This window comes from Kitasatospora sp. MAA19 (genome assembly GCF_029894125.1).
Taxonomy (GTDB): Bacteria; Actinomycetota; Actinomycetes; order Streptomycetales; family Streptomycetaceae; genus Kitasatospora.
The window spans coordinates 56,179-171,521 of the sequence record NZ_JARXYZ010000010.1; the positions used below are offsets into that span (position 1 = coordinate 56,179).

The 115,343-nt window shown below is 74.1% G+C and carries 91 protein-coding genes and 1 riboswitch; of the genes, 50 read left to right on the forward strand and 41 right to left on the reverse strand.

The window, feature by feature from the left end:
• Positions 1-67: 67 nt before the first annotated feature.
• From P3T27_RS17520 to P3T27_RS17570, 11 genes are all read left to right on the forward strand, one after another.
• Positions 68-955, forward strand: a complete 888-nt coding sequence (locus P3T27_RS17520; protein WP_280679420.1) for a 2-hydroxy-3-oxopropionate reductase — start codon at positions 68-70, stop codon at positions 953-955.
• Positions 956-1,441: 486 nt separating this feature from the next.
• Positions 1,442-2,584: a glycerate kinase gene (locus tag P3T27_RS17525; protein WP_280679422.1), complete on the forward strand. Its 1,143-nt coding sequence runs from the start codon at positions 1,442-1,444 to the stop codon at positions 2,582-2,584.
• 214 nt (positions 2,585-2,798) lie between these two features.
• The gene (gene allB / locus P3T27_RS17530) at positions 2,799-4,202 is read left to right on the forward strand and encodes an allantoinase AllB (protein ID WP_280679424.1); all 1,404 of its coding nucleotides are present in this window, start codon (positions 2,799-2,801) and stop codon (positions 4,200-4,202) included.
• A 9-nt stretch (positions 4,203-4,211) separates the two neighbouring features.
• On the forward strand, positions 4,212-5,471 hold the full coding sequence (alc, locus tag P3T27_RS17535) for an allantoicase (protein ID WP_348534109.1): 1,260 nt from the start codon (positions 4,212-4,214) through the stop codon (positions 5,469-5,471).
• 56 nt (positions 5,472-5,527) lie between these two features.
• Positions 5,528-6,988: a catalase gene (locus P3T27_RS17540; protein ID WP_280679426.1), complete on the forward strand. Its 1,461-nt coding sequence runs from the start codon at positions 5,528-5,530 to the stop codon at positions 6,986-6,988.
• A 291-nt stretch (positions 6,989-7,279) separates the two neighbouring features.
• On the forward strand, positions 7,280-8,059 hold the full coding sequence (locus P3T27_RS17545) for an IclR family transcriptional regulator C-terminal domain-containing protein (RefSeq protein ID WP_280679428.1): 780 nt from the start codon (positions 7,280-7,282) through the stop codon (positions 8,057-8,059).
• A 237-nt stretch (positions 8,060-8,296) separates the two neighbouring features.
• A complete protein-coding gene (locus P3T27_RS17550; RefSeq protein WP_280679430.1) occupies positions 8,297-9,211 on the forward strand; it encodes a metal-dependent hydrolase in 915 nt (304 codons plus the stop codon).
• A 194-nt stretch (positions 9,212-9,405) separates the two neighbouring features.
• Complete coding sequence (locus P3T27_RS17555; protein ID WP_280679432.1) at positions 9,406-10,491, forward strand: PDR/VanB family oxidoreductase; 1,086 nt, start codon at positions 9,406-9,408, stop codon at positions 10,489-10,491.
• Positions 10,492-10,518: 27 nt separating this feature from the next.
• A complete protein-coding gene (locus P3T27_RS17560; RefSeq protein WP_280679434.1) occupies positions 10,519-11,463 on the forward strand; it encodes a M24 family metallopeptidase in 945 nt (314 codons plus the stop codon).
• Positions 11,460-13,217, forward strand: a complete 1,758-nt coding sequence (locus P3T27_RS17565) for an SDR family oxidoreductase (RefSeq protein WP_280679436.1) — start codon at positions 11,460-11,462, stop codon at positions 13,215-13,217. Before P3T27_RS17560 ends, P3T27_RS17565 begins: the two co-directional genes overlap by 4 nt.
• 209 nt (positions 13,218-13,426) lie before the next feature.
• Positions 13,427-14,047, forward strand: coding sequence for a LysE family translocator (locus P3T27_RS17570; protein ID WP_280679438.1), 621 nt, complete (start codon positions 13,427-13,429; stop codon positions 14,045-14,047).
• A 113-nt stretch (positions 14,048-14,160) separates the two neighbouring features.
• On the opposite strand, the gene P3T27_RS17575 is transcribed toward P3T27_RS17570, so the two are convergent.
• The 5 genes from P3T27_RS17575 to P3T27_RS17595 all read right to left on the reverse strand — a co-directional run bounded on the left by P3T27_RS17575 (position 14,161) and on the right by P3T27_RS17595 (position 21,212).
• On the reverse strand, positions 14,161-15,360 hold the full coding sequence (locus P3T27_RS17575; protein ID WP_280679440.1) for an XdhC family protein: 1,200 nt from the start codon (positions 15,358-15,360) through the stop codon (positions 14,161-14,163).
• A gap of 183 nt (positions 15,361-15,543) precedes the next feature.
• The gene (locus P3T27_RS17580) at positions 15,544-17,067 is read right to left on the reverse strand and encodes an NCS2 family permease (protein ID WP_280679745.1); all 1,524 of its coding nucleotides are present in this window, start codon (positions 17,065-17,067) and stop codon (positions 15,544-15,546) included.
• A 332-nt stretch (positions 17,068-17,399) separates the two neighbouring features.
• Positions 17,400-19,766: a xanthine dehydrogenase subunit D gene (gene pucD / locus P3T27_RS17585; protein WP_280679442.1), complete on the reverse strand. Its 2,367-nt coding sequence runs from the start codon at positions 19,764-19,766 to the stop codon at positions 17,400-17,402.
• A gap of 73 nt (positions 19,767-19,839) precedes the next feature.
• Positions 19,840-20,328 carry a 2Fe-2S iron-sulfur cluster-binding protein gene (locus P3T27_RS17590; RefSeq protein WP_280679444.1) on the reverse strand — a complete coding sequence of 163 codons (489 nt, stop codon included), beginning with the start codon at positions 20,326-20,328 and terminating at the stop codon, positions 19,840-19,842.
• Positions 20,325-21,212, reverse strand: coding sequence for an FAD binding domain-containing protein (locus P3T27_RS17595; protein ID WP_280679446.1), 888 nt, complete (start codon positions 21,210-21,212; stop codon positions 20,325-20,327). The genes P3T27_RS17590 and P3T27_RS17595 overlap by 4 nt, the downstream gene beginning before the upstream one ends.
• A gap of 438 nt (positions 21,213-21,650) precedes the next feature.
• Between P3T27_RS17595 and P3T27_RS17600 the strand changes: the two genes are divergently transcribed.
• Complete coding sequence (locus tag P3T27_RS17600; protein ID WP_280679448.1) at positions 21,651-23,243, forward strand: PucR family transcriptional regulator; 1,593 nt, start codon at positions 21,651-21,653, stop codon at positions 23,241-23,243.
• A gap of 98 nt (positions 23,244-23,341) precedes the next feature.
• On the opposite strand, the gene P3T27_RS17605 is transcribed toward P3T27_RS17600, so the two are convergent.
• Positions 23,342-24,475 carry an alpha/beta hydrolase-fold protein gene (locus P3T27_RS17605; RefSeq protein WP_280679450.1) on the reverse strand — a complete coding sequence of 378 codons (1,134 nt, stop codon included), beginning with the start codon at positions 24,473-24,475 and terminating at the stop codon, positions 23,342-23,344.
• 311 nt (positions 24,476-24,786) lie between these two features.
• On the opposite strand from P3T27_RS17605, the gene P3T27_RS17610 reads away from it, so the two are divergent.
• The 7 genes from P3T27_RS17610 (at position 24,787) to P3T27_RS17640 (ending at position 32,344) form a co-directional block, all read left to right on the forward strand.
• Positions 24,787-25,806, forward strand: coding sequence for a sugar ABC transporter substrate-binding protein (locus P3T27_RS17610; RefSeq protein WP_280679451.1), 1,020 nt, complete (start codon positions 24,787-24,789; stop codon positions 25,804-25,806).
• The gene (locus P3T27_RS17615; protein WP_280679453.1) at positions 25,803-26,834 is read left to right on the forward strand and encodes an ABC transporter permease; all 1,032 of its coding nucleotides are present in this window, start codon (positions 25,803-25,805) and stop codon (positions 26,832-26,834) included. The genes P3T27_RS17610 and P3T27_RS17615 overlap by 4 nt, the downstream gene beginning before the upstream one ends.
• On the forward strand, positions 26,831-27,643 hold the full coding sequence (locus tag P3T27_RS17620; protein WP_280679455.1) for an ATP-binding cassette domain-containing protein: 813 nt from the start codon (positions 26,831-26,833) through the stop codon (positions 27,641-27,643). Before P3T27_RS17615 ends, P3T27_RS17620 begins: the two co-directional genes overlap by 4 nt.
• Positions 27,640-28,746: an ROK family glucokinase gene (locus P3T27_RS17625; protein ID WP_280679457.1), complete on the forward strand. Its 1,107-nt coding sequence runs from the start codon at positions 27,640-27,642 to the stop codon at positions 28,744-28,746. Before P3T27_RS17620 ends, P3T27_RS17625 begins: the two co-directional genes overlap by 4 nt.
• Positions 28,747-28,851: 105 nt before the next feature.
• On the forward strand, positions 28,852-30,645 hold the full coding sequence (gene ggt / locus P3T27_RS17630; protein WP_280679459.1) for a gamma-glutamyltransferase: 1,794 nt from the start codon (positions 28,852-28,854) through the stop codon (positions 30,643-30,645).
• Between the two features lie 151 nt (positions 30,646-30,796).
• Complete coding sequence (locus tag P3T27_RS17635) at positions 30,797-31,600, forward strand: exodeoxyribonuclease III (RefSeq protein WP_280679461.1); 804 nt, start codon at positions 30,797-30,799, stop codon at positions 31,598-31,600.
• Positions 31,601-31,762: 162 nt separating this feature from the next.
• Positions 31,763-32,344 (forward strand): hypothetical protein, encoded by a 582-nt coding sequence (locus P3T27_RS17640; protein ID WP_280679463.1) that lies wholly within the window; start codon positions 31,763-31,765, stop codon positions 32,342-32,344.
• 76 nt (positions 32,345-32,420) lie between these two features.
• On the opposite strand, the gene P3T27_RS17645 is transcribed toward P3T27_RS17640, so the two are convergent.
• Positions 32,421-33,179: a lysoplasmalogenase gene (locus P3T27_RS17645; RefSeq protein ID WP_280679465.1), complete on the reverse strand. Its 759-nt coding sequence runs from the start codon at positions 33,177-33,179 to the stop codon at positions 32,421-32,423.
• A gap of 234 nt (positions 33,180-33,413) precedes the next feature.
• Between P3T27_RS17645 and P3T27_RS17650 the strand changes: the two genes are divergently transcribed.
• Positions 33,414-35,300, forward strand: coding sequence for a DUF2398 family protein (locus P3T27_RS17650; RefSeq protein WP_280679467.1), 1,887 nt, complete (start codon positions 33,414-33,416; stop codon positions 35,298-35,300).
• 82 nt (positions 35,301-35,382) lie between these two features.
• Here the strand turns inward: P3T27_RS17650 and P3T27_RS17655 are convergent, their stop codons facing one another.
• The 4 genes from P3T27_RS17655 to P3T27_RS17670 all read right to left on the reverse strand — a co-directional run bounded on the left by P3T27_RS17655 (position 35,383) and on the right by P3T27_RS17670 (position 38,710).
• Positions 35,383-35,568 (reverse strand): hypothetical protein, encoded by a 186-nt coding sequence (locus P3T27_RS17655; protein WP_280679469.1) that lies wholly within the window; start codon positions 35,566-35,568, stop codon positions 35,383-35,385.
• 118 nt (positions 35,569-35,686) lie between these two features.
• Positions 35,687-37,330 carry a BCCT family transporter gene (locus tag P3T27_RS17660; protein ID WP_280679471.1) on the reverse strand — a complete coding sequence of 548 codons (1,644 nt, stop codon included), beginning with the start codon at positions 37,328-37,330 and terminating at the stop codon, positions 35,687-35,689.
• A gap of 145 nt (positions 37,331-37,475) precedes the next feature.
• Entirely contained in the window at positions 37,476-37,847 is a 372-nt protein-coding gene (locus P3T27_RS17665; RefSeq protein ID WP_280679473.1) for a MerR family transcriptional regulator, read from the reverse strand.
• Between the two features lie 80 nt (positions 37,848-37,927).
• Positions 37,928-38,710 carry an alpha/beta fold hydrolase gene (locus tag P3T27_RS17670; RefSeq protein WP_280679475.1) on the reverse strand — a complete coding sequence of 261 codons (783 nt, stop codon included), beginning with the start codon at positions 38,708-38,710 and terminating at the stop codon, positions 37,928-37,930.
• 192 nt (positions 38,711-38,902) lie between these two features.
• Between P3T27_RS17670 and P3T27_RS17675 the strand changes: the two genes are divergently transcribed.
• Positions 38,903-40,285 (forward strand): sulfite oxidase, encoded by a 1,383-nt coding sequence (locus tag P3T27_RS17675; protein WP_280679477.1) that lies wholly within the window; start codon positions 38,903-38,905, stop codon positions 40,283-40,285.
• A gap of 37 nt (positions 40,286-40,322) precedes the next feature.
• Here P3T27_RS17675 and P3T27_RS17680 read toward each other — a convergent pair whose 3' ends face one another.
• Both P3T27_RS17680 and P3T27_RS17685 read right to left on the reverse strand, forming a co-directional pair.
• Positions 40,323-40,982, reverse strand: coding sequence for a TetR/AcrR family transcriptional regulator (locus P3T27_RS17680; protein WP_280679479.1), 660 nt, complete (start codon positions 40,980-40,982; stop codon positions 40,323-40,325).
• A 142-nt stretch (positions 40,983-41,124) separates the two neighbouring features.
• On the reverse strand, positions 41,125-42,024 hold the full coding sequence (locus tag P3T27_RS17685; RefSeq protein WP_280679481.1) for an acyl-CoA thioesterase II: 900 nt from the start codon (positions 42,022-42,024) through the stop codon (positions 41,125-41,127).
• A 136-nt stretch (positions 42,025-42,160) separates the two neighbouring features.
• On the opposite strand from P3T27_RS17685, the gene P3T27_RS17690 reads away from it, so the two are divergent.
• Together P3T27_RS17690 and P3T27_RS17695 are read left to right on the forward strand one after the other, a co-directional pair.
• On the forward strand, positions 42,161-43,612 hold the full coding sequence (locus tag P3T27_RS17690; RefSeq protein WP_280679483.1) for an SWIM zinc finger family protein: 1,452 nt from the start codon (positions 42,161-42,163) through the stop codon (positions 43,610-43,612).
• A 14-nt stretch (positions 43,613-43,626) separates the two neighbouring features.
• Positions 43,627-46,380: a DUF6493 family protein gene (locus tag P3T27_RS17695; RefSeq protein ID WP_280679485.1), complete on the forward strand. Its 2,754-nt coding sequence runs from the start codon at positions 43,627-43,629 to the stop codon at positions 46,378-46,380.
• 241 nt (positions 46,381-46,621) lie between these two features.
• Here the strand turns inward: P3T27_RS17695 and P3T27_RS17700 are convergent, their stop codons facing one another.
• The 3 genes from P3T27_RS17700 to P3T27_RS17710 form a co-directional block, all read right to left on the reverse strand.
• Positions 46,622-47,806, reverse strand: a complete 1,185-nt coding sequence (locus tag P3T27_RS17700) for an MBL fold metallo-hydrolase (RefSeq protein ID WP_280679747.1) — start codon at positions 47,804-47,806, stop codon at positions 46,622-46,624.
• A gap of 316 nt (positions 47,807-48,122) precedes the next feature.
• Complete coding sequence (locus P3T27_RS17705) at positions 48,123-48,575, reverse strand: MaoC family dehydratase (RefSeq protein ID WP_280679487.1); 453 nt, start codon at positions 48,573-48,575, stop codon at positions 48,123-48,125.
• A gap of 61 nt (positions 48,576-48,636) precedes the next feature.
• Positions 48,637-49,068: a pyridoxamine 5'-phosphate oxidase family protein gene (locus tag P3T27_RS17710; RefSeq protein WP_280679489.1), complete on the reverse strand. Its 432-nt coding sequence runs from the start codon at positions 49,066-49,068 to the stop codon at positions 48,637-48,639.
• Positions 49,069-49,270: 202 nt separating this feature from the next.
• Here P3T27_RS17710 and P3T27_RS17715 point away from each other — a divergent pair, with 202 nt between their 5' ends.
• The 13 genes from P3T27_RS17715 to P3T27_RS17775 all read left to right on the forward strand — a co-directional run bounded on the left by P3T27_RS17715 (position 49,271) and on the right by P3T27_RS17775 (position 63,482).
• Complete coding sequence (locus P3T27_RS17715; protein WP_280679491.1) at positions 49,271-50,125, forward strand: hypothetical protein; 855 nt, start codon at positions 49,271-49,273, stop codon at positions 50,123-50,125.
• Between the two features lie 187 nt (positions 50,126-50,312).
• Positions 50,313-50,885, forward strand: coding sequence for a hypothetical protein (locus P3T27_RS17720; protein ID WP_280679493.1), 573 nt, complete (start codon positions 50,313-50,315; stop codon positions 50,883-50,885).
• Positions 50,879-51,823 (forward strand): hypothetical protein, encoded by a 945-nt coding sequence (locus P3T27_RS17725; protein ID WP_280679495.1) that lies wholly within the window; start codon positions 50,879-50,881, stop codon positions 51,821-51,823. Before P3T27_RS17720 ends, P3T27_RS17725 begins: the two co-directional genes overlap by 7 nt.
• Positions 51,824-52,022: 199 nt before the next feature.
• Positions 52,023-52,877, forward strand: a complete 855-nt coding sequence (locus tag P3T27_RS17730) for an SAF domain-containing protein (RefSeq protein ID WP_280679497.1) — start codon at positions 52,023-52,025, stop codon at positions 52,875-52,877.
• The gene (locus P3T27_RS17735) at positions 52,877-54,157 is read left to right on the forward strand and encodes a hypothetical protein (protein WP_280679499.1); all 1,281 of its coding nucleotides are present in this window, start codon (positions 52,877-52,879) and stop codon (positions 54,155-54,157) included. The genes P3T27_RS17730 and P3T27_RS17735 overlap by 1 nt, the downstream gene beginning before the upstream one ends.
• Complete coding sequence (locus P3T27_RS17740) at positions 54,147-55,838, forward strand: CpaF/VirB11 family protein (protein WP_280679501.1); 1,692 nt, start codon at positions 54,147-54,149, stop codon at positions 55,836-55,838. Before P3T27_RS17735 ends, P3T27_RS17740 begins: the two co-directional genes overlap by 11 nt.
• Positions 55,835-56,797 carry a type II secretion system F family protein gene (locus P3T27_RS17745; protein ID WP_280679503.1) on the forward strand — a complete coding sequence of 321 codons (963 nt, stop codon included), beginning with the start codon at positions 55,835-55,837 and terminating at the stop codon, positions 56,795-56,797. The genes P3T27_RS17740 and P3T27_RS17745 overlap by 4 nt, the downstream gene beginning before the upstream one ends.
• The gene (locus P3T27_RS17750; RefSeq protein WP_280679505.1) at positions 56,794-57,672 is read left to right on the forward strand and encodes a hypothetical protein; all 879 of its coding nucleotides are present in this window, start codon (positions 56,794-56,796) and stop codon (positions 57,670-57,672) included. The genes P3T27_RS17745 and P3T27_RS17750 overlap by 4 nt, the downstream gene beginning before the upstream one ends.
• 49 nt (positions 57,673-57,721) lie before the next feature.
• Positions 57,722-58,009, forward strand: a complete 288-nt coding sequence (locus P3T27_RS17755) for a hypothetical protein (RefSeq protein WP_280679508.1) — start codon at positions 57,722-57,724, stop codon at positions 58,007-58,009.
• Between the two features lie 35 nt (positions 58,010-58,044).
• Entirely contained in the window at positions 58,045-58,422 is a 378-nt protein-coding gene (locus P3T27_RS17760) for a TadE/TadG family type IV pilus assembly protein (protein WP_280679512.1), read from the forward strand.
• The gene (locus P3T27_RS17765; protein WP_280679514.1) at positions 58,419-58,913 is read left to right on the forward strand and encodes a TadE/TadG family type IV pilus assembly protein; all 495 of its coding nucleotides are present in this window, start codon (positions 58,419-58,421) and stop codon (positions 58,911-58,913) included. Before P3T27_RS17760 ends, P3T27_RS17765 begins: the two co-directional genes overlap by 4 nt.
• A gap of 163 nt (positions 58,914-59,076) precedes the next feature.
• Positions 59,077-59,523, forward strand: a complete 447-nt coding sequence (locus P3T27_RS17770) for a hypothetical protein (RefSeq protein WP_280679516.1) — start codon at positions 59,077-59,079, stop codon at positions 59,521-59,523.
• On the forward strand, positions 59,523-63,482 hold the full coding sequence (locus P3T27_RS17775) for a BTAD domain-containing putative transcriptional regulator (protein ID WP_280679518.1): 3,960 nt from the start codon (positions 59,523-59,525) through the stop codon (positions 63,480-63,482). The genes P3T27_RS17770 and P3T27_RS17775 overlap by 1 nt, the downstream gene beginning before the upstream one ends.
• 74 nt (positions 63,483-63,556) lie before the next feature.
• Here the strand turns inward: P3T27_RS17775 and P3T27_RS17780 are convergent, their stop codons facing one another.
• On the reverse strand, positions 63,557-63,844 hold the full coding sequence (locus P3T27_RS17780; RefSeq protein WP_280679520.1) for a hypothetical protein: 288 nt from the start codon (positions 63,842-63,844) through the stop codon (positions 63,557-63,559).
• A gap of 15 nt (positions 63,845-63,859) precedes the next feature.
• On the reverse strand, positions 63,860-64,381 hold the full coding sequence (locus tag P3T27_RS17785) for an HAD domain-containing protein (protein ID WP_280679522.1): 522 nt from the start codon (positions 64,379-64,381) through the stop codon (positions 63,860-63,862).
• A gap of 159 nt (positions 64,382-64,540) precedes the next feature.
• Between P3T27_RS17785 and P3T27_RS17790 the strand changes: the two genes are divergently transcribed.
• Positions 64,541-66,766, forward strand: a complete 2,226-nt coding sequence (locus P3T27_RS17790) for a hypothetical protein (protein ID WP_280679524.1) — start codon at positions 64,541-64,543, stop codon at positions 66,764-66,766.
• A gap of 106 nt (positions 66,767-66,872) precedes the next feature.
• Here the strand turns inward: P3T27_RS17790 and P3T27_RS17795 are convergent, their stop codons facing one another.
• The 4 genes from P3T27_RS17795 to P3T27_RS17810 form a co-directional block, all read right to left on the reverse strand.
• The gene (locus tag P3T27_RS17795) at positions 66,873-68,243 is read right to left on the reverse strand and encodes a S53 family peptidase (RefSeq protein ID WP_280679526.1); all 1,371 of its coding nucleotides are present in this window, start codon (positions 68,241-68,243) and stop codon (positions 66,873-66,875) included.
• Positions 68,244-68,478: 235 nt separating this feature from the next.
• Positions 68,479-69,249 carry a 3-oxoacyl-ACP reductase FabG gene (gene fabG / locus P3T27_RS17800; protein WP_280679749.1) on the reverse strand — a complete coding sequence of 257 codons (771 nt, stop codon included), beginning with the start codon at positions 69,247-69,249 and terminating at the stop codon, positions 68,479-68,481.
• Positions 69,250-69,343: 94 nt separating this feature from the next.
• Positions 69,344-70,546 carry a thiolase family protein gene (locus P3T27_RS17805; RefSeq protein ID WP_280679528.1) on the reverse strand — a complete coding sequence of 401 codons (1,203 nt, stop codon included), beginning with the start codon at positions 70,544-70,546 and terminating at the stop codon, positions 69,344-69,346.
• Positions 70,547-70,617: 71 nt separating this feature from the next.
• A complete protein-coding gene (locus P3T27_RS17810) occupies positions 70,618-71,781 on the reverse strand; it encodes an acyl-CoA dehydrogenase family protein (RefSeq protein ID WP_280679530.1) in 1,164 nt (387 codons plus the stop codon).
• Positions 71,782-71,919: 138 nt separating this feature from the next.
• On the opposite strand from P3T27_RS17810, the gene P3T27_RS17815 reads away from it, so the two are divergent.
• Positions 71,920-72,588, forward strand: a complete 669-nt coding sequence (locus P3T27_RS17815) for a TetR/AcrR family transcriptional regulator (protein ID WP_280679532.1) — start codon at positions 71,920-71,922, stop codon at positions 72,586-72,588.
• Positions 72,589-72,832: 244 nt separating this feature from the next.
• Here P3T27_RS17815 and P3T27_RS17820 read toward each other — a convergent pair whose 3' ends face one another.
• From P3T27_RS17820 to P3T27_RS17855, 8 genes are all read right to left on the reverse strand, one after another.
• Positions 72,833-74,086 (reverse strand): nitric oxide synthase oxygenase, encoded by a 1,254-nt coding sequence (locus P3T27_RS17820; protein WP_280679534.1) that lies wholly within the window; start codon positions 74,084-74,086, stop codon positions 72,833-72,835.
• 121 nt (positions 74,087-74,207) lie between these two features.
• Positions 74,208-75,641, reverse strand: a complete 1,434-nt coding sequence (locus tag P3T27_RS17825) for a sugar porter family MFS transporter (protein WP_280679536.1) — start codon at positions 75,639-75,641, stop codon at positions 74,208-74,210.
• Between the two features lie 153 nt (positions 75,642-75,794).
• Entirely contained in the window at positions 75,795-76,766 is a 972-nt protein-coding gene (gene egtD, locus P3T27_RS17830; RefSeq protein ID WP_280679538.1) for an L-histidine N(alpha)-methyltransferase, read from the reverse strand.
• A 44-nt stretch (positions 76,767-76,810) separates the two neighbouring features.
• A complete protein-coding gene (gene egtC / locus P3T27_RS17835) occupies positions 76,811-77,560 on the reverse strand; it encodes an ergothioneine biosynthesis protein EgtC (RefSeq protein WP_280679540.1) in 750 nt (249 codons plus the stop codon).
• The gene (gene egtB / locus P3T27_RS17840; protein WP_280679542.1) at positions 77,560-78,903 is read right to left on the reverse strand and encodes an ergothioneine biosynthesis protein EgtB; all 1,344 of its coding nucleotides are present in this window, start codon (positions 78,901-78,903) and stop codon (positions 77,560-77,562) included. The genes egtC and egtB overlap by 1 nt, the downstream gene beginning before the upstream one ends.
• On the reverse strand, positions 78,900-80,189 hold the full coding sequence (egtA, locus tag P3T27_RS17845) for an ergothioneine biosynthesis glutamate--cysteine ligase EgtA (protein WP_348534110.1): 1,290 nt from the start codon (positions 80,187-80,189) through the stop codon (positions 78,900-78,902). The genes egtB and egtA overlap by 4 nt, the downstream gene beginning before the upstream one ends.
• A gap of 330 nt (positions 80,190-80,519) precedes the next feature.
• The gene (locus P3T27_RS17850) at positions 80,520-81,665 is read right to left on the reverse strand and encodes an aminotransferase class I/II-fold pyridoxal phosphate-dependent enzyme (protein ID WP_280679546.1); all 1,146 of its coding nucleotides are present in this window, start codon (positions 81,663-81,665) and stop codon (positions 80,520-80,522) included.
• 141 nt (positions 81,666-81,806) lie between these two features.
• Positions 81,807-82,271, reverse strand: coding sequence for an SRPBCC family protein (locus tag P3T27_RS17855; protein WP_280679548.1), 465 nt, complete (start codon positions 82,269-82,271; stop codon positions 81,807-81,809).
• Between the two features lie 340 nt (positions 82,272-82,611).
• On the opposite strand from P3T27_RS17855, the gene P3T27_RS17860 reads away from it, so the two are divergent.
• From P3T27_RS17860 to P3T27_RS17870, 3 genes are all read left to right on the forward strand, one after another.
• A complete protein-coding gene (locus P3T27_RS17860; protein WP_280679550.1) occupies positions 82,612-83,418 on the forward strand; it encodes an SAM-dependent methyltransferase in 807 nt (268 codons plus the stop codon).
• A 178-nt stretch (positions 83,419-83,596) separates the two neighbouring features.
• Positions 83,597-85,726: an EAL domain-containing protein gene (locus tag P3T27_RS17865; RefSeq protein ID WP_280679552.1), complete on the forward strand. Its 2,130-nt coding sequence runs from the start codon at positions 83,597-83,599 to the stop codon at positions 85,724-85,726.
• A gap of 285 nt (positions 85,727-86,011) precedes the next feature.
• Positions 86,012-89,404: a hypothetical protein gene (locus tag P3T27_RS17870; RefSeq protein ID WP_280679555.1), complete on the forward strand. Its 3,393-nt coding sequence runs from the start codon at positions 86,012-86,014 to the stop codon at positions 89,402-89,404.
• A gap of 35 nt (positions 89,405-89,439) precedes the next feature.
• On the opposite strand, the gene ribA is transcribed toward P3T27_RS17870, so the two are convergent.
• A complete protein-coding gene (ribA, locus tag P3T27_RS17875) occupies positions 89,440-90,162 on the reverse strand; it encodes a GTP cyclohydrolase II (protein WP_280679557.1) in 723 nt (240 codons plus the stop codon).
• A 420-nt stretch (positions 90,163-90,582) separates the two neighbouring features.
• Here ribA and gdhA point away from each other — a divergent pair, with 420 nt between their 5' ends.
• Positions 90,583-91,995 (forward strand): NADP-specific glutamate dehydrogenase, encoded by a 1,413-nt coding sequence (gdhA, locus tag P3T27_RS17880; RefSeq protein WP_280679559.1) that lies wholly within the window; start codon positions 90,583-90,585, stop codon positions 91,993-91,995.
• 132 nt (positions 91,996-92,127) lie between these two features.
• Positions 92,128-93,003, forward strand: a complete 876-nt coding sequence (locus tag P3T27_RS17885; protein WP_280679561.1) for an AraC family transcriptional regulator — start codon at positions 92,128-92,130, stop codon at positions 93,001-93,003.
• Between the two features lie 166 nt (positions 93,004-93,169).
• Here the strand turns inward: P3T27_RS17885 and P3T27_RS17890 are convergent, their stop codons facing one another.
• Complete coding sequence (locus P3T27_RS17890; protein WP_280679563.1) at positions 93,170-93,664, reverse strand: GntR family transcriptional regulator; 495 nt, start codon at positions 93,662-93,664, stop codon at positions 93,170-93,172.
• A gap of 311 nt (positions 93,665-93,975) precedes the next feature.
• On the opposite strand from P3T27_RS17890, the gene P3T27_RS17895 reads away from it, so the two are divergent.
• On the forward strand, positions 93,976-94,884 hold the full coding sequence (locus P3T27_RS17895; protein WP_280679565.1) for an NADP-dependent oxidoreductase: 909 nt from the start codon (positions 93,976-93,978) through the stop codon (positions 94,882-94,884).
• Between the two features lie 67 nt (positions 94,885-94,951).
• Positions 94,952-95,716 carry a VOC family protein gene (locus tag P3T27_RS17900; RefSeq protein ID WP_280679567.1) on the forward strand — a complete coding sequence of 255 codons (765 nt, stop codon included), beginning with the start codon at positions 94,952-94,954 and terminating at the stop codon, positions 95,714-95,716.
• Here the strand turns inward: P3T27_RS17900 and lnt are convergent.
• Positions 95,692-97,479, reverse strand: a complete 1,788-nt coding sequence (gene lnt / locus P3T27_RS17905; protein WP_280679569.1) for an apolipoprotein N-acyltransferase — start codon at positions 97,477-97,479, stop codon at positions 95,692-95,694. The two genes, P3T27_RS17900 and lnt, sit on opposite strands and share 25 nt — an antisense overlap.
• Positions 97,480-97,568: 89 nt before the next feature.
• Positions 97,569-101,282: a cobaltochelatase subunit CobN gene (cobN, locus tag P3T27_RS17910; protein WP_280679571.1), complete on the reverse strand. Its 3,714-nt coding sequence runs from the start codon at positions 101,280-101,282 to the stop codon at positions 97,569-97,571.
• 340 nt (positions 101,283-101,622) lie between these two features.
• A riboswitch (cobalamin riboswitch) is annotated at positions 101,623-101,708 on the reverse strand.
• Between the two features lie 167 nt (positions 101,709-101,875).
• Here cobN and P3T27_RS17915 point away from each other — a divergent pair.
• The 3 genes from P3T27_RS17915 to P3T27_RS17925 are packed head-to-tail and all read left to right on the forward strand — an operon-like array spanning position 101,876 to position 105,422.
• Complete coding sequence (locus tag P3T27_RS17915; protein WP_280679573.1) at positions 101,876-103,264, forward strand: cobalamin biosynthesis protein CobG; 1,389 nt, start codon at positions 101,876-101,878, stop codon at positions 103,262-103,264.
• Positions 103,261-103,887: a precorrin-8X methylmutase gene (locus P3T27_RS17920; protein ID WP_063350072.1), complete on the forward strand. Its 627-nt coding sequence runs from the start codon at positions 103,261-103,263 to the stop codon at positions 103,885-103,887. Before P3T27_RS17915 ends, P3T27_RS17920 begins: the two co-directional genes overlap by 4 nt.
• Positions 103,884-105,422 carry a precorrin-2 C(20)-methyltransferase gene (locus P3T27_RS17925; protein WP_280679576.1) on the forward strand — a complete coding sequence of 513 codons (1,539 nt, stop codon included), beginning with the start codon at positions 103,884-103,886 and terminating at the stop codon, positions 105,420-105,422. The genes P3T27_RS17920 and P3T27_RS17925 overlap by 4 nt, the downstream gene beginning before the upstream one ends.
• Positions 105,423-105,528: 106 nt before the next feature.
• Here the strand turns inward: P3T27_RS17925 and P3T27_RS17930 are convergent, their stop codons facing one another.
• The gene (locus P3T27_RS17930; protein WP_280679578.1) at positions 105,529-107,268 is read right to left on the reverse strand and encodes a TIGR03767 family metallophosphoesterase; all 1,740 of its coding nucleotides are present in this window, start codon (positions 107,266-107,268) and stop codon (positions 105,529-105,531) included.
• Between the two features lie 402 nt (positions 107,269-107,670).
• Here P3T27_RS17930 and P3T27_RS17935 point away from each other — a divergent pair, with 402 nt between their 5' ends.
• Positions 107,671-108,879: a cobalt-precorrin-5B (C(1))-methyltransferase gene (locus P3T27_RS17935; RefSeq protein ID WP_280679751.1), complete on the forward strand. Its 1,209-nt coding sequence runs from the start codon at positions 107,671-107,673 to the stop codon at positions 108,877-108,879.
• Between the two features lie 137 nt (positions 108,880-109,016).
• Positions 109,017-110,546 carry a UDP-N-acetylglucosamine 1-carboxyvinyltransferase gene (locus P3T27_RS17940; protein ID WP_280679580.1) on the forward strand — a complete coding sequence of 510 codons (1,530 nt, stop codon included), beginning with the start codon at positions 109,017-109,019 and terminating at the stop codon, positions 110,544-110,546.
• Positions 110,547-110,622: 76 nt separating this feature from the next.
• Here P3T27_RS17940 and P3T27_RS17945 read toward each other — a convergent pair whose 3' ends face one another.
• The 6 genes from P3T27_RS17945 to P3T27_RS17970 all read right to left on the reverse strand — a co-directional run bounded on the left by P3T27_RS17945 (position 110,623) and on the right by P3T27_RS17970 (position 115,280).
• A complete protein-coding gene (locus P3T27_RS17945; RefSeq protein ID WP_280679582.1) occupies positions 110,623-111,126 on the reverse strand; it encodes a DinB family protein in 504 nt (167 codons plus the stop codon).
• A gap of 42 nt (positions 111,127-111,168) precedes the next feature.
• Positions 111,169-111,966 carry a cobalt-precorrin-6A reductase gene (locus P3T27_RS17950; protein WP_280679584.1) on the reverse strand — a complete coding sequence of 266 codons (798 nt, stop codon included), beginning with the start codon at positions 111,964-111,966 and terminating at the stop codon, positions 111,169-111,171.
• On the reverse strand, positions 111,966-112,727 hold the full coding sequence (gene cobM / locus P3T27_RS17955) for a precorrin-4 C(11)-methyltransferase (protein ID WP_280679586.1): 762 nt from the start codon (positions 112,725-112,727) through the stop codon (positions 111,966-111,968). Before cobM ends, P3T27_RS17950 begins: the two co-directional genes overlap by 1 nt.
• Entirely contained in the window at positions 112,724-113,962 is a 1,239-nt protein-coding gene (gene cbiE, locus P3T27_RS17960) for a precorrin-6y C5,15-methyltransferase (decarboxylating) subunit CbiE (protein WP_280679588.1), read from the reverse strand. The genes cobM and cbiE overlap by 4 nt, the downstream gene beginning before the upstream one ends.
• 221 nt (positions 113,963-114,183) lie before the next feature.
• Positions 114,184-114,603 carry a gamma-glutamylcyclotransferase gene (locus P3T27_RS17965; RefSeq protein ID WP_280679590.1) on the reverse strand — a complete coding sequence of 140 codons (420 nt, stop codon included), beginning with the start codon at positions 114,601-114,603 and terminating at the stop codon, positions 114,184-114,186.
• 131 nt (positions 114,604-114,734) lie between these two features.
• Positions 114,735-115,280 carry an EF-hand domain-containing protein gene (locus P3T27_RS17970; RefSeq protein WP_280679592.1) on the reverse strand — a complete coding sequence of 182 codons (546 nt, stop codon included), beginning with the start codon at positions 115,278-115,280 and terminating at the stop codon, positions 114,735-114,737.
• Positions 115,281-115,343 lie beyond the last annotated feature (63 nt).

Consider the following 115,343-nt stretch of genomic DNA (forward strand, 5'->3'; position numbering starts at 1 on the left):
CACCGACGCCACCGGCCCCGGGCAGTCACGCCCTCCCCACCCCACGAACGACGTAAGGAACGACGCGATGAGCCGCAAGATCGCCTTCATCGGCCTCGGCATCATGGGCAGCCCGATGGCCGCCAACCTGGTCAAGGCCGGCCACCACGTCACCGGCTACAACCTCACCCAGCCGCAGATCGACGCCCTGGTCGCGGCCGGCGGCCACGGCGCCACCAGCATCGCCGACGCGGTGAAGGACGCCGAGGTCGTCATCACCATGGTCCCGGCCGACCCGCACGTCGAGCAGGCCATCCTGGGCGAGGGCGGCGTGCTGGAGAACGTCCGGCCCGGCACCCTCGTGATCGACATGTCCTCGATCACCCCGCAGACCTCCCAGAAGGTCGACGCGGCCGCCCGGGAGAAGGGCGTGCGCACCCTGGACGCCCCGGTCTCCGGCGGCGAGGCCGGTGCCGTCGAGGCGGTGCTGTCGATCATGGTCGGCGGCTCCGCCGAGGACTTCGCCGAGGCCAAGCCGCTGTTCGACGCGGTGGGCACCACGGTCATCCACGTCGGCCCGTCCGGCGCCGGCCAGACCGTCAAGGCCGCCAACCAGCTGATCGTCGCCGTCAACATCCAGGTGCTCGCCGAGGCCGTGGTGTTCCTGGAGAACGCCGGCGTCGACCTGCCCGCCGCGCTGGACGTGCTCGGCGGCGGCCTGGCCGGCTCGACCGTGCTGAACCGCAAGAAGGCGAACATGATCGACCGCGAGTTCGCCCCGGGCTTCCGGATCGACCTGCACCACAAGGACATGGGCATCGTCACCGACGCCGCCCGCGCCGTGGGCGCCGCGCTGCCGGTCGGCGCCGTGGTGGCCCAGCTGGTCGCCTCCGCCCGCGCCAACGGCGACGGCTCGCTCGACCACTCGGCGCTGCTGCGCGGCGTCGAGCGCCTCTCGGGCCGCGAGGTCAAGTAAGACCGACCGGCACATGGTGGGCGTCGCGACGCCGCCCACCATGTGCCGGTCGGTCTAACACCCCGGGGCCCCTCGGGCCCCCTCGAACTCCTCCTGGTGGCGTGTACCTCATCCGGTCGTGCCCGCGCCACCAGGAGGGTCAGACCCGACCGGCAGGCGGGACCGGGGCTCATCCGCCCGTCCGCCGGTCGATCCAACCGGTGATGCGTACTCCCTGTCGGGGGCACTTCGGTCGTGCCTGTACGCCTCGCCTGGCCCCCTCCCCGCCGAGGGGAGCCTCTCGTACGTCGGAAGCGGGACGAGGGGAACGGCGGGGAGGGGGCCGCACCCTCCCGGCGGGGGGTCGTACCTCCGACGGGGGACGCATCCCCCTGGCGCAGGACACGCCCTCCCGGCGGGGGGTCGCACCCCCGGAACTCCCGGGCCCATGCTTGGCACAGGCTGTCGAAACATCGCCAGACCCCGTACGGAAGTGAGGACCGCACCATGCCCCCCACCCCCCACCAGGGCCATGTGGTCGTAGCTCCGGACAAGTTCAAGGGCACCCTGGAGGGTGCCGAGGTCGCCGCCCGGATCGCCGCCGGCGTCCGGCGCGCCGCGCCCGGCGTCGAGGTGCGCGAACTGCCCGTCGCCGACGGCGGCGAGGGCACCCTGGCCGCCGCGCTCGCGGCCGGCTTCAACCGCGTCCCGGCCAAGGTGGCCGGCCCGACCGGCCTCCCGGTGGACGCCGCGCTCGCCGTCCGGGGCGACACCGCCGTGGTCGAGCTCGCGCAGTCCTCCGGACTCGCCCGGCTCCCCGGCGGCCGCACCGCCCCGCTCGCGGCCGGGTCCTACGGGGTCGGCCAGCTGATCGGCCGGGCCGTGGCGCTCGGCGCCAAGCGGATCGTGCTCGGTCTCGGCGGCAGCGCCTGCACCGACGGCGGCGCGGGCATGGTCCAGGCGCTCGGCGTCCGCCTGCTCGACGCTGACGGTGCCGAACTGCCGCCCGGCGGGGCCGCGTTGCGCAGGCTCGACCGGATCGACCTCGGCCCGCTGGCCGATCTGCCGGCCGGTGTCGAGATCGTCGTGGCCTGCGACGTGGACAACCCGCTGCTCGGCCCGCGCGGCGCCACCGCCGTCTACGGCCCGCAGAAGGGCGCCGACGGCGACGACCTGGTGATCCTGGAGGAGGGCCTGACCCGCTTCGCCGACCAGGTCGCCCTGGTCACCGGGCGGGACGTGCGCGACGCCCCCGGCGCCGGGGCCGCCGGCGGGGTGGGCTTCGCCGCGCTCGCCCTGCTCGGCGCCACCATGCGACCCGGTATCGAGCTGCTGCTCGAACTGCTGGGTTTCGACGAGGCCGTGCGTGGGGCACGCCTCGTCGTGACTGGCGAGGGCTGTCTGGACGCGCAGACGCTCCACGGCAAGGCTCCCGCCGGCGTTGCCGCGGCGGCCGCCCGGGCGGGGGTTCGGGTGGCCGCCGTGGCGGGGCGGCTGGAGCTCTCCGAGCCCGAGTGGCGGGCCGCCGGGTTCGCGGCCGCGATCGCCCTCACCGACCTGGCCGAACAGCCGGGGGACAGCATGACCAGGGCCGGCGAGCTGGCCGAGGTGGCGGGGGAGCGGCTGGCGGTACAGCTGCTGTCCGGCTGAGTCGGGCCGGTCGGGCCGCCCCGGGCGGCGCCCGTCCCTCGTACGTTCCTCCATTGACGTTTTGTTGAAGGCGGGCCTAGGCTCCCGGGCAATCCTTCGGTTCCCGCCTTCCCCGACGGCCCTTCGACCGCCCCACGACCGCCCCGAGAGCGCCCTTCGAGCGCCTCCTCCGGCGTGCCCCCCACCCCTCCCTTCCAGGTTTCGGAGGTCCCCCATGCCTTTCAGCCAGCCAGCGGTGATCCGCTCCCGACGGGTGGTCCTGCCCGACGGTGAGCGCCCCGCCGACGTGCTGATCCGGGACGGGAAGATCGAGCGGGTCGCCGCGTACGGCTCGCTCCTCGCGGGCGAGCGCCCCGACGCCGACGGCGGCCTCACCGACCTCGGCGACACCGCCCTGTTGCCCGGCCTGGTCGACACCCACGTGCACGTCAACGAGCCCGGCCGCACCGAGTGGGAGGGCTTCGCCACCGCCACCCGGGCCGCCGCGGCCGGCGGCGTCACCACGATCATCGACATGCCGCTCAACTCCATCCCGCCCACCACCACGGTGGAGGGACTGGCCGTCAAGCGGAGGATCGCCGAGGGCCAGGCCTGGGTCGACCTCGGCTTCTGGGGCGGCGCCGTCCCCGGCAACGTCCCGGACCTCGCGCCGCTGCACGAGGCCGGCGTGTTCGGCTTCAAGAGCTTCCTCGCCCCCTCCGGCGTCGACGAGTTCCCGCACGTCGAGGCCGCGGACCTGGAGGCGGCGCTGGCCGAGCAGGCCCGGATCGGGGCGCTGGCGATCATCCACGCCGAGGACCCGGCCGTACTGGCCGCCGCCCCGCAGCAACCCGGCGTCCACTACCGCGACTTCCTCGCCTCCCGCCCCGCCGACGCGGAGACCGCGGCCGTCGCCCACCTGCTGGAGACCGCCCGGTGCACCGGCGCCCGCGTCCACATCCTGCACGTCTCCTCCGCCGCCGTGCTGCCGCTGCTGCGCCGAGCGCGCGAGGACGGTGTGCGGGTGACCGCCGAGACCTGCCCGCACTACCTGACCCTGGCGGCCGAGCAGGTGCCGGACGGCGACACCGCCTTCAAGTGCTGCCCGCCGATCCGCGACGAGACCAACCGCGACCGGCTCTGGCAGGCCCTGGCGGACGGCGAGTTCATCGCCGTCGTCTCCGACCACTCTCCCTCCACCCCCGACCTGAAGCTGCTGCCCGAGTACGGCGGCAGCGGCGACTTCGCGGCCGCCTGGGGCGGCATCGCCTCCCTGCAACTCGGTCTGCCGGCCGTCTGGACCGAGGCCCGCCGCCGCGGTCACGGTCTCGCCGACGTGGTCCGCTGGATGTCCGCCGGACCGGCCGAACTGGCCGGCCTCACCGGCATCAAGGGCGCCATCGCGCCCGGCTGCGACGCCGACCTGGTCGCCTTCGACCCCGACGGAGAATTCGCCGTCCACGCCGCCGGGTTGCATCACCGCAACCCGGTGACCCCGTACGCGGGCCGGACGCTGACCGGCGTGGTCCGCACGACCTGGCTGCGCGGTCGCGCGGTGGACACCGCGGCCGAGCCCTTCGGCCGTCAGCTCACCCGGCCCGCCGCAGCCCCCACCACCCCGTCCGACCGCCCGTCCTGAGGAGACTTCGTGACCACTGCCGACACCCCGAGCGCTCCCTTCACCGAGCTGGTCAACCTGGCCTCGCGGCTGCTGGGCGCGGGCGTCGTCGCCACCAACGAGGACACCTTCGCCGACGCCGAGAACCTCCTGGTCGCCAAGCCCGCCGAGTTCCGCCCGCACACCTTCGGCCACAAGGGCCAGATCATGGACGGCTGGGAGTCCAAGCGCCGCCGCGGCGTCTCCGCCGACCAGCCGCACCCCACCGACCAGGACCACGACTGGGCGATCGTCCGGCTCGGCGTCGGCGGTGTGATCCGCGGCCTCGTCGTGGACACCGCCCACTTCACCGGCAACTACCCGGAGAGCGCCTCCGTCGAGGCCGCCTCCGTCCCCGGCCACCCCTCGCCCGAGGAGCTGGCGGACGCCGAGTGGACCACCCTGGTGCCGCGCACCCCGCTGCAGGGCGACACCGCCCACGAGTTCGCCGTCGAGGACGCGGGCCGCTACACCCACGTGCGGCTCAACATCTTCCCGGACGGCGGCGTCGCCCGGCTGCGCGTCCACGGCGAGGTGCTGCCCGACCCGCGCGAACTGGACGGCCTCACCTTCGACCTGGCCGCGCAGGAGTACGGCGGCGTGGCCGAGGCCGCGTCCGACCGCTACTTCTCCTCCCCGCACAACCTGAACGCTCCCGGTCGCGCCTCCGTCATGGGCGAGGGCTGGGAGACCCGGCGTCGGCGCGACAAGGCCAACGACTGGGTGCAGATCGTCCTGGCCGGGGGCGGTGAGGTCCTGGCCGCCGAGGTGGACACCACCCACTTCGTCGCCAATGCCCCCGGCTGGGCCGACCTCGTCGGCTTCGACGCCTCGACCGGGGCGGACCCGGCGGACGGCGAGTGGTTCGAGATCCTGCCCCGCACCCGCCTGCAGCCCGACACCCGGCACCGCTTCCGGCTCGACGTCGGCCGCCCGGTGACCCACGTGCGCATCAACGTCTACCCGGACGGCGGCCTCGCCCGCCTCCGGCTCACCGGCCGCCTCACCGAGGCCGGTCGCGCGGCCCTCGCGCTGCGCTGGTTCAACGCCGTCCCGGCCGTCGAGGCCGCCGCGGCCCTCACCGAGGCCGGCCTGACCGCCGACGAGGCCGCCGAGCTGAGCGCCGCCCGTCCGCTGGCGGACCGGGTCGCGGCCACCACCGCCGTCGCCGCGCTCCAGCCCGCCGACGGCCCCGACGGCGAGAACTCCTCCCGCCGCCGCTCGGCGGTCTGGCTCCTGCTCGGCGTCTGACGCTTCGTCGCACACCTCTCCACGCACCGCTTGTATCGACACCTGAAGGACCCCTCATGTCCAAGATCCTGACCACGGAGTCCGGCGCCCCGGTCGCCGACAACCAGAACTCGGCCTCGGCCGGCGCGTACGGTCCGCTGCTGATCCAGGACCAGCAGCTGCTGGAGAAGCTGGCCCGCTTCAACCGCGAGCGCATCCCGGAGCGCGTCGTGCACGCCCGTGGCTCCGGCGCGTACGGCTACTTCGAGGTCACCGACGAGGTGTCGCAGTACACCCGCGCGGCCTTCCTCTCCGAGGTCGGCAAGCGCACCGAGGTCTTCCTGCGCTTCTCCACCGTGGCCGGCAACCTGGGCGCCAGCGACGCGGTGCGCGACCCGCGCGGCTTCGCACTGAAGTTCTACACCGAGCAGGGCAACTACGACCTGGTCGGCAACAACACCCCGGTGTTCTTCATCAAGGACCCGATCAAGTTCCCCGACTTCATCCACTCGCAGAAGCGCGACCCGTACACCGGCGTGCAGGAGGCGGACAACGTCTGGGACTTCTGGGCCCACTCGCCCGCCTCGACCCACCAGATCACCTGGCTGTTCGGCGACCGCGGCATCCCGGCCTCCTACCGCCACATGAACGGCTACGGCTCGCACACCTACCAGTGGGTCAACGCCGAGGGCGAGGCCTACTGGGTCAAGTACCACTTCAAGACCAACCAGGGCATCCGCTCGCTGGACGGCGACCAGTCCGCCGAGGTGCTCGGCGCCGACGCCGACTCGCACCAGCGCGACCTGCACCAGGCCATCGAGCGCGGCGTCTTCCCGTCCTGGACCCTCTACGTCCAGCTGATGCCGGTCGCCGAGGCCGCGGACTACCGCTTCAACCCGTTCGACCTCACCAAGGTGTGGCCGCACGCCGACTACCCGCTGGTCAAGGTCGGCCGCCTAGTGCTCAACAAGAACCCGGAGAACGTCTTCGCCGACGTCGAGCAGTCCGCGTTCTCGCCGAACAACTTCGTGCCCGGCATCGGCCCCTCCCCGGACAAGATGCTCCAGGGCCGCCTGTTCGCCTACGCCGACGCCCAGCGCTACCGCCTCGGCGTCAACCACACCCAGCTGCCGGTGAACGCCCCGCGCGCCACCGAGGCGGACAACTACGGCCGCGACGGCCTGCACGCCGTCAACAAGTCCGGCCGCGGCAAGAACTACGAGCCCAACTCGTACGACGGCCCCGCCCAGACCGACAACGCGCTCGCCGCGCCGGTCCGGCTGGACGGCTACACCGGCACCTACACCACGCCGGCCCACACCAAGGACGACGACTTCTTCCAGGCGGGCGAACTGTACCGGCTGATGTCCGCGGGCGAGAAGACCCGCCTGATCGACAACATCGCGGGCTTCCTCGCCCAGGTGACCCGCGAGGACGTCATCGAGAAGAACCTCGCCCACTTCCACGCCGCGGACGAGGAGTACGGCGCCCGCCTGGAGGCGGCCGTCGCCAAGCTGCGGGCGGGCGACGAGGGCTGAGCCCCTCCAGCGCCACCTGACCCACCCTCACCGGCCGCCGGGGCCCCGCCCGCGACCCGGCGGCCGCGCGACGGGCCCCTCCTCCCGGGCAGTGGGGGAGGGGCCCGTCGTGTTTCCTCCGGCCGTGTGTGCCTCCGGGCCCGCGCGGCCGGTTCCGCCTCCCCAGGTGGGCGGCGGGTGCTCCACGGAATGTTCACGGATATTCACGGACGGCAGTTGCCGGGCCCGCCGGGTGGATAGGCTGGAGGGTGCCCGCGGTCGCTCCGTGGGGGGACATCGGAAGGGGACGACATGTCGACACCAGCCCCGGGTCGCCACGCCGCGCTGGACCAGGGCCTCACCGGCCCGTTCACCTCCCTGCAGCACGCCCTCAGACTGCTGGAGGCCGTCGACCGGCACCCCGACGGCGCCACCCTGGTCGCCCTCGCGCGGGAGACCTCGCTCGGCCTGCCGACCGTCCGGCGTCTCGCGGAGATCCTCGAGATCGAGGGCTACCTCCAGTGCCAGGACGGGGGTTGGGTACTCGGCGGTACCTTCGCCCTGCTCGGCCAGTACAACCGGGAGCAGCTGGTGAAGGCCCGGCTGAACCGCAAACTCGCCGAACTGCGCGACGAGTTGGGTGCGGCGGTCTACTTCACCCGCTACCACGACGGGGAGTTGTCGGTGGAGGCGGTCGCCGCGGCCGAGTACGCGCCGGCGGTGCAGGAGTGGGTGGACTTCCGGGCCACCGCGCACGCCAGCGCGATCGGCAAGTGCCTGCTCAGCCAACTCGACTCGGAGGCCCGCCGGGACCACCTCTCCCGCCACCCGGTGGCCCGGCTCACCTCCCGGACCGTCACCGACGCCGACCAGTTGATGCACCGGCTGGAGCGACAGCCGGCCACCGTGCCGGTGCTGGACATCCAGGAGTACGCGCTCGGCACGGTGTGCGCGGCCGTCCCGATCACGGCGGGCAGCACGGTCGGCTGTCTGGCCACCTCGATGCCGGTGGACAACGTGCACAAGCTGAAGGCCGCCGCCGAACTGCTGGCGGCCCGGGCGGCGCCGCTGATGCTGGCGATGGCGGTCTGAGCGTCGCGCCGTCCTGCCGTGGGCCCCGCCGGATCCTGCCGATCCGGCGGGGCCCACGTGTTTCCGTGGCCGCCGCCGGTTTCGGTGGCCCGGATCGGTTTCGGTAGCCGCTTCCGGGTGCACATCACTTATTAGACTCGATGTCGATAAGAGGCGCCGAAACCCTTGTCCCGGCCGCTACCCGCGAGTACGTTTCCCTCACGCCGAGCCGCCGTCCCGAGGTCAGGAGGGCCTGCCATGCCCCGATCCACCCCCGTACCCGCCCTTGCCGCCCCCGCCGCGCGCGTGCACGACAGCCTCGTCCTCGAACCCCGGGACGTCCGCTTCGACTGGGACCGACTGCCGCTGCACTGGATCCCCGACGAGCCGATGGCCACCCACGTCATCAACGTGCTGCACCTGCTGCTGCCCGAGGGCGAACGCTGGTTCGTCAAGGTGTTCAAGGAGGCGCTGCCGCTCATCCGGGACGATCAACTGCGCGAGGAGGTCCTGGGGTTCATCGGCCAGGAGGCCATCCACGCCGAGGCGCACCAGGAGGTCCTCGACCACCTGCTCGGCCAGGGGCTCGACCCGCGTCCGTACGTCCGGCAGGTCGCCTGGCTGTTCCGGCGTGTCCTCGGCGACAAGCCGGGCCTCGGTCCCGCGCGGCGGCGCGAGAACATCATCGAGCGGGTCGCCTTCATCGCGGCGATCGAGCACTTCACGGCCTTCCTCGGCAACTGGGCGCTCAACTCCCCGGGCCTGGACCGCGCCGAGGCCGACCCGACGATGCTCGACCTGCTGCGCTGGCACGGCGCCGAGGAGGTCGAACACCGCAGCGTCGCCTTCGACCTGATGGTCCACCTGGACCCCGGCTACCTGCGCCGGGTCCGCGGGATGGCCGTCTCCGGTCCGCTGCTGGTCCACCTCTGGGTGCGCGGCGCCCGCTTCCTGCTCGCCGCCGACCCGACCCTGCACGGGCGGCTCAAGCCCACCTGGCGCGAGGCCGGCAGGATCGCCAAGCGCGGCCTGCTGCCCGACCCGGTCGGGTCGATCCGCTCCGGCCTGCGGTACCTGCGGCCCGGCTACCACCCCACCCAGGAGGGCTCGTCCAGTCAGGCCCTCGGCTACCTCGCCACCTCCCCGGCCGCCCGCGCCGCCGCCGGGGGCTGACGGCGGACGGGGGTCGGTCGACGGCTGACAGGTGACAGCTGACAGATTTCAGCGAACAGAGAACGTTATCTGTTATCTGTTATCTGTTCGCTGAAATCTGAAATCTGTCAGCTGTTCGCCGAGCCCCGCCCGCCGCCGCCGCCGCCGCCCGCCCGCTCGCCGCCCGCCACCCTCCTGACGCCAAGGACCGCCGGATGGACCTGCTCAACCCGCCCCCCGACCTCTACGGCCGCCCCCGCGCGGACACCTTCATGCGCCGCCTCACCGCCTTCGGTGACCGCTACTCCCCGGCCCTCGGCAGCCCCCTGCTGCGCCGCAACCCCCGCCGCCCGCTCAGCCGCCCCACCCCGCCGCTCCAACTGGCCGTCAGCGCCCGCCGCCGACTCGCCGCCGACGTCGTCGAGTTGCGGCTCGCCGACCCCTCCGGCGGCCCGCTCCCCGGCTGGCAGCCCGGCGCCCACCTGCGCCTCGCCCTGCCCTCCGGCCGCGAGCGCCACTACTCGCTCACCGGCGACCCCGCCGACCGCACCGCCTACCGGATCGCCGTGCGGCGACTGCCCGAGGGCGGCGGAGGGTCCGTCGAGATCCACGACACCCTGCACCCCGGCACCCGCCTCACCGCCCGCCGCCCGCGCAACGGCTTCCCGTTCTGCGCCGAGCCCGCCGTCCTCCTGCTCGCCGGCGGCATCGGCGTCACCCCGCTGCTCCCGATGGCCCGCGAGGCGCAGCGGCACGGCCTCGACTGGCGCCTGGTGCACGTCGGCCGCAGTGTCGACACCCTCCCGTACACGGACGAGCTGCGCGCCCTCGACCCGCGTCGGGTGGAGCTGCGCACCGACGACGAGCACGGCGTGCCGACCGCCGCCGACCTGCTCGCGCATGCCCCGCGCGGCGCCGCCGTCTACTGCTGCGGCCCGGCCCCGATGCTCACCGCCGTGCAGCGCGCCCTGGGCGGATCCCCGGCCACCGCCCTGCACTTCGAGCGCTTCGGTGCCGCCCCGATCGCCGGCGGCGCCCCCTTCACCCTGCGCCTGGGTGCCGGCGGCCCGGCGCTGGACGTCCCCGCCGACCGCTCCGCCCTGGACGTGCTGCGCGAGGCCCGCCCCGACCTCCCGTACTCCTGCCACCAGGGTTTCTGCGGCACCTGCGAGGTCCGCCTGCTGGCCGGTACGCCGGACCACCGGGACCGCCGCCTCACCCCCGAACAGCGCGCCGCCGGCGCCGTGCTGCCCTGCGTCTCCCGGGCCGCCGAGGGCGAGACCCTGGTGCTCGACCTGTAGCGTGCTCGACCTGTAGAAGGAGCCCCGATGGCGACCCCCCCGACCTTCCCCTACGGCGAGCGCGACCTCGCCCGCTTCCGCGAGACCCAGCGACTCGCCTACCACTGCGCCGAACAGGTCGCCGACTGGATCGAACCGGGCGTCACCGAGCGCCAGGCCACCGCGGAGCTGCGCCGCCGCCTCGTCGCCGCCGGGGTGCAGGACTTCTTCCACGTCCCGTTCGCCTGGTTCGGCGACCGCACGGCCTTCCGGCACTTCCACACCCCGCTGCAGTTCTTCGCCGGCAACCGCCGCCTGCAGGAGGGCATGCCGTACGTGCTGGACTGCGCGCCGATCGTCGACGGCTACACCGCCGACATCGGCTACGGCGGCAAGGTCGGCGAGAACAGGGTCTGGGACCGCCTCGCCGCCGACCTGAAGGTCTACCGCGAGCTGATCCTCAAGGAGGTACGGGCCCGCAGGCCGCTCGACGAGGTGTACGCGGCCGTGGACGCGCAGATCGCCGCGCACGGCTACGACAACCGCCACCAGGTCTACCCGGGCCGGGTGATCGGCCACCAGGTCACCCGGACCACGATGCGCGGACCGGCCGGGGTCAACGTCTTCGGCTTCGGCGTGCGCACCCTGCAGACCCTAGGCCGCGAGCTCATCTCCGAGCGCCTGCACGGCCGTTCACCGCTCTGGGCGGACGGTCGGTCGTCCCGGCACGCGCCCACCCCGGGTCTGTGGGCGGTCGAGCCGCACATCGGCTTCCGCGGCGTGGGCATCAAGTTCGAGGAACTCCTGGTGGTCACCGAGGACGACGCCTACTGGCTCGACGACGACCTGCCGCACGTCCGCCGCTGGACGACCGACACCGCCGAGGCGACTGAGGCAGCCACCACGCCGACCACCGCGCCGACCACCGAGGCAGCCACCGCGCCGACCACCGAGGCAAGCACCGAGGCGACCACCCTGGAGGCCACCCGATGACCACCGTCCGCCGCCGAACCGTGCACTCCGACGGCCTCCCGCTCGCCGTCTTCGAGCAGGGCGACCCGGCCGCCCCCACCGTCCTGCTGGTGCACGGCTACCCGGACACCCACGCGGTCTGGGACGACGTCGCCGCCGACCTCGCCCGTGACCACCACGTGGTCCGCTACGACGTGCGCGGCGCCGGCGAGTCCGGGGTCCCCGCCACCCGGGACGGCTACCGGCTGGAGCGCCTGGCCGCCGACCTGTTCGCGGTCGCCGACGCCGTCAGCCCGGACCGACCGGTACACGTGATCGCCCACGACTGGGGCTCGATCCAGTCCTGGGAGGCCGTCACCGCGCCCGGCGCCGAGCGGCGGATCGCCTCGTACACCACGATGTCCGGCCCCTGCCTGGACCACACGGCGTACTGGCTGCGCCACCGGATGCGCCGCCCCACCCCGCGCCACCTGCGGCAGCTGCTCCACCAGGGCCTGCACTCCTGGTACATCACCGCCTTCCACCTGCCCTTCCTCGCCCCGGGCGTCTGGCGCCTGGGGCTGGCCCGGGCCTGGCCGCGGGTGCTGCGCGACCTGGAGCACGTCACCCCGCGGCCCGACCACCCGCAGGCCGGCCTGCGCCGCGACGCCGTCCGCGGTATCGAGCTGTACCGGGCCAACTTCCGCCCCACGCTGCGCAGTCCGCGCGAGCGGCCGACGGAGGTGCCGGTCCAGCTGATCACCCTCACCCGGGACCGCTACGTCGCTCCCTTCCTCTCCGAGGGACTGGAGCGCTGGGTGCCCGAGCTGACCCGACGCACGCTGCACGCCGGCCACTGGTCGGCGCTGCTGGAGAAGGGAGCCACCGTGGCCGCGATGGTCCGCGAGTTCACCACCCGCATCGAGGCCGGGCAGACAGGGCAGACAGGGCAGGCGGAGCAGGCCGGGCCGGCCGACGCGGCCCGGGGCGACGGCCGGCTGGTCGTCGTCACCGGCGGCGGCAGCGGCATCGGCCGGGCCACCGCGCTCGCCTTCGCCGAGGACGGCGCCCGCGTGGTGGTCTGCGACCTCGACCTCGCCGCCGCCGAGCGCACCGCCGAACTCGCCTCGCTGATCGGCCCGCAGGCGCACGCCTACCGCGTGGACGTCGCCGACGGCGCCGCGGTGGACGCCTTCGCCGAGGCGGTCGCCGCCGAGCACGGGGTGCCCGACGTGGTGGTCAACAACGCGGGCATCGGCCACTCCGGGACGTTCCTGCAGACCACTGAGAAGGAGTGGCAGCGCGTCCTGGACGTCAACCTCTGGGGCGTCATCCACGGCTGCCGCGCCTTCGGCACGCTGATGGCCGACCGCGGCCAGGGCGGCCACCTGGTCAACGTCTCCTCGGCCGCCGCCTACCTGCCCTCCAAGGCGCTCACCGCCTACGCGACCAGCAAGGCCGCGGTGTTCATGCTCTCCGACTGCCTGCGCGCCGAACTCGCCGGGCACGGCATCGGCGTCTCCACGATCTGCCCGGGCATCGTCAACACCAACATCACCCGCACCTCCACCTTCTCCGCCACCACCGCCGACCAGCAGGCCGCCAAGCAGGCCCGCGCCGCCAGGCTCTACGCCCGCCGCGGCTTCCCCCCGGAGAAGGTCGCCACCGCCATCCTCACCGCCGTCCGCACCGGCAAGCCCGTCGTCCCGGTCACCCCGGAGGCCAAGGCCGCACGCTTCCTCTCCCGCCTCAGCCCCGCCCTGCTGCGCCTCGCCGCCCGCCTCAACGTCACCTGACCGGGCGCCCGGTGGGCCTGTGACAGCGGCAGAATCGCCGAGGGCGGGCTGCCCGATCCCACCGGGCCGGTGGACCCGGGTGAGTGAGCGCTTGCCGATCGACGGGTCCGCGTTCGCCCACCACCCAGGCGGGCGGGCCACCGGCCGGCCGACCCGGTGGGTGGTCCCGCCCGGAGCGGTGGATTGAGCCCGACGTAGCATGAAGGCCCATGGAGATGACGACGGCCCTCTGGTCCTTCGCCCTGGTCGTGGGGCTGCTGACGCTCACGCCCGGGCTCGACACGGCGCTGATCCTGCGCACGTCCGCGCTGGGGCACCGGCGGCAGGCGTGGGGGGTGGTGCTCGGCATCCAGACCGGAACGCTGGTCTGGGGGACGCTGAGCTCGGCCGGGGTGACGGCGCTGCTGACCGCCTCGCAGGTGGCGTACGAGGTGCTGCGCTGGGGCGGGGCCGCCTACCTGGTGTGGATGGGCGTCGGCATGCTGCGCGGCCGGGGCACGCAGGCGGTGGTCGAGGACGAGCCGACGGACGGCGGGTTCGGCCAGGGCTGGCGGCGCGGCACGCTCACCAATCTGCTGAACCCCAAGGTCGGGGTGTTCTACGTGGCCGTGCTGCCGCAGTTCATCCCCGCCGGGGCCCCGCACTTCGCCGCCGGCGTGGCGCTGACCTGCGTACACGTCGTGGAGGGCGTGCTCTGGTCGGCGGTGCTGGTGGGCTTCGCCAAGGCGGTGCGCGGCTGGCTGCGCCGCCCGTCGGCGCGCCGGCTGATGGACCGGGTGACGGGCACGGTGGTGGTGGGCTTCGGGCTCAAGCTGGCACTGACCGACTGACCGACTGACCGACCGACCGGACGACCGACCGAGCCCCGGCCGCCGCACCCGAGCCGTGACAACCCGCGACAGCCCCCGGCCCCCGTCAGGCCGAGTGCGTCAGGCCGCCCCCGTCAGGCCGCGTGCGTCCGGGGCACCTGGTCCTCGGCCCCGGTCTCCTCGGCCTGCTCGGCCCGGGAGACGTCGTGGTGGATCGGCCCGTCCCCGGCGCTCAGCGGCAGGCAGCTGCCGCCGCGCCGGTGGGCGATGATCTCGGCCGCGACGGAGACCGCCGTCTCCTCGGGGGTGCGGGCGCCGAGGTCGAGGCCGATGGGGGAGCGCAGCCGGCCGATCTCGGCCTCGGTGAGGCCGACCTCGCGCAGTCGCGCCTCGCGGTCGCGGTGGGTGCGGCGCGAGCCCATCGCGCCGACGTAGCCGACCGGCAGCCGCAGCGCGCGTTCCAGCAGCGGGATGTCGAACTTGGCGTCGTGGGTGAGCACGCAGAGCACGGTGCGCCCGTCGATCCGGTCGAGCTGGGCGTCGAGGTAGCGGTGCGGCCAGTCGACGACGACCTCGTCGGCCTCGGGGAAGCGCCGCGCGGTCGCGAAGACGGGTCGGGCGTCACAGACGGTGACGCGGTAGCCGAGGAATTTGCCGATCCGCACGACGGCGGCGGCGAAGTCGATGGCCCCGAAGACGAGCATCCGCGGTGCGGGCACGTAGGACTCGACGAAGCAGGTGACGGTGCCCTGGTCGCGCTCGTCGCAGGGGCGCCCGTCGAGGCCGAGCACGATCCGGCCGGTGCGTCCGGCGTCGAGCATGGCCCGGGCCTCGGCGACGATCGCCCGTTCGAGCGCGCCCACGGTCGAGGGGCTGGGGGAGAGGGCGCCGTGGTGGGTGTCGGCGGTGACGGCGACGGTGGCGCCGACGAGTCCGCCGGGCCCGGCGATCACCCGGGCGAGCGCGACCGGCGTGCCGGAGGCGATGTACGCGATGCCGGCGTCCAGCCCGGCGTCGGCGCCGGGGACGATCGGCTGGACGAACACGTCGAGGATGCCGCCGCAGGTCAGGCCGACGGCGAAGGCGTCCTCGTCGCTGTAGCCGAACCGCTCCAGCACCGGCTCGCCGGACTCGATGGCGGCCTGGCACAGCTCGTAGACCGCTCCTTCGACGCAGCCGCCGGAGACGCTGCCGACCGCCTCGCCGGCCGCGTCCACGGCCAGTGCCGCCCCGGGGTCGCGCGGCGCGCTGCCGGAGACGCCGACGACGGTGGCCACGGCGAAGGAGCGCCCGGAGGCGTGCCAGGCCTGCAACTGCTCGGCGATGTCCTGCATGTCAGGAGCTCCTTGTCGCTTTCGAGGATAGTGGGGCACGACACCGGGCGCGCTGCCGTGGGGAAACACCGTCGTACGGGAAGCACCGCCGTACGGGAGACGCCGCCTGGGACACGCCGTCGTACGGGAGGTGCCGCCGTACGGGAAACGATCCCGTACGGCGGCGGTACCGCTTGACGCAGGTCAGTTCACGCCGAGCCAGGACTTGACCGGGGAGAGCGCGAAGTACACCACGAAGACCGCGGTGAGGATCCACATCAGCAGGCCGGGCTCGCGCCACTTGCCCTGGCCGGCCTTGATGACGGTGTACGAGATGACGCCGGCGGCGACGCCCGCGGTGATGCTGTAGGTGAACGGCATCAGGACGCAGGTGAGGAAGGCCGGGATGGCGACCTCGCGGTCCGACCAGTCGATGTGCCGGGCCTGGCTCATCATCATCGCGCCGATGACGACGAGGGCGGCGGAGGCGACCTCGACCGGGACGATGCCGGCGAGCGGCGAGAAGAACAGCATCAGGGCGAACAGTCCGCCGGTGACGGCGGAGGCGAGGCCGGTCCGGGCGCCGTCGCCGACGCCGGTCGCGGACTCGACGAAGACCGTCTGGCCGGACGCGCCCGCCAGTCCGCCGACCGCGCCGCCGGCGCCGTCGATGAACAGCGCCTTGGAGAGGCCGGGCATCCGGCCCTGCTTGTCGGCCAGTCCGGCCTCGGTGCCGACACCGATGATGGTGGCCATCGCGTCGAAGAAGCCGGCCAGCACGAGGGTGAACACGGCGACCGAGGCGCTGATCGCGCCCATGCCCTTGCCACCGAAGGCGCCGAACAGGTCGACGTGGCCGAAGAGGCTGAAGTCCGGCGCGGCGACCGGGCTGCCGGGCCAGACCGGGACGGAGTTCTTCCACGCCTCGGCCGGTACGTGGGCGACCTTGTTGACGATCACCGCGAGCACGGTGCCGCCGGCGATGCCGATCAGGATCGCGCCGCGGACGTTGCGGGCCATCAGCACGAAGATCGACAGCAGGGTGACGCAGAAGATCAGGACGGGCCAGCCGGACAGCTCGCCGAAGGGGCCGAGGGAGAGCGGGGTGGGGCCGCCGGTGTGCACGAACCCGGCCTTGTAGAGGCCGATGATCGTGACGAACAGGCCGATGCCGATGGTGATCGCGTGCTTGAGCGGCAGCGGGATGCCGTTCATGATCTTCTCGCGCAGGCCGGAGACGACCAGCAGCACGATCAGCAGGCCGTAGATGACGCACAGGCCCATGGCCTGCGGCCAGGTGGTGTGCGGCACGACGAGGGCGGAGACCGCGCCGGAGACCGAGAGGCCGGCGGCGAGGGCCAGCGGCACGTTGCCGACCACGCCCATCAGGATCGTGGTGACGGCGGCCGCGAGGGCGGTGGCCGTGGTCAGCGCGGCGTGGTCCAGCTTGACGCCGGTGACGTCCGCGCCGCTCAGGATGAGCGGGTTGAGCAGGATGATGTACGCCATCGCCATGAAGGTGGTGAGGCCACCCCGTAGTTCGTTGGCGAGCGTCGATCCCCGGGCCGAGATCCTGAAGTACGCGTCGACCGCGTTCCTCGGTCGTGCGTGCGGGGCCGACGTGGGGGTGTCGGCCTCGGCGGGCCCGTCTTCGCTGAGGGGCCCGTCTTCGCTGAGGGGTCTGTCTTCGGTGGGGCCGGGTTCCGTGGGGATCCGGGTCATGTCCACTCCCAAGTGTCAAAGGGGGTTGGGGTGGGCGAGCCGACCTGATCGCCAGTCAACGAGGTTGGCGCAGGGGGACTGTTCGACTCACTGGGAGGCACGCTCTGTGGCGGTGCCCGCGGTGCGTGGGTGGTGCGCACCGCTGCAGAACCCCGGCGTGGGAGAGGCAGCGGATGGTGCGTGCGTGTGCGGTGCGACAGAAGGTGCAGAGGTGGTGCGACAGAGGGTGGTGCGACAGAAGGCGCAAAGGTGGTGCGACGGAAGGTGGCGCACGGGTGGTGCGGCCCCGGGGCGGCGGGGAAGACGGTCGCCGCCCCGGGGAGGTTGAAGTCCCGCTGTCAGCCCGGGAGTTCCGTGGTCAGGTGCTCGGGCCGGACCGGGATCCGGTTGAGCGCCAGCCCGGTGGCGTTGCGGATGGCGGCCACGATCGACGGCGTCGCCGACACGGTCGGGGCCTCGCCGACGCCGCGCAGCCCGTACGGGGCGTGCGGGTCGGGCAGTTCGAGGATCTCCACCGGGATCGGCGGGGTGTCCAGGATGGTGGGGATCAGGTAGTCGGTGAAGGAGGCGTTGCGCACCTTCCCGTCCCGCACGATGATCTCCTCCATCACCGCGAGGCCGAGCGCCTGGGTGCAGCCGCCCTGGATCTGGCCGACGACGGAGAGCGGGTTGAGCGCCTTGCCGACGTCCTGGACGGCGGTGAGCTCGACCACCTTGACCAGGCCCAGTTCGACGTCCACGTCGACGACCGCGCGGTTGGCGCAGAAGGTGTACTGGACGTGGCCGAAGCCCTGCCCGGTCTCCTTGTCGAACGGGACGGTCGGGCGGTGGTGGTGTTCGCGGGTGAGGTCGATGGCCTCGTCGCCGAGCAGGTCGACCATGGAGACCAGCGCCCCGGAGCGGGCCGAGACGACCTTCCCGCCGGCCAGCGTGATGTCGTCGTGGGTCCAGCCGTAGCGGCGGCGGCCCTTCTCGATCAGCGCCCGCTTGACCGCCTCGGCGGCCAGCTTCACGGCGCCGCCGGTCATGTACGTCTGGCGCGAGGCGGAGGTCGAGCCGGCCGAGCCGACCTCGGTGTTGGCCGGGTGGATGGTGACCTGCTCGACGCCCAGCTCGGTGCGGGCGATCTGGGCGTGCACGGTCACGCCGCCCTGGCCGACCTCCGCCATCGCGGTGTGCACCATGGCGACCGGCTCGCCGCCGATCACCTCCAGGCGCACCCGGGCGGTGGAGTAGTCGTCGAAGCCCTCGGAGAAGCCGACGTTCTTGATGCCGACGGAGTAGCCGACGCCGCGCACGATGCCCTCGCCGTGCGAGGTGTTGGACAGCGCGCCGGGGAGCTGGCGCACGTCCAGGTGCGCGGTGTCCAGCGGCGGCGGCAGCGGCATCTCCTTGGCGCGCCGCAGCAGGTCGGCGACCGGGGCGGGGGAGTCGATCTGCTGGCCGGTGGGCATGTAGTCGCCCTCCGACATGGTGTTGAGCTGCCTCAACTCGACCGGGTCCAGGCCGAGTTCGGCGGCCAGCTTGTCCATCTGCGACTCGTAGCCGAACGCGGCCTGGACGGCGCCGAAGCCGCGCATCGCGCCGCAGGACGGGTTGTTGCTGTAGAGCGCGATGGCGTGCATCTTCACGTTCGGGATCACGTACGGGCCGTGCCCGAGCGAGGCCGCGTTGCCGACCACGGCGGGCGAGGCGGAGGCGTACGCGCCGCCGTCCAGCACGATCCGGCAGTCGGCGAAGACCAGCTTGCCGTCACGGGTGGCGCCGTGCTCGTAGTGCATCCTCGCAGGGTGGCGGTGCACGTGGCCGTAGAAGGACTCGTCGCGGGCGTAGACGATCTTGACCGGCTTGCCGGTGTGCTGGGCCAGCAGGCAGGCGTGGATCTGCATCGAGATGTCCTCGCGACCGCCGAAGGCGCCGCCGACGCCGGCCAGGGTGAGCCGGACCTTCTCCTCGGGCAGGTCGAGCACCGGGGCCATCTGCTCGCGGTCCACGTGCAGCCACTGGGTGGCGACGTAGAGGTCGATGCCGCCGTCCTCGGCGGGCACCGCGAGGCCGGACTCGGGGCCGAGGAAGGCCTGGTCCTGCATGCCGACCTCGTAGTCGCCGCTGACGATGACGTCCGCCAGCGCGCGGACCTCGTCGGTCACGCCGAGGCCGGAGACCAGCCGCTGCTCGTGGCAGATGTTGCCGTACGCGTGCGACTTGTACTCGTGCGGCTCGTGCACGTAGCCGTACGTCCCGGGGTCGAGGCACTGCTCCTCGGTGACGATCGGGGTGAGCACCTCGTACTCGACCTTGATCTTCTTCACCGCGCGGCGGGCCGTCTCCGGGTGGTCGGCCGCGACCAGCGCGATCGCCTCGCCGTGGTAGCGGACCTTGTCGATGGCCAGGGCCGGCTGGTCCTGGATCTCCAGGCCGTAGTACTTCGAGCCCGGGATGTCCTGGTGGGTGAGGACGGCGTAGACGCCGGGCACCTTGAGCGCCTCGGAGATGTCCACCGAGAGGATGGTGGCGCGGGGGTGCGGCGAGCGCAGCGCCGTGCCCCAGAGCATGTCCTCGTGCCACATGTCGGAGGAGTACGCGAACTCGCCCTTGACCTTCAGGTTGCCGTCCGGGCGCAGCGGCGAGCCGCCGATGCCGTCCTTGGACGCCTGGTTGATGTTCTGGAGGTTCTTCTGACCCTGGATGGTGCGAGCGCTCATGCGGCCACCTCGCTGCGCTCGGCGGGCGCTTCGCACAATGCGCACCCTTCGATGATTCGTTCGCTTCGCTCGCTCATTCCGAAGCCCCCTTGCCGGCGCACTTGCGGGCGGACGCCAGCCGCACCGCGTCCATGATCTTCTCGTAGCCCGTGCAGCGGCAGAGGTTGCCCGACAGCGCCTCGCGGATGTCGTTGTCGCTCGGCTGGGCGTCCTGGTCCAGCAGCGCGTCGGTCTGCACCAGCAGGCCGGGGGTGCAGAAGCCGCACTGGACGGCGCCGGCGTCGACGAACGCCTGCTGGACCAGGCCCAGTTCGCCGTTCTCGTCGGTCAGGCCCTCGACCGTGCGGACCTCGCGGTCCTGCACCTGGCCGGCCGCGACCAGGCAGCTGCAGACCGGTACGCCGTCCAGGTAGACCGTGCAGGAGCCGCACTCGCCCTGTTCGCAGGCGTTCTTGGAGCCCGGCAGGCCGACCCGCTCGCGCAGCACGTACAGGAGGCTCTCGCCCTCCCAGACGTCGTCGGCCTCGACCGGCTTGCCGTTGGCGGTGAACGTCACCCTCATGCCGCGCTCCTGATCTGCTTGCTGTAGTCGTTCCAGGTCCAGGTGAGGGTGCGGCGGGCCATCACGGCCAGCGCGTGCCGGCGGTAGTCGGCGGTGCCCCGGACGTCGTCGATCGGCGAGGCCGCGGCCTTGACCAGCTCGCCGAAGCGCTGGATCACCTCGGTGCCCAGCAGGTCGCCGGACTCCCAGAGCCCGCGCTCGGCGAGCACGCCCCGCAGGTACTCCTCGGCCTCGACGGCGCGGCGCGGCGTGGGGGCGGCCGAACCGATGCCGGTGCCGACGGTGCCGTCCTTCGGGTGAAGGGCGAAACCGAAGGCGCAGACCGCGATCACCATGGCGTTGCGGGTGCCGATCTTCGAGAACTGCTGCGGGCCGTCCGCCACCGGGATGTGCACGGCCCGGATCAGCTCGTCGGCCGCCAGGCTGTTGCGCTTCACACCGACGTAGAAGTCGTCGATCGGGATCAGCCGGGTGCCGCGCACGGAGGCCGCCTCGACGAACACGTCCCGGCCGGCCGCCAGCAGCGCCGGGTGGGAGTCGCCGGCCGGGGAGGCCGCGCCGAGGTTGCCGCCGACGCCGCCGCGGTTGCGGATCTGCGGCGAGCCGACGGTGTGGGCCGCCAGCGCCAGCCCGGGCAGCGGCCCGGACAGCTCGTCGATGATCCGGGCGTACGGGACGGAGGCGCCGAGTCTGACGACGCCGCCGTCGTTCGACCACTGGGTGAGCTCGGTGATGCGGTTCAGATCGAGAATCGCGGATGGCCGGTGCACGTCGAAGTTCATCTCGACCATGACGTCCGTACCGCCCGCGATGGGCAGCGCGGTCGGGTACTCAGCCTTCGCCGCGAGTGCCTCGTCCCAGGTAGCGGGCCGAAGGAACTCCATGCGGGTGTCTCCTCAAGTCGTCGCCTGCCGAACGGGTGGGCACAGTGCCCGGAACTCGGTGTTCGGACCTCTCATACCGCTTCGTCGCCTCCGCGTCGGGCCCCGGTCACCGGGTTGTGTCCGGCGGCGTGTGGCCCAGTGAACCGCCGCGGCGGGGCCCGCTGGCAGTCACCGATGGCATGAAGCCCCGGCTGTGCTCCCGCCCGGCATCCTGTACGTTCCTCTAAGGAGGACAATCGCGCAGCCCAGGTGTTCACCAGGTGCTACCTACGACCGTAATCCGGCCGTGATTCGCAAGCGATGGGCCCGTGATCCGGCCGCCCGCCCGGACGTAACGCCAAGCACGGATGTTCGGGCACACTGTGACCCCCGGACCGAACGCTCGGGCCTCCCACGTTCAGCCCCACCCCACCCTCAGCCCCTGTAAGGAGTCCGCGGATGCGTGTCCGTGACCTGCTCGCCCCCGGCGCCCCGCGACTGCGCCTGCTCGCGGCCGAGGACGAGCTGGACCGGCAGGTCAGCGGCGTCATGACCACGGACCTGCACGACCCCGGCCGCTACCTGCACGGCGGCGAACTGGTGCTCACCGGCATGCTGTGGCGCACCGGCCCGGCCGACTCCGAGCGGTTCGTGCGGACCCTCGCGGCCGGCGGCGCGGTGGCCCTGGCGGCCGGCGAGGCCGAGGTCGGCCCGGTGCCCGAGGACCTGGTCGAGGCCTGCCGCCGGCACCGGATGCCGCTGCTGGCCGTCCCCGACGACATCGCCTTCGGCACCGTCACCGAGTTCATCGGCCGCCAGGTCTCCGCCGACCGCGCCGCGGACCTCGCCGCCCTCGTCGACCGGCACCGCCTGCTGGTCTCGGCGGCCGGTGGCGGCGGGCTGGACGCCGTGCTGGACCTGCTCGGCGGCGACCTCGACCTCGACTGCTGGGTGCTCACCCCCACCGGCGCGGTGATCGCCGGCCCCGCCGACCGCCTGCCGGCCGAGGACCGCGACCAGCTGGTCCGCGCCCATCTGGGTGCCCAGCGCCAGCGCCGCCGCCCCCCGCACCGGGCCCGCCTGGCCGGCGGCTCCTACTCGCTGCTGCCCGCCCCGGTCTCGGCCGAGCACGAGACGCCGCTCGCCGACTGGGTGCTCGCCGTGGCCGGCGACGTCACCGAGTGGACCACCAAGCGCCAGCAGCTCGCCGAGAACCTGGCCCGCCTGGTCGCCGCCGAGCGCCACCGCCGCGACGAGGGCCGCCGGCTGCGCCGCCGCCTCGCCGACGAGGTGCTGACCCTGCTGCAGCGCGACGCCGACCCGGCCGAGATCAGCCGCACCCTGTACGCCTCCTCGGCGATGGCCGCCCGCTACGAGAGCCCCGAGCCCAAACCCCAGGCCCCGGAAGCCTCCTGGCTGGTGCTCAGCGCCGAGGGGACCGGCCTGCCGGAGGGCGCGGTGCGCGCCGTCCTGGAGGAGGCACTGGGCGGCACCACCGACCGCGCCCTGGTCGCCGGGGCCGGCTCGGGCGCCGTGGTGGTGCTGCCCGTCCTGGAGGGCTCGGTGCCCGCCGAGACCCTGCGCGACCTGCTCGCCCCGCTGGAGGCCGGCCTCGGTTCGGAGGGCCGGATCACCCTCGGCGTCTCCGCCCCCGCCTCCGAGGCCGGCGGCCTGCGCGGCGCCCTGGAGGAGGCCCGGCACGCCCGCCGGATCGCCGCCGCCCGGGTCGGCCGGGTCTGCGTGGCCGGCCCCGAGGAGCTGGCCTCGCACGTGCTGCTGCTGGCGGCAGTCCCGGACGAGGTCCGCCGGGCCTTCCGCAGCCGGCTGCTGGACAAGGTGATCGCGTACGACATCGAGCACCAGGCGGACCTGGTCCGCACCCTGGAGGCCTTCCTGCGCTCGGACGGCTCCTGGACGCGCTGCGCCGCGCAGCTGCACGTCCACGTCAACACCCTGCGCTACCGGATCGGCCGGATCGAGGAGTTGACCGGCCGTGACCTCTCCCGGCTGGAGGACCGGGTGGACTTCTACCTGGCGCTCGAACTGGCCTGACGGCCCGCGTACGAGGACGGCCCGAGACCAGGGCGGCCCGCGTACGAGGACGGCCCGCCGCGAGCAGTCGCGGCGGGCCCTCCTCCTTGCGGTCGTGGTTACTGCGCCGGGATGACCCCGGTCAGCCACTCGAAGACGCTCGGCACCATGGTCTTCCACAGCTCGGTGGTGTGCGGGCCGTTGCTCTCCTGGACCTGGACCTTGGTCGGCTCCTTGGCCGCCGCGGCGATCGCCTGGGCGTCCTCCAGGCCGTCGCCCTTCTTGCCGCTGATGAAGAGGTTGACCTTCGGCGGTGTCTGGGCGGTCTTCAGGATGGTGATCGGGTTGTTGGCCTCGCGCAGCTTCGGGTCCTTGCCGACCAGGGAGTCCGACTCGGCCGCCGGGTCGTTGTAGCCGGACATCGAGATGCCGGCCCGGTACCGGTTGGGGTGCGCCAGGGACAGCTTGGCCGCGCAGTGGGCGCCGGCCGAGTAGCCGGCGATCGCCCAGCGGTCCGAGGAGGGGTCGGCGCGGAAGTTGTCCAGGACCATCTGCGGGACGTCCCGGGTGATCCAGGCGTCGGCGTTGATCTTGCCGGGGATGTCGGTGCAGCCGGCGTCCTGGTGGTTGCCGAGGAGCAGGGTGCGCGGCGAGACCAGGATGAAGGGGGCGACCTTGCCCTGCTGCATCAGCGGCTTGAGCTGCTCGGAGACCTTGAGGGTGCCGTACCAGGTGGAGGAGGAGCCCGGGTAGCCGGGGATCAGCTCGACCACCGGGAACTTCTTGTCCTTGAACGCCGGGTCGTTGTACTGCGGCGGCAGCCAGACCAGCACCTCGCCGTCGACCCCGGACACCTGGCCCTTGAGCTCGGTCTTCTGGACGTCGTTGGGAACGGCGGGGTCGTTCACGCCGGCGAACTTCTGGGTGATCTTCGGCGGCTGCTTGGCGGCGTCGCCGCCCTGGTTGCCGGCGGGGGCGCCCGGCTCGGCCGGCGGGAGCGAGGGCACGGCCCGGACGTGGTCACCGGTGCCGAGCAGGTCGTCCCAGTTGCCGTAGATCAGGTTGGCGTTGTTGACCATCACGAAGACCATCAGCACGGCCGTGACCTGGCAGAACATGATCATGACCAGTCGGGACAGGATCCGCACCGGGTTCGATCCGCGGACCTTCCCCCAGAACAGCAGCGCCACCGTGATGGACACCGGCACCAGGATGACGGTGAGGATGAGGAATGGCGTACCTGTCAGTTGCATCAAGTTCTCGTATCCGGGTTGCTGGCCGCCCGGGCCCCACTCGCCCGAACGCACTCCAATGGCATCAGACGGCGGGGAACCGATGATCGGTTGCCATCCAAATCTGTGCGGAACCTGAGAGGAACATCACGTTTCCGGGATGTTCCTGTTTCGGGTCGGCGCTTAGTCTGCCACCCGGACGGCCGTCGTCCGGACGAGATGTCCAGCGAACTTCCAGGAAAGGTCCCCCGGGGCACCTTACCTCCCGGGCGGCGCACGCCGCCGGGCGAGGCGGTGCGTGAGCGCGCGGGCCGGGCAGAGAGACTATGGGGATGAGCACAACCCGCTTTCGCCCGTCCCGCCGCTTCTGGCCCGTTTGCGCCGTCCTGGCTCTCGCGGTCACCGCGGCCGGTTGCAGCAGTACCGGAGGCAGACGCGCCGAGGAGGCCCGCGCCAAGGCCGCGGCCTCCGCCGGCAGCGCCGTCACCACCCCGCGCTGGAAAGTCGCCATGGTGACCCACGCGGGAGCCGGCGACGCCTTCTGGGACAGCGTGCGCAAGGGCGCCGAGCAGGCCGCCGCCAAGGACAACATCACCTTCCTGTACTCCAACGACGCGCAGACCCAGAACCAGGTCCAGCTCGTCCAGGCCGCCATCGACCAGAAGGTCGACGGCCTGCTGGTCACCCTCGCCAAGGGCGACGCGATGGCCGACGTCCTCGGCAAGGCCAAGGCCGCCGGCATCCCCGTGATCACCGTCAACTCCGGCCAGGAGTACTCCGCGAAGTTCGGCGCCCTCACCCACATCGGCCAGGACGAGTCCACCGCCGGCCAGGCGGCCGGCACCGAGCTGGCCGGCCGCGGCCGCAAGAACGTGCTCTGCGTCATCCACGAGCAGGGCAACGTCGGCCAGGAGCAGCGCTGCTCCGGCGCCCGGTCCAAGGCCGCCGGCGCCTTCCAGGTGATGTACGTGGACGGCGTCAACATGCCCGACGCCCGCGCCGCGATCTCCGCCAAGCTCCAGGCCGACCCGGCCATCGACACCGTGCTCACCCTCTCCGGCCCGATGGCGGCCACCGGTCTGCAGGCCGTCCAGGACGTCCACCGCGCCGTCGAGCTCGACACCTTCGACCTGGGACCGCAGGTGGTGTCCGGGCTCAAGTCCGGCAGCGTCGGCTTCGCCGTCGACCAGCAGCCCTACCTGCAGGGCTACGAGGGCGTCGACCTGCTCTGGCTGTACAAGTCCAACCTGGACATGCTCGGCGGCGGCAAGCCCGTCGCGACCGGCCCGCAGATCCTGACCAAGGACGACGCCGACGCGCTCGCCGAGTACGTCGCGAGGGGGACGAGGTGAGCACCACCGACGTCCTCGCCCAGGACCGCCCGGCCGCACTGCGCCGGCTCCTGGCCCGCCCCGAGCTCGGCTCGCTGATCGCCGCCGTCGCGGTCTTCACGGTGTTCGCCCTGGCCGCCGAACCCTTCCTGCGGGTCGCCTCGCTGGGTACCGTGCTCTACGCGGCGTCCACCATCGGGATCATGGCCGTCCCGGTCTCGCTGCTGATGATCGGCGGCGAGTTCGACCTGTCGGCCGGTGTGCTGGTCACCACCGCCGCGCTGACCTCCTCGATGGTCTCCTACCAGTTCACCGCGGTGACCTGGGTGGGCGTGCTGGTCTCGCTCGCCGCCACCCTCGCCGTCGGGGCCTTCAACGGCTGGATGCTCGGCCGCACCAGGCTGCCCAGCTTCATCGTCACCCTGGGCACCTTCCTGATGCTGACCGGCGCCAACCTCGGCGTCACCAAGCTGGTCTCCGGGACGGTCTCCACCAAGCCGATCTCCGACATGGAGGGCTTCGCCGCCTGCCGCTGGCTATTCGCCTCCGAGGTCACCGTCGGCGGGCTGACCGTCAAGGCCACCGTCTGGTGGTGGCTCGGCCTGCTCGCGGTCGGCAGCTGGGTGCTGCTGCGCACCCGCTTCGGCAACTGGATCTTCGCCGTCGGCGGCGACGCGGCCGCCGCCCGCGCGGTCGGGGTGCCGGTCGCCCGCACCAAGACGCTGCTCTACCTCGGCGTCGGCTTCGGCGCCTGGGTGCTCGGCCAGCACCTGCTGTTCTCCTTCGACACCGTGCAGTCCGGCGAGGGCGTCGGCAACGAGCTGATCTACATCGTCGCGGCCGTCATCGGCGGCTGCCTGATCACCGGCGGCTACGGCTCGGTGGTCGGCTCCGCGCTCGGCGCGCTGATCTTCGGCATGGCCAGCAAGGGGATCATCTACGCCCAGTGGAACCCGGACTGGTTCAAGTTCTTCCTCGGCGCGATGCTGCTGCTGGCCGCCCTGCTGAACGCCTACGTCAAGCGCCAGGCCGAACGGGGGCCGCGATGAACAGCGAACTGCTCGCGCTGGAGGGCGTCGGCAAGACCTACGGCACCGTCCGCGCCCTGGAGGACGTCTCGCTCACCCTGCACGCCGGCGAGATCAGCTGCGTGCTCGGCGACAACGGGGCCGGCAAGTCCACCCTGATCAAGATCATCGCCGGGCTGCACCAGCACGACGAGGGCCGTTACCGCATCGGCGGCGAGGAGGTCCGCCTGGCCTCCCCGCGCCAGGCCCTGGACCGCGGCATCGCCACCGTCTACCAGGACCTCGCCGTCGTCCCGCTGATGCCGGTCTGGCGCAACTTCTTCCTCGGCTCCGAGCAGGGCCACCGCCGCTGGGGCGGCCTGCGCCTGGACGCCGACGGGATGCGCGCCACCACCCGCGAGGCGCTCGCCCGGATGGGCGTCGACCTGCACGACGTCGACCGCCCGATCGGCACCCTCTCCGGCGGCCAGCGCCAGTGCGTGGCGATCGCCCGGGCCGTCCACTTCGGCGCCAAGGTGCTGATCCTGGACGAGCCGACCGCGGCGCTCGGCGTCAAGCAGTCCGGGGTGGTGCTCAAGTACGTCACCGCCGCCCGCGACGCCGGGCTCGGGGTCGTCCTGATCACCCACAACCCGCACCACGCGTACCTGGTCGGCGACCACTTCACCCTGCTCAAGCGGGGCCGGATGGCCGGCAGCCACCCGCGTGCCGAGATCGGCCTCGAACAGCTCACCACCGAGATGGCCGGCGGCTCCGACCTCGCCGAGCTCTCGCACGAGCTGGCCCGACCCACTGACCCCGAGCCCCGTGAGGAGCGTCCGAAGCCGTGAACAGCCCCCAAGGCAGCACCCGGCCGGCCGTCCTGCCCAACCTCCTCGGCCTCGGCCCGCGGGCCGAGCGCCGGCGCCGCGCCCTGCCCGCCGGGATACTGCGGCTGCCCACCATCGGCGTCGACATCGGCGGCACCAAGGTGGTCGCCGGGGTGGTGGACGGCGAGGGCAAGGTGCTGGAGAAGCTGCGCACCGACACCCCCCACAAGAGCAAGAGCGCCAAGGTCGTCGAGGACGTCATCGTCGAGCTGGTGCTGGAGCTCGCCGACCGGCACGACGTCCACGCGGTCGGCATCGGCGCGGCCGGCTGGGTCGACGCCGACCGCTCCACGGTGCTGTTCGCCCCGCACCTGAACTGGCGGGGCGAGCCGCTCAAGCAGGCGCTCAGCGAACGGCTGCGGTTCCCGGTGATCGTCGAGAACGACGCCAACGCCGCCGCCTGGGCCGAGTGGCGCTTCGGCGCCGGGCGCGGCGAGGACCACATGGTGATGCTCACCCTCGGCACCGGCATCGGCGGCGCCGTCGTCCGCGACGGCTACGTCGACCGCGGCAAGTACGGCCTGGCGGGCGAGTTCGGGCACATGCAGGTGCTGCCCGGCGGCCACCGCTGCCCGTGCGGCAACCGCGGCTGCTGGGAGCAGTACTCCTCCGGCAACGCACTGGTGCGCGACGCCCGCGAGCTCGTCGCCGAGGAGTCCCCGGTGGTGCAGCCGCTGCTCGCCCGGGCCGGCGGCACCGTCGAGGGCATCACCGGACCACTGGTCACCGAGGCCGCCCGGGACGGCGACCCGACCGCCACCGAACTCCTCTACGAGGTCGGCACCTGGCTCGGCGTCGGCATCGCCAACCTGGCCGCCGCGCTCGACCCGGGCCGCTTCGTCGTCGGCGGCGGCGTCTCCGAGGCCGGGGACCTGCTGCTCGGCCCGGCCCGGGACACCTTCCGCCGCACCCTCACCGGTCGCGGCTTCCGCCCCGAGGCCACCATCGTGCACGCCGCCCTCGGCAACGAGGCCGGCCTGGTCGGCGCCGCCGACCTCGCCCGACAGGTCGCCCGCCGCTTCCGCACCATCAAACGCCGCCGGGTCGAGCGCAGCGCCTCCTGAGGTCCTCCTGCCGCGTCAACTGCCGGGTGGTAGCGGTGCGGTGTGGTTGTCGGAATCATGCCTCCTGTGAAACAACGGAGTTGACGCCGACTCAGGAGGACCCGGATGAGGGCTCTGACCCGTCTCGCACCACCGCTGCTGCTCGCCACCGCCCTGGTCTGGTCCTGTGCCGGGCCGGCCGGGGCGGCGGGCGCGGCCCCGCCGCCGAAGGCCGCCGAGGCGGTGGGCTGGGGCGGGGCGGTGTCCAGCGTGGACGCCGACGCCACCGCGGCCGGCATCGAGGTGTTGCGCAAGGGCGGCAACGCCGTCGACGCGGCCGTCGCGACCGCGGCGGCCCTCGGCGTCACCGAGCCCTACTCCTCCGGCATCGGCGGTGGCGGGTACTTCGTCTACTACGACCACGCCACCGGCCGGGTGCACACCATCGACGGCCGCGAGGTGGCCGGCCGCACCGCCGACACCGGGCTGTTCCTGGAGGGCGGCAAGCCGCTGGCCTTCGCCGACGCCGTCACCAGCGGCCTGTCCGTCGGCGTCCCCGGCACCGCCGCCACCTGGGACACCGCCCTGCGCCAGTGGGGCAGCCGCCCGCTCGCCGACAACCTGAAGCCCGCCGAGCGGATCGCCGACGACGGCTTCGTCGTCGACCGGACCTTCCGCGGCCAGACCGCCGACAACTACGACCGGTTCAAGGACTTCCCCGACACCGCCAAGCTCTTCCTGCCCGGCGGCAAGCCCCCCGAGGTCGGCACCGTCCTGCGCAACCCCGACCTCGCCGCCACCTACCGGCTGCTCGCCAAGGACGGCGTCCGGGCCCTCTACCAGGGCGAGTTGGGCAAGGACATCGCCACCACCGTCCAGCAACCGCCGGTGGACCCGGCCTCCGGCCGCAAGGCGCGCCCCGGCAAGGTCGACACCGCCGACCTCGCCGCCTACCAGGTCAACCGCCAGGCCCCCACCCACGTCGCCTACCGCGACTACGACGTCTACTCCATCGCCCCCTCCAGCTCCGGCGGCACCACCGTCGGTGAGGCGCTCGGCATCCTGGAGGACGGCGACCTCGGCACGTACGGCGACACGCAGTACTACCACCACTTCCTGGACGCCTCCCGGATCGCCTTCGCCGACCGCAACCGCTGGGTCGGCGACCCGGCCTTCGGCGACGTCCCCACGAAGGAACTGCTCTCCGCGCGCTACGCCGCCTCCCGGGCCTGCCTGATCAGCCCCGACCGGGCCCTCACCAGCCCGCTCGCCCCCGGCGACCCGCGCCACCCGGCCGGCTGCGCCGAGGCCGGTCCCGCCGTCGCCGAGCCCTACGAGGGCCCCAACACCACCCACCTCACCGTGGCCGACCGGTGGGGCAACGTGGTCGCCTACACGCTCTCCATCGAGCAGACCGGCGGCAGCGGGATCACCGTCCCCGGCCGCGGCTTCCTGCTCAACAACGAGCTCACCGACTTCGACTTCACCCCGCTCGCCCCGGGTGTCCCCGACCCCAACCTGCCCGGCCCGGGCAAGCGGCCGCGCTCCTCGATGGCGCCGACCATCGTGCTGCGCGACGGCGAACCGCTGCTCGCCACCGGCAGCCCCGGCGGCGCGACGATCATCACCACCACCCTGCAGGTGCTGCTCGGGCGGCTCGACCGGGGCCTGAGCCTGGAGCAGGCCATCGCCGCGCCGCGCGCCAGCCAGCGCAACACCGCCGCCACCCAGGCCGAGCCGGCCTTCCTGGCGCTGCCCGAGCGGGCCGCGTTGGAAGCGCTCGGGCACAGCTTCACGTCCGTCGCCGAGATCGGCGCCGCCACCGGGGTGGAACGGCTGCCGGACGGGCGGTGGGCGGCCGCGGCCGAACCGGTCCGGCGCGGCGGCGGCTCCGCGGCGGTGGTGCGGCCCGCGGGCTGACCGGGACTGTCAGTGCCGGGCGGTATGTTCGGGGTGGGCCTCCCTCGCGGGGGTGCCCACCCCTCGCCGTACCGAAGCACCTGTCCGTACCGAAGCGCCCGTCCGTACCGATCCACTCGTCCGTACCGAACCACCGGGAAGGCCGCCCGCCGTGACCGTCCGCATCGCCACCTGGAACATCAACTCCGTCACCGCGCGGCTGCCCAAGCTCCTGGAGTGGCTGGAGAGCGCCAAGCCCGACGTGCTCTGCCTCCAGGAGCTCAAGTGCGCGGCCGACGCCTTCCCGTACGAGGAGGTGCGCGCGCTCGGCTACGAGACGGCCGCGCACGGTACCGGCCGGTGGAACGGCGTCGCGATCGTCTCCCGGCTCGGCCTGGACGACGTGGTGCGCGACCTGCCGGGCCAGCCCGGCTACCTCGCCGACGGCGCCCTGCTGCCCGACGTCGAGCCGCGCGCCGTCGCCGCCACCTGCGGCCCGGTCCGGGTCTGGTCGGTCTACGTGCCCAACGGCCGCGAGGTCGACCACGCCCACTACCGCTACAAGCTGGAGTGGCTGGAGGCCCTGCGTCAGGCCGCCGTCGAGGACGCCGCCGGGCCCCGCCCGTTCGCCGTCCTCGGGGACTTCAACATCGCCCCGACCGACGAGGACGTCTACGACATCGCCGCCTTCGAGGGCCTCACCCACGTCACCCCCGCCGAGCGGGCCGCGCTGGAGGCCCTCGGCGAGGCGGGCCTGCACGACGTGGTGCCGCGCCCGCTCAAGTACGACCACCCCTACACCTACTGGGACTACCGCCAGCTGGCCTTCCCGAAGAACCGGGGCATGCGGATCGACCTCACCTACGCCAACAAGGCCTTCGCCGACGCCGTCTCCGACAGCTACGTGGACCGTGAGGCCCGCAAGGGCAAGGGCACCTCGGACCACGCGCCGGTCGTGGTGGACCTCGACCTGTGAGTCACGTTGGGTGAGGGGCGGTAACCCGAACGGTCCAGACCGGTGGCCGGGCCCGGGCGGCCTGCCTACCGTCGGGGAATGACCGGGTGCAGTTGTTCGACCACGGGACATCGGAGTCCCCCGGCTGCGCCCGAGAATTCCGGAGGTTCCGGCATGCGCCCCATGCGTACGGCCGCCGCCGCCCTGATCGGCGCGACGGTACTGACCGGCCTGACGGCCCCCCTCGCATCCGCCAGGGACGGCGAGGCCTCGGTCGGCCCGTCCCAGGCCGGTTCCGACAAAGGCCTCGGCTCCGACAAGGGGCCCGGTTCCGGCAATGGCCCGGGTTCGGAGAAGGGGCCCGGTTCTGGCAATGGCCCGGGTTCGGGAAAGGGGCCCGGTTCCGGCAATGGCCTCGGTTCGGGGAAGGGGCCCGGCTCCGGCAATGGCCTCGGTTCCGACAAGGGGCCCGGTTCCGACAAGGGGCCCGGTTCCGGCAATGGGCTCGGTTCCGGCAATGGCCTGGGATCCGGCAATGGCGTCGGCTCCGACAAGGGCCTCGGGGACTGGGGCAAGGCGGCCGGCGAGTGGGCGGGCTCGCTCGGCCAGTCCGGCGCCGGCGGCCAGCAGATCGCCCCGCACGGCGCCGTGGAGACCGGCTTCGGCGGCTCGGTCGCGTCCGACCCGGCGGAGCTCGCCGGGGGCGCGGCCCTGGTCGCGGGCGGCATCGGCGGCTTCTGGCTGCTGCGACGGCGCAGTGCCTGATGGCCCCTCGCGCCGTCGCCCCGCGTTTCCTCCGCGCGTCGCCGGACCCTGACGGGGCCGGCGGCGCGCAGGCGTCTCAGCCGGCCTGCGGCTCGGGCGCCCGCCCGCCCCGCTGCCCGTGCTCGCGCTCGTGCTCCCGCCCGTGGTCCCGTTCGTGCTCGTGCCGGAGGATGCCGCCGGCCAGCAGGTACTGGGCCAGGACGTACGTCGCCATGATCCAGAACTGATGCCCCGGCAGCTCCCGCCACTTCGCCAGCTGGGTGGCGATCAGCGTGTCGGAGAGCAGGAACAGGGCCCCGCCCAGCCCGGTCCGCCAGCCCAGCCCGGCCGAGGTGACGGCGGTGGAGGCCAGCAGCAGGCTGTAGCCGGCCACCGGGATCTGCAGGTCCCCGAGGTCCGGCCAGAGCTGCCCGATCATGCCCGCCCAGGCCGTCGCGTACGCGGCCGCGACCACCAGGGCCCGCCGGCGGTCGGTCAGCGCCCCGCGCCGGACGAACATCGTCACGTAGCAGACGTGCGCCGCCGCGAACGAGCCCATCCCGGCCAGGAACGCGGTGTCGTTCTTCAGCTGGAGCAGCACGTCCCCGCCCGCGCTCAGCAGCAGTGCGGGCGCCAGCTCCTTCGGTGCCCGCCGCCCGGCGGCGGCCGCCGTGGTGACGCTGTGCGCGGCCAGCAGCGGCATCAGGGCCGGCTTGGTGGCGTTCTGCAGTACGGAGGCGCCGGACAGGATCGCGCCCAGGTGCGTCGCGGAGGTGGCCGCGAAGCCGCCGAGCAGGCCGGTGGCCGAGCGCAGGCGCCCGCCGAGGACGGCACGGGTGGTCGTACGGATGCTCATGCGGCTGCTGACCTCCGGGGTCGGGCGGTGGGGGAGCGGGACCGACCCTAAGCGACCCGCCCGTACGACGGAAGAGCGGGTTACCGGTGCGTAACCCCGGCGGTGCCCGGTGGATGACGCGGTGGCGGCGGGCCCGGCCGGGCCGGCGGCGTAGCGGAGGGCGGTCGGCCACTTCGGCGCGAGGCCGGTTGCTGCCACCGGGTGACCCGGCCACCGTCTAGTCTGGTCCCCGACATGGAGCAGCAGGAGTACGCGGTCGGCGCCACCCGGGTGGCCGCCGGAAGGCCGGACGGGCGCACGGGCGGGACGGGGCGAGGGACCGCCGACGCCGTCCTCGCCGTACACGAACCCGCAGCTGAGGCCGCTCCCGAAGCCGTGTCCGGCCCCCGTGCTGACGCCGCGCAGGCCCCTGGACCCGCCTCCGACCCCGTGCTCTCGACCGACCCCGTGCTCTCGCCTGACCCCGGCCTGCTGCGGCTCGCCCACTGGTTCGCCGCCGCCACCCCCGGCACCGCCGACGACCTGTGCACCGCCGCCTTCGGCCTCTACCCGGCCCGCCACCTCGGCGCCCCCGCCGAGGCCGCGTCCGACGCCGCCTGCGACGCCGACGTCAGCTGGTGGCACGGCCCGACCGCGCACGCCACCGCCGCCCAGCGCTCCCGCGAGGCCCGCACCGCCGGCGGCCTGCGCCGGGCCCGGCGGGACGCCTCCGCGCTGCCCGTCGTGCGGTCAGGCGCCAAGCCGGGCAGGCCCGGCAGGCACCGCAAGCCCGAGCGCACCCGCCCGGTGCCGGGCGCGCAGGATCGTTCCGACCAGGACCTGCCGACGCCCCCCGCCCCGGTGGCCGGGCCCGGCCTCCCCGTTGCCGAGGTCGCCGACGTCCCCGAGGTCCCGGGCCTGCCCGCCGCCGAACGCCGCATAGCCGCCCGGCTGCTGCTCGCCCATCCGCTGGTCACCGCCTCCGGCCCGCATGCCGACGGCTTCCCGCTGATCCGCCGTCACCGCGACTGGCTCGTCGAACGCTTCGACACCCTGCTCGGCTACCGGCTCGTCGTCGGCCCCTGGCACGCCCGGCTCTGCAAGGCCGGCCTCGGCCCCGGCGCCGCCCGCCGCCTCGAACACCCCGCCACCGGCGCCCCGTTCACCCCCGCCGGCTACGCCCAACTCGCCCTCGCCCTGGCCCTGCTCGTCGACGCACCCGAGCAACTCCCGTACGGGCGGCTGCTCGACGCCATGCGCGTCGCCGCGCCCGGGCTCGCCGCCGGCCCGGCCGACCGCGCGATGGCCCTCGCCGCGCTCGCCGACTGGCAGATCCTCGGCGGCCTGCCGACCGACCGGGCCGAGCCCGCCGACCTGGTCGACCCGGCCGACCCGGCCGATCCGGCGGTGCGGACCGCCGTGCTGACCGTCGACCGCGAACTCGCCCGCGCCGTCCCGGCCGGCCCGCCCGCCCTCGCCGCCGACGCCGCCGACCTCATCCACCGCGCCGCCGACGCCGAACCCGCCACCGCCGTGCGCCGTCTGCTCGCCGAGACCCCCGCCGTCCTCGCCGCCGACCTCCCCGCGGACCGGCGGGCCTGGCTGCACGAGCACCGGCTGAGCGGCCCGGCCGCGCTCGCCGACTTCCTCGGTCTGGAGACCGAGCTGCGAGCCGAGGGCGTCGCCCTGCTCGACCCGGCCGACGAACTCACCGACCTCGCCCTCCCCGGCGCCGGCACCCTGCCCCAGGCCACCCTGCTGCTGCTCGAACGGCTGGTCGAGGAGGTCCGTCCGCTGCCCGGCGAGACCACCACCGGCGGCGACGTCCCGATCCCCGACGCGCTGATAGACGGCGTTCTCGGCGACATCGCCGACGAGTACGGCCTCCCGGCCGGCTGGCACCGCGACTACCTCGCCGACCGTACCGCGCTGCGCCGGGACGCCCTCGACCTGCTCCACCGCCTCGGCCTGATCACCCCCACCCCCCGCGGCACCCGCCCCCCGGGCTGGCTGCTGCGCCCGCCCGCCGCCCGTTACGCCCCCGCGCCCGACCTGCGGCCCGCTCCCGGCACCGGCCGCCATTCCCGCCCTGCGCCGGCGGTCCCCCGCCCGGCCGGCGCCCGGGAGCAACGGCGCGCCTGAGCGGCGTCCCCCGTGAAAGCCGAAAGCACCGCGTCCGGGTGCGGACGGCGGTGCTGAAGGGGTCGGTCGGGGGGCCTGCCGGTCACTTTCTCGCGGTGGCCGTGGCAGTGGCGAGGGTGCCGTGCTGGACGGTTTCGACGGTGGCGCCGACCCCGAGCGCGCCGAGGGCGACGGAGGCGAGGACGGCGGTGCTGGCGAGAAGGCGGCGGTGGCGCTGGGGGAGCGGGAAGCGCGGTTCCTGGTAGGGCGCCTGAGGGCTGGCGTTCATGACAGGGAGGGTTCCAGGGCGGTGTGAACGGTCGGTACGCGCGGGTGAAGTCCGGACGGGTGTTGGGCGTCGGTTGGCCGCGTACGCCCCACTCCCGCGGGTGGGGCGTACGCGCTGGTCAGCGCGGTCGTCCGCGTTCGGCGAGGGCTTCGCCGACGGCGACCCGGACGGCGTCGCGCAGGCCGTGCGCGGGGTGGAAACGGGAGGGGCCGGCGGCCGGGTCCTCGCGGAGCTCCTTCACCAGGGACACGCACAGCAGCAGCATCACGACCACGAACGGCAGCGCCACCAGGATCGTCGCGTTCTGCAGCGCGGTGAGCCCGCCGGCCAGCAGCAGGGCGGCCGCGACCCCGCCCATCAGCACGCCCCAGACCACCACGAGCCAGGTGCTCGGGTGCAGTGAGCCGCGGCTGGAGAGCGAGCCGAGGACGAGCGAGGCGGAGTCGGCGCTGGTGATGAAGAAGGTCATCACCAGCAGGACGGCGACCACGCTGGTGACGGTACCGAGCGGCAGCGAGCGCAGCATCTCGAACAGGGAGGCCTCCGCACCCTTCGGGATGGTCGAGACCAGGTCGGCCGCACCGGTGCTGACCAGCCGGATCGCGGTGCCGCCCATCACGCAGAACCAGATCACGGTCGCCCCGCTGGGCACCAGCAGCACGCCGATCAGGAACTGCCGGACGGTGCGGCCGCGGGAGATGCGCGCGATGAAGGTGCCGACGAAGGGCGCCCAGGAGAGCCACCAGGCCCAGTAGAAGATCGTCCAGGAGCCGAGCCAGCTCTCGTCGGTGAAGGCCCCGGTCTGGGTGGACATGCCGAGCAGGTCGGAGAGGTAGCCGCCGACGGTGGAGGGGATCGAGTCCAGCGCGAACACCGTCGGGCCGAAGACGAAGACGAAGAGCATGATCAGCGAGGCCAGGACGACGTTCGCGGTGGAGAGCCACTTGACGCCCTTGTGGACGCCGGAGAAGGCGGAGAGCACGAAGGCGGCGGTCAGCGAGCCGATGATGACCAGCTGGGCGTTCTGGGTGTTGCGCACGGAGGTGATGTATCCGAGGCCGTCGGCGACTTGGAGCGCGCCGAGGCCGAGGCTGGTGGCGGAGCCGAAGACGGTGGCGAAGACGGCCAGCAGGTCGATCGCCCGCCCGGCCCAGCCGTCGGCGCCGCGCTGGCCGATGAGGGGGACGAAGGCGGCGGAGACGCGGTTGCCGCGGCCCTTGCGGAAGGTGGTGTAGGCGAGGGCGAGGCCGCCGACCGCGTAGATCGCCCAGGGGTGCAGGGTCCAGTGGAACAGCGAGAACTCCAGGGCCTGCTGGGCGGCGGCCGCGCTCTGCGGTTCCAGCCCGGAGCCGGGCTGCGGGGTGGCGAAGAGCTGGAGCGGCTCGCCGACGCCGTAGAACATCAGGCCGATGCCCATGCCGGCGCTGAACATCATGGCGACCCAGGCGAGAGTGGAGAACTCGGGTTCGTCGTCGTCGCGCCCGAGCCGGATGCGGCCGAAGCGGCTGAAGGCGAGCAGCACGGTGAGGACGAGGAAGACGTCGGCGGCCACCACGAACAGCCAGCCGAAGTTGTGCAGGACCCAGCCGAGCGCGGTGCTGGAGGTCCGGCCGAGCGAGTCCTCGGCGAAGACGCCCCAGGCGACCACGGCCAGCACCAGGACGGCGCTGATCCCGAACACCGCCCGGTCGGCGGGCAGGGTCGCGGCGGGTTCGTCGGGCTCCCTCCCGCGTTGGTCGGACTTCGGCGGCTGGCTGCTCATCGGGTGGACCTCTCCTACCTCGGGGGACGGACCTGGGCATCGGCGACATGCTCGGATCAAAGCTGCATGTCGCACTATGTCCAGTTCGCGCAGCGAGGGGCGGGAGGGCGCGCCGGGGAGGCGGCGGGTGGGGACTTACGTCCTGTCAGGCCGCGCGCTCGTGGGCCGGGGCGTGCGCGGTGGCGAGGTAGTGGGAGAGAGCCCGGCGGCTGCGGGTGAGGTCGTCGATCCGGGCGTCCAGGTCGGCGAGTTCGCCGCGCAGGGTGGCGAGCAGCACCGGGCAGGCCTCCAGGACCGGGACGGGGCCGGTGGCGCAGGGGAGGATCTCGGCGATGACCCGGGTGGTCAGGCCGGCCGCGAGCAGGCTGCGGATCTGGCGGACCCGGACGGTGTCCGACTCGGCGTACTCGCGGTAGCCGGCCGCGCTGCGGGCGGGCCTGATCAGGCCCTGCTCCTCGTAGTAGCGGAGCAGGCGGGTGGACACCCCGGTCAGGCGGGCGAGTTCTCCGATGCGCATGACCGGGCGAACGCCCGACCGTGCCGGGGTGTTCCCGGGCGCCCGGGGGTGTCCCTGGGGCGGGTGCGTCCGGGCGGCGCTCAGCTCTTCACGAACTCCAGGACCACCTCGCGCAGTTGGGGCAGCAGTTCGACCATCGGCAGGTGCCCGCCGGCGAGTTCGACCCAGCGGGCGCCGGGGATGCCCTCGGCCAGGGCGCGGTGCTGGGACGGCGGGACGAGCATGTCCTCGGCGGTGCTGACGACCAGCGTCGGGACGCCGATCGCGGCGAGCTCGGCGCGTACGTCGGCCCGGCCGGCGAGCCGGAACTGCTGGCGGAAGCCGTCCGGGAGTGGGGACTTGAGCGCCTCCCGCAGCTCCTCGCGCCGGTCCTCGGGGAGGGCGTCCACCCAGGTCTCGCCGAAGACGACGGTGAGCATCAGCCGGGCGAGGTCGGCCGGCCGCTCGGCCAGGTCGATCGCGAGGTCGGCGAGCAGCCGCAGCCGCGCCGAGCCGCCGGCGACGCCCGCGAGCAGGAGCAGCGAGCGGACCCGGCCGGGGTGGCGGGTCGCGGCCCGGACGGCGACGGAGGCGCCCAGCGAGTAGCCGGCCAGGTCGAAGGAGTCCAGGCCCTCCTCGACGGCGGTGGCGACCAGGCGGTCGGCCAGCTCGTCCAGGGTGGGCTCGCCCGGCTCGTACGGGCTGTCGCCGGAGCCGGGGTAGTCGGGGGCGACGACGGTGCGGTGGGCTGCGAGGTCCGGCAGCAGCGGGCCCCAGTTGTCCCGGGCGCTGCCGCCGGCGCCGTGCGCGAGCAGCAGGCCGGGGCCGGAGCCCTGGACGATCCGGGCGAGCGGGGCGATCCGGGCGAGCGGGGCGGGGGGCATGGGCGCTCCTGAGTGGGCTGCGGCTTCTCCGACAACGGGAACGGTAGGAGTTCACACCGGTGAGAAGGTCAAGCCCGGTGCGTACCGGGTAGGTCGTGGTGGGCCGGGGCGCGCCGTCCGGTCGGCGCCCCGGCCGCGGCCGTAGCCGCGCGCACCGCGAACCGCCTACCCTGACAGTGAAGGAGTGCCGCCATGGCCGCCGAGGTCCACACCCCCGCCGCGCCGATCGATGAGGCTCCCGTGCCGCTCGACGAGGCCGGCTACGACCGGCTTCGCCGCCGTCAGTGGCTGGCCAGCGAGGCCCGTGCCGACGGAGTGGATCGCCGGACGTTGCTGCGGATGCTCTCCGCCGCCGGGGTGCTCGCCACGCCCACCCTGGCCGTCCCGGTGCTCGCCCCGGCCCGGGCGGCCGCCGAGGAGGTGCCCAAGCCCGTGCCCGGAATCGTCAAACCGTTGCCCGCCGAGTGGTTCGTTCCGCGCGGCACCAACGCCGAGATGCGCTGGGACGCGCTGCGCGACGCCGACGGCGAGGCCGCCGTCGGTCGCCACGTCCCGGTGGAACGGTTCTTCGTCCGCAACCACACCAGCACCCCGGTGATCGACCCCGACACCTGGCGGCTGAAGCTGTTCGGCAGCGGCCTGCGCGGTGCCCCGGTGGCCGAGCGGCCGGTCGAGTTCGACCTGGACGCCCTGCGGAGGCTGCCGTCCACCCGGATCAGCGCGCTGATCGAGTGCGCCGGCAACGCCCGGAGCTACTACCGGAGCCAGCAACAGCAGAGCGTTCCCGGCACGCCCTGGACGCTCGGCGGCGTCGGCTCGGCGAGCTGGCGGGGCGTGCGGCTGGCCGACGTGCTGCGCGCCGCCGGGCTGACCCGGGGCGCGGTGGACGTGCTGCCGACCGGCCTCGACCCGCACTACGTCGTGGGCGGCACCGACTACGGCCCGGTCCGCCGGCCGCTGCCGGTCGCCAAGGCGCTGGACGACGTGCTGCTCGCGTACGAGATGAACGACGAGCCGCTGACGCCCGACCACGGCGCGCCGGTACGCCTGGTGGTGCCCGGCTGGGTGGGCATCGCCTCGATCAAGTGGGTCGGCACGATCGAGGTGGCCGACCATCCGCTGTACTCGCCGTGGAACACCGACTTCTACCGGCTCTGGGGCCCCGACTACCCGGACGGCGGCAGCGTGCCGCTCACCACCCAGGTGGTCAAGAGCGCCTTCGAACTGGCCTCCGGCGCGGTGCTGGAGGCCGGCCGCGGCCACCGGCTGCACGGGCGGTCGTGGTCCGGCGCGGCTGCGGTGCGCGGGGTCGAGGTGAGCACCGACGGCGGCCGCAGCTGGCGCCGCGCCGACCTGCGGGACGAGCCGCGCGCCCACGGCTGGACGCGCTGGAGCATCGACTGGCGCCCCGAGCGGTCCGGCCCGTACGAGCTGCGCGCCCGCGCGACCGACCGTCAGGGCACGACCCAGCCCACGCGGGCGGTGTTCAACCGCGAGGGCTACCTCTTCGGCGCCGTGGTGGTCCACCCGGTGACGGTGGCCCAGGACTCGGGGCCCCGAGCCCTCGGGGCCTGAGACCTTCAGGGCCCGGGGCCTTCAGTCCCCGGGGCCTTCAGGGCCGGTGGGCGGCGGGCTGGACCTCGTACGGGGCCGGGTACGGCGTCTCGTACGGGTTCAGCACCAGCCGCACCACGTCCTCCAGCCGCCGCCGGGCGTCGCCGAGGGTGGTGCGGCCCGTCACCCAGGCGGTCAGCTCGCCCTGCCAGGCGTGGGCGACGATGTGCCGCACCAGGTCGCTGGCGGCGGCCGGCACCTCGGCCGTCACCGCCTGGAGGGCGGTGCTGTCGGCCCGGGCCATGCCCTGCAGGGCCTCGCTGGCGAACGGATCGGTGGAGGCGGCGACGGCCACCCGCAGCCGGGCCAGCTCGGGCTGGCGCTGGTAGGCCCGCATCCCGCCGCGGACGAACCGGACCGCCCGGTCGGTGGCCCCCAGCCCGGCCCGCGGGCCGCGCAGCTCCGCCACCAGGTCGGCCAGCAGCAGGCGGTGCCACTCGGCGATCGCCGCCGCCAGGAGGTGGTCCTTCGACGAGAAGTAGCGGTACGCCGTCCCCAGGGCGACTCCGGACCGCTCGCAGACCTGCTTCATCTGCAGCCGTTCGACGCCGATCTCGTTCACCAGGGCGAGCGCGGCCGCGATCAGGCTTCCGCGGCGTTCTAGCTGACGCGGAGACATCGCCTCCACCGGCCGTGGTGACAGGTCAACCTTGGTCACCCGCACCATGATACGGGCCGGGGCCGCTCAGGAGTATGACGCCGACCGGCCCCCTCGCGTTCGTCGGGCGGTCACCGGGCCGTCCGGGCCGTCCGGGCCCGCCCGGGTTCGCTCCGTCCGGGCCCGCGCCGGGCGGGCCGCCTCAGCGCAGCCGGCGGATCAGTGCCTCCTGTACGGCGGAGGCGACCAGCTGCCCGTCGCGGTCGTAGAACTCGCCGAGCGCCAGCCCGCGGCCGTCCGAGGAGGACGGGCTGCGCTGGGCGAACAGCAGCCACTCGTCGGCCCGGAACGGGCGGTGGAACCACATCGCGTGGTCCAGCGAGGCGATCAGCAGCCGGGGCGGCTCGGTGCGCTGGAAGAAGTTCGGCTGCTCGTGCAGCCCGGCGGTGGAGGCCAGGGTGAGGTCGGACAGGTAGGTGAGCGCGCAGACGTGCAGCAGCGGGTCGTCCTCGGGCAGCGGGGAGGCGATGCGCAGCCAGACGAACTGCTGCGGCATCCCCGGCACGGACGGCGGCACGCCCGGCGCGTCCGGCGGGACGAAGCGCAGTTCGAGGTCACGGAAGCCGCCGGTGCCGGTGATCGCCGCGCGCAGGGCCGGATCCCAGCGCGAGAAGGCGTCCGGCAGGCTCTCCGGGCCGGGCAGCGGCGGCATCTCGCGATGGCGGTCGGGGGCGGGCTCGGCACGCTTGAAGGAGGCGGAGAGGGTGAAGATCGCGTTCTGGTCCTGCAGCGCCGTCACCCGGCGGGTGGTGTACGAGACGCCCTCGCGGACCCGCTCGACCTCGTACCGGATCGGCTGGGTCGGGTCGCCGGGCAGCAGGAAGTAGCCGTGCAGCGAGTGCACCGCGCGCCGGTCGTCGCAGGTGCGACCGGCGGCGGTGAGCGCCTGCGCGGCGACCTGCCCGCCGAAGGCGCGCATCGGGGCGCCGGCGTGGCAGCGGCCCCGGAACGTGTTCTCGTCCAGTCGCTCGATCTCCAGCAGTCCGGCGAACGAGCCGGTCGGGCGGGCGGCCCGGATTTCCTGTTCGGTCAGGTCGGTCACGGGCCCATAGTGGCAGAAGGCGCCCGCGCCGCGGTGTGACCTGGGTAACGCTCAGGGGCTCGACAGTCGGGTAGAACCTGTTCCAGTGCGACGGCGGGCCGACGGATTGTCAGTGCCCTCACCTAGCGTGTTCGGCATGACGCAATCCGCACACGCGTACGCCTATCTGCGCCCGTCCGCCGTCCTCGACGGCGCCGACGGCCGGCACCTCGACCTGGCCACCTCCGGCGGCGCCACCCCGGTCGGCGCGGTGGCCAATCCGCGCTTCTTCGCGGGCTTCCTGGCCGACCCGGCGCCGGCCGCCGCCGCGCTGCTCGCCGTGGCGGACGTCGCCGCCGCCCGGTACTACCAGCCGCAGCTGCGCGCCTCGCTCGACCCGGTGGTCACCGCCAACGGGGACCGGCTGCGCTTCGAGTCCTTCTCCGGCTGCTGCGGCGTCTACGCCCGCCTCGACGTGCTCCAGGCGGGCCTCGACGGTGACGACATCGGCCACGGCACCACCAACGTCGACGTCAACAACCCGCTGCGCGAGGCCCTGACCAGGATCGGCCCGGCCGACCCGCTGCACCTCGCGGTCGGGCCGGACGCGCTGGAGGTCACCAGCTTCGACGGGCCGCTGGTCGAGAAGAAGGTCCCGCTGCCACAGCGCTGGCTGCGCGGCTTCGCCGAGACCCAGGTGGTCGCCGCAGGCTTCGACCTGCGCGCCGAACTGCCCGCCGCCGAGGCGGTCCGCTTCCTGCGCTCGCTGCCGCGCGGCGGCCGCAGCGTGGGCTGGGTCGTCCCGGCCGGGCGCACGCTGCGGCCCACCACCCGGCCGGTGCCCGGCGCGGTCTGCCTGCCCGGGCCCGAGCGGCTGGTGGCGCTCCAGCGGGTGCTGCGGCACGCACTCGCCCTGCGGGTGTACGGCCCGGTCGCCGCCGGCCCGGCGGCCTCGGCCTGGGAGGTGGTGCTGCCCGGCATGCGGCTCACCCTGACGCTCTCGCCGGACGTCTCCCGCGGCTTCTCCGGCGAGGGCGGGGTGCTCGGCGCGCTCGCCACCGGCGCCGCCGAGCAGGACGCCGAACTCGTCGCGGTGCTGCTGGCCTGGGAGCCGCGGATCGAGGTCGCCGACCTCGCCGAGCAGTCCGGGCTGAGCCCCGAGCGGGTCCGCGCCGCGCTCACCCGGCTCGGCACCGCCGGGCAGATCGGCTACGACACCGCCGAGGCCGCCTACTTCCACCGGCAGCTCCCGTACGACGCCGACCGGGCCGAGGCCGCCAACCCGCGGCTGCGGGCCGCCCAGGCGCTGGTCGCGGCGGGCGCGGTACGGCTGGAGCCGGGCGGTACGACGGCCGTCGTCACGGTGGACGACCACATCCAGCGGGTGCGGACGGACGAGGCGGGGCGCCTCGGCTGCACCTGCCTCTGGTGGGCCAAGTACCGCGGCGGGCGCGGGCCGTGCAAGCACGCGCTGGCGGTCGGGATGGTGCGGGACGCGGCCCGGCGGGCGGCCGACGAGCAGGGTCGGGCTGGGGAGCAGGGGCAGGCCAGCGGGCAGGGCCGGAGCGGGGCGCACGGTCAGACGGTGGCGAAGGGGGTCCAGGCGTGAGCGGGGTGGCACAGGTGACGGAGACGGCATCGGACACGCGGGCAGCGGCGTCGGACGCACCGGGAGCCGGCCCGGCCCCGACCGCGGTCGAGGAACTGCTGGCCGCCGTCCGGGGCGGTCGGATGCCGCAGATACCGGCGCTGGTGGCCGCGTTGGACCAGGCGCAGCGCCGCGGCTGCCTGCCCGCGCTGAAGGCGTTGCGCAAGGACGTGCGCGACGAGTGGTCGAAGCAGGCGACGGCCGTCAAGGGTGCCCTGATGCTGGCCGGTGCGGGCTGCCACACCGGCCCGGCCGCCGCCGCCACCTGGCTCGGCGCCCGCGACTTCACCTCGCGCGAATGGGCCCGCCACCCCGCGCTGCGCCAACTCGTCGCGGCGCAGCCGGAGGAATGGCAGGTCGAGGTGGCCACCCGGCTCGCCGCCCGGCCGGGGCCGCGCTGGGGCTGGTCGCTGTACCCGGTGATCGAGGACGTGGTGCGCCGCACCGGCTGCGCGGTGCCGCAGACCGATCCCTTCGTCCGCGAGTGGACGGACCGCATGCGCCTGGGCAGCGGCCCGCGGCCCACGCTGGCCGAGCAGTTGCGGGCCGACGACTTCACCCCGGTGCTGCTGCCCCGGGTGTTCGAACTCGCCGACGTCGGCGGGGCGTTGTCCTGGCGGTTCACCCCCCGCCCCGGGGACGCCTGGACGGAGGCCATCGCCGAACTCGCCGCGGCCGGTGACCTCGACCGGGCCGACCTGATCGACCGCTGCCTGGCCCGGCTGCTGCGCGGCGGCAAGCCGGCCGACCAGCGGTTCTTCCTGGACGTGCTGCAGGCCCTCGCCCCGACGCCGCAGGAGTACGCCGCCCGGGTGCGCGACGTGCTGCCGCTGCTGGACGGGCTGTCGGTGGTCGCCGGGCACGCCCAGGGGGTGCTCGCCGGACTGGACGAGGCCGGGCTGATCGAGCCCGAGGTGCTGACCGAGGCGTCGGCGGTGGTGCTGTTCCGGGCCGAGAAGAAGCTCGTCCGCGCCCAACTGGGCTGGCTGGAGCGGGCGGCCCGGCGCGCGCCCGGGCGGTCCGGGCCGGTGGTGCTCGCGGCCGCCGAGGCGTTCGGACACCCGGACCGGGGCGTCCAGGAGCGGGCGCTGAACGTGGTGGCCCGCCACCTCCGCGCGGCCGGGGAGGCGGTACTGCCCGAACTGCGGCTCGCCGCCGAGGCACTGGACCCGGCCCACCACCCGCGCGCCGGCGAACTGTTCGGCGCACCGGTCGGCGGCGGCGAGGACGACGCCCCGGACACCGGGTGGAACGAACTCCTCCCGCCCGCGCCCCAACCGCTCCCGCTCGGCCCGCCGATCGCCTCGGCGGCCGAACTGGCGCAGGAGCTGTCCGCCCTGCTCGCCGCCGACGAGCCCGAGATGGCGGTCTTCGAACGCGTGCTGGACGGCCTGGTCCGCCAGGCCCACCAGGACCGGACGGCGCTCGCCGAGGCGCTGGAGCCGGTCCGGCGGGTCCACCCGTGGGACGGCGTCGGCCGTTGGCACGACTGCGCGCCCCGGGACGTCCTCTACGTCGCCGCCGCAGTGGCGGGCGAGACGTCGCGGCACCGGATCTGGGACTTCCTCGGCGGCAAGGGCCGCTCCCCGCTGCGTGGTCAGATCAACACCGTGCAGGGCAACGTCCTCGCCGCCCGGATGGAGGAGGCCGCCCGGCAGGTGGTCGCCCAGCCGCCGCCCTACCTGCTGGCCACCCCGACCGACACCGCCGGCGCGCTCGACCCGGGCGCGCTGGTCGAACGCCTCGCCGGCTACCAGGCGGCGGGCGTCACCCCCGGCCGGGCCGACCTGTGCGCGGCCCTGCTGCGGGTCGGCCCCCACGCGGACGCCGAGGTGCTGCGCGCGGCCGAGGCGCTCACCTCGCCGTCCGGGCGGTGGGCCGCCCACTGGCTGCGCACCGGCGGCCTGCCCGGCCAGCCGTCCGAGCGGGTGTTCTTCGCCCCGGGCCGGGGCTCGCGGCACGGCCACCACTACGAGGACCGCTGGTGGGAGGACGTCCGGCGGGTGGCCGTCGCCCAGCCCGGCATCGGGGCCGGCCCGAAGGGCCCGGACGGCGAGCGGCTCGCCCCCGAGTTCCGGGCGCTGCTGGAGGGCACCGAGCCGAGTGTGGCCCGGGCCCGCAAGGTGGGCGAGTGGACCTGGCGGCCCACCGTGCACTGGGCCGCGATGCTCCCCTGGCACCGGGAGGAGCTGGCCGCCCGCTGGCTCGACCACTTCGCCGCCGGCGCCGACCGGGACGAACACCACAGGGGCGGGCTGCTGCCCGCCCTCGCCGAGGCCGGCGGCCCGGCCGGGCTCGCCGTGCACCTGGCGCTGGCCTACGGCCTGGGCGCCCGGTACACCGAGGACCGGACGGCCGCCGTCGACGCCCTGCTGGTGCTCGCGGCGCGCGGCGACCTGGACGGCGGGCAGCTCGGCCGCGAACTCGGCGCGCTCGTCGACTGCGGCGCGGTGAAGTCCACCCGGCTCGGGGCGGCGCTCACGCTGGCCGCCGGGACGGGCGCCTACGGCACGGTGTGGTCGGTGCTCGGGCCCGCGCTGCCGGCCCTGCTGGGCGGCGCGGGGAAGTCCGCCCGGGGCCTCGGCGACCTGCTCGCCCTCGCGGCGGACTGCGCCCGGCGCACCGGCGCCCGGGGGCCGGTGGCCGAGGTGACGGCGACAGCGGCGCAGGGCGGATCGAGCCGCGTGGTCAAGGAGGCCCGCGCGCTGCGGGACGTCCTGGCGGGCTGAGGCCTCGGCTGAGGCCTCAGCCGAGGCCTCGGCCGCTGCCGGGTGACGGCTGGCCCCGGGGGAGGGGGCCGACGCGCTGGTCACGGGCTTCGCGGCCGGGGTGCTGACGTTGCTGGTGCAGAAGGGGGCCTGGGCGCTGATCCGCCGTCGGCGGAGGCCGGGGCGCGGCGAGCAGATGGCAGCGAACGGGTAGCGGCGAACAGGTGACAGCGAACAGATGACAGAAAACAGATAACAGATTTCAGCGAACAGATTTTGAAACCTGTTCGCTGAAGTCCGTCACCCGTTCACGGACGGGCGCCGCGCCCCGCTCGTGGACCAGCGGTTCGATGCCGCGCGGCGTGGCCGCGACCGCGCGCCACCACAGCCGCAGCGCGGGCGGGTCGGCCGGTTCGAAGGGCTTGCCGGGCCGGGGCACCACTAACCGGGCGCCGAGCGCCTGGGCGGCCGTGACCACGCGTTCGGCGGGCTCCTCCCACGGGTGCGGCGCCAGGTTGAAGGTGCACCAGTGGATTGGCAGCAGCAGGTCGCCGCCCAGGTCCAGGTGCGCCCGGACGCCCTCCTCGGGCGTCATGTGCACCTCGGGCCAGAAGTCGCTGTACGCGCCGACCTGCATCATCGTCGCGTCGAACGGCCCGAGCCGGCGGCCGATCTCGGCGAAGCCGGGGAAGTAGCCGGTGTCCCCGCTGTGGAAGAGCCGGTGCCCGCCGCCGGCCACCACCCAGGACGCCCAGAGGAACAACGAGCTGGTGCGCGGGCCGCGGCTGCAGTAGTGCCGGGCCGGGGTGGCGGTCAGGGTGAGCCCGGCGACCTCGGCCGACTCCCACCAGTCCAGTTCGACGATCCGCCGCGCGGGCACTCCCCAGTGCTCCAGGTGCGCGCCGACCCCGAGCGGGACGGCGAACACCGCGTCCGTCCCGATCAGTTCGCGGATGGTGGCCATGTCGAGATGGTCGTAGTGGTCGTGCGAGACCACCACCACGTCCACCGGCCCGAGTTCGGACAGCGGCAGCGGCACCGGGTGCAGCCGCTTGGGGCCGGTCCAGGCGAACGGTGAACAGCGCTCCCCCCACACCGGGTCGAGCAGCACCCGCCGCCCGCCGATCTCGGCGAGCACGGTGGCGTGGCCGAGCCAGGTCAGCCGCAGCCCGGAGTCCGGTGGGGCCGCGAGGTCGACCGGGAGCAGGCGGTGCACCGGCACGGCGGCGGTCGGCGCCCGGCGGGTCTTGTCCCCGGTCAGCTGGGCGCGGGTGATCTCCAGCGGGCTGCGTTCGTAGACCAGGCGCCGGGTGGGCAGCGGGTTGCGGAAGGCGCCGGCGGCGAACTGCGGTGAGCGGCGGATCCGGGCCAGTCGCTCCCCCCGGGGCTCGGCCCCGAAGGCCTCGGTCCGGACCCGGTGCCAGGCTGCGCGGGGCAGTCGGGCCAGGCCCCGCCCGGTGGGGTCCGCGGCCGGGCGGGTGGCCGAATCGGTGGTCGGCGGGGCCAACTGCGAGGACAGACCGGCGAGGCGGGAGAACCAGGGGGCGGGGCGGGGCACGGCTCCTCCAAGGACGGTCACGGCTACCGGGCGTGCCGGGGGCGTATCCCGGTGGCCGGTGAGGCCGCTGTGATACGACAACCATCTCGTCGGAGATTACTCGTCGTGGGCCGTCCGGACCTGGTGGGCGGCCCCGCGCGGGCCAATCGGCGTACCCGCGCCCGCCCCATGCCCCGTCCGAGCCCCGTCCGGCGTACCCGCGCCGCTACGCGTAGAACCGGGTGATCGTCTCCGCGACGCAGTGCGGCTTGGCGCTCTCCGCACTGGTGATCGTGAACCGCACCACCGCCTGGACCCCGCCCGGCACCTCGGTGGCCGAGACCAGCTCGGCGGTGGCGCGGATCGCCGTCCCCACCGGCACCGGCGCCGGGAAGCGCACCTTCTCCGAGCCGTAGTTCAGCGCCATCCGCACGCCCTCGACGCCGTAGCACTCCTTCGCCAGCACCGGGATCATCGACTGGGTCAGGTAGCCGTGCGCGATGGTCGAGCCGAACCGGCTCTCCTTGGCCCGCTCCGGGTCCACATGGATCCACTGGTGGTCGCCGGTCGCCTCGGCGAACAGGTCGATCTGCCGCTGCTCGATGGTGTGCCACTCGCTGGTGCCCAGTTCGGTGCCGACGGCGGCGGTCAGATCGGCGAGGGAGGCGAAGCTCGTCACGGGTGCGCTCCTGGGGGAGAGGTCAGGACGCCGGAAGCGTATGCCTACCCGCCGGTATCTGTCAGGGGGTGCGGACGCGGGGTGTGAGATCGGGGAACAGCCGGCGGCCGCTGACCAGCTCAGGCGCCAGCGAGACGAACATCGGCTCCGGGTCCCCGACCCACGGCCGCAGACCGGACCGCAGCACCCGCCGCACCTGCTCGGGCTCGCGCACCACGTCGGCCCGCCCGTGCACCAGCACGCTCCAGCCGGTCCGGGTGACCGGGTCCAGCAGGTCCGCCTGGAAGGCCACCACCGTGCCGTCAAGCCCGCGCGCGGTGGCACTTCCCCGGCGCACGGCGAGTACCAGTCGCCCGTCCAGTACCTCGAACGAGACCGGTAGTACGGCCGGCAGCGCGTGCTCGGTGTACACCACGCGCCCGACGGGCACGGTGCTGAGCAGCCGCAGGCACTCGGCCTCGCTCAGGGTCTCCACACGGTCCTCACGCTCCATGCGTCCGATCGTCCTCCGGTCGGCGCGCGCGTCGATAGGGCCCATGGTCCCTGAGCGGACGGGTCGGGAGCCCCGTCGGCGGCCGCCCGGAGCGGTAGCCTGCCCGGCGGCGGTACGGTACGCGCCCCTGCGCACCACGGCAGCGGTGGGCGCGGCGGGCGGACCCGGGTGCGCCGGGGCCGGCGAGGGAGGGGGCGTGCGGATGGCGGGCGGGGTCGACCTGGTGGTGATCGGGGCGGACGGCGGGCCCGATCGGGGCTTCGGTGGTTCGGCGCTGGCGCCGGACGGCGCCCGGCTGCTCGCACAGGTGCTGCCCGGGATGTGCTTCGACGTCGGCGCGGCGGGCTGCCGGGTCACCGAGGTGGCGCCGGACGCGGACGCCAACGCGATGCTCACCGCCGTCCGGGACGCCGCCCAGCACCCCGGCCGGTGGCTGGTGGTCTGCCTGGTCGGCCAGTTGGCGGTCGATCCGCGCGGACGGCGGCTCGCCCTGGTGACCGGCGGCAGCACCGCCGACAACGCCTATCGGCGCGGCCTGGCCTGGGACTGGGTGGTCAGCGCGATGGTGCACGGCGACCAGGAGGAGGCGCTGCTGCTGGTCGACGCGGTGGCCGACCGGGACACCTGGGCGGCGCTGGAGCGCGGTGGCGGCGAGGACGGCGCGGGCGAACTGCTGGCCTACCCACGCGTCCCGCTGTGGGGCCGGGTCGGCCGCTACACCCCGGGCAGACGCGGCCGGGACGCCGTACTGCCGGGTGGCGAGGGCTCGTTCAGCCACGCCCTCACCACCGTGCTCCGGCAGGGCGTCCCGGGTGCTCCGGCCGCCGTCGCCCCGCTGGATCTCCAGCCGTCCGTCGCCGCGCTGCTCGACGGGGGCGATGGGTCGGGTAGTTCGGGTGCGCCGGGCGCGCGCCTGCTCGTTCCGCCGCAGGGTGGGCGCCTGTTGATGCGCAATCGGGCCGCGGTTCGGGGCGCATTGGCCGGATTGTCGCTTTCCGAAGAACTGTTGGCCGTTCTGTGGCGGGAAAGTGCCCCGACGGAACCGCCTTCCGCGTAAGGTCAGGGGGCCTGAGGTGTTGCCGTGATGGGGTGGGTTGGCGAAGAATCGATCCCCAGCGGAAACACCGGCGGGACGGCGGAATTCTTCCGGCGGCCACGGATCACGGATCGGTCGGTCGCGACGAGGTGGGGCGATGCGGCAGCGCGGAAATGTGTTGCGCCCTGGGGCGGTTGGGGTCGGTGGGGTGGTTCTGGTGTTGCTCCTCGGCGCTTGCGCGAGCAGCGGTGCCGATGGTTCCGTCGATCGTCTCGGGACGGCTGCGCCCAGTGTTGCGGGAGTGGCTCCGGTAACTCCTTCGAGTGGTTCGGTAAACGATTCGATCGCGCCGACCGAAGGTCCGGAAGGTGCCATGGGTCGGCTGGCTCTGAAGACGTATCAGGACTGGTGGCAGGCTCAGACCGAGGCCTTCGGGCGGTCGGATTCGGACGGATTCGCGCTGGAGACGTACTCCTCCGGGCGGGCCCTTGCCGACACCCTCGTCAGTCTCGGCCAACTGCGTGACGCCAAACTGGTGATGACCGGTACGCCGCGCAATTCGGCGGTGGTCAAGGCCGTCGACCTGAAAGCCGATCCGCAGACCGCGGTGATCGAGGACTGCGTCGACGTATCGGGCTGGCACCGCGTCGACGCCGTCACCCAGGTGGCAAAGGATCCGGGCGCCCGACTGAACCGCTACGTCGCGACCGCGTCCCTGCGCTGGTTCCAAGCACGTTGGCTGATCTACGACTTCAAGCGGGAGGTGGACCGGACATGCTGAACACGCGTAAACCGGCCCGGCGATTCGCGATCCTCGCGCCGTTGTCCGCCGGGTTGCTGGTGGCCTCGGCGGTGACGGCGGTGGCGGACGAACCGCCGAGCGGAGGCGCCGAACAATGTTATCCGGACGTGATCTGTTCGGGGGTCAACTCCGGCGGCACGAAACCGAATCCCGAACCTTCACAGCCCGGCGGTGGCGGCGGTGGCAGCACCGCTGACGGCCCGCTGCTGTGCAGCTACCACGACCAGCAGTGGCCCTGCCACGACCCGGAGCGCGGCTGGTTCAACAGCGGCGTCGGGTGCTACTTCCGCCCCCTGGACAACCCGCCCGCCGAGGGCGCCCCGGAGTGGCAGGGGCACAAGCCGTCCGAGGGCGCGCTCTACTCGAAGGTCTGCCCGCAGACGGGAGGCGGGCAGGACGGCGCCGAGATCGTGTTCGAGGCCACCTCGCCGGCCGGGCCGCCGGCGCTGAACCTGGTGGACGTCGGTTACGGGTTCGCCCACGAGATGCGCTTCCCGAAGCCGGCGGCGGGCGTCGCGCCCAAGGGCACGGCGGTGGTGAAGGCGCCGGTCTGGCTCTGGCTGGACGGCGTCGCGGCGCCCGCGCCCAAGACGCTGTCCGTCCCGGGCGCCTCGGTGACCGTCACGCCCGTGCTGAGGAGCGTGACCTGGAGCTTCGACAAGGACGTCTCGGTGACCTGTGACACGGCCGGGACGCGGTACGACCCCGCGTACGGCGCCGCCGCGTCACCGGACTGCGGCTACCAGTTCGCCGTCGGCTCGGGCACCAAGAAGAGCGGCGTCTTCGACGGGACGGTGACGGCGAACTGGGTGGGCCAGGTCGTGGTCACGGGGCCGAACGCGAAGACCTTCGACGTCAAGATGCCGCAGTCCTCGAAGTTCACGCTCAAGGTCGCCGAGGTGCAGGTCCTCAACTGACCTGCGGGCGGCGGCGATCCGAGCGCCGACAACCCCACCATCGACAACCCCACCATCGACAACCCCACCATCGACGACCCCAGCATCGACGACCCAGCACTGACGACCCGGAACGAGCACGAGCACGAGGGAAGGGCGGAACCCGGTGGAGAACCGTACATTCGCGACGCCGGGATCCGGCACACCCGCAGGGGCCGCGGTGTCCGTGGCGGTCCCGGACCAGGGCCAGGGGCCGGGCCAGGCTCCCGGCGGCGGCCCGAGCAGGGGCAAGGGCAAGGGGCACGCCGCCCCGCACGCCCCCGGCCGGACGCTGCGGGCCCGGCGGCGCCGTCCGGCGGTGCTGGCGATGGCGGTCGCGCTGATCGCCGCCGGCGGCCTGGGCGGCGCGGTGCTCTACAACAGCACCGGCCAACGGGTCGCCGTACTGGCGCTGGCCCGGGACGTCCCGTGGGGTCAGGTGATCACCGACGACGACCTGGTGGTGGCCCGGATCGCCGGCGACCCGGCGCTGCGGCCGCTGGCGGCCACGGAACGGGAGAAGACGGTCGGCATGCGGGCCGCCACCGATCTCAAACGCGGCGCGATGCTCACCCGGGCCGACGTCGCGCAGGCGCTTCTGGTGCAGCCCGGCCAGATCGTGGTCGGCGTCTCGGCCAAGCGCACCCAGCTGCCCGCCGGTCGGCTCCAGCCCGGGCTGCAGATCGTCGTGGTCTACACCCCGGACAACAACAAGGCCGACTCGATGCCCGCGACGGTCATCACGGTCGGCCGGGTGGACACCGACGGCAGCCAGGTGATCGACGTGGCCGTCGGCGCGGCGGACGGCCCCCGGTTGGCGCAGTGGGTGGCCGGCGGGCGGATCCAGGTCCTGCTGGCGCCGCGCGCCGCCGCGGCGGGCGGTGCGGCCGGGACGGGCGGCTCGGGCGCGGTCGGCGGCACCGGTGGCACCGCCGCGCCGACGGCCCCGCCGACCGGTGCGGCCTCCGGGGCGCCCGCCGGTGCGGGCACGGCTCCCGCGGCCCCCGTGCCCCCGACCGGGGCGGGTGGCGCCTGATGGCGGTGATCGCGGTGGTCGGCGGTCCGGGCGCGCCCGGCGCGACCACGACGGCCCTGGCCCTGCTGCTGGCCTGGCCGCTGTCGCCCGGACGGCGCGTCCTGCTGGTGGAGGCCGACCCGGACGGCGGCGCGGTGCTCGCCGGCGCCCTGGAAGGCCGGGTCGACGCGGTGTACGGGCTGCGCAACCTGGCCGTCGCCGACCGGCGCGGACTGCTCGCCCAGACCATCTGGGAGCAGCTGATCGACCTCTCGCCCGAGGGCACCGCCGAGCGGCTGCTGCTGCCCGGCCTGACCGACCCCACCCAGGCCCCGGGCCTCGCCTACACCTGGGAGCCGCTCGCCGACCTGCTGCACGGCCTCGAACCACAGGGCTACGACGTCATCGTGGACCTCGGCCGCTCCGGCGCCACCGGTGTGAGCGCGGTGCTGGCCCGCCGGGCGGACGTGGTCGCGGTGACCGTCCGCACCACGCTGCGCGGCCTGAGCTCGGTCCGGCCCCGGCTGTCCGCGCTCGCCGAGGACCTCGCCACGGCCGGCACCGGGGTGGACGCGCTCGGGCTGCTGCTGGTCGCCGAGGGTCCCTACTCGGGGGCGGAGGTGTCGCGCGAGTTCGGCGTGCCGCTGCTCGGGCTGCTGCCGCACGCCACCCGCACCGCCCGGGTGCTCTCGGACGGCGGTGACATCACCGACCGGCGGTTCATCCGCTCGGAGCTGATGCGGACGGCGCGGTCGGCGGCGGACGAGGTGCAACTGCTGGTCCGCCGGCGGCGCCAGCGGCTGGCGCCGACGGCCGCGCCGATCCCGGCCCAGGCCCAGATCACCGCCCAGGCCCAGGCCCCGGTGCCGCCCCAGGCCCAGGTCCTGACCCCGACCCCGGCGGCGTACGTGGAGACGGCGGCGTACGCGGAGACGGCGTGGGGGAGCGCCGAGGGGGAGCAGCCCTCGTACACCCCGCCGCAGCCGGTCGCGCCGGTGATCGTCACCGGCCCGGTGGCACCGCTGGCCGGGCTGGCCCCCCAGCCGGCCGCGCCGGCGCCGTTCCCGTCGCACGTCCAGTCGCCGCAGCCGCCGCCGTACGGGCAGCAGGTCGCGTACACCCCGTACGGCCGGCAGGCCCCGTCCGATCAGCGGCCCCCCTCCGTCCGGCAGGAGCCCGAGGACGAAGGCCGGTACCCGCTCCAGCAGCCCGCCGTGACGCCCGACCAGGCGCAGCCGAACGGTGTGCAGTCGAACGATCCGCAGCCGTACAACCCCGGGGAGGTGCTCCGTGCGCGGTAGCCCCCTGCACCAGCACCCCGAGGCCGACCCGGCCGCGCTGCCCTGGGCCACCCACGTCCAGGCCCAAGCCCAAGCCCAGGTCCAGGCCCAAGCCCAAGCCCAAGCCCAGGTCCAGGCCCCGATCCAGGGCCCGGCACCCGCCGCCGCGCCGCCGCAGGCCTACCAGCCGGGCCCGGTCGCCCCGCAGCCCGGGCCGCAGCCCGTGCCGCCGTACGCCCACCAGGGCGGCGCGGCCACGCCCACCGCCGTGCCCTCCCAGCTGCCCTCGCTCGACCTGCGTGGCGCCGCCACCCGCCCGGCCGTCGACCCGCAGGTGGCCCGCGAGCTGAAGCGCCAGGTCGCGGCCGAACTGCACCAGCAGATCACCCGGTTGACCGCCACCTCGGGCGCCGAACCGGACCGCGCCACCCGCCGCCAGCGCGGCCGGGCGCTGATCGAGGAGGCGGTCGCCCGCTGGTCCGACGCCTACGCGCAGACCCACGGCATCCCGCCCACCCGGGAGCAGGACCGCGCCCTCGCCGAGGCCGTCTTCGACCTGCTGTTCCGGGCCGGGCGCCTCCAGCCCTACCTGGACGACCCGGAGATCGAGAACATCCTGATCAACGGCTGCGACGACGTCTGGGTCTCCCGGGTGCACCAACCCCTGCGCCAGGTCCCGCCGGTGGCCGACAGCGACGCCGAACTCGTCGAACTGCTCCAGGACCTGGCCCGCCAGCACGGCGGCGGCGAGCGCAGCCTGTCCACCGCCAGCCCGACCCTCGCGCTGCGCCTGGAGGGCGGCATGCGCCTGCAGGCGCTCACCGAGGTGACGCCCCGCCCGTACGTGGCGATCCGGCGCCACCGGGTGGCCTCGGCGACGCTGCCGGAGATGGTCGAACTCGGCACTCTGGACAGCACCTTGGCCGCCTTCCTGGCCGCCGCGATCCGGGCCCGGAAGAACGTGATGATCACCGGCACCCAGGGCGTCGGCAAGACCAGCCTGCTGCGGGCGATGGCCGCCGAGATCCCGCCGGACGAGCGGATCGGCACCCTGGAGTCGGAGTTCGAGCTGTGGCTGCACACCCTCGGCCACCTGCGCCAGGTCGTTCCGATGGAGGCCCGCGAGGGCAACGGCGAGCGCGTCGAGGGCCGCCTGGCGGGCGAGTTGAGCATCGGTGACCTCATCCCGGCGGCGCTGCGGATGACGCTGTCCCGGATCATCGTCGGCGAGGTCCGCTCCGGCGAGGTCGTGCCGATGCTGCGGGTCATGACCAACGGTGAGGGCGGTTCGATGTGCACCCTGCACGCCCGCGGCCCGCACATGGTCGTCGACCGCATCGCCGAACTCTGCCTGGAATACGGCTCGCACATGACCGACTCGCTCGCCTACCGGCTCACCGCCAACGCCCTGGACCTCATCGTGCACGTCACCATGGTCGACGAGACCGCCGTCGGCGGCCGTCGGCACCGCTTCGTCTCCCACGTCCTGGAGGTCACCGGCCTCGGCGAGAGCGGCCGGCCCGCGCTGAACACCGTGTTCGGCCCCCGGGTCGACCTCGGCGAGCCGCGGGCCGTCCCGCACACCCCGCCGCAGTGCCTGGACGACCTGCGCCGGGCCGGCTTCGACGCCGCCCTGCTCGGCTCCCGGTACGGGGGCTGGGCCACCCCGCTGCAGCTGCGGATCGGCGGTGGCGCGCGATGATGCTGCTGTTCGCCCTGTGCGGGCTGGCGGTCGCGGGCGGCCTGGTCGCCCTGGTGGCCTGGGCCCGCGGGAGCGAGCCGGCGGACGAGGAGGAGACGCCGCAGCGGGAGGGCCCGCCGGCCGGCCGCGCCCACGTCCTCTGGTACGGCGCGCCCGGCGCCGGCTCGGCCCGGGTCGTGCGGCTGCGCCGGATCCAGCTGCCGCTCGCGCTGATCGGCGCCCCGCTCGGCTGGCTGTTCACCGGCATCCCGCTGACCGCGCTGCTGGTGCCGCTGGCCGTGTTCGGCCTGCCCTGGCTGTTCGACACCACCCGCCCGGACACCCGCCGGATCGAACGCCTGGAGGCGCTGTCCGAGTGGACCCAGCGCATCGCCGACGTGCTGCTGCTCGGCGTCGGCCTCAACCAGGCCATCGTCACCAGCCGCCGCACCGCCCCCGCCGCCCTGGAGGAGGAGATCGGCGAGCTGGCGGCCCGGCTACAGGCCCGCTGGCGGCCCGAGGAGGCGCTGCAGGCCTTCGCCGACGGCCTCGCCGACGCCACCGCCGACAAGGTGCTCGCCGCGCTCGTGCTGCGCTCCGGCGACAGCGGCCCCGGCCTGGCCCGGGCGCTGTCCGACATGGCCGACTCGGTGCGCGAGGAGGTCCGCCAGCGCCGCGCCATCGAGGCCGACCGGGCCAAGCACCGCACCACCATCCGCTGGCTGGTCGGCATCATCGTGCTGGTCGTCACGGTCGGCTCCTTCAACACCGAGTACACCCGCCCGTACGGGACGCTGCTCGGCCAGATCGTGCTCGCCGTGGTCGCCGCGCTGTTCGTCGCGATCATCGCCTGGATGCGCGCGCTCGCCTCGCACCCGCCGGTGCCCCGGCTGCTGACGCCGGACCGGCGCAGCAAGGGCGGGCGCCGCGCCCCGGTGCGCGAGGACGCCGCCGTCGAGCAGCTCGGGGAGGTCCGGTGATCTCCCCCTGGTCCGTGCTGGCCGGGGCCGTCGCCGCCGGCGGCCTCGCCCTGCTGATCGCCGAACTGCGGCCCGCACCGCCCGACCTGCGCCAGGCCCTGGACCGGCTGCACCGCACCCCCGCCGAGCGGGACGCGGACCCGGACGAGCGGCCGCGCTGGTACGACCGGATCGGCGAGCGCTCCGTCCACCTGCGCGGGGTGTCGGTCCCGCACCGCGAACTCGCCCTGATCGGCCGCACCCCGGCCCGGTTCATGGTGCACAAGCTGCTGTTCGCCGTGATCGGCCTGGCGCTGCCCGCCTACCTGGGCGCGATGGCCGCGCTGATGGACGTCGGCCTGCCCTTCGCCCTGCCGCTGCTGGCCGGGCCACTGCTGGCCGGCCTGCTCTGGTTCGTCCCCGACGCCATCGTGCGCGGGGAGGCCAAGGAGGCGCGCACCGAGTACCTGCACGGCATCGCCGCCTACCTGGAACTCGTCGCCCTGGAACGGGCCGCCGACTGCGGGCCCGCCGAGGCGCTGCGCCGCGCCGCCGCGGTCGGGCGCGGCACCGTGTTCCGCCGCATCCGCGACGCCCTCGACCGCGCCGCCACCGACCGGCTCCCGCCCTGGGCCGGACTCGACGCGCTGGCCGAGGAGTTGGGGCTCAGCCCGCTGCAGGACGTGGCCGACATCATGCGGCTGTCCGGCACCGACGGCGCCGCCGTGTACGACACCCTGCGGGCGCGCGCCAAGGGCCTGCGCGGCGAACTGCTCGCCGAGGACCTCGCCCGCGCCAACGCCGACAGCGAGCGGATGGTCGCGCCGGGGGCCGCCCTGACCCTGCTGATGACCGTCCTGATCGTCTTCCCCGCACTCCATCAGATGCTCAACTGACGCCCTTCGCCGTGCATCTGACACCACACCACACCACCGGGAGACCCGAATGACCGTCCGACTCGCCCGCCTGGCGGGCAGGCTGATCCGGCCCGTCCTGCTGCCCGTGCAGTTCGCCCTGCTGTTGTTCACCCTGCGGCTGGGCCGGCTGCGCGCCGCCCGCGCGCGCGGCGACCGCGGCGCCATCAGCATCGAACTCGCCCTCGCCATCATCGCGTTGGTCTTCGTCGCGGGCGCCGTCGCGACCGCGCTGTACCTGCTGAAGGACAAGGTCGTGCAGAAGGTCGAGCAGGACCCGAACATGCCGGGCGCGGGTGCGGGTGGCGCCACCAAGTGACGTACCGACCCCGCCGTCGCGGCGACCGGGGGTCGATGAGCGTGAGCCTCGCCATCGTCTTCCCGGTCGTCCTGGTGCTCCTGCTGCTCGTCGTCCAGGCCGCGCTCTGGTGGTACGACCGGCAGCTCGCGCTCACCGCCGCCCGGGAGGGCGTGGACGCCGGCCGGGTGCAGGGCAACGCGACGGACGAGGCGAAGAACGAGGCGGCGGGCCGGCAGGCCAGCGACTTCCTCGACCGGCAGGGCGTCCGCTCCTACACGGTGACGACCGACGGAAGCACGCCCGAGCTGATCCGGGTCACGGTGGCGGTGCGGCCGCCGCTGCTGATACCCGGGCTGTCGGCACCCTCCCTCCGGCAGTTCGCCGAGGCGCCGCGCGAGCGGTTCGTCCCGCCCGCGGTGGTGCGGCCGTGAGACGGCGGACCCGCGCCCCGCGCGCGTCGGCACCGCGGCCGGCGCGCCTGCCCGCGTGGTGGCCCGGGCGGCGGGGCGACGGCGGCGGGATCGCCATCGAGGCGGCGATCGTCGTGCCGGCCGTGGTCGGGCTGGTCCTGGTGGCCGTCGCCGCCGGACGGGTGCAGACCACGGCCGGCACGGTCGAGGCCGCCGCCCGCGCGGGCGCGCGCACCGCCTCGCTGCAGCGCAGCGTCGACGGGATGGTGCAACCGGGCCGGGAGTCGGCCCTCGCGACGCTGCGCCAGCAGGGCGTGTCCTGCCGCAACGGGGACGTCCAGGTGGTGCCGGGCGAGTTGGACCTGCCCGGCGGAGCCGTCACGACCGTCAAGGTCACGGTGGTGTGCGACGTCGAACTGGCCGACCTGCTCGGCGGACCGTCCGGCGTACCCGTGACGAAGCACCTCGTCGGCGAGTTCACCTCGGTGGTGGACCGCTACCGGGGCACATGACGGCCCGGGAGGGCGCCCGGCGGGACACGGGCCACAACGGGGGATTGGGGACGGCCCGCGCGGGGGAGACGCAAGCGGAGAGCGCTCGGGGGATGACGCAACGGGACCGAGGGGCGCCCGGTGGGGGCCGGTGGGGAGAACGAGTGCGGAAGGGGCAGGGGGGATGAGAGTGCCGTTCAGGGCGCGGCTTCGGCGCCGCTCCGACCGGGGCGCGGTCGCCCTCTTCGTGGCGATCTGCGCGGCCTACGTCGTGCTCGTCATCGCCCTGGTGATCGACGCCGGCGGCCGGTTGCGGGTCGCCGAACGCACCGACGCCTACGCCCAGGAGGCCGCGCGGGTCGGCGGACAGCAGCTCGACCAGGCCGCCGTCCTCCAGGGCAAGGGCTTCAGGATCCAGCAGGACTACGTCCGGCAGGCCGCCGACGCCTACCTGGCCCTGTACGGCCTGCGGGCCGGCGAGGTCGAGTTCTCCGGCGACGGCAAGGTCGTCACCGTCACCGTGCGGGCCGACTTCCGGCCCGTCCTGCTGGGCTCACTCGGGGAGCGGAAGGTAACGGGCAAGGGCAGTGCGACCCTCGTCCACGGAGTCGAGAAAGCGGAGACCGACTGATGGCCGCGCCACGTGCCAAGGACCAGGCCCGAACCGCCCCGGGCCGGGCTCGAACCGCCAACGACCGGGCCCACACCGGACACCGGGCCGCCGGCCGGCCCGCCGCCCCGGCGCCCCGCCCACCGCGCGGGCGCGGCCGCGGCGCCGCCCTGATCACCGCACTCGCCGCGCTGGTCACCCTGCTCGCCCTGCTGCTCGGCGTCCCCGCGCTGCTGCTCTACGGCACCCGCGCGGTCGCCGCGATGGGCGAGGTCGCGCCGGAGGGCGTCGGCCAGGCGCTCACCGGTCCGGACGACGGACGGCTGTTCCTCTGGCTGCTGGTCGTGGTCGGCTGGCTCGCCTGGGCCTGCTTCGCGCTCTCCGTCCTGCTGGAGATCCCCGCCCAGTTGCGCGGCCGGATCGCCCGCCGCATCCCGGCCTTCGGCTGGAGCCAGCGGCTCGCGGCCGGGCTGGTCGGCTCGGTGTTCGCGCTGATGCCGGTCGCCGGCTCGGCCTTCGCGGCCGCCCCCGCCCACACCGTCACCGCCCCGGCCCAGTTGACCGCGGGCGTACAGCGCGCCGCCCTGCCCGCCGCCCAGTCCGCGCCCGCCCTGGCACCCGCCGCCGAGCAGAACCCCACGTACACCGTGCGGGACAGCCGGCCCGCCGACAGCCTGTGGTCCATCGCCGAGAACCAACTCGGCTCCGGCGAGAGGTGGGTGGACATCGCCAAGCTCAACGACGGCCGGGTGATGGACGATTCCGGCATCCGCTTCGACGCCGACCGGCCGATCCAGCCGGGGTGGTCGCTGCTGATGCCGGGGGACGCCAAGGCGGACGAGGCGAAGGCTCCGGCGCCCGCCTCCGGTACGGACGCCGCGCCGGCGCCCGGCGCCGGGTCGGCTTCAGGGGCGGCGTCCGGCTCTGCGCCCGGGTCGGCGCAGGCGCCGCAGTCCGGGACGGAGCCGGGTGCGGGCGGGCACGCGACGGTGACCGTGCAGGCCGGGGACAGCCTGTCCGCCATCGCCCAGCGGGAGTTGGGGGACGCCGAGGCGTGGCCGAAGCTGTTCGAGGCGAACAAGGGGGCACAGGCGCCGGACGGGGAGCCGCTGACCGATCCGGACGTGGTGGTACCCGGGATGGTGCTCACCGTGCCGGGGGCCGCCGCTCCCGCGCCCGCCTCCTCGCCGGCTCCGGCTCCGGCTCCGGCTCCGGCGCCTGAGCCTGCTCCTGCGCCTGCCCCTGCCCCGGCCCCCGCGCCGACCCAGGTGGCGCCCTCCCAGGCCGCGCCGAAGCCGGCCACCCCGGCGCCCACCCAGGCGCCCGTCCACGCGCCCGCCCCCGCCGCGCACGCCGAACCGGCCGCCGGCGACGACTACTCCATCGCCCTCACCGCCTCCACCGTCGGCGTCCTGCTCGCCGCCGTCATGGTCGGCATCGTCGCCCACAAGCGCGGCACCCAGCAACGCGCTCGCCGCCCCCGGCACCGCATCGCCATGCCCGCGGCCGAGGCCGCCGCCTTCGAGAACGAGCTCAGGGCCCGCCAGGACGACGCCGGCCTCGACCTGCTCGACCGCGCACTGCGCACCATGGCCCGCAACACCGTGCGCGGCGGCAAGCGGCTGCCCGCCATCGTCGCCGCCCGGATCACCCCCGGCCACACCATCGAACTGCACCTCTCCGGCCCGGCCACCCCGATCGCGCCGTTCCGCGCCGCGCACGCCGCCAACGTCTGGTGGTGCAGCCCCGACTCCGGCGACCTGCTCAGCGCCGCCCAGGCCCGCAAGACCGCCGCGCCCTACCCCGCCCTGGTCACCCTCGGTACCTCGCCCGACGGCTCGGTCGTCCTCGCCGACCTGGAGGCCGTGCGGCTGCTCCACCTCTCCGGCCACCCCGACGACGCCCGCGACATCCTGCGCACCCTCGCCATCGAACTCGCGCACAGCCCGCTCGCCGACCGGCTCCACCTGCACCTGGTCGACCTCGCCGAGGAGGTGCCGATCAGCGGCCCGGCCGCCGAGCGCGTCCACCGCCACCCCACCCTGGAGGCCGCGCTCGCCGCACTCGGCCCGCGCACCGCCAAGGCCCGTGCCACACTGGTCGCCGCCGAGGCCGCCAGCCCGCGCGACGCCCGCAGCCGGGGCCAGGCCGACGAGTCCTGGATCCCCGAGATCGTGCTCTGCGCCCAGCAGCCCGACGGCGACATCCCGGCCGAACTCGGCCGCCTGCTCGACGCCCGCCCGCGCACCTGCGTCGCCGTGATCACCCGCGCCCCCGAGCGCGGCACCGGCCCCGTCGCCCGCTGGACCCTCCCGGCCACCGGCCAGGCCGCCATCCCCGGCCTGCACCTCACCGTCGAACTCCAGCGGCTCAGCGACCAGCAGTACGACCAGGTAGCCGAGCTGCTCCGGGCCGCCGACGACCTCACCCAGCACCCGGCCCCCGCCTGGACCCTGGACGGTCCCGGGTCCGACCCGGACACGGACGACGCCGACACCGCCGAACTGCCTGCCGCCGTACCGGTGCTGGCCGCCGTCGGCGCCCCGGCGGTCGGCGCGCAGGACGGTACGGACACGGCCTCCGGGCCTCGGCTGCTCGCCCGGGGCATCGGCACCGGCGCCAGCCCGTTCGCGGGCACCGACCCGGCGACGCCGGTACCGGCCCCGTCGGCCGGACCGGGGCGGTACGCGGTCAACGGGCAGGGGCGGCAGGCCGCGTCCGCCGAGACCGGGACGGAGATCGGGAGCGGGACGGAGGCCGGGAGCGGGATCGGAACGGAGGCCGGGAGCGGGACGGAGGCCGGGAGCGGGACGGAGGTCGGGACGGAGGTCGGGACCGTGGCCGAGCAGGCCGTCGACGAGGCCACCCGGGACCTGCGCCGTCCGGGCGCGGCGGAGGCGGCGGAGGAAGCCCCGGCGGCCGTCCAGCCCGTCCAGCCCGTCCAGCCGGTCGTGCCCGCGCCGCGCGCCGAGCCCGCTCCGACGCACCAGCCTGCGCCCGCGCCCACCGGCGCCGACCCGCGCATCCCGTCCCGCCCGGAGCCCCTGGCTGATCCCGGGCCTGGCGCCGCGTCCGAGTCCGCGTCTGCCGCCGAGCCCGCCGCCGGAGCCGTCGCCGAGCCCGGCCCCGCCGCGGCCCTGGTCGCCCAGACCACCCCCGGGCGCAGCGACAGCGACGACCTGCTCGCCATCCTCCGCTCCCCGGAGGCGCACGCCACCCGCAATGCCCCCCGAATCCGCCTGCTCGGCCCGGTCGACGTCGCCGGGGCCCTCGGCACCGCCGAAACCGGCGCGCTGCCCCGGCTCACCGAACTCGCCGTCTACCTCGCGCTGCGGCCCGGCGCCGACCACCACGCCCTCGACCACGACCTCCACCCCGGTGCCGCCCACCTCGACCCGCACCCCACCGCGGCCGACGCCAAGAGCCCGCTACCCGGCAAACTCGCCGACCTGGCAGCCTGGTTCGGGACCTCGCCCGAGGGCCGCGCCTTCCTGCCCACCGACACCACCGACGGCTACTCCTTCACCCCGGTCGTCACCTGCGACTGGGACGAGTTCCGCAGCCTCTACCGGCGCGGCATGCGCAGCACCAGCGCCACCGCCGACGCCGCCCTCGCCCATGCCCTGGCCCTGGTGCGCGGCGCCCCGTTCGCCGAGGCCCCGCCCGCCTCCTACGGCTGGGCCGAGGCCGAACGCCAGGACATGATCGCGGCGATCGTCGACACCGCCCACGAACTGGCCGCCCGCCGCCTGCAGTACGGCGACCACCGCAGTGCCGAGGCCGCCGTGTTCCGCGGCCTCGCCGTCGCCCCGGACGTCGAGCTCCTGCACCGGGACCTCTTCTACGCCTACGCCTCGGCCGGTGCCCGCGACCAGCTCCTGCGCGCCGTCAACCGCCTCGACGCGCTCAGCCGCCGCACCGGCCGCGACCTCGACGCCGACACCGTCGCCCTCCTCCGCGATCTGCTCGCCGGTTCCTGACCCGGCCCGTTTCGCTGCCCGGCCGCCCCTCGGAGCGGCCGGGCAGCGACACGCGGGCGGGGTGCTGTGTCCGGTCAGCCCGGGCAGGCGCACCGGCCGTCGGCGGCACGGGTGGTGGCGGTGTGGACGTCCCGGACGGCGGCGGCCGGGAACCGGGCGACCGCGACACCCACCCGCTGAGGGTCCGCCGGGGTCCGGGCGACGACGTCGACCTGCCGCTGTTCCTCCTGCGTGGCCCGGGCCAGCACGCTGAAGAGGTACGCCCCGTCCTCGACGCCGTATCCGTCCGCCCACAGCTCGATCAGCACCCCGCCGTCCAGTGCGACGTGCCAGGGCAGTGGTGGTCCGGCGGCGTAGTCCATGGCGGGGGAGTGTAGTCAGACTGACCGCAGCCAGGCGTCCAGGGTGGCGAAGTCGGCGTCGGTGAGGCCGCGTTGGTGGTCGACGCGGTGGAGGAGCGTGGGAGCGAGCGAGTGGGCCGAGACCCAGCGGCGGTCGGCGGCGGTGATCTCGTCGTCCACCCAGGCGAACGGGCGGCCGGCGGCCCGGGCCACCAGTGCGCGGGTCTTCCAGTGCAGGCCGACCGGTTCGTCGTTATTGGCCACCGGCCAGTCCAGAACGGGGAGTTGAGGCAGGCCGAGCCAGGGGGAGAGGCAGGCGTTGGCGTCGGACATCCAGGTCGTCGCCCAGACCAGTTCACAGGGCAGGTTCAGCAGGCGTCGGCCGAGTGCCGGATCGACGCGGGCCAGCAGGGGGTTGGCATCCGGGCCTGAGCCGGGGCCTGGGCCGGTGGCGTACGGGCCGCGGTAGGTGGGGTAGCCGCCCGGGGGCGGCGCGCCGAACGGGATCAGTGGTCCGTCGATGTCGAGGAACAGAAGAGGTACGCCGAGGCCTGCCATGACGGCACGATAGCGGGCCGTGTGGCGCGCTGATCGGAGACCCGGCCTGGATCGGGTGTGCCGGGATCTCGTAGGGTGGCGCAACGGGAGTGGTGGCAGGCACCACACAGCAAGGGCATCAGACGCCGCGAAGCGGCGGGGTGGGGCGGTGACCAGAAGATGGCGGAGACGACAGCTGTCCCAGGAGGCCCCGAACCGGCAGCGGACTCGGGCCCGTGGGACGCCGTACCGCCGCCGCGCATCCCGGCGGAGGAACACCCGCCCGGGCCCGCCGCGCTGTACGAGCCGCCGCCCGCGCCGCCGGTCCCGCCGTCCGCCCCGGTGGGCCCGGCCCCGCTGCCGGCCGCGCCCACCGGATGGACCGTCACCGGCATGCCCGTCGTGAGCGTGCCGCCCTCCGCGGCCACGCCGCTGCCGTTCCCGGCACCGGGTGCGGGTGCCTCCGGTGCGGGCGGGCTCGGGGCGGCGCCGCGCGGACGGATCCTGGTCGTCGAGGGCGGCTACGGCAACTCCGGGCGCCGCACCTGGGGCCGTGGTGGTCCCGCCCAGGCGTCGGTGCTGTCCGCGATGCTCGCGGCCGTCTCGCCGCAGGTGCTGCTCGCGGCGGACGCGGTGGACGCCGTCCACCTGCCCGGCGCCAGTGACCCGCACACCGTCCTCGCCCACCTGCGCGCCGCCTCCCGCCACCCGGGGCCGCTGCTCGTCCATCTGGGCGGGCACATCGTCGCCGACAAGCGCGGCGGCCAGCTTCAGCTCACCCTGCGCGACTCCAAGCAGGACGGTCTGCCCTGGCAGGCCGTCGCCGCCGAGCTGGGCCACCGCCCGGCCGAGTGGCAGACCCTCGTCATCGCCGACCTGAGCGCCGACCAGAACGCGTGGCCGTACCTCCAGGGCGCCGTCTCGCCGCTCAGCGAGGGCATTCCGCTGTGGGCCGTCGTCAGCCCGGACCCGGAACAGATCGGCACCTTCACCCGCGCCCTGATCGAGGCGCTGCACGGCGGCCGCCCTGGCGCGGGCGACGTGCTCGCGCCCGAGCAACTGCGGCAGCAGGTGTACTCGGTGCTGCGGCCGGACGTCATCATCCTGGCCACGCACGCCCCGGACCGCCCGGTCTTCCGCAACACCGCCCGCCGTGGCGACGGTCTGTCGGACGTCGTGCCGTCGGTGGCCGACGCCGTGTCTTTCGCCGAGGCCGTGCCTTTCGCCGAGGCCGTGCCTTTCGCCGAGGCCGTGCCGCCGGTCGACGCCGCGCCGTCCGAGCCACCTGCACCGTCCGAGCCACCTGCACCGTCGGTGCCGCCGGCGGCACCGGCGCCGCTGGTGCCGGGCCAGGCGGAGCCGTGGGACGCCGTCGTCGAACCGTCCGTGGCCGCCCCGGTCCCGGCTCCGGCCCTGGCCCCGGTGGCCGAGGCCGGACTGGTGAGCCTGGTCAAGCCCGGTGTGCCGCCGACCCCGCCCCGGCCGGCCCGCCCGGTCAGCCTGCTGAAGGCGCAGCCCGCCGACTCGTCGGGCGTGACCCTGCGCAAGCTCGCGCCGGCGGACGAGGTGCCCGAGGTGCCCGAGGTCGTCGAGGTCGTCGAGGCCGTGGAGTCGGCTGCGGGCGTGTCGCTGGCCAAGCTTCAGCAGCCGGAGCCGGAGCCGGAGCCGGAGCCGGAACCGGAACCGACGGAGCAGCCGGAGCCGACGGATGCCGTCCCGGTCACGGCGGAACCGCAGGACGCCGTCCCGGCGCAAGCTCCTCTGGCAGACGAGGTCCCCGCAGACTCGGCGCTGGCGGTGGAGGCGCCGCAGGACGCGGCGCCGGCCGACGACGAGGCCCCCGCGGACGAGGCCCCCGTGGACGCGGTGCCGGTCGATGCGGTGCAAGTCGACCCGGCGCCCGCTGACGCCTCGGTGTCCGTTCCGCCGCGCGCCGACTACCGGGAGGTCATCGGCCGGATCGTCCGCAGCGCGGATGCTGGGGACCACGGTGCCGCCACCGACCTCGCCTTCGCCCTCGAACTGGAGGCGATCGCCGAGCACGGCGCGGTCTCCGAACCGGTCCTCCAGGTGCGCCAGGTCCGGGCGCACGTGTGCCGTCTCGCGGGTCGGCCCGCCGAGGCCGCCGACATCTACCGAGAGGTGGCGCTGACGCTGCTCCGCTCGCAGGGCCCGGACCACCCGGAGACGCAGCAGGCGGCCACCAACGCCGAAGCCTGTTGGCGCTCGATCCCCGACCGGGCGGCGGCCCTCCGGATCGCCCCGGAGATCATCGAACTCCGCGCCTTCCTCCCGGGCCGGGACGGCCGCAAGCTCCGCGCCGCCGAGCGCTACCTCGCCCAGCTGGCCGCCGCTCCTGCCCCTGCCCCTGCCGCCCCCGTCCCCTCCCCGGCGGACCGCGTCTGACACCTCGGCCGGACAGCTGACAGAGAACAGAAGACAGAAAACAGCGAACAGATAACAGATTTCGAAATCTGTTATCTGTTCGCTGTTAGTTGTTACCTGCTACCGGTCACCGACCGGCGATGGCGTGAACGAACTTGGCGCCGTTGATGGTGCCGAGGCCGCTGGAGAGGTCGTAGCCCTCGGTGGCGGTGTAGCCGGTGACGCCGTTCCAGGAGTTGTCGCCCTCCTTCACGTCCTCGATGCCGCTCAAGCCGCTCGGGAGCAGGTTGAGGCCGTACAGGCGCCAGTTGAGCTGGCCGAGGCGGTGGCCGGCGAGCTGGTCGGCGAGGGCGACGACGCCGGAGAACAGCGGGGTGGCCTCGCTGGTGCCGCCGGTGAGGTGCCAGCCGACGGCGGTCGGGTCGTAGGACTCGTAGGTCCAGGCGGCGCCGTCGACGGCCGCGCTCATGCTGATGTCGGGCGTACCGCGGTGGTTGCCGGTGACGTTGGCGACGCCGGCCTGGTACCACGGGCGGTCGAAGATGCCCGAGACGCCACCGCCGCCGGCGCCGGACTTGTCGTGCCACACCTTGTCGGGCGCGGTGCGCGCGCCGTTGTCGTCCAGGGTGAGCTGGGTGCCGCCGATGGAGGTGACCAGCGGGTCGGAGGACGGCCACGAGTTGACCTTGTACGGGTACAGGTCGGTGCCGTTGGTCTGCGCGTCGGTGGCGCCGTTGTCGCCGGAGGCGGCGAGCACGGTGACGTTGCGGTCGGCGGCGGCCTTGAAGGCGTAGCGCAGGTCGGTGAGCGACTTGAAGTCGCCCTTGTCGTAGCCCGGGAAGGTGTTCTCGGTGGCGCCGAAGCTCTGCGAGATGACGTCGCCGCGGCCGGCCTTGATGAGGGCCTGCTCGGCGTCCATCATCTCGGGCAGGCCGGTGGTGCCCTCGGTCTCGGCGACACCGGTCTCGACCAGGACGATGTGGGCGTCCGGGGCGATGGCGTGGGCGTACTCGACGTCCAGGGTGGTCTCGCCGGCCCAGCCGGTGTGGTCGGGGTTCTTGGGGTCGAAGACGGGGACGTTGCCCCACTTGACCACCTCGACCTGGGTGTCCTGGATGCCCCACTGCTTGTCGAAGACCTCCAGGTCGTGCTGGATGGTCGGCGAGCCGAAGGAGTCGACGATGACGATCGTGCGGCCCTTGCCGGTGACGCCCTCCTGGTACAGCGGGTTCAGGTTGTAGGCGTTGCGGTACTGCAGCGGCGAGTAGCAGTGGATGCCGATCTGGCTGACGCACTGGGTGGTGCTCAGCGGAGCGACGCGCGCCTGGGCGTTGTGGTGCCCGAAGGAGGCCGGGCGGACGTGGACGCCCGCGAGGTCGTGTGCGGGGGCGGCGGTCGCGGCGCCGACCGCCGGTACGGCGATGGTGCCGGCCGTGAGGGCGGTGGCCCCGACGGCGAGCAGAGCCAGGGCGCGGCGAAGGGGGGCGGGGCTGCCCATGGGACTCCTTGGGACGCAGGGCCCGACCTGGTCCGGTCGGGTGGTCCGGCCATCCCATCGATTGTCGCATGATCATGCCATAGTCATTTGGTGGGGTCGTTTGATCAAGGACATGGTCATGCTCGGCCACGCGAAAAGGTAAAGGCCGTCCCAGGTGAAGGTAACCTCGCACCTGGGACGGCTATGTGATGACACGTCAGTACGATCGTCAGAATATCTGATGACCCTGCCGGGGCTACCGGGCCCCGCCGTTGACGTACAAGGTCTGCCCGCTGACGTAGGAGGCGTCCTCGCTGGCAAGGAAGGCGACCACGGAGGCGATCTCCTCCGGCTGCCCCACCCGGCGCAGCGGGGTCCGGGCGGAGACCTCCGCCTGGTGGTCCTCGGCCGTGCTGCCGACCCGCTCGGCGGTGGCCGCGGTCATCGCGGTGGCGATGTACCCGGGGGCGACGGCGTTGACGTTGATGTTGAACGGGCCCAGCTCGATCGCGAGGGTCGCGGTGAGCCCCTGGATGCCGGCCTTGGCGGCCGCGTAGTTCGCCTGGCCCCGGTTGCCGAGGGCGGAGCGCGAGCTGAGCGAGACGATCTTCCCGTACTTCTGCGCCACCATGTACTTCTGCGCGACGTGGCTGCAGTTGTACGCGCTGGTCAGGTTGACCGTCAGCACCGCGTCCCAGTCGGCCTTCGGCATCTTGAAGAACAGGTTGTCCCGGGTGATCCCGGCGTTGTTCACCAGGATGTGCACCCCGCCGAGATCCGCCGCGACCTGCGCGAACACCGCCTCGACGGCGTCGTAGTCGGCCACGTCGCAGCCGTACGCTCGCGCGGTGCCGCCCGTGGCGGTGATCTCCGCGACCGTCCCGGCCGCCCGTTCGGCGGTGAGGTCGAGGACGGCGACCGTGGCGCCCTCCGCGGCGAGTCGGCGGGCGGTGGCCGCACCGATGCCCTGCGCCGCGCCGGTCACGACGGCCACCCGGCCCGCGAACCTGCGCGCGTGGCCCGTCACTTCACCGACCTCGTTCACTTCACCGACCTCGTTCACTTCGCCGGCTCCGCTCGCCGCAGTCACTTCAGTCACTTCAGTCACTTCCGGTGCTCCCTCAGAGGACGTTCTCGACGAGGACGGCGGTGCCCTGACCGACGCCCACGCACATGGTGGCGAGGCCGCGCCGGGCGCCGGTGCGGCGCATCCGGTGCAGCAGGGTGGTGAGGATGCGCGCGCCCGAGCCGCCCAGCGGGTGGCCGAGCGCGATCGCTCCGCCGCTCGGGTTGACCAGTTCGTCGGCCTGTTCCGGGTCGAACCCGAGGCCGTCGGCGGAGGCCAGGGCCTGGGCGGCGAAGGCCTCGTTCAGCTCGGCGGTGTCGAGGTCGGCGAGCGACCAGCCGGCCCGGCCGAGCACCTTCTGCGTGGCCGGCACCGGGCCGATTCCCATGATGTCGGGGTGCACCCCGGCGGAGGCGCCGGCCACGTACCGGCCGAGCGGCCGCAGCCCGAGCTCGCGCAGCGCCTCCTCGCTGACCAGGACCAGCCCGGCCGCGCCGTCGTTCATCGGCGAGGCGTTGCCGGCGGTGACGGTGCCGCCGGGGCGGAAGGCGGGCTTGAGGCGGGCGAGCTTCTCCAGGCTGGTGTCCTCGCGGATGCCCTCGTCCTGGCCGACCGTCACGCCGTCGGGCCGCTCGACCGGGATCAGCTCGGCGTCGAAGTGGCCGTCCTTGCGGGCGGCGGCGGCCCGTTGGTGGCTGCGCAGCGCGAAGGCGTCCTGGCGCTCCCGGCCGATGCCGTACCGGCTCGCCACCTCCTCGGCGGTCTCGCCCATGCTGAGCACGCCGTGCAGGTCGGCCATCCGGGGGTTGGTGAGCCGCCAGCCGAGCCGGGTGTCGTAGGTCTCGATCCGGTGCGGCAGGGCCTCGTCGGGGCGGGGGAGGACGAAGGGGGCGCGGGTCATCGACTCGCAGCCGCCGGCCAGGACGACGTCCGCCTCGCCGGAGCCGATGGCCCGGGCGGCGAGGGTGACGGCCTCCAGGCCGGAGGCGCACAGCCGGTTGACGGTGGCGCCGGGGACGGTCTCCGGCAGGCCGGCCAGCAGGACGGCCATCCGGGCGGCGTTGCGGTTGTCCTCGCCGGCCTGGTTGGCGGCGCCCCAGTAGACGTCGTCGATGCGGGCGGGGTCGAGGGTGGGGACGTCGGCGAGCAGGGCGCGCAGCACGGTGGCCGAGAGGTCGTCCGGGCGGACCGTGGCGAGCGCTCCGCGCAGCCGGCCGATGGGTGTGCGGCGGGCTGCGGCGAAGTAGACGGGACGCACGTCGTCGGGCTCCTTAGCAGACGGAACAGCGGTGTTTTCAGCGGGTGTTGACGTGTTGTCGGAACGTGTGGTCAGAACGCGTCGACGCCGGTCAGGGCGCGGCCGATGAGCAGTTGGTGGATCTGGCTGGTGCCCTCGTAGAGCGTCATGACCCGGGCGTCGCGCAGGTACTTGCCGACCGGGTACTCGTCGATGAAGCCGTAGCCGCCGAACACCTGGAGCGCGTTGTTGGCGGCCCGGACGGCGGCCTCGCTCGCGTACAGCTTGGCCACCGAGGACTCGGTGGCGAACGGCAGGCCGCGTTCGATGTGGTCGGCGACCTTCCAGGTGAGCAGCCGGGCGGCCTCGACGTCGACGGCGATGCCGGCCAGCAGCTCCTGGACGAGCTGGTGCGAGGCGATCGGCTTGCCGAACTGCTCGCGCTCGCCGGCGTAGCGGACGGCGGCCTCCAGGCAGGCGCGGGCGATGCCGACGCACCCGGCCGCGACCGACATCCGGCCCTTGGTCAGCGCGGACATCGCCACCCGGAACCCCTTGCCGACCTCGCCGAGCCGGGCGCTGTCGGGCACCCGGACGTTGTCGAGGGCGAGTTCGGCGGTGGCCTGACCGCGCAGTCCGAGCTTGCCGTGGATCTCGGTGCGGGTGAAGCCGGGCAGCCCGGTGGGCACGAGGAAGGCGGTGATGCCCTTGTGGCCCTGGTGCTCGGGATGGTCGCCGCCGGTGCGGGCGAAGACCAGGGCGACGTCGGCCCAGGTGCCGTTGGTGATGAACGTCTTGGCGCCGCTGATCAGCCAGTCGTCGCCGTCCCGGACGGCGCGGGTGGTGAGGTTGGCCGCGTCGGAGCCGGTGCCGGGCTCGGTGAGGGCGAAGCAGCCGAGCGCCTCGCCCGAGGTGAGCCGGGGGAGCCAGTGCCGTTTCTGCTCCTCGGTGCCGTAGCCGTTGACCGACTTGGCGACCAGGCCGAGCGTGACCGAGACGATGCCGCGGACGGCCGAGTCGCCGCGGCCGAGCTCCTCCAGGACCAGGCAGTACGCGAGGTGGTCGCCGCCGCTGCCGCCGTACTCCTCGGGGATGGTGAGGCCGAGGAAGCCGAGTGCGGCGAGTTTGCCGATGATCGCGCGGTCGACGGACTCGGCGCGGTCCCACTCGGCGGCGTACGGCGCGATCTCGCGGTCGGTGAAGGAGGCGGCGAGGTCCCGGACGGCGCTCTGCTCCGCGGACAGCTCCAGGTTCACGGCGGCTCCCGATCCCTTAAACTAGCGCTGCAAGTTTTATGGAGGGACTGTAGCCCCGGCCGGCCCGCGCTGGGAAGGGGCACCTGTCAGAATCGGTCGCCGCCCCACCCGACCGGAGGAACCGGAGGACGTACCCCGATGGCCCGCCCGCGCACCCCGCTGCTCAGCCGCGAGCGCATCGTCGCCGCCGCTCTGCGACTGATCGACGCCGAGGGCCTGGCGGCCCTCTCCACCCGCCGCCTCGCCACCGAACTGTCGGTCAGCGGGCCCTCGCTCTACAACCACGTCGCCACCAAGGACGAACTGCTGGACGCGGTGGTGGACAGCGTGATCGGCGAAGTCGACCTGTCGATGTTCGGCGCCCCCGGCGGTCGGGCGACGCCCTGGCCGGACGCGCTGCGCGACTGGGCCCGCTCCTACCGCGCCGCGCTCGCCGCCCACCCCAACATCGTGCCGGTGCTCGCCCAGGGCCCGGGCCGCCGGCCGAACGCGCTGCGCCTGGCCGACGCCGTCTTCGGCCACCTGGTCGAGGCCGGCTGGCCGCGCGGCCAGGCCACCCGGATCGGCGCGCTGATGCGCTACTTCGTCACCGGATCGGCGCTGGCCTCCTTCGCGGCCGGCTTCCCCGCGGACGCCGAGGTGTACGACGCGGCCGACTACCCGCACCTCGGCGAGGCGCACCGGCTGGCCGGACACCGCGGGACGGTGGACGAGGGCGCCTTCGAGACGGGCCTGGAGGCACTGCTCGACGGGCTCGTCCTGCGCTTCGAGCGCCTGGCCGAACGCCCGCAAGCCGGGCCGTCGTAGGCCGAACGCCCGCAAGCCGGGCCGTCGTAGGCCGAACGCCCGCAAGCCGGGCCGTCGTGGGCCGAACGCCCGTAGGCGGGGCAGTCGTAGGCCGAACGTCCGCAAGCCGGTCAGTGGTAGGCCGAACGCCCGTAGGCGGGGCGGGCGTTCGCGGGTCCGTCGAGCCTTCGTACGTCCGGGGTGAGCCCGCCGGATGTCCGGACGTGCGCCGGGCAGCCACGGGCCCGCGTTCACCCGGTGGGCCTCACCAGGGTTCGCGCGGCACGAAGGCCGGCCGCAGCGACGGGTCCACCGCGTCGTAGTACCGGTGGTAGACCGGGGTGAGCCCGCCGGAGACCGGGGGCACGATCCAGCTCCAGTCCGCCGGGGTCGGCCGGCCGAGCCGCTTCTCCTGGGCGACGTGCCGGAGGAACCGCGCGGACTCGGTGTGGTGGTCGGCGATCGTCACCCCGGCCTCCTGGAAGGAGTGCAGCACCGCGATGTTGAGTTCGATCAGCGCGCGGTCGCGCCAGAGGGTGCGGTCGCTGGAGGTGTCCAGGTCCAGCCGCTCGGCGACGGTGGCGAGCATGTCGTAGCGGTCGGCGTCGGCGAGGTCGCGGGCGCCGATCTCGGTGCCCATGTACCAGCCGTTGAACGGCGCGGTCGGGTAGCGGACGCCGCCGATCTCCAGCGTCATGTCGCTGATCGCGGGCACCGCGTACCAGCGCAGGCCGAGGTCGGCGAACCAGTCGTACGCGGGGTGGGCGAGCGGCACCTCCAGCGTGGTGTCGTCCGGCAGCTCGTACCAGCGGGGGCGTTCGCCGGGGCGCTCCTGGACGAGCAGGGGCAGTACCTCGAAGCGGTCCTCGGCGCACTTCCAGCCGAGGTCGCGCGCGCGGGTGGTGAGCGCGGCGCCGGCCGGGTCGCCGACGACGCCGCCGTCGACCCGGTGGCCGGCGTAGCGGACCAGTTGCTGGTTGACGATGCGGGCGGCCGGGCGGCCCGGGCGGTCGGGGGCGAACACCGAGACCACCGGGCGGATCCGCCCGCCGTTGCCCGCCAGCCGCAGGTGCTCGAAGCACTCGGCGGCGATGTCGTCGGCCGAGCCGAGGTGCCGCAGGTCGCGCACCACCAGGCTGCGCCAGTACAGCCGGCCGATGCAGCGGGCGGCGTTGCGCCAGGCGAGCTTGGCGCCGTAGGCCAGTTCGGCGGGGGTGTGCTCGTAGGTGCCGGTGCGGTCGATCTCGTCGAGGACGCTCCGTATCCGTATCCGGGCGTCGGCGGGGCCGGCGGTGGGCTGTTCGCCGTGGAACCGCCGGATGAACTCGGCGGCCTGCTCCGGATCGGTGAACGGCGGTGGCGCCGACGGTGGTTCGGCGGGTGCCGGGGCCGGTGCCGTGTTCGCGGCCACCGGAGCCGGGGGCCAGACCGGGGCGTGAACGTGGGTGTGGGCGTACGGGCAGCCGCCGGCAGGGGCGGCGGGTCTGCGGGCGCGAAGCCGGTCGAAGATCAAGGACACATCCCTCCTGGCGAACAGGAGTACCGGAGGTGCCCACACCGCCGCAGGGAGTAAACGATTCGGCCCCCGCACCGGCGCTGATGGCGCTAGGGTGCGGGGGCCGAAAGGTCCGACGGTCGGATCAGCCCATGTCTTCCAGGCGGACGCCCTTGGTCTCCTTCATGAACTTCGCCACGAAGACGATCGACAGGGCCGCGAACGCCGCGTACACCAGGTAGGTCGCGGACAGGTTCCAGCGCGACATCGACGGGAACGAGACGGTGATCGCCCAGTTGGCGATCCACTGCGCGGAGGCGGCGACGGACAGTGCGGCGGCCCGGATGCGGTTCGGGAACATCTCGCCGAGCATCACCCAGACGACCACGCCCCAGGACATCGCGAAGAACAGCACGAAGGCGTTGGCGGCGACCAGCGCGACGGTGCCCTGGAGGTCGGGCAGCGTGACGTTGCCGCCGCTGCCGGTGGCGGAGGAGAACGCCCAGCCGGCCGCGCCGAGCGCGACGGCCATGCCCGCCGAGCCGATCAGGGCGAGCGGCTTGCGGCCGATCCGGTCCACCAGCAGGATCGCGACCACGGTGCCGAGGATGTTGATGACCGAGCCGACGAAGCTGATCAGCAGCGAGTTGCTCTGGTCGATGCCGACCGACTGCCACAGGATCGACGAGTAGTAGAAGATCACGTTGATGCCGACCAGCTGCTGGAAGACCGACAGGCCGATGCCGACCCAGACGATCGGCAGCAGGCCGAAGCGGCCGCCGAGCAGGTCGCGGAAGCGCGGGCGGTGGTCGGAGGCGATCAGCCCCTGGACCTCGGCGATCCGGGCGTCGGTGTCGACGCCCTGACCCTCGACGTCGGCGAGCACGGCGCGGGCGTCGTCCAGGCGACCGGCCTGGATCAGGTAGCGCGGGGACTCGGGGATCACCGAGGCGAGCGTGAAGTAGACCGCGGCCGGGACGACGCAGATGCCGAGCATCCACTGCCAGGCCTCCAGGCCGAGCAGCTGGCCGCGGGTGTCTCCGCCGGCCGTGTTCGCCAGCAGCCAGTTGACCAACTGGGATATCGCGATGCCGAGCACGATCGCGGCCTGCTGGAAGGAGGCCAGCCGCCCCCGGTACTTGGTGGGCGCGACCTCGGCGATGTAGGTCGGGGCGATCACCGAGGCGATGCCGATGGCCGCGCCGCCGAGGACGCGCCAGAAGGCGAGGTCCCAGGCGGAGAAGGGGAGCATCGAGCCGACCGCGCTGACGGCGAACAGCAGCGCGCCCGCCTTCATGACCTTGATGCGGCCGTAGCGGTCGGCGAACCGGCCCGCCAGCGCGGCGCCGATCGCCGAACCCAGCAGGGCGGAGGAGACGATCAGACCGGTCACGCCGTCGCCGACGCCGAACTTGTCCTGGATCCCGGAGACGGCGCCGTTGATCACGGAGCTGTCGTAGCCGAACAGGAACCCGCCGAGGGCTGCGGCGGCGGTGATGAAGACGACGAAGCCGAGGCGGTCGGGCGCGGGGGCCTCGACCGCCTCGACCGCCTCGGAGGGCTTCTGGGGGGCGCTCATGATCTTGACTCCTGGTACTCAACGCTGAGCTCGGTGCCGAGATCGTAACCCCTATTCGTTTAAGGCTTGTACGTAGGAACCTCAATTCTTGCTCTGAGCATTAGTAAGGTGAACAAGCAAATGGGGCGGCATTTGTGCCGGCCGCCGCAGGGCTCACGCCGGGGCGGACAGCGACAGCCCGAACCGGCCCTCCTCGTCCGTCCACCAGTGGCTCAGCCGCAGTCCGGCCGCCGCCAGCTCCCCGGCCACTCGCTCCCGGCGGAACTTGGCCGACACCTCGGTGCGCAGCTCCTCGCCCCGGTCGAAGTGCACCGGCAGGTTCAGGGCCGGGATCTTCACGGTCTGCGCGCGCAGCGAGCGCAGCCGCATCTCGATCCACTCCCGTTCCGGGTCCCACCGCGCGACGTGCGCGAACGCGGTCGGGTCGAAGTCGGCGCCCAGCTCGCGGTTGAGCACGTTGAGCACGTTGAGGTTGAACTCGGCGGTCACCCCGGCCGCGTCGTCGTAGGCGGCGACCAGCACCGCCGGGTCCTTGACCAGGTCGGTGCCGAGCAGGAGGAAGTCGCCCGGGTCGAGGGCGGCGCGCAGCCCGCGCAGGAAGGCGGCCCGCTCGTCGGGCAGCAGGTTGCCGAGGGTGCCGCCGAGGAAGGCGACCAGCCGGGGGCCGCCGTCCGGGGGCAGGCCGAGCCGTGCGGTGAAGTCGGCCAGCACGCCGTGCACGGCGAGCCCGGGGTACTCGGCGGCGAGCGCGGCGCCGGCGGCGGTCAGCGCGCTCTCGCTGACGTCCACCGGGACGTACGTCTCCAGGGTGCCGAGTGCGCGCAGCGCGTCCAGCAGCAGCCGGGTCTTCTCGGAGGAGCCGGAGCCCAGTTCGACCAGGGTGCGGGCTCCGGTGGCGGCGGCGATCTCGCCGGCCCGGGCGGTCAGGATGGCCCGCTCGGCGCGGGTCGGGTAGTACTCCGGCAGTCGGGTGATCTCCTCGAACAGCTCGCTGCCCCGCGCGTCGTAGAACCACTTCGGCGGCAGCCACTTGGGTTCGGAGGTCAGGCCGCGCTGCACGTCGTGGCGCAACGCGGTGCTGAAGTGGTCGGAGGGCAGCAGTCGGGTGAGATCGAAAGTGTCCATGACAGGGTGGTCCTCTGTTCAGAAGATGAATGGACGGTGGAGGATCAGTGGTGGCCGAGGAGTTGACGGACGGTGACGTCGGATCCCTCGACCATCACCAGCGAGCCGTCCGGGACGGCCGTCCAGCCGGGGGCGTCGTCGTACGGCTCGGAGGCCACCACCGTGCCGAGCCCGGGCAGGGTGCGGTGGTGCAGGGTGTCGCCCCAGGCCGTCGCGGCGATCGCGTGGCCGTCGGTGAGCAGCAGGTTGAGTCGGCCGGTGGTGTGCGCGGTGACGTCCGCGACGGTGTCCGCCAGCGCCTCGCCGAGCCCGGCCCCCGCCCGCAGTCGGTGCAGGACGAGCGCCCACAGCAGCGCCGAGTCGGAGCGGGCCTCCAGGTCCAGCAGTTCGGCCGGCGGAAGCAGGGCGGCCAGGGCGTTCAGCTTGCCCGGCCAGCCCGCCACCGCGCCGTTGTGGCTGAACAGCCAGCGCCCGGCGGCGAACGGCGCGGCCGCAGCCTCGCCCGCCGCGCAGCCGTCGGTGGCGGAGCGGACCGCCGCCAGCAGCGCCCGGGTGCGGATCACCCGGGCGAGGTCGGCGAACGCGGCGTCCGCCCAGATCGGCCCGGACCGGCGGTAGCGGGCGGGCACCTCGTCGCCGTCCGCGTACCAGCCGAGGCCGAAGCCGTCCGCGTTGACCGTGCCGTACTGCTGCGCCCGGGGCGCCCAGGACTGCCGGTACAGCCCGTGCGGCGGGTGCACCAGCAGCTCCTGCGGCGCCACCGGCTCACCCAGGTAGGCGAGGTGACGGCACATCAGGCTGACTCCAGATCGCGGGCGGTGCGGAACCCGGAGAAGATCTGCCGCCGGACCGGGTAGTCCCAGTTGCGGAAGGTGCCCCGGCAGGCGACCGGCGCCACCGCGAAGCAGCCGCCGCGCAGCACCTTGTACTCGGGCCCGAAGAAGACCTCCGAGTACTCCCGGTACGGCCACGCCCGGAACCCGGGGTAGGGGCGGAGGTCGCTGGCCGTCCACTCCCACACGTCACCGATCAACTGCCGTGCACCGTACGGGGACGCGCCCTCCGGGTAGCTGCCGGCCGGGGCCGGGCGCAGGTGCCGCTGGCCGAGGTTGGCGTGCTCCGGGCCGGGGGCCTGGTCCCCCCACGGGTAGCGGCGGGAGCGGCCGGTGGCGGGGTCGTGCCGGGCGGCCTTCTCCCACTCCGCCTCGGTCGGCAGCCGCCGCCCCGCCCACCGGGCGTAGGCGTCCGCCTCGTACCAACTGACGTGCAGCACCGGCTCGTCCGCCGGGACCGGCTCCACGGTGCCGAACCGGCGGCGCAGCCACTGGCCGTCCTCCTGGCGCCAGAACAGCGGGGCGGTCAGGTCGGCGCGCCGGCGGTGCTCCCAGCCCTCCGCCGTCCACCAGCGCGGTTCGTCGTAGCCGCCGTCCGCGATGAACCGCTGGTACGCGGCGTTGGTGACCGGCGTGGTGTCCAGCAGGAAGGCCGGCAGGTCGACCACGTGCGCCGGGCGCTCGTTGTCCAGCGCCCACGGCTCCGTGTCTGTGCCCATGGTGAACGGCCCTGCGGGGACGAGCACTTCGGCGGGCAGGGCGGCCGCGTCCGCCGGGGCGGGCGGCGGCGGGGGAGCGGCCAGCGCAGGCTCCCCCTTCCGCAGCTGGTGGGTGATCAGCATCGTCTCGTCGTGCTGCTGTTCGTGCTGGGCGATCATCCCGAAGGCGAACCCGGCGTCCAGCAGCGGTGCGCCCTCCAGCGGACTGGCCGCCAGCAGGTCCAGTACCCGGCCGCGTACCTCGTGCGCGTACGCCCGGGCCTCGGCGGGCGGCAGCAGCGGCAGGCTCGGCCGCTCGGCCCGGGGGTGTTGGAAGGCGTCGTACAGCGGGTCGATCTCCGGGTGCATCGGGTCGCGGCCGCCGACGTTGCGCAGCAGCCAGAGTTCCTCCTGGTTGCCGATGTGCGCCAAGTCCCAGACCAGCGGGGACATCAGCGGCGAGTGCTGGGCGGTGAGGTCGCCGTCCTCGACGCAGTCGGTCAGCGCGGCGGTCCGGGCGCGGGCGGCCAGCAGCTCGGCCGCGATGGTCTCGCGCAGCGACTCGGTGCCCGCCGCCGGGGCGGCAGGGGGTCGGACGTCGGTCATGGTGCGGCCTCCTCCGGAGGAGTGCGTCGGGTGCCGGAGCGCAGGGCGTCCAGCTGGTCGTCGGCCGGGCAGCGGCCGCGCGCGGGGTAGCGCTCGGCGAACTCGGCGACGGCGGCGCGCAGCCGCCCGGCGCCGGGCAGGCGGCCCAGCGCGGCGTCGGCGGTGGCGAAGCAGGTCAGGGCGGCGCGGCGCAGCTCGGGATCGGCGACGGCCAGCGTGGCGGCCCGGCGCCAGACGTCGCTGCGCGGCGGGCGCGGACCGCCCGGGCACGCCAGCGGCTCCAGCGCGGCGAGCGCGGCGTCGGCGGCCACCGGGTCGTCCAGCAGCGCGGTGACCAGTGCGGTGGGCACCACCCAGCCGTCCCCGGGCTGGGCGTCGATCATCCGCAGCTCCAGGTGGCCGCGCGGGCGCACCGGCGGGAACAGGGTGGTGCGGTGGTAGTCCAAGTCGGCCAGCGTGGGCGGGCGTTCGCCGGCGCCCCGGACCCAGTCGCGGAAGGTCAGCCCGGGCGGGGCCGTCCACGGCAGGCCCTCCGGGCGGCGTACGCACAGCACTTGGGCGTCCAGCACGTACTGTGCCCAGGCCTCGCTCGGGTCGCCGTGGTCGGGCTCCGGGGCGAGGGTGCGGGTCGGGTCCATCTGGGACCAGACGGTCTGCCGGGTGGACCGGTGACCGGTTGGTCTCCCGTCCAGCAGCGGGGAGTTGGCGAAGGCGGCGACCAGCACCGGGCCGAGCAGGTGGGTCAGCCGCCAGCGGCGCTCCACCGCGTGCGGGCCGCCGGCGTCGCCGGCGTCCAGGCACACCTGCACCGACGCCGTGCCGGTCATCATGATCCGGCCCCAGGGGCCCGCGGAGTCGAAGAAGCGCTCCATCGCCCGGTAGCGGGGGTGGTCCAGGACCATCCGGCGGGGGCGGGCCAGCGGGTCCGTCCCGGTGCCGGTGAGTCGCAGGCCCTGCGCCGCGAAGGCGGCCCGCAGGGCGGTCAGATCGCGTCGGGTGTCCTCGACGCAGGCCAGGAGGCCGGTGGCGGGCGGGGAGCTGAGCTCTACCTGACCGCCGGGTTCGAGCGTGAGACGCGAACCGGAGGGGAGCGAGTCGCCGTCCGGGCCGCCGAGTGGCAGCGACGCCAGTGCGCGGTCGACCAGTTCGGGCCGGACGGGCTTGTCGGGACATCGGTCGTCGTGGACGAACCACTCGACCTCGACGCCCACCAGGCGGGGCGGTCCGATCTTGAAGCAGACGCCCGACACGTGGCTGCGCGCCCCCGACTCGGTCAACGGGGTCACCCCGGTCGGGGGCGATGGGGGGCTCTGCCGGTCGGGCGGAGTGGTACGGGATGTCGGTATCACCGGACTTACCATCCTCGGGGTCACGATTGCGGCCCGAACTACCTTGCCCAGTCTGCTACGGAGCATGCGGGAGCGCTTCGCAAATATCGTGTGAACGTTCGTTTCCGCAGGTCAGGGGTGGTGCGATCGGGTGAATCGGGGGATCCGGGGTGGTTGCGGGAGCAGCTTCCGGGGCGGTGGGAGGGATGGCTTCGGGGTGGTTGCGGGGCGGTCCGGCGGCGCCTGGAGGCGGCTTGGCGGTGGCTTGGCCGTGGCTTGGCGGTGGGATCACAGGCGGTTCAGACGTTCCAGGACGGTCTCCAGCACCGGGCCCGGCAGGGCGTAGTTCAGCCGCAGCGAACCCCGGCCGCCGGGGCCGAACTCGGCGCCGTCCGAGGCCTCCAGGCCGCAGCGCTCCAGCAGCGCCCGGCGGGCCCCGGCCGGCGGCAGGCCCAGGGCGGCGGCGTCCAGCCAGAGCAGGTAGGAGGCCTGCGGCGCGGAGCGGACGGCGGGTCCCAACCGGTCGGTGAGCCGGGTCCGGGCGGCGGCGAGGTGGGTGAGCAGCGCGTTCAGCCACGGGCCGCCCTCCTCCAGCGCCGCCCGCTGGACGGTCTGCTCCAGCAGGCCGCCCTCCCAGAGGCCGAATCCGGCCAGCACCTCGGTGAACCGGGCCCGCAGGTCCGGGTCCGGGACGAGCGCGAAACTGCTCGGTACGCCGGAGGAGTTGAAGGTCTTGCCCACCGAGTTCAGGGTGACCACCCGGGGCCGGAGCGCCGGGTCCACGGTGGTCACGGCGACCGGGTGGACGTACCCGGGGTGGGTGAGATCGCCGTGCACCTCGTCCGAGACCAGCAGCGCGCCCGCCTCCGCCGCCCGTTCGGCGAGGGCCCGCAGTTCGGCGGCCGGCCAGACCCGGGCGGAGGGGTTGTGCGGACTGCTCAGCAGCACGGCTCCGGCTGGGCCGGCGAGCGGGCCGTCCGGGAGCCGGTAGCCGTCCGGGCCGGCGGCCAGCGGCAGTTCCCGGTACGGGAGGCCGGCCGCCCGGCACAGCTGGGCGAAGCCGCCCCACTCCGGGGTCGGGAACAGCACCGGCGCCTGCGGTCGTACGGTCTCCAGCAGCAGGCGCACGGCGGTGCGGGGACCGCACGGCAGCAGCAGGACCCAGTCCGGGTCCACCTCGACGTCGTGCCGCGTGCGGTACCAGCGCGCCACCAGCGCCCGCCCGGCCGGGTCGCACACCGTGTACCCGTACGCACGGTGCCGGACCCGGCGCTCCAGCGCCTCGGCCACGGCCGGCGGCCCGGGCAGGTCCATGTCCGCCAGGCCCATCGGGATCACCCCGGGCGCCCCCGCGCGGGCCCACTTGCTGCTGCCCGTCCCGGCCCGGTCGAAGGGGGCCGCGAAGCCGAACGCGTCGGGTGCGGTGGTGGGCATGGCGGTCCTCCGGCGGCTCGGGGGTGCGCCGCCACGCTAACCGCCACCGGCCCCGTGGTCACCAGGGCGGAGCTGGCGGCGAACAGATAACAGCGAACAGATAACAGATGTCGAAATCTGTTATCTGTTCGCTGTTATCTGTTACTTGTCCCCTGTGATCTGTCGGCCACCCAGATGCGCCGCCAGCCCCCTTCGCCCCCGGCGCATCATCACGGCGTGGTTGGCCCGGAACAGTGGGTGCAGGGGCAGGGCGAGGCGGCGCAGCAGGGGCTTTCCGGGTCGGGTGTCCTCCTCGAAGAGCACCCGGCTGCCCGCGCCGTCCGGGGTGACGGTGAACCGCGACCACCCGTTGAGGTCGCCCCGCATGGCGGCCTCCAGTACGCCGGCGGCCGGGTCGTGCCGTCGCGCCTCCAGCCCGATCACCAGCCGGTACGGCAGCAGCGCGCGCACCACCAGTTCCCCGGAGTCCTCGCCGGTCTGCCGCACGTCGAGGATCTCGGGCCACCACAGTGGGTAGCTCTGCACGTCTTCCAGTGTCGTGTACACAGCGGGCGCCGGCGCCGAGAGCCGCCACACGCCCCGGAAGCGGTAGTGGTTGGGGTCCACGCGCCCCACCCTAGTCCGGTCCCGGCCCGGTCCGGCCGGGGCGGCGGCGGCTTTCGACGGGCGCCGTTCAACTCAACACCTCGGGGGATCCGTCGAATTGGCGCCCGACCTGCGGTTCGCGGGTGAGGGGGCGGTCCCCGACGCCGCCGGCCGGTGGTCCCCGCGCGCCGGCCGGACGGGAGGCGAACGCTTCAAAAAACGCCGCACGTCAGGACGGAGACGTTCCGCTTGCACCCGTTCGGGGTGCGGGGGAGGATCTTCCGTGCTTGTAGTCTCATCTGTCATATGCAGTCGCCGCGAGGCGCTGCATCCCCAGAACCGGAGTGAAGGAGTCACAGGCATGCGGCGACCGAGCTGGGTACCGGAGGGCACGGACCTGGACAAACCGAACGCCGCGCGGGTCTACGACTACTACCTGGGGGGCTCGCACAACTTCGAGGTCGACCGGGAGATGGCGCGCAAGGCGATGGCCCTGTGGCCGGAGCTGCCGCAGATCATGCGCTCCAACCGGGCCTTCCTCCGCCGGGCCGTGACCTTCCTGGCCGAGCGCGGCGTCACCCGCTTCCTGGACATCGGCTCCGGCATCCCGACCTTCGGCGCGGTGCACGAGATAGTCCGCGCGGTCCGCCCCGAGGCCCAGGTCGTCTATGTGGACCGGGACCCGGTCGCCGTCGCGCACAGCCGCCTGCTACTGGAGGACGACCCGGGCAGCGACGTCGTCCAGGCCGACCTGCGCGACGTCGACGACCTGCTGGCCCGCCCCGAGGTGGCCGGGCTGCTGGCGCAGGGCGAGCCGGTGGCCGTCCTGCTGGTCGCCGTCGCGCACTTCGTCACCGACGACGAGGACCCGTGGAAGCTGATCGGCACGATCCGCGACGCGCTCCCGCCCGGCAGCGCGCTCGTCCTCTCGCACGCCTCGCTGGAAGGCCGCCCCGACCAGGCGGAGGACCATCAGAAGCTCTACCAGAGGACGCCGACCCCGCTGACCATGCGCACCCATGAGCAGATCACCGGCATGTTCGCCGGGTTCGAACTGATCGAACCGGGCGTGGTCTACCTGCCGCAGTGGCATCCGGACCAGCCGGAGGCGGTCGGCGAGCACCCGGAGCGGATGACCGGGGTGGCGGGCGTAGGGTTCCGCCCTTGAGCGGACGGATCTGGCGAGGGACCGACGGCCGCGGGCTCCGCGAAGCGGCCGTCGGGCGCACCGTCGCGCCCCCCGCCCGGTCTGACGCCGCCACCGCGCACCCAGCCGCCGTGACCGCGCCCCCCGCGGCGGCGACCGCGCACCCCGCCGCCGTAACCGCGCCCACCCTGGTGGACGAATGAGCACCATCCCGGTGTCCGACAGCGCCGAACGGTTCCACGAGGCCTGGGCGCGCCTGCTCTCCGCCGACCACGGCATGGCCGTCCACCCCGGGCTGCTCCGCGGCCTGGTCGCCCGGACCGCCGCCCTGCTCCACCGCGCCCAGCAGGACGAGCCGTTCGAGCCCCGGCTCGCCGCGCAGGCCGGCGCGGAGCTGGTCGACGCGCACTTCACCGACCCGGTGCTGCTGGCCAGGGCAGTGGAACTGCTGCAGGCCCAGCCGGTCGGCGACGCGCGCGGCCCGGCCCTGACCGGCGCCTTCGCGGCGGGCTGGGCGGCCGCCCTGCGTGAGCGCACACTGCGTGAGCAGGAGGCGATCCGCACCGCCGCCGACACCGCCCGCAAGGAGGCCGAGCGGGCGCTGCGCGCCTCCGAGGCGCGCTTCCGCGCGCTGTTCGAGAGCGCGGCCATCGGCATCGGCATAGGTGACACCGACGGCAACATCCTGGCCGTCAACAAGGCGCTCCAGGAGCTGTTCGGCGCGGCCCCGGAGGACATGACCGGCCGCCGGGTCGGCGACCTCGTGCACCCCGAGGACACCCCGGGCGTGTGGGAGGCCTACGAGGAGCTGATCAGCGGCAAGCGGGAGTACTTCCAGTTCGACAAGCCGTACTACCGCCAGGACGGCGAGGTGGTCTGGACCCACCTGACCGTCTCGCTGATCCGCGACGACGACGGCATCCCGCAGTACCAGGTCGCGATGCTGGAGGACATCACCGACCGCTACCGGCTCCAGGAGCGGCTGCGCCACCAGGCCACCCACGACTCGCTGACCGGCCTGCCGAACCGGGCCGCCTTCTTCGAACGGCTGGAGAAGCTGTTCGAGGAGCCGGAGCCGGGCGCCAGGTTCGGCCTCTGCTACGTCGACCTCGACGGTTTCAAGGTGGTCAACGACAGCCTCGGCCACGACACCGGCGACCAGTTGCTGTCCGCCGTGGCCGCCCGCCTGAAGGCCGCGCTCAGCCCGCTCGGCCACCTGGTCGCCCGGCTCGGCGGTGACGAGTTCGTGGTGCTGCTGGAGAACTGCCGGGGTGAGCAGGAGGCGGTCGCGGCGGCGAAGACGGTGCTCAAGGCACTGGCCGGGCCGGTGCTGATCGGTGACCACAAGCTGGCCGTGGGCGCCAGCGTCGGCGTGCTGGAGCGGCGGGTGTCCACCACCACCCCGGGCGCCGCCGTCCGGGCCGCGGACCTGACGCTGTACCGGGCCAAGGAGGCCGGCCGCGGCCGCTGGACGCTGTTCGACCCCAAGGAGAACGCCCGCGCCGTCAGCCGCTACGCGGTGTCGGTCCGGATGCCGGCCGCTCTGGACCAGGGCGAGTTCTTCATCGACTACCAGCCGCTGTACGCGCTCGCGGACGGCCGGCTGGCCGCCGTGGAGGCGCTGGTGCGCTGGCGCCACCCGCAGCTCGGCGTGCTCGGTCCGGACGAGTTCGTGACCACCGCGGAGGAGACCGGGCTGATCATGCCGCTCGGGCGCTGGGTGCTGGAGCAGGCCTGCGGCCAGGCCGCGGACTGGATCAAGCGGTTCGGCGACGCCGCGCCGCAGCTGAACGTCAACCTGGCGGTGCGCCAGGCGCGCAGCGCGGCGCTGGTCACCGACCTCGGCCGGATCCTCGACACGACGGGGTTCGATCCGGCCCGGCTGCAGCTGGAGATCACCGAGTCGACCGTGGTCGGGCCCGAGGACGAGGCGCTGCGCACCCTGCACGGGCTGGTGGACCTCGGCGTCTCGCTGGCGGTGGACGACTTCGGCACCGGCTGGTCCAACCTCGCCTACCTGCGCGACCTGCCGGTCTCCGGGCTGAAGATCGCCGGGTCCTTCGTCGGCGACCTGCACGATCCGGCGAAGGACGAGTCCACCGGGTGGCGGATCGTCAGCGGCCTGGTGTCGATGGCGCACGCGCTCGGGTTGACCGTCACCGCCGAGGGCGTGGAGACCCGCAAGGACGCCGAGCGGCTGCGGACCATCGGCTGCGACTGGGCACAGGGCTGGCACTTCGGCCGCCCGGTGCGCCCGGGCGAGATCGCCCGTCGGATCACGGAGGAGCCCCAGGGGCGCCCGGTCGGAGGCTCAAGCGCCGAGGGCTGAAGCATCGGAGGCTCAAGCATCGAGGGCTCAAGCGCCGAGGGCTCAAGCATCAAGGGCTGAGGCGTCGAGGGCCCAGCCGTCGAAGGCCCCGACGGCGAGGCCCCGAGCCCGACCACGTCCGCGCCTGACGGCGGTGGCGCAACCACTCGGCCGCGTTCCGGAAAGCGGCCAACACCGCGGCCCACCATGCGGGATGATGACGCGTCAAAATCACCACCCGGGGCCGGTGTGCGCGTGGCTGCCGCCCCGTGCGCGGGCCCCGGGAAGCGGGGAGGAGAGCGCCGCATGGCCACACCGGAGGACGCGGGCCCGGCCGACGAGGGCCGGGCGGAGCCCTGGTCGGAGAGCGGGGCCGGATCCCGGCCCGAGCCCCGGACCAGGGTGGACCGGCGGCCGTGGGGGCGGCGCCTCGGCGTCGTGCCGGACCGGCCGTCCCGGCTCGGCGCCGTCCCGCGCACCCGGGCGGACCCCGACGCCGCGACCCGGCAGGCACCGGACGGCGGCGGCGCCCGTTTCGATCCGGAGGCGCCGACCAGGGTGCAGCGGGCCAGGCCGGAGCGGGTCGATCCGGAGGCCCCGACCAGGGTCCAGCGACGCGCGGGTGCCGGGCGCTCCGCCACCCCCGCCTGGGCCGACCGGATCGGCCCCGGTCCCAGCCGGGGCGGCGAGGGCGCCGCGGACGGCGTGCCGGGCGGTGCGGGGTCCGCCGAAGGGGTGCCGGACGGCGAGGGGCCGGCCGGCGGACGGTTCGCGGGCGCCTTCCCGGACGCCCTGCGGGGCCGCTTCGCCCCGCAGGGTGTGGCCGGCTCCGGCACCGAGGGCACCGTCTGGCACGTCCGGCGCACCGACGGCGGCGGCGACGCCGCGGTCAAGGTGGCCGCCGCCGGCCAGTCCATGGACGCTGCCCTGCTCGCCTACCTGCGCAACGACGACTACCGCCGCCACGTCCCGCACATCGTCGACTTCGGTCGGGTCGGCCACCACGGCACCGAACTCGACTGGGTGGCCATGGAGTACCTGCCGGTCACCCTCGCCGACCACTTCGCCGACCTGCGGGAGCGCGGCCGGCACACCGACCGGCGGGAGGCCGAGTGGATCGTCGACGAGCTCGTCGCCCTGCTCGACTTCTGGCAGCGGCGGATCGAGCGCAACCCGCTCGACTTCAAGCCGGCCAACATCCTGGTCCGCCCCGGCCGCGCGCCCGGGGAGTTCGTGATCGCCGACTTCGGCGGCGTCGCCCGGCTCACCGCCAGCCGCCGCTTCACGCCCGAGACGATCGTCACCATCCCGTACATGGCCCCCGAGCTCCTGGCGGGTCGCAACCACGAGGCCGGGCCCTGGTGGGCGCTCGGCAACGTCCTGTACGAGCTGTTCGTCGGCCGCCCCCGCTTCCTCGGCGCGGACGGCCTGCTGATCAGCGACGAGGCGTTGCAGCTGGAACTGGTCCTGGGGGACGAGGTCGACCTCTCCGCCGTCGCCGACCAGCGCCAACTGCTGCTCCTCCAGGGTCTGTTCACCAAGAATCCGGAGGACCGGTGGACCGCCCCGCAGGTCCGGAGCTGGCTGGCCGGCGGCAGCCCCGCAGTGGTCCGGCGGCAGTCCAGGCCGGACGGCGGCGGCCGCGCCGCGCACCGTCCGATCACCTTCTTCGGCGCCCCCTTCAGCGACCCGGCCAAGCTCGCCGAGGTCCTGCTCCGGCGCTCCGGCGACGCGGCCCGCTGGCTATCCGCAGGGGGCGCGGAGCGGCTGCGCGACTGGCTGCGCGACGACGTCCAGGACAACGTCTTCGACCTGCACCACCTCACCGACGTCGCCCGGGCGCCCGGCTCCCGCCGCGACGCCGTGGCCGCCCTGGCGGTGCTCGCCTTCGGCGCCGCGTTCGCCCCCGCCGCCACCCCGTACTACCTCGACCGCCCGATCGACACCCCCGGGCTGGAACGCATCGCCACCGAGGCGGGCGGCGCGGCGTTCATCGACGCCCTGGTCAAGGTCGGCGCCCCGGCCGTCGCCGCCCGCTACGACTGCTTCCACCCCGAGTGCTCCGGCGAGCACTGCTCCCGGCTGCTCGCCCTGGCCGGGCTCCCGGACGTCCTGGCCGAGGTGGACCGCGCGGCGCGCACCGTCGGCGGCGGCCGGCGGGGCGGTGACGGGCTCAGCCCGCAGGAACGCGAGGAGGCGCACCGGCTGGTGGTGTGGCTGAGCGTGCGCCCCGAGGAACGCGACCGGCTGCTGGGCCGGCTCTCGCCGCTGCCCGCCGCCCTGCACCGGCTGCCGCTGCCCGAGCGGGTGTCGGAGCTCGCCGCCCTGGTCGCGGCGGCGGTGGTGGACGCGGCGCTGGCCGCCGGCTCCGGCGTCCGTACGGCCGTCCGCGCCGCGGTGCGCCGCCCGGCACCGGACCCGATCGCCGCACCGGAGGCGGTCCGACGCCGCTGGTCGGCGCTGCGGCGGCGGGCGGTGAGCGCCGACCCGGGGGAGAGCGCCGGGCGCGCGGCCCTGGTCGCCGCCGAGACGCTGCGCCCGCGCGGCCGGGGCCGGGCGGAGCGCCCCGAGGGGGAGGAGCGGGAGGGCCGGGTCGACCGGGACCACTGGTGGGGGCGGCTGTGGCAGCGCGCGGGCGGGCGGGCGTCGCTGGACTGGCCGACCCGGCTGCGGGCGTGGTGGCCGCACGCCCGCATCGGCCTGCCGCGCCGGGCGGGCGCCGTCCTGCTGCTGTTCCTCGCCCTCGGACTGCTGCTGTGGGCGGGGGCGGTGTTCCGCTACCCCGTCGAGGCCGGGGTCCAGCTCAAGATCTCGCCCGACGGCGCCCTCGGCGGGCCGCTGAAGAAGGCCGGCGAGCACGCGGCGCAGCAGGCGGTCGGCCAACTGGGCGCGGCGCTGGTCGCCGCCGCCGTCCTCGCCTTCTTCCCCGCCCGGGTCGGCCTCGGCACGGCGGCCCTGACCGGCGTCGGGGCCTTCGCCATCGGCTACCTGCGGCTCGGGCCGCCGATGACGGGCCTGCGGATGCCGAAGCCGGTGGCCGAGCGGGTGGTCATGTTCGAGGGTGGGATGGGTAGTTGGGCCGGCATCGCGGCGGTGGTGGCGGTCCTGGTGTCGCTCGCGCTGATCGAGCGCGCGGCGAACCGGCTGCTGAAACCCGCGCACGAGGCCCGGCGGCAGGCCCGGGAGGCCTGGCGGCGACTCGCCGGGCGCGGTGCGACGGTTCGGCAGCAGGGCGGGCAGTGGCGGACGGGCGCGGCGGGTGCCCGGGACCGTGCGCTGTTCGCGCTCGGGAGCACCGGCGTGCTGGTCCTGCTGCTGTGGGCCGCGGTCGAGGTCCGGCTGGCGGCCACCGGGCACCACCCGACGCCGGCCTCCTGGGGGACCGGCCAGAGCGGCGCGGCCTACCAGGCCGGGTTCGCCGTCCTGTTGGCCGTCGTCTCGTGCGCGAGCACCCTGGGAACGCCGACCACCGCCCGGGTGCTGCTCTGCTGCTGGATCCCCGCCACCCTGGTGCTCGGCGCCTGGCCCGGACCGCTCGGCCCGATCGAGGCACTGCGGATCCCGGTGTTCCAGGGGCAGTTCACGGCCGTCGCGGAGCTCTGGGGGCACGGCGCGTTCTGGGCCGCCCTGCTGGTGGTGCTCCCGGTCGCGGCGTACGGGGTGCTGCGTACGGTCCGCCGGCGGGGATCGGACGGCTGACGGCCGCATTCCGCCCGCCTGTGCCGGGCCTTCGGTCAGCTGACGCGCCCCTGCAGAAGATCGTGGGCGAGTGAGAGGGTCGTTCCGCGAACCTTCGCCCGCAGGTAGTGCACGTTGCTCGCGGACAGGTGGACGCCGGTCGGCACCCGCCGCCGCACGGTGATCCCGAGGTCGGACAGCTGCGCCGCCTTGTCGGGGTTGTTGCTCAACAGGTCGATGCCCGTGGCGCCGGCGGTGGCGTCAGCGGTGTCGGTGGTGTCGGTGGTGCTGGCGATGGTGCTGGCGGTGTCGGTGTCGGCGGTGCCCGTGACGCCGAGCGCGGTGAGCATCTGGGCGGCCGCGGTGTAGTCCCGGTCGTCCTCGGGCAGGCCGAGCGCGGTGTTGGCGTCGTACGTGTCCAACCCGGAGTCCTGCAGGGCGTACGCCTCGAGTTTGTTGTAGAGCCCGATGCCCCGGCCCTCCTGACGCAGGTACAGCAGGTAGCCGCCGGCCTCGGTGATCCGCTCGACCGACTCGCGCAGCTGCGGGCCGCAGTCGCAGCGGTCCGAGCCGAACACGTCGCCGGTCAGGCACTCCGAGTGCAGGCGCACCAGCGGCGTCCCGCCCTCCGGCACCTCGCCGAACGCGAGGGCCAGGTGCTCGGCGCCGTCGGCCAGGCCGTGGAAGGTGAAGGCCTCCGCCTCGGCGCGGTAGCCGTCGGGGAAGGTCAGCGGGATGCGCACGCGCGAGCGCACCGTGGCGGGGCCGGGCTGCGGCATGGGTGGGCCTCCGTCGATGAGTCGATGAGCAGATGAACAGGAGATCGGGTGGATCGGATGTCGACCGTACTCGTTGGTTCCAATTTGAACAACTGCATACCGTCTGTGCCCGATACAGCTACGGAGGCGCACAACACCGCCCGTGCCCCACCTGTTCCCGCCGCTTTCCCAGCGGGGCGCCTACGTTCCGTGACGATCGTCCGGGGCTGGGCGGCGGAGGCTTCGCGTGCGGACGTCGGTTCAGCCGGACTCCGTACGGACGCGAGGGCGCTGGTGGATCGTACGGTCCGCGGGGCGCGGGGGTTTCAGCATGTGGATGCCTCGGGAGCCGGGTTGTGGACACTGCGAGACTTCCCCCGTTTCCTGGGCACGGGAACGCCTCGCGCACGAGCACCGACGACCACGGAAGGTCCTGATCAGATGCCCACCACCTCCCACGCCGCCACCTCCCGCGCCGCCACCTCCCCGACCTCGCCGACCTCCTTCGACGCCGAGCAGCGCGTGATCGAGGCGCTCTACGCGGACGTGGTCCGCCGCAACCGGGGCGAGGCGGAGTTCCACCAGGCGGTCCACGAGGTCCTGGAGACTCTCGGGCCGGTGCTCGCCCGCCGCCCCGAGTTCGTCGACGCCCGGATCATCGAACGGATCTGCGAGCCCGAGCGGCAGCTCATGTTCCGGGTCCCGTGGACGGACGACTCCGGCGACATCCACGTGAACCGCGGCTTCCGGGTCGAGTTCAGCAGCGTCCTCGGCCCGTACAAGGGCGGGCTGCGCTTCCACCCGTCGGTGAACCTCGGCATCGTCAAGTTCCTCGGCTTCGAGCAGATCTTCAAGAACGCGCTCACCGGGCTGTCGATCGGCGGCGGCAAGGGCGGCTCCGACTTCGACCCCAAGGGCCGCTCGGACGCCGAGATCATGCGGTTCTGCCAGTCCTTCATGACCGAGCTGTACCGCCACCTCGGCGAGCACACCGACGTCCCGGCCGGGGACATCGGCGTCGGCGGCCGGGAGATCGGCTACCTGTTCGGCCAGTACAAGCGGATCACCAACCGCTACGAGACCGGCGTGCTCACCGGCAAGGGCCTCGGCTGGGGCGGCGCGCAGGCCCGGACCGAGGCGACCGGCTACGGCTGCGTGATGTTCACCGCCGAGATGCTGCACAGCCGCGGCGAGAGCCTGGACGGGCGCCGGGTCGCCGTCTCCGGCTCCGGCAACGTCGCCATCTACGCGATCGAGAAGGCGCAGCAGCTCGGCGCGACCGTGCTCACCTGCTCGGACTCCACCGGCTACGTGGTGGACGAGAAGGGCATCGACCTCGCCCTCCTCAAGGAGGTCAAGGAGGTCCGGCGCGGCCGGGTCACCGACTACGCCGAACTGCGCGGCAGCCACGTCCGGTTCGTCGAGGGCCCGGGCGTGTGGGGCGTGCCCTGCGACGTGGCGCTGCCCTGCGCCACCCAGAACGAGCTCACCGAGGCGGACGCGCTCGCCCTGGTGCGGGGCGGGGTGCAGGCGGTCGCCGAGGGCGCCAACATGCCCACCACCCCGGAGGCGGTACGGGTGTTCCAGGAGGCCGGGGTGGCCTTCGGCCCGGGCAAGGCGGCGAACGCGGGCGGCGTCGCCACCAGTGCGCTGGAGATGCAGCAGAACGCCTCGCGCGACTCCTGGACCTTCGCCCGTACCGAGGAGCGGCTGGCCGGGATCATGAAGCACATCCACGACTCCTGCTTCACCACCGCCGAGCGCTACGGGCACCCGGGCGACTACGTGGTGGGCGCGAACATCGCCGGCTTCGAGCTGGTCGCGGACGCGATGCTGGCCCAGGGCGTGATCTGAGCCAGGCTGCTTGCCCCCCATCGTCGTCCGTCACCACCCTGCCGCACCCGACCGGAGCGGGCACCGATTGTCGGGTGCGGCAGGGTGGGTCCTTCCTACGGTGGTGATCAGTAAGGGAAGGACGGGGTCGGCATGCTGGAGCACCTGAACCGGGCGATGGAGCACATCGAACGGGACCTGGACCACGAGGTCGAGGTCTCCGAACTGGCCCGGATCGCGATGACGTCGGAGTACCACTTCCGGCGGCTGTTCTCGACGCTCGCCGGGATGCCGCTGTCGGAGTACGTCCGGCGTCGGCGGCTGACCGTCGCCGGAGCCGAAGTCATCGGCGGCGAGCGGACGTTGCTCGACATCGCGAACCGGTACGGCTACACCTCGGGGGAGGCGTTCGCCCGGGCGTTCCGGGCGATGCACGGGGTCGGGCCGGGCGAGGCCCGGCGCGACGGTGCGGTGCTCAAGTCCCAGCCCCGGATGTCCTTCCGACTCGTCGTGGAAGGAAGCAGCAGTATGGAATACCGGATCATCGAACAGCCGGACTTCCGGATCGTCGGCCGGCGGGCGCGGGTCCCGCTGGTGCACGAGGGTGTGAACCCGGCCATCGCCTCGTTCATCCAAGGGCTCGGTCGGGAGACCGTCGACCGGATCTCGGCGCTCTCGGGCCGGGAGCCGGAAGGCATCCTCTCGGTCACCGAGTTCTTCTCGGAGAGCCGCGAGGAGGGCGTCGAACTCGACTACTACCACGCGGTGGTGGCGGACACGGACGTCGTCGTCCCGGAGGGCCTGGACGTCCGCGAGGTACCGGCGGGCACCTGGGCGGTCTTCTCCAGCACCGGGACCTTCCCGAAGGCCCTCCAGGAGATGTGGCGGGACGTCTTCACCCAGTGGTTCCCGTCCAACCCGTACGAGTTCCGGCCGGGGCCGGAGATCCTGCGCACCCGCTTCGTCCCCGGCACCGGTGACGCCGAGGCCCAGCTCTGGATCCCGGTCGAGCGCGCCGTCGCGCGATGAACACCCCTGGGCCGGTGGGACGTTGAGCGTTCCACCGGCCCAGGGCTGGTGAGGGCTCGCACATGGCGAGGCAGGTGCCCTTCCGGGCCGGTTCGGTGGCGCGGGCCGGGCCGGTGCAGGAAGGTCGCGTGCCGGGCCGGTGCAGGAGGGACGCGGGCCGGGCGGGTCAGTCGCCCAGGGCGGTGAGCGCGAAGGCGCGGGTGCCGGCGACGTGGCGGCGGGCCAGGTCGGCGGCGGCCTGGGGGTCGTGGGAGCGGATGGCGGCCAGCAGTTGCTCGTGCTCGCTGCACATCGGGGACGTGCTCTCCGGGCCGGAGGTGAGGCGGAAGAGTCGGCGCAGGCGGCCGTTGAGCGGGGCCGTCATGTCCTGGAGCAGTGGGTTGCCGGAGAGTTCGACGATCGCCCGGTGGAAGTCGGCGTTGAGGCCCACCGTCTCGCGCAGCCGCCCCGCCTCGGCCGCCTTCCGGGTCCGGGCCAGGATGCGTTCGAGGGACTTCAGGCCCGCCGGGGTGGCGTGCTGGGCGGCGAGCTGGGCGGCGAGGGCCTCCAGTGACGCCCGGACGGCGAAGAAGTGTTCGGCCTCGGTCGGGCCGAACTCGGCGACCACCGCGCCCCGGCGGGCCTGGGCGGTGAGGAAGCCCTCCTGCTCCGGCCGCTGCATCGCTCAGGGCGGGTCCAATCAACCTGACGGTCGGCCGATTCGTCAACTCCCGTGGGGGGCCGCGGGGGTGAGGTCGTCGACCCGGGCGGCGCTGCGGCGATGTGCGCGTGGTTCGCGAACAGATGACAACTTTCAGATTTCAGCTTTCAGATAACAGATTTCAAAATCTGTTATCTGAAAGCTGTCATCTGTAACTTGTTCGCCGCCGCCCGTCGGCAGCCCGTTCGGCGCAGCAGCGGCAGGCCGGGGCCCGCGCCGGGCCGCATGCTGGGGCGGGGGAGGGGCTGCCGATGCGAGGAGTGGGATCACCGATGGCCAAGGCGTTCGGCTTCGTCGACTACGGCGGGCCAGAGACACAGGACTTCCTGGACCGTCCGGCGCTGGAGCCCGGCCCGGGACAACTGGCGATCGCGGTCCGCGCGGCCGGGGTGAACCCGGTGGACTGGAAGATCCGCCGCGGCCTGCTCGGCCGGCGGCGCGAACTCCCCGCCGTCATGGGCCAGGAGGCCTCCGGCGTGGTGCAGCAGGTCGGCCCGGGGGTCGCCGACTTCACCCCGGGCGACGAGGTGTTCGGCATCACGGCCGCCGGCGCCTTCGCGGAACAAACGCTGCTCAGCGCCGGGTCGAGCGCGCTCAAGCCCGAGGGCGTCGGCTTCGACCAGGCCGCCACGCTGTCCGTCTCGGTCGCCACCGCGGACGACGCCATCCGGGACCTAGGCCTCGGCGCCGGCCGGACGCTGCTGATCCTCGGCATCGCCGGCGGCGTCGGCAGTGCGGCCGCCCAGATCGCCCGCAGCCGCGGCCTGACCGTCCTCGGCACCGCGAGCGACACCGGCCGTGCGTATGTGGAGTCCCTCGGCGCGGTGCAGATCCGCTACGGGGACGGCGTCGCCGAACGGATCACGGCCGCGGCGCCCGGCGGCGTCGACGGCATCCTCGACCTGGTGGGCGGCGACGCCCTGCGGGCCGCCGTCCACGCGCTCAAGGACCGCGCGGAGCTGGTCAGCACCGCCGACCAGGCCACCGCGGCCGAACTCGGCGGCCGCTACGTCACCCGCTCGACGACGCCCGAGACCCTCGCGGCGCTGGCGGCCCTGGTCGCGGCCGGCGAGTTGGACCCGCACATCACCGCCCGCTACCCGCTGGCCCACGTCGCCGAGGCGCTCGCCCTCGTCGAGTCCGGCCACGCCCGCGGCAAGGTCGTCCTTGAAGTCGCCTGATGCAAAAGACACTTGACGGTCGATCGCAGCGAACCGAGAGCCGTAGAAAACCAAGGGAAGAACAGCCATGAAGCAGACCTCCGTGACCACCAACGGCCCTTGCTGGGTCGAGCTGGGCACCTCCGACCCCGCCGCCGCCGAGGCCTTCTACAGCGAGCTGTTCGGCTGGCGCGCGGACAACGGCGTACGCCCCGAGGCCGGCGGCTACACCCAGATGTTCCTCGGCGATGCCCCGGCCGCCGCCGTCACCTCGCTGGCCGGGCCGCAGCAGCCCATCGCCTGGACGGTCGCCTTCGCCGTCATCGACGCCGACGCCACTGTCACGAAGATCAAGGGCGCCGGCGGCACCGTGCTGATGGGGCCCACCGACGTGTTCGACCTCGGCCGCTTCGCGGTGGTCGCGGACCAGTCGAGGGCGGTCTTCACCCTCTGGCAGGCCCGCGCGTTCCAGGGCGCAGGGGTGTTCAACGAGCCGGGATCGCTCGGCTGGGTGGAACTGCTCACCCGTGACCCTGCCGGGTCGACCGTCTTCTACCCGACGGTCTTCGGCTGGTCCGTCAGCCCGTCCGAGCAGTACACCCAGTGGGGCCTGAACGGCGAGGACTTCGGCGGCATGCTGGCGATGGACGACCGTTTCCCGCCGCAGGTGCCGCCGCACTGGCTGCCGTACTTCTCGGTGGCCGACGTCGACACCACCGTCGCCCGGGCCGCCGCGCTGGGCGCCGACGTGCTGATGCCGGCCACCGACGTGCCGGACGGCCCGCGGATCGCCGTACTGCGCGACGCGCAGGGCGCCGCGTTCGGCGTCTACTTGGCCGGCGCCGAAGGGTGAGCCGAGGACTGGGACGAGGGCTGCGCCGAGGGCTGGGACGGGGGCTGCGCCGAGGGCTGGGACGGGGGCTGCGCCGGGGACTGGGATGACGGCTGAGCGGAAGCCGGCGCCCGTCGGCGCAGCCCCCGGGCGGATCGCCACCCCGCCACCGCCGCCCCCGCCGTGACCAGCAGCGCGCCAGCCGGCACCACGTCGCCGATCCGGTCGTACCAGGTCATCGTTCCGGCGTCGGTGAGCGGCAGCCGGACGGTCAGCGCGCCGGTGCCGTCGGTGCCGAGCCGGGCGAGCTCCCGGCCCTGCGCGTCGAAGGCCGCCGAGACCCCGGTCAGTGAGGCCTGCACGGCCGGCCGGCCGGTCTCGGTGGCCCGGATGGCCGCCAGTGAGACGTGCTGTTCGGGCGCCCAGGTGTGCTGGAAGGTCGAGGTCGAGGACTGGTAGACGAGCACCCGGGCGCCGTCCCGCGCGGCGGTGCGGGCCATGTCGGGGAAGGCCGACTCGAAGCAGATCAGCGCGCCGACCGGCAGCGGCGCGCCCGCCCGGTCGACGGCCGGCAGGACGTGGAAGGCGGTGCCCGGCGCCCGGTTCTCGCCGGCCGCCCGGCTGACGCCGGCGATCCAGCCGAGCACCGGCCGCAGCGGGATGTACTCACCGAAGGGCACCAGCCGGATCTTGCGGTAGCGGTCCACCACGCCCGCCGGGGAGACCAGCACCGCGTCCTTGGAGATCCGCCCGTCCGCCTTGCGCGCGTCCTCCCCGGCGATGATCTGCGCACCGGTCGCGGCGGCGAGCGCGCGTAGCCGGTCGAGTGCGGCCGGGTCGTGGTCGAGGTCGGCGGTGCTGCTGCTCTCGCCCCAGACGACCAGGTCCACCGGCCGCCCGCCGAGTGCGGCGGTGGCCCGGGCGCTGGCCTCGAACCGGGCCTGCGGGTCCTCCACGATGCCGGGCTGGACCAGCGCGACGGTGACCGCCCCGGCCCGGGCGGGGGCCTCGCGCAGCGCGAACAGCAGCGGGCCGGCGGCCAGCACCAGGACGGTGGCCAGCGCCGCGAGGGCGCGCGGCCGCCAGTGCACGGCGGTCAGGGCGATCAGCACCCCGGTGTTGGCGGCCACGACCGCCGCGCTGACCAGCCAGATCCCGCCGGCCGAGGCCAGTGCGAGGATCGCCGGGTGCTGCCACTGGGTGGCGCCGAGCAGTGCCCACGGCCCGCCGAGCGCGGGCCAGGACCGCGCGTACTCGGTGGTCACCCAGACCGCCGGGACGACGACCAGCGCGAGCGCCGCCCCACGGGTGGTCAGCGGCGGGTGCAGCAGTCGGTGGACGGCGTAGCCGACGCCGCCCTGCAGCGCCCCGAACAGCACCGCGAGCACCGGCAGCCCCGGCCCGATGGACGGGACCAGCCAGTACATCGCGGTCAGGATGAAGCCCGCCCCGAACCACCACCCGCGCACCGCCGCCTCCCGCCCGCCGGGCGCGCGCTGCATCAGCAGCAGTCCGGGGACGAGCGCGACCCACGCCAGCCAGGCCTGCCCCGGCGCCGGGAAGGCGAGCACCGGTACCGCCCCGGCCGCCAGCGCGCCGAACCGCGCGCGGTAGCGGTGTGGGTGCGGCTGTGGGTGCGGATGTGGATGCGGATGGAGGTGCGGATGCCGGCCCCGACGCGAGGGCGAGGTCACCGGCGGGTGCCGGTGTGCCTGCGGGTCGGCACGGCGCTCGGGGTGCGGCGTGCGCCGGGCGGGGCTGGTGAGGGCGAGGCGGCGGGGCATGCCCCGTATTGTCCGCTTGGATGGACTACGCCACCAGTGTTCATGCCACCCGAACGGCGTACAGGAACACTGGTGGCCACTCCCGTGACTCAGCCCTCGCCGCCCTCCAGGTCCCCCTCGGTCTCCAGGAACGCGGCCTGCAGCTGCGCGATCAGCTCCGGGTCGGGCCGCTCCCACAGCCCCCGGCTCGCCGCCTCCAGCAGTCGCTCGCTGATCCCGTGCAGCGCCCACGGGTTGGCGCCGGCCAGGAACTCCCGGTTGACCGGGTCGAGCACGTACTCCTGGGTCAGCTTCTCGTACATCCAGTCCGCGACCACGCCGGTGGTGGCGTCGTAGCCGAAGAGGTAGTCCACGGTCGCGGCCATCTCGAACGCGCCCTTGTAGCCGTGCCGGCGCATCGCCTCGATCCAGCGCGGGTTGACCACCCGGGCGCGGAAGACACGGGCGGCCTCCTCGGTCAGCGTCCGGGTGCGGACGGTCTCCGGCCGGGTCGAGTCGCCGATGTAGGCGGTCGGCGCCTTGCCGGTGAGCGCCCGGACGGTGGCCACCATGCCGCCGTGGTACTGGAAGTAGTCGTCCGAGTCGGCGATGTCGTGCTCGCGGGTGTCGGTGTTCTTCGCGGCGACGGTGATCCGCTTGTACGCGGTCTCCATCTCCTCGCGGGCCGGCCGCCCGTCCAGCCCGCGTCCGTAGGCGTAGCCGCCCCAGACCGTGTACACCTCGGCCAGGTCGGCATCGGTGCGCCAGTCCCGGCTGTCGATCAGCTGGAGCAGGCCGGCCCCGTAGGTGCCCGGGCGGGAGCCGAAGACGCGGACGGTGGCCTTGCGCTCGTCGCCGTGCACCGCGAGGTCGGCCTGGACGTGGGCGCGCACGAAGTTCTGCTCCGCGGGCTCCTCCTGGGCGGCGGCCAGGCGCACCGCGTCGTCCAGCAGGGCGACCACGTGCGGGAAGGCGTCGCGGAAGAAACCGGAGATGCGCAGCGTCACGTCGATGCGCGGGCGGCCCAGCTCCTCCAGGGTGATCGCCTCCAGGCCGGTGACCCGGCGCGAGGCGTCGTCCCAGACCGGGCGGACGCCGAGCAGGGCGAAGGCCTCGGCGATGTCGTCGCCGGCGGTGCGCATCGCGCTGGTGCCCCACAGCGACAGCCCGACCGAGGGCGGGTAGGCGCCGTCGTTGTCGGCGGTGTACCGCTCGACCAGCGAGGCGGCGAGTGCCTGGCCGGTCTCCCAGGCGAGCTTGCTGGGGACGGCCTTCGGGTCGACGGAGTAGAAGTTGCGGCCGGTCGGCAGCACGTTGACCAGGCCGCGCAGCGGCGAGCCGGACGGCCCGGCCGGGACGAAGCCGCCGCGCAGCGCGTGCAGCACGGCGTCCAGCTCGTCGGTGGTGGCCGCCAGCCGCGGCACCACCTGGGTGGCGGCGAAGGTCAGCACCTCGTGGACGGCCTCCGGCAGTCCGGCGGCGACCTTCTCCACCGCCTCGACCGCCCAGTCCTGCGCCTCCATGGCCTCGACCAGGGCGCGGGCCTGCGCCTCGGCGGCGTCGGTGGCGCCGAGGGAGAGCGCGGCCTCGTCCAGCCCGAGCGCCTCGCGCAGACCGGGCAGTGCGCTGACGCCACCCCAGATCTGGCGGGCGCGCAGGATGGCGAGCACGATGTTGACCCGGTCGGTGCCGGCCGGCGCCTGCCCGAGGACGTGCAGGCCGTCGCGGATCTGGGCGTCCTTGATCTCGCAGAGCCAGCCGTCGACGTGCAGCAGGAAGTCGTCGAAGCCGTCGTCCTCGGGGCGCTCGTCCAGGCCGAGGTCGTGGTCCAGCTTGGCGGCCTGGATGAGGGTCCAGATCTGGGCGCGGATCGCGGGCAGCTTGGCCGGGTCCATCGCGGCGATGTTGGAGTGCTCGTCCAGCAGCTGTTCCAGGCGGGCGATGTCGCCGTAGGAGTCGGCCCGGGCCATCGGCGGGACGAGGTGGTCGACGAGGGTGGCGTGGGCGCGGCGCTTGGCCTGGGTGCCCTCGCCCGGGTCGTTGACCAGGAACGGGTAGACCAGCGGCAGGTCGCCGAGGACGGCGTCCGGGCCGCACTCGGCGGACAGCGCCGCGGTCTTGCCGGGCAGCCACTCCAGGTTGCCGTGCTTGCCGAGGTGGATGACGGCGTGCGCGCCGAAGCCGCCGTCGGCCTGCGTGGCCTCGATCCAGCGGTAGGCAGCCAGGTAGTGGTGGCTCGGCGGCAGGTCGGGGTCGTGGTAGATGGCGACCGGGTTCTCGCCGAAGCCGCGCGGCGGCTGGATGAGGACAAGCAGGTTCCCGGAGCGGATCGCGGCCAGCACGATGTCGCCGTCCGGGTTCTGCGAGCGGTCGACGTACAGCTCGCCGGGGGCCGGGCCCCAGTGCTCCTCGACCCGCTCGCGCAGCGCCTGGGGCAGCGTGGCGTACCAGCGGCGGTAGTCGGCGGCGGGGATGCGCACCGGGTTGCGGGCCAGCTGGTCCTCGGTGAGCCAGTCCTGGTCGTAGCCGCCCGCCGCGATCAGGGCGTGGATGAGGGCGTCGCCCTCGTGGGCGTCCGCCCGCGTGGCCTGGGGGTGGCCGTCCGTCTCCGCGGCCTGGTCGTCGCCGTCCGTCGCCGTGGTCCGGTCGTGGCCGTCCGTCGCCGCGGCCCGGTCTAGCGGGGTGTGGTCAAGGCCGGGCAGCTGGTCGCCCAGGTCCATGCCCTCCGCGCGCAGCCGGTGCAGCAGCCGCATCGCGCTGGCCGGGGTGTCCAGGCCGACGGCGTTGCCGACCCGGGCGTGCTTGGTCGGGTACGCGGACAGCACGAGCGCGAGGCGGCGCTCGGTGGCCGGGATGTGCCGCAGCCGGGCGTGCTTGACGGCGGTGCCGGCCACCCGGGCGGCGCGCTCCGGGTCGGCGGCGTAGACGGTGAGGCCGTCCTCGTCCAGCTCCTTGAAGGAGAACGGGACGCTGATCAGCCGGCCGTCGAACTCCGGCACCGCGATCTGGGTGGCGGTGTCCAGCGGGGACAGGCCGTCGTCGCTGGCCTCCCACTGGGCGCGCGACCAGGTCAGGCAGAGCGCCTGCAGGATCGGCCGGTCCAGCGCGGCGAGCGCGCCCGCGTCCCAGGCCTCCTCGTCGCCGCCGGCCTGCGCGTCGGCGGGGCGGGTGCCGCCGGCGGCGAGCACGGTGGTGACGATCGCGTCGGCCTCGCCGAGCGCGGCCAGCAGTTCGGGCTCGGCGCCGCGCAGCGAGGCGCAGTAGTAGGCCCTGGCCTGCGCGCCCTGGTCCTCGATCGCCCGGCAGAGCGTCTCCACGAAGGCGGTGTTGCCGCTCATGTGGTGGGCGCGGTAGTAGAGCACCGCGACCGTCGGACCGGCCTGCGTACGGGCTTCGCGCTCCAGCGGGCCCCAGGCCGGGGCGGAGGCGGGCGGGGCGAAACCGTGGCCGGTCAGCAGCACGGTGTCGGAGAGGAAGGCGGCCAGCTCGGCGAGGTTGGCGGCGCCGCCGTGGGCGAGGTAGGCGTGCGCCTCGGCGGCGATGCCGGCCGGGACGGTGGACAGCTCCATCAGCTGGGCGTCGGGGGCCTGCTCACCGGTCAGTACGACCACCGGGCGGGGGCCGGCCAGCAGGGCGTCCAGGCCCTCCTGCCAGGCGCGGCGGCCGCCGAGCAGGCGGACCACGACGAGGTCGGTGCCCTCCACCAGGGCGGGCAGGTCCGCGGGGGTGAGCCGGGCAGGGTTGCCGAGCCGGTAGCGGACCGGGCCCTCGGCGGCGCGGGCGCTGAGCAGGTCGGTGTCGGACGTCGACAGCAGCAGGATCATGCGAAGGCCCTCCCGGCCTCGGAGCCGCCCCGAGCCGAAGGGCGCGCCGGCGTTGAAAGTGACGAGTGACTAGCGACTGGCGGGTGACTGGCGACTGACGAAGGAGCGGGCGCCGAGACGTCGGGGCACCGCCCGGTCGCCGGGCTGGGGCGGGGCGTCGACGGAGGGTGCGGCGTCGACGGCCGGTACGAGGACCGGGGGTACGAGGACGGCGGGTGCGAGCGCCCGGAGGCGCACGGGTGCCGGGCGCCCGTACGGGAAACGGGCGCGGGCATGCGACAGCGCAATGCTCTTCAAGCCTTCCTCGGGGTCCGCGCCCCGGGCCGGTGGAGGACGGCAGGAGTTCCTGGCTCCCGCGGCCGTCCGGTCTCCCGGTGAACCGCGGTCACAGTGGCGGGACCGCACCGGGCTTGCACCGGTTTCCTCCCCTGCGCCGTCGCTGGCGTGTGCACGGTCCGCGGGGACCGTCCGCCAGCATCGTACGGGGTGCGGCTGACCTGGGGGAGGGTGATCCCGAGGAGGCCGCTCGGAGCGCCCGGGGTGTGAGGCAGCGGACGGAGGCAATCGATCCGATCATCTGTATGCTCGCGGCCATGCCACCGACACCCGACGCCACCGCGCCGGGCGCCGCGGTGCCCGACCGGGGGCGCGCGGACGCCTGCCCAGGGGCCCTTCGTCTACATGCGGCCGACGACGGCGCCCTGGCCCGGGTCCGCCTGCCCGGCGGCCTGCTGACGGTCCGTCAGGTACTGGCGCTGGCCGACGCCGCCGAGGCGCTCGGTGACGGCGAACTGGAGACCACCTCCCGCGGCAACGTCCAACTCCGCGGCCTGGCTTCGCACTGCGGGGCGGAACTCGCCGAACGGCTGCGCGCCGTCGGCCTGCTGCCCTCGGACACCCACGAGCGGGTGCGCAACATCGTCGCCTCGCCGCTCGCCGGGCTCGACGCGTACGGCTTCGCCGACGTGCAGACCTGGGTGCGGGAGCTGGACGCGCGGCTGTGTGCGAGCGACTGGGCGGCCGGACTCTCCGGCAAGTTCCTGTTCGCGCTGGACGACGGGCGGGGCGATGTCGCCGCGCTCGACGCCGATGTGACATTGATCGCAGGCTCGGACGGGGCCGCGCTGCTGCGCCTCGGGCGGGCGGCCTACGGGCGCCCGGTGCCCGCGGGGCAGGTGGTGACGGCCGCACTGGACGCGGCCCGGGCCTTCCTGGACGCGCTGCGGGCGGGCGGGCGCAAGGCCTGGCACCTGCGCGAGGCGCCCGATCTGCTGCCGGCCGGTTCGGTGCCGCTGCCCGCCTTCGCCGGGGCGGCGCCCGCGGTCGGCGTGGTGACGGGCGGTGCCCGGGCGGCGGGTTTTCTGGCGGCTGGCGCCGGAGCGGACGGTTCGGCGACGGACGGTTTGGCGATGGGCGGTGCCGCGACGGACGGTTCGGCGACGGACGGTGCCGCGACGGACGGTTCGGCGATGGGCGGTGCCACGACAGGCGGGCTCTCGGTGGGCATGCGCTTCGGCCGGGCCACCGCCGCGCAGTGGCGGGAGCTCGCAGGCGCCTGCGCCGGGGAGGTCCGGCTGACGCCCTGGCGCGGCGCGGTCCTGCCCGGGGCGCCGGCCGACCGGCTGCCCGCACTGGCGGCGGCCGGGTTCCGTACCGCGCCCGGCTCGCCCTGGGAGCGGGCCACCGCCTGCACCGGACTGCCGGGGTGCGCCAAGTCGCTGGCCGACGTCCGGTCGGACGCGGCGCGGGCGCTCGATGCGGCGGCCTCCACCGGGGGCCGGCCTGCCGTCGGCCTGCCGGTGCACTGGTCGGGGTGTGAACGACGCTGCGGTCATCCGGCCGGGCGGTGGGTGGACGTGCTCGCCGTCGGGCAGGGCTACCGGGTGACGGTGAACGGTCCGGTGGCCGCCCGGGTGGCCGTGGACGTGACGAACGAGGAGATGGCCGAGGCGGTCGCCGAGGCCAGGAGGACCACGAAGTGATCGAGTACGAGAAGGACGGCGCGTCCATCTACCGCCAGTCCTTTGCCACCATCCGTGCGGAGGCCGATCTGGCCGCCCTCCCGGCGGACGTCTCCCAGGTCGCGGTGCGGATGATCCACGCCTGCGGGATGGTCGACCTGGTCGAGGACCTGGTGTACTCGCCCGGCGTGGTCGCCTCCGCGCGGGCGGCGCTGCGGGCCGGGGCGCCGATCCTCTGCGACGTCAACATGGTGGCGAGCGGCGTCACCCGCAAGCGGCTGCCCGCCGACAACGAGGTCGTCTGCACCCTCACCGACCCGTCCGTGCCGGAGCTCGCCCGGAAGATGGGCAACACCCGCAGTGCCGCCGCCATGGAGCTGTGGCTGCCCCGGCTGGAGGGCGCGGTGGTGGCCGTCGGCAACGCGCCGACCTCGCTGTTCCGGCTGTTGGAGATGATCGAGGCGGGCGCGCCGCGCCCGGCCGCGGTGATCGGCGTACCGGTCGGTTTCATCGGTGCCGCGGAGTCCAAGCAGGCCCTGGCCGAGCACCCGTCCGGCCTGGAGCACCTGGTGGTGCGCGGCCGGCGCGGTGGCAGCGCGATCGCCGCTGCTGCCGTCAACGCGATTGCGAGCGAAGAAGAGTGACGGATCTTCAAATCTCCGGTGCCGGGCGGCTCTACGGCGTCGGGCTCGGCCCGGGGGACCCGTCGCTGGTGACCGTCCGCGCGGCCGAACTCATCGGCAAGGCCGACGTGGTGGCGTACCACAGCGCCCGGCACGGCCGGTCCATCGCGCGCTCGATCGCCGAGCGGTATCTGACGGGTGGTCAGATCGAGGAGAAGCTGGTCTACCCGATCACGGTCGAGACCACCGACCACCCGGGCGGCTACCGGGGCGCGCTGGACGACTTCTACGAGGAGGCCGCTGCCCGGCTGGCCGCCCACCTGGACGCCGGGCGCGACGTCGTGGTCCTCGCCGAGGGCGACCCGCTGTTCTACGGCTCGTACCAGCACATGCACAAGCGGCTCGCGCACCGGTACCCGACCGAGGTGGTGCCGGGCGTGACCTCCGTCAGCGCCGCGGCCGCCCGGCTCGGGCAGCCGCTGACCGAGGCCGAGGAGACGCTCACCGTCATCCCGGGCACGCTGCCCGAGGAGGAGCTGACGGCGCGGATCGCCGCCGCCGACTCCGCCGTGATCATGAAGCTGGGGCGCACCTTCCCGGTCGTCCGGCGGGCGCTGGAGCGGGCCGGGCGGCTCGACGACGCGCAGTACGTCGAGCGCGCGTTCATGGACGGGGAGCGCATCGCGCCGCTCGCGGAGGTCGAGGGCGACAGCGTCCCGTACTTCTCGGTCGCGGTGCTGCCGAGCAAGGTCGCGCCGCTGGAACCGCTGGAACCGCTGGAACCGCTGGACCGGCCGGCGGACGGCGCGGGCGCCGTGACCGTCGTCGGCACCGGGCCGGCCGGGCCGCTCTGGCTCACCCCGGAGGCGCGCGGCGCCCTGGCCGAGGCGACCGACCTGGTCGGCTACACCACCTACCTGGACCGGGTGCCCGAGCGGCCGGGGCAGCGGCGGCACGGCTCGGACAACAAGGTGGAGTCGGAGCGCGCCGAGTACGCCCTTGAACTGGCCCGGCGCGGGCACAAGGTCGCGGTGGTGTCCTCGGGCGACCCGGGCGTCTTCGCGATGGCCACCGCCGTGCTGGAGGTCGCCTGCGAGGAGGCCTACCGGGACGTCCCGGTGCGGATCGTCCCAGGGATGACGGCGGCGCACGCGGCCGCCTCCCGGGCCGGTGCCCCGCTCGGGCACGACTACGCGGTGGTGTCGCTGTCGGACCGGCTCAAGCCCTGGGACGTGGTGGCCCGCAGGCTGCGCGCGGCGGCCGAGGCGGACCTGGTGCTCGCGCTCTACAACCCGGGTTCGAAGTCGCGCACCACGCAGGTCGCCCTCGCCCGGGACCTGCTGCTGGAGTACCGCGCGCCGCAGACGCCCGTGGTGATGGCGCGCGATGTGGGCGGGCCGACCGAACGCGTCCGGATCGTCCGGCTGGGCGAGCTGGATCCGGCGGTGGTCGACATGCGGACGATCCTGCTGGTCGGCTCCTCGCAGACCCAGGCGGTCGAGCGGGGCGGCGGCGTGCAGGTCGTCTGGACGCCGCGGCGTTACCCGGAGGCGTGACGGCCGACGGCTGATGGCCGACGGCGAACAGATGACAGCTAACAGATTTCATCATCTGTTAGCTGTCATCTGTTTTCTGTTCGCCGTCAGCCGCAGCCCGCCCCCGTCACCGGGTCGGCTTGGTGATCAGCAGCTCCGTGTTGTGGTCCTCACCCGCGCCCAGCAGTGCCGTCGGCCGGCCGTTCGGGTCGTTGTACGACAGCTCGCGGTACAGCGCGGCCAGGTTGGCGTCCGAGGTGCCGGCGAAGTCCGTGTCGTACGGCGCGGAGGACTCGATCAGCGTCGTGAACAGGGAGAGCGTGCCGTCCCCGTTGTCCGCGATCTCGATGATGCGCCCGTGCTGCGGGTAGTCGATGTGCGAGGCGGTGTTGATCTCCCAGAACGCCCGCTCCGGCACCGCGTGGCCGTGCGCCGTGATCTTGTTCATGTGGGTGTGCCCATTCACCCACGCGACGACGTTCGGGTAGCGCTGGAGCAGCGCCACCAGCTCGTTGCCGTCGTGTCGCTTCTCGAAGATGTTGCGCGGGTCGGGCAGCAGGTTGCCCATCGTGGTGCTGGTGTGGTGGCTGAACAGCAGGATCACCTCGTCCGTGCTGCCGCCCGCCACCCTGCGCCCGTCGGTGTCGTACCAGTGCCCGCTGTGCGCCTTCAACTGCTGCTCCAGCCAGTGCAGTTGCGCGGTGCCCAGCGAACCGTCCGCGAACCCGGCCTGGTTGGTGGTGTCCAGGCTGATGCCGACCACCTTCTCCGAGATGCGGAAGGAGTAGTAGAGCTTGCCGCTGCCCACCATGTCCGAGGTGAAGCCGTGCCCGTACGGGCCCGCGCCGGTGTGCGCAGGGTCCAGGTGGGCCTTGGCGAACTCCTTGAGCGTGAACGGCCGTCGGCGCTCGTCCGGGGTGATCCGGCGCACCGCATCGCCGCTCGCGAGGAGCTTGGCGAGCAGCAGCGCGGCGCCGGCCGGGTCGCGGCGCAGCGAGTCCATCAGCTGGGCCGCGTCCGCGTCGTTGCAGCCCTCCAGCTTGTACTGGCCGGTGTAGAGGTCGTTCAGCAGACCGAGGTCCGGCAGCGAACCCTCAAGGCTGTCATCGTGGTTGCCGACCGTCGTGTACCAGGGCGTGTGCAGGCCCGGCGCGTCGAACGGGCGGCCGGCGGCGCCGAGGAAGCCCGGTATCTGCGGGAAGCCCTTCGCCTTGTAGCCGTCACTGTAGGAGAGTTCGGGGTTCCAGTAGGCCGCGTTGCCCGAATTCTGCACGCCTTCGTAGCGGTTGGGGTCACCGGTGTTCTGGGCGAGCCGTCCGCCGCCCATGACGGTGAGGTACCAGTCGAGTTCGACCTGCTCGTGGTTGTCGGTGTTGTCGCCGGTGGCCATCACCATGCTGAACGGCATCCCGGTGTACGGGCCGCCGTCGAGCGAGTTGACGCGCTCGACGAGGGCCGAGACACCGCGGGCGTTCAGGGCCTCCTGCGGCCGGTACGCGCTGCCGTTGAACCGGGCCAGGTACTCGAAGCGCACCGGGGACTCGGTGTCCACCAGGTGCAGGTCGCTGAACTGGACGAAGCTGGCCAGCCCGGTCCGGCGGTCGTCCCGCCCGGTGCCCGGCGCCGCCAGGTCGCCGCGCACCACCAGCGGCCAGCCCGGCCCCGCCGTCAGCCGCTTGTACGCGCCGGCGCCGACGGGCGTGGCCACCTGGTCGAGCGTGGTGCCGGTGACCTTGACCGCCCGCGCGGCGGTGGCCGCCAGCGCGCGCTCACGTTCCGCCGCCGAGGCGAACTGCGCGCCGCCCAGCGACAAGGCCGCCCAGGCGGCGGCCACCGACGTACCCGTCAGAAACGTACGCCGATTCATCCCTGCCACAAAAACCCCCACATGCTGATGGCCCGGCCGGACAACCCGGCCACCGGACCCCGTGTCATGAACCCGCTCTCTGGCGGACCGCCAGATTACTCGCGGGTAGGCGTGGGGTGCGAGCCCGGTGCGGAGAACTCTTCGGGAACGCGGGGCGGTGGCCTCTGCACAGCTCGCGCACCGGGCCGCAGGGCCCGCTCCCACCGCCCCGGCCGGAGCCCGGCCAGGCGAATGGGGGAAAATCCGTACCGGCGGTCGATGCCGCAGCACCCCTACCGAGCCGGAAGCGAGACGCAGGTGGCCAAAGCGGAAGCCGGAACGGCAGCCGGAGCCGGAGTCGAAGCGGCAGCTGGACCGGGAGCCGAGGCCGGAGGCCGGGCTGGCCAGCTCAAGAGCAGCGGCCTGCGGCACGGCTGGACGACGGGCGCCTGTGCCACCGCCGCCACCAAAGCCGCGTACACCGCGCTGCTCACCGGCGAGTTCCCGGACCCGGTGACCATCACCCTCCCCAAGGGCCAGCAACCCGCCTTCGCCCTCGCCGCCGAGCACCTGGCCGTGAACGACCTGGCCGTGAACGACCTGGCCGTGAACGACCTGGCCGTGAACGGCCCGGCCACGAGCGGCCCGGCTGCGAACGACCTGACCGCCGAAGACCTCACCACGCGGGACCGCACCGCCGGCCCGTCCGGGCGGGCGAGCGCCATGGCCGCCGTGGTCAAGGACGCCGGCGACGACCCGGACGTCACCCACGGCGCGCTGATCCGCTCGACGGTCCGGGCTGGCGAGCCCGGCACCGGCGTGGTGTTCCGGGCCGGCCCGGGGGTGGGGACGGTCACCAAGGCGGGCCTGCCACTGCCCGTCGGCGAGCCCGCGATCAACCCGGTGCCCCGGCAGATGATCCGCGACGCCGTGGCCGAGGTGGCCGCCGCGCACGGCTGCAGCGGGGACGTGGTGGTGGAGATCTCCGTGGACCACGGCGAGGAGATCGCCCGTTCCACCTGGAACCCCCGGCTCGGCATCCTCGGCGGCCTGTCCATCCTCGGCACCACCGGCATCGTCGTCCCCTACTCCTGCTCCGCCTGGATCGACTCCATCCGCCGCGGCGTGGACGTGGCCCGCGCGGCGGGGCGCACCCACGTGGCCGGCTGCACCGGTTCGACCTCCGAGAAGGTCGCGGTCGCCGTGCACGGGCTGCCCGAGGACGCGCTGCTGGACATGGGCGACTTCGCCGGCGCGGTCCTCAAGTACCTCAAGCGCCATCCGGTGCCCCGGCTGACCATCGCGGGCGGCTTCGCCAAGCTGTCCAAGCTCGCCGCCGGCCACCTGGACCTGCACTCGGCGCGCTCCCAGGTGGACAAGGGGTACCTGGCCGAACTGGCGCGGCTCGGCGGGGCGGACGGGGCGTTGGCGGAGGCGGTGGCCGCGGCCAACACCGGGCTGGAGGCGGTGCAGTTGTGCCGGGCGGCCGGGGTGCCGCTGGGCGATCTGGTCGCCGCGGCGGCGCGGGCGACGGCGCTCGGCGTGCTGGTCGGATCGCCGGTGGCGGTGGACGTGATCTGCATCGACCGCGCGGGCACCATCGTCGGCCGGGCGGAGCCGCTCGGGCCGTGACACTGTCACAGAATCCCGACAACATCGCCTGGTGATGTGAAGATCTGACGTCTATACGGGGTGAGAAACGGACAAAAGGATCGTCATGCTCACCCTTGATTCTCTCGTCATCTCAACCATGAGATATGGTCTGGCGAGTGACAGGCGACTACCTCACCCGTATCGGCACCCTCATCCGTACCGCGCGCCAGCACCGCGGCTGGTCCCAAGCGCAGCTCGGCGAGGCCCTCGGCACCAGCCAGAGCGCGGTCAACCGCATCGAGCAGGGCAAGCAGAACGTCAGCCTTGAGATGATTGCCCGCATCGGCGAAGCCCTCGACAGCGAGATCGTCTCCCTCGGCTACTCCGGCCCGATGCACCTGCGGGTCGCCGGCGGTACCCGACTCTCCGGCGCCATCGACGTCCGCAGCAGCAAGAACGCGTGCGTCGCGATCCTCTGCGCCTCGCTGCTGACCACCGGTCGCACCACCCTGCGCAGCGTCGCCCGGATCGAGGAGGTCTACCGCATCCTCGAGGTCCTCACCAGCATCGGCGTCAAGAGCCGCTGGACCAACGAGGGCCGCGACCTCGAACTCACCCCGCCCGCCGAGCTCGACCTCGCCGCGATGGACGTCGAGGCGGCCCGCCGCACCCGCAGCGTGCTGATGTTCCTCGGCCCGCTGATGCACCGGGCCAACCGCTTCGCCATTCCGTACGCGGGCGGCTGCGACCTCGGCACCCGCACCGTCGAGCCGCACCTGACGGCGCTGCGCCGCTTCGGCCTGGAGGTCGCCACCACCGGCGGTGCCTACCATGCCTCGGTCGAGCCGGGCACCCCGCTGGACCGCCCGATCGTGCTGACCGAGCGCGGGGACACCGTCACCGAGAACGCCCTGCTGGCCGCCGCCCGGCACGACGGCGTGAGCGTCATCCGCAACGCCTCGCCCAACTACATGGTCCAGGACCTCTGCTTCTTCCTGGAGAAGCTGGGCGTGCGGATCGAGGGCGTCGGCACCACCACCCTCACCGTCCACGGCGTCCCCGAGATCACCTGCGACGTCGACTACACGCCGGCCGAGGACCCGGTGGAGGCCATGAGCCTGCTCGCCGCCGCCGTCGTCACCTCCTCCGAGCTGACGATCCGCCGGGTGCCGATCGAGTTCCTGGAGATCGAACTCGCGGTGCTGGAGGGCATGGGCCTCGACTACGACCGCACCCCCGAGTACCGGGCCCACAACGGTCACACCCGCCTGGTTGACCTCACCGTGCGTCCGTCGAAGCTGACCGCTCCGATCGACACCATCCACCCGATGCCGTTCCCCGGCATCAACATCGACAACGTGCCGTTCTTCGCCGCCATCGCCGCGGCCGCCCACGGCACCACGATGATCCACGACTGGGTCTACGACAACCGCGCCATCTACCTCACCGAGCTGACCCGTCTCGGCGCCGACGTCAAGCTCCTCGACCCGCACCGCGTCCTGGTCCAGGGCCCCACCCGCTGGCGCGCCGCCGAGATGATGTGCCCGCCGGCCCTCCGCCCCGCGGTCGTCATCCTCCTGGCCATGCTCGCCGCCCAGGGCACCTCCGTCCTGCGCAACGTCTACGTCATCAACCGCGGCTACGAGGACCTCGCCGAGCGCCTCAACTCCATCGGCGCCCAGATCGAGACCTTCCGCGACATCTGACAGCGACCCGGCCCGCCGGCCGGCCGCACCCTCCGAGGCCGGCCGGCAACTCGTTCCCCGCTGCCGCTTGCCGGGGCTATTCGCCGGTGGTGCCGTCGAGGTGTTCGCGCAGGAGGTCGGCGTGGCCGTTGTGGCGGGCGTACTCCTCGATCATGTGGGTGAGGATCCAGCGCAGCGAGTAGACCTCCTCGCCGTAGTGGCCCAGGACGTCCAGCGAGTCGGCGGCGGCGACGAGTTCCCGGGCGTGGTCGCACTCGCGGCGCCAGACCGTGAAGGCCTCGTCCGGGTCGGCGGTGTCGGTGTCGAACTCGGCGAAGGAGCCGTCGGGGTGCTTCCAGAAGCCGGGCCGGCCCTCGTTGCCGAGGACGTTGCGGAACCAGCTGCGTTCCACCTCGGCGAGGTGGCGGACCAGGCCGAGCAGGGAGAGTCCGGAGGGTTCGAGGGCGCGGGTGCGGAGCTGATCGGCGGTGAGGCCGGCGCACTTCAGCGCGAGGGTGTCGCGCTGGTAGTCGAGGAAGCTGGCCAGGGTGGCCCGTTCGTCGGCGGTGCGCAGGGCCGTGGTGCGGTGATCGTCTGTCATCGGCCCATCCTGCCGATGCGGCGGCGAATTCGCGCGGTGATTTCACACGGTGGGATGAGGTGGACGAGTCGGACCGGTCGGCCCGGGCTGGCGCAGGCGCTCCAGCCACCGCACCGCGCCGGGTACGTCCGGGGCCACCGGCACGCCGTCCGGCAGCGGTGGGCGCTCCACGACGACCACCGGCAGCCCGAGTTCGCGGGCGGCGGTGAGCTTGGGCGCGGTCGCGGCGCCGCCGCTGTCCTTGGTCACCAGGACGTCGATCCGGTGCTCGCGCAGCAGCGCCCGCTCACCGTCGAACGTGAACGGGCCCCGGTCCAGCAGGACTTCGAGCGCGGACGGCAGCGGCGGCTCGGGCGGGTCCACCGAGCGGGCGAGGAAGTGCAGTTCGTCGAGGTGGGCGAAGGTGGCGATGCCCTGCCGTCCGGTGGTGAGGAAGACCCGCCGCCCGAGGCCGGGCAGGACCTCGGCGGCCGCGGCGAGCGAGGGGACGGGGTGCCAGCGGTCCCCGGGGACCTGCGTCCAGCCGGGCCGCCGCAGTGCCAGCAGCGGCACCTCGGCGGTGGCGGCCGCGAGCGCCGCGTTGCGGGACATCCCGGCGGCGAACGGGTGGGTGGCGTCCACGACGGCGTCCACCCGTTCGCCGCGCAGCCAGGCGCTCAGCCCGTCCGGACCGCCGAAGCCGCCGATCCTCACCTCTCCGGCGGGCAACCGGGGTTGGGCGACCCGGCCGGCCAGTGAGCTGGTGACCCGCAGGGACGGCAGCTCGACGAGCGCGGCGGCCAGCGCCCGGCCCTCCGTCGTCCCGCCCAGGATCAGGACGTGTCTCGGCACGGCCGCCATCACGCTCCGCAGGGCTCGTGCGGGCGTTCGCGCTCCGCCGAGTAGAGGTGGCTGTCACGGAACTGCTCGGCGGCCAGCGTCCGTCCGACGATGATGACCGCGGTGCGGACCACGCCCGACGCCTTGAGCTGCTCCGCGATGTCGGCGAGGGTGCCGCGCAGCACCAACTCGTCCGGCCGGCTGGCCATCGCGACGACGGCGGCGGGGCAGTCGGCGCCGTAGTGGGGGAGCAGTTGCTCGACGACGTCGTCCACGTACCCGGCGGCCAGGTGCAGCACGAGCAGGGCGCCGCTGCGGCCGAGGGTGGCCAGGTCCTCGCCCTCGGGCATCGGGGTTGCGCGCTTGGCGATCCGGGTGAGGATGACGGTCTGGCCGACGGTCGGCACCGTCAACTCCCGCTTGAGCGCGGCCGCCGCGGCGGCGAAGGCGGGCACGCCGGGGACGACCTCGTACGGCACGCCTGCCGCGTCGAGGCGACGCATCTGCTCGGCGACGGCGGAGAAGACGGACGGGTCGCCGGAGTGCAGTCGGGCCACGTCCTGTCCGGCCTGGTGCGCGCGGACCAGCTCAGCGATGATCTGGTCCAGGTTGAGCTGCGCGGTGTCGATGAGGCGGGCGCCCGGCGGGCACTCGGCGAGGAGTTCGCGCGGCACCAGGCTGCCGGCGTAGAGGCAGACCTCGGCGCGGGCCAGGATGCGCTGGCCGCGCAGGGTGATCAGGTCGGCGGCGCCCGGGCCGGCTCCGATGAAGTAGACGGTCACGAGGCGTCCTCCTGGGGGGTGTTGGGCTTGACGGCGGACCACTGGGTGACCGGCATGGCCTGCCGCCACCCGGTGAAGCCGCCCACCGGGACGGCGTGCGCGACGGCGAGCCGCAGCAACTCGCCGCCGTGGCGCCGGTACCACTCGGTGAGCAGCGCCTCGGACTCCAGCGTCACGGTGTTGGCGACCAGCCGGCCGCCCGGTCGCAGGGCCGCCCAGCAACTGTCCAGCAGGCCGGGCGCGGTGAGGCCGCCACCGATGAACACCGCGTCAGGGGTCGGGAGTTCGGCGAGTGCGGCGGGGGCGGGGCCGGTCACCACACGCAGCCGCGGCACGCCCAGCGAGGCGGCGTTGCGGGTGATCCGCTCGGCCCGGACCGGGTCGCGCTCGATGCTGACGGCCTGGCAGTCGCGGTGGGCGCGCAGCCACTCGACGGCGATCGAACCGGATCCGCCGCCGACGTCCCAGAGCAGTTCGCCGGGGGAGGGGGCGAGGGTGGCGAGGGTGGCGGCGCGGACGTGCCGCTTGGTGAGCTGACCGTCGCTCTCGTACGCGGCGTCGGGCAGGCCGGGGACGAGCGAGCCACGCGGGCCGTCGCCCAGCTCGACCGCGATGACGTTCAGTGGGTCGCCGGGCGGGTGTGGCCAGCCGTCGGCCGGGCCGTCGAGCTGCCGCTCGGCCGGGCCGCCGAGCTGTTCGAGCACCCGCAGACGGGCGGTGCCGAAGCCGCGTGCGGCGAGTAGTGCGGCGACGGCGGCCGGCGTCGCGGCATCGGCGCTGAGCACGAGAAGACGGCGGCCGGGGTGGAGGGCCGGGGCGAGGGTGTCCAGCGGGCGGCCGACCAGGCTGACCACCTCGGTGGCCTCCAGCGGCCAGCCGAGTCGGGCGCAGGCGTAGGAGATTGAGGAGGGGTGCGGCAGGACGTGCAGCCGCTCGGCGCCGACCGTCTCGGCGAGGGTGCGGCCGATGCCGTAGAACATCGGGTCGCCGCTGGCCAGGACGGCCACCCGGCGGTCGGCGTGTGCCGTGAGCAGCCCTGGGACGGCCGGGCGCAGCGGGGACGGCCACGGGATGCGCTCGGCGGTGACCTCGTCGCGGGGGAGGAGAGCCAGCTGCCGGGGGCCGCCGACGACCACCTCGGCCGCCCGCAGCGCGGCTTGGCCGATGGCGGAGAGGCCGGGCCAGCCGTCGGCCCCGATCCCGACGACGGTGATCGGGAGTGGCAGCTCGGGCACCGGGTGGCTCCTTGTTGTTCGGCGGGCCGTGAGGCGGAAAGCAGGCGGCCGGGGCAGCCTACCTGGCGGTATGAGGCCGACGGTCGGCCGGAGGGGGCCGGGAGGCGGGGAGCGGTGGCGAGCGGCGGCAGCCGACGGGTAACAGATAACAGATGACAGCTAACAGATTTTGAAATCTGAAATCTGAAAGTTGTCGGTTGTCATCTGTCAGCCGTGATCCGTCACCTGTCCGCCCAGTCCCCCGACTCGATCACCGCCGGATGCTCCCGCAGTCGGTTCGCAGCGGCCGGCCCGGCGAGGTACACCCACGCCTCCCGGACCTCGCCCGCCGCCGTCCGAACCGGCAACCGTCGTCGTACGTACAGACCCGTCCCGTCCGCCCGGCAGTCCTCCAGCCGGTCCAGCGCCGCGAGCGCCCCGGCGTACGCGCCCGGGCGAACGGTGATCAGCTCACCCACGATCCGGCGCCCGGGCGTCGCATCCGGCACCGCGTACGGGTACCCGGGCCCGTCGTGCAGCGCGGCGCCGTCCAGCACGGCCGGCCGGATGTCGGCGCAGCGCCCGGTCAGGTGGGCGGCATGGTTGCGGCCGCCGCTGCGCAGGGTGCCGTAGACGAAGAACGGCAGGAACTCCTCGGGCACGGGCGCCACCTCCTGGCTGGGGGAGCGCCCACGGTACGTCCTCGCGCCCCCTCCGGGATACCCACTGCGCCCGGCCCGGCCGCCGGGCGGCGGCTGTGCCTTGGCGGGTGTCGGCTGGGGGCCGGCGGGTGTCAGAGGGCGTGCGGGGGCGTGCCCGTCCACCAGTTGCCGGGGGCGTCGGGGTCGCGGCTGGTCCAGTACTCCATGATCGCGCTGATGAACTCGGTCGCGGAGAGGGTGCCGTCGCCGTCGCGGTCGAGGTGGCGGAAGGCCTCGTCGGCGTCGTCGCGGGAGAGTCCGGCGAAGTGGCCGCGCTGGAAGACGAAGAACTCGCCGGCGTCGACCGTTCCGCTGCGGTCGGTGTCGGCGATGGCGAGGAAGGCGGCCGCGAGTGCGCCGATGCTGGTCTGCGCGGCCTCGGGATCGTCGGCGAGCGAACCGGTCGACCGGACGAACTGTTCGCGGGTGATCGTCTCGGTGCCGGCGGGCAGAAGGGCGAGGTGCAGGTCGTGCCAGATCGTCAGGTAGGCGCGGACGATGACGGCCTCGGCCTCCGAGCCCTCCTGGTGGCCGAGCGAGCGGGCGACCGCGTGGCCCATGAGGACGTGGTCCCGTTCGGTGAGGAATCCGTCACCGTCGGCGTCGAGGTGGTCGAAGCCGTGATTGAGCTTGGCCATGAGCAGATCGTTCGACAATGCGCCCCCTCGGTTGGCGATCACTACGACACGTCGCCAGCACGC

What these genes read in the sequence shown, in the direction of transcription:
- P3T27_RS17895 (WP_280679565.1), top strand. Translation starts at nt 93,976, where the DNA reads ATGGCCAAGGCGTTCGGCTTCGTCGACTACGGCGGGCCAGAGACACAG.
- P3T27_RS17560 (WP_280679434.1), top strand. Translation starts at nt 10,519, where the DNA reads ATGGCGACCCCCCCGACCTTCCCCTACGGCGAGCGCGACCTCGCCCGC.
- egtD (WP_280679538.1), bottom strand. Translation starts at nt 76,766, where the DNA reads ATGGACACTTTCGATCTCACCCGACTGCTGCCCTCCGACCACTTCAGC.
- P3T27_RS17970 (WP_280679592.1), bottom strand. Translation starts at nt 115,280, where the DNA reads ATGGCCAAGCTCAATCACGGCTTCGACCACCTCGACGCCGACGGTGAC.
- gdhA (WP_280679559.1), top strand. Translation starts at nt 90,583, where the DNA reads ATGCCCACCACCTCCCACGCCGCCACCTCCCGCGCCGCCACCTCCCCG.
- P3T27_RS17785 (WP_280679522.1), bottom strand. Translation starts at nt 64,381, where the DNA reads ATGGCAGGCCTCGGCGTACCTCTTCTGTTCCTCGACATCGACGGACCA.
- lnt (WP_280679569.1), bottom strand. Translation starts at nt 97,479, where the DNA reads ATGCCCCGCCGCCTCGCCCTCACCAGCCCCGCCCGGCGCACGCCGCAC.
- pucD (WP_280679442.1), bottom strand. Translation starts at nt 19,766, where the DNA reads ATGAGCGCTCGCACCATCCAGGGTCAGAAGAACCTCCAGAACATCAAC.
- P3T27_RS17715 (WP_280679491.1), top strand. Translation starts at nt 49,271, where the DNA reads ATGGCGGGCGGGGTCGACCTGGTGGTGATCGGGGCGGACGGCGGGCCC.
- P3T27_RS17590 (WP_280679444.1), bottom strand. Translation starts at nt 20,328, where the DNA reads ATGAGGGTGACGTTCACCGCCAACGGCAAGCCGGTCGAGGCCGACGAC.
- P3T27_RS17850 (WP_280679546.1), bottom strand. Translation starts at nt 81,665, where the DNA reads ATGCCCACCACCGCACCCGACGCGTTCGGCTTCGCGGCCCCCTTCGAC.
- P3T27_RS17780 (WP_280679520.1), bottom strand. Translation starts at nt 63,844, where the DNA reads ATGGACTACGCCGCCGGACCACCACTGCCCTGGCACGTCGCACTGGAC.
- P3T27_RS17620 (WP_280679455.1), top strand. Translation starts at nt 26,831, where the DNA reads ATGAACAGCGAACTGCTCGCGCTGGAGGGCGTCGGCAAGACCTACGGC.
- P3T27_RS17945 (WP_280679582.1), bottom strand. Translation starts at nt 111,126, where the DNA reads ATGACAGACGATCACCGCACCACGGCCCTGCGCACCGCCGACGAACGG.
- P3T27_RS17770 (WP_280679516.1), top strand. Translation starts at nt 59,077, where the DNA reads ATGAGAGTGCCGTTCAGGGCGCGGCTTCGGCGCCGCTCCGACCGGGGC.
- P3T27_RS17540 (WP_280679426.1), top strand. Translation starts at nt 5,528, where the DNA reads ATGTCCAAGATCCTGACCACGGAGTCCGGCGCCCCGGTCGCCGACAAC.
- P3T27_RS17745 (WP_280679503.1), top strand. Translation starts at nt 55,835, where the DNA reads ATGATGCTGCTGTTCGCCCTGTGCGGGCTGGCGGTCGCGGGCGGCCTG.
- P3T27_RS17640 (WP_280679463.1), top strand. Translation starts at nt 31,763, where the DNA reads ATGCGTACGGCCGCCGCCGCCCTGATCGGCGCGACGGTACTGACCGGC.
- P3T27_RS17710 (WP_280679489.1), bottom strand. Translation starts at nt 49,068, where the DNA reads ATGGAGCGTGAGGACCGTGTGGAGACCCTGAGCGAGGCCGAGTGCCTG.
- P3T27_RS17825 (WP_280679536.1), bottom strand. Translation starts at nt 75,641, where the DNA reads ATGAGCGCCCCCCAGAAGCCCTCCGAGGCGGTCGAGGCGGTCGAGGCC.
- P3T27_RS17655 (WP_280679469.1), bottom strand. Translation starts at nt 35,568, where the DNA reads ATGAACGCCAGCCCTCAGGCGCCCTACCAGGAACCGCGCTTCCCGCTC.
- P3T27_RS17570 (WP_280679438.1), top strand. Translation starts at nt 13,427, where the DNA reads ATGGAGATGACGACGGCCCTCTGGTCCTTCGCCCTGGTCGTGGGGCTG.
- P3T27_RS17775 (WP_280679518.1), top strand. Translation starts at nt 59,523, where the DNA reads ATGGCCGCGCCACGTGCCAAGGACCAGGCCCGAACCGCCCCGGGCCGG.
- P3T27_RS17610 (WP_280679451.1), top strand. Translation starts at nt 24,787, where the DNA reads ATGAGCACAACCCGCTTTCGCCCGTCCCGCCGCTTCTGGCCCGTTTGC.
- P3T27_RS17870 (WP_280679555.1), top strand. Translation starts at nt 86,012, where the DNA reads ATGGCCACACCGGAGGACGCGGGCCCGGCCGACGAGGGCCGGGCGGAG.
- egtB (WP_280679542.1), bottom strand. Translation starts at nt 78,903, where the DNA reads ATGACCGACGTCCGACCCCCTGCCGCCCCGGCGGCGGGCACCGAGTCG.
- P3T27_RS17525 (WP_280679422.1), top strand. Translation starts at nt 1,442, where the DNA reads ATGCCCCCCACCCCCCACCAGGGCCATGTGGTCGTAGCTCCGGACAAG.
- P3T27_RS17795 (WP_280679526.1), bottom strand. Translation starts at nt 68,243, where the DNA reads ATGGGCAGCCCCGCCCCCCTTCGCCGCGCCCTGGCTCTGCTCGCCGTC.
- P3T27_RS17690 (WP_280679483.1), top strand. Translation starts at nt 42,161, where the DNA reads ATGACGCAATCCGCACACGCGTACGCCTATCTGCGCCCGTCCGCCGTC.
- P3T27_RS17790 (WP_280679524.1), top strand. Translation starts at nt 64,541, where the DNA reads ATGGCGGAGACGACAGCTGTCCCAGGAGGCCCCGAACCGGCAGCGGAC.
- P3T27_RS17675 (WP_280679477.1), top strand. Translation starts at nt 38,903, where the DNA reads ATGGCCGCCGAGGTCCACACCCCCGCCGCGCCGATCGATGAGGCTCCC.
- P3T27_RS17550 (WP_280679430.1), top strand. Translation starts at nt 8,297, where the DNA reads ATGCCCCGATCCACCCCCGTACCCGCCCTTGCCGCCCCCGCCGCGCGC.
- ggt (WP_280679459.1), top strand. Translation starts at nt 28,852, where the DNA reads ATGAGGGCTCTGACCCGTCTCGCACCACCGCTGCTGCTCGCCACCGCC.
- P3T27_RS17545 (WP_280679428.1), top strand. Translation starts at nt 7,280, where the DNA reads ATGTCGACACCAGCCCCGGGTCGCCACGCCGCGCTGGACCAGGGCCTC.
- P3T27_RS17520 (WP_280679420.1), top strand. Translation starts at nt 68, where the DNA reads ATGAGCCGCAAGATCGCCTTCATCGGCCTCGGCATCATGGGCAGCCCG.
- P3T27_RS17575 (WP_280679440.1), bottom strand. Translation starts at nt 15,360, where the DNA reads ATGCAGGACATCGCCGAGCAGTTGCAGGCCTGGCACGCCTCCGGGCGC.
- P3T27_RS17860 (WP_280679550.1), top strand. Translation starts at nt 82,612, where the DNA reads ATGCGGCGACCGAGCTGGGTACCGGAGGGCACGGACCTGGACAAACCG.
- cobN (WP_280679571.1), bottom strand. Translation starts at nt 101,282, where the DNA reads ATGATCCTGCTGCTGTCGACGTCCGACACCGACCTGCTCAGCGCCCGC.
- P3T27_RS17890 (WP_280679563.1), bottom strand. Translation starts at nt 93,664, where the DNA reads ATGCAGCGGCCGGAGCAGGAGGGCTTCCTCACCGCCCAGGCCCGCCGG.
- ribA (WP_280679557.1), bottom strand. Translation starts at nt 90,162, where the DNA reads ATGCCGCAGCCCGGCCCCGCCACGGTGCGCTCGCGCGTGCGCATCCCG.
- P3T27_RS17755 (WP_280679508.1), top strand. Translation starts at nt 57,722, where the DNA reads ATGACCGTCCGACTCGCCCGCCTGGCGGGCAGGCTGATCCGGCCCGTC.
- P3T27_RS17900 (WP_280679567.1), top strand. Translation starts at nt 94,952, where the DNA reads ATGAAGCAGACCTCCGTGACCACCAACGGCCCTTGCTGGGTCGAGCTG.
- P3T27_RS17815 (WP_280679532.1), top strand. Translation starts at nt 71,920, where the DNA reads ATGGCCCGCCCGCGCACCCCGCTGCTCAGCCGCGAGCGCATCGTCGCC.
- P3T27_RS17650 (WP_280679467.1), top strand. Translation starts at nt 33,414, where the DNA reads ATGGAGCAGCAGGAGTACGCGGTCGGCGCCACCCGGGTGGCCGCCGGA.
- P3T27_RS17865 (WP_280679552.1), top strand. Translation starts at nt 83,597, where the DNA reads ATGAGCACCATCCCGGTGTCCGACAGCGCCGAACGGTTCCACGAGGCC.
- P3T27_RS17645 (WP_280679465.1), bottom strand. Translation starts at nt 33,179, where the DNA reads ATGAGCATCCGTACGACCACCCGTGCCGTCCTCGGCGGGCGCCTGCGC.
- P3T27_RS17950 (WP_280679584.1), bottom strand. Translation starts at nt 111,966, where the DNA reads ATGGCGGCCGTGCCGAGACACGTCCTGATCCTGGGCGGGACGACGGAG.
- P3T27_RS17670 (WP_280679475.1), bottom strand. Translation starts at nt 38,710, where the DNA reads ATGCCCCCCGCCCCGCTCGCCCGGATCGCCCCGCTCGCCCGGATCGTC.
- egtC (WP_280679540.1), bottom strand. Translation starts at nt 77,560, where the DNA reads ATGTGCCGTCACCTCGCCTACCTGGGTGAGCCGGTGGCGCCGCAGGAG.
- P3T27_RS17735 (WP_280679499.1), top strand. Translation starts at nt 52,877, where the DNA reads ATGGCGGTGATCGCGGTGGTCGGCGGTCCGGGCGCGCCCGGCGCGACC.
- P3T27_RS17600 (WP_280679448.1), top strand. Translation starts at nt 21,651, where the DNA reads ATGCGTGTCCGTGACCTGCTCGCCCCCGGCGCCCCGCGACTGCGCCTG.
- P3T27_RS17665 (WP_280679473.1), bottom strand. Translation starts at nt 37,847, where the DNA reads ATGCGCATCGGAGAACTCGCCCGCCTGACCGGGGTGTCCACCCGCCTG.
- P3T27_RS17930 (WP_280679578.1), bottom strand. Translation starts at nt 107,268, where the DNA reads ATGAATCGGCGTACGTTTCTGACGGGTACGTCGGTGGCCGCCGCCTGG.
- P3T27_RS17915 (WP_280679573.1), top strand. Translation starts at nt 101,876, where the DNA reads ATGCCACCGACACCCGACGCCACCGCGCCGGGCGCCGCGGTGCCCGAC.
- P3T27_RS17555 (WP_280679432.1), top strand. Translation starts at nt 9,406, where the DNA reads ATGGACCTGCTCAACCCGCCCCCCGACCTCTACGGCCGCCCCCGCGCG.
- P3T27_RS17595 (WP_280679446.1), bottom strand. Translation starts at nt 21,212, where the DNA reads ATGGAGTTCCTTCGGCCCGCTACCTGGGACGAGGCACTCGCGGCGAAG.
- P3T27_RS17760 (WP_280679512.1), top strand. Translation starts at nt 58,045, where the DNA reads ATGAGCGTGAGCCTCGCCATCGTCTTCCCGGTCGTCCTGGTGCTCCTG.
- allB (WP_280679424.1), top strand. Translation starts at nt 2,799, where the DNA reads ATGCCTTTCAGCCAGCCAGCGGTGATCCGCTCCCGACGGGTGGTCCTG.
- P3T27_RS17885 (WP_280679561.1), top strand. Translation starts at nt 92,128, where the DNA reads ATGCTGGAGCACCTGAACCGGGCGATGGAGCACATCGAACGGGACCTG.
- P3T27_RS17660 (WP_280679471.1), bottom strand. Translation starts at nt 37,330, where the DNA reads ATGAGCAGCCAGCCGCCGAAGTCCGACCAACGCGGGAGGGAGCCCGAC.
- P3T27_RS17565 (WP_280679436.1), top strand. Translation starts at nt 11,460, where the DNA reads ATGACCACCGTCCGCCGCCGAACCGTGCACTCCGACGGCCTCCCGCTC.
- P3T27_RS17605 (WP_280679450.1), bottom strand. Translation starts at nt 24,475, where the DNA reads ATGCAACTGACAGGTACGCCATTCCTCATCCTCACCGTCATCCTGGTG.
- P3T27_RS17725 (WP_280679495.1), top strand. Translation starts at nt 50,879, where the DNA reads ATGCTGAACACGCGTAAACCGGCCCGGCGATTCGCGATCCTCGCGCCG.